At 71.6% G+C, this 111,049-nt stretch carries 108 protein-coding genes, 2 pseudogenes and 1 riboswitch; of the genes and pseudogenes, 38 read left to right on the plus strand and 72 right to left on the minus strand.

Annotation, left to right across the window (positions count from 1 at the left end; all coding sequences use genetic code 11):
- Positions 1 to 517: 517 nt before the first annotated feature.
- The gene (locus Dsi01nite_RS42230) at positions 518 to 3,193 is read right to left on the minus strand and encodes a winged helix-turn-helix domain-containing protein (protein WP_203852052.1); all 2,676 of its coding nucleotides are present in this window, start codon (positions 3,191 to 3,193) and stop codon (positions 518 to 520) included.
- Positions 3,194 to 3,451: 258 nt separating this feature from the next.
- A complete protein-coding gene (locus Dsi01nite_RS42235) occupies positions 3,452 to 3,664 on the minus strand; it encodes an FmdB family zinc ribbon protein (protein WP_203852053.1) in 213 nt (70 codons plus the stop codon).
- Between the two features lie 403 nt (positions 3,665 to 4,067).
- Here Dsi01nite_RS42235 and Dsi01nite_RS42240 point away from each other — a divergent pair, with 403 nt between their 5' ends.
- Both Dsi01nite_RS42240 and Dsi01nite_RS42245 read left to right on the plus strand, forming a co-directional pair.
- Complete coding sequence (locus Dsi01nite_RS42240; RefSeq protein ID WP_203852054.1) at positions 4,068 to 4,928, plus strand: lytic transglycosylase domain-containing protein; 861 nt, start codon at positions 4,068 to 4,070, stop codon at positions 4,926 to 4,928.
- Positions 4,929 to 5,038: 110 nt separating this feature from the next.
- Complete coding sequence (locus tag Dsi01nite_RS42245; protein WP_203852142.1) at positions 5,039 to 6,040, plus strand: GNAT family N-acetyltransferase; 1,002 nt, start codon at positions 5,039 to 5,041, stop codon at positions 6,038 to 6,040.
- A gap of 9 nt (positions 6,041 to 6,049) precedes the next feature.
- On the opposite strand, the gene Dsi01nite_RS42250 is transcribed toward Dsi01nite_RS42245, so the two are convergent.
- Positions 6,050 to 6,673 (minus strand): DUF3152 domain-containing protein, encoded by a 624-nt coding sequence (locus tag Dsi01nite_RS42250; protein ID WP_203852055.1) that lies wholly within the window; start codon positions 6,671 to 6,673, stop codon positions 6,050 to 6,052.
- On the opposite strand from Dsi01nite_RS42250, the gene Dsi01nite_RS42255 reads away from it, so the two are divergent.
- Positions 6,663 to 6,980 carry a hypothetical protein gene (locus tag Dsi01nite_RS42255; protein ID WP_203852056.1) on the plus strand — a complete coding sequence of 106 codons (318 nt, stop codon included), beginning with the start codon at positions 6,663 to 6,665 and terminating at the stop codon, positions 6,978 to 6,980. The two genes, Dsi01nite_RS42250 and Dsi01nite_RS42255, sit on opposite strands and share 11 nt — an antisense overlap.
- A gap of 58 nt (positions 6,981 to 7,038) precedes the next feature.
- Here Dsi01nite_RS42255 and Dsi01nite_RS42260 read toward each other — a convergent pair whose 3' ends face one another.
- From Dsi01nite_RS42260 to galE, 8 genes are all read right to left on the minus strand, one after another.
- Complete coding sequence (locus Dsi01nite_RS42260; RefSeq protein ID WP_203852057.1) at positions 7,039 to 9,138, minus strand: ThuA domain-containing protein; 2,100 nt, start codon at positions 9,136 to 9,138, stop codon at positions 7,039 to 7,041.
- A 60-nt stretch (positions 9,139 to 9,198) separates the two neighbouring features.
- Entirely contained in the window at positions 9,199 to 12,000 is a 2,802-nt protein-coding gene (locus tag Dsi01nite_RS42265; RefSeq protein WP_203852058.1) for a PQQ-dependent sugar dehydrogenase, read from the minus strand.
- A 333-nt stretch (positions 12,001 to 12,333) separates the two neighbouring features.
- Positions 12,334 to 13,257 carry an endo alpha-1,4 polygalactosaminidase gene (locus tag Dsi01nite_RS42270; RefSeq protein WP_239136578.1) on the minus strand — a complete coding sequence of 308 codons (924 nt, stop codon included), beginning with the start codon at positions 13,255 to 13,257 and terminating at the stop codon, positions 12,334 to 12,336.
- Entirely contained in the window at positions 13,254 to 13,901 is a 648-nt protein-coding gene (locus Dsi01nite_RS42275; protein WP_203852059.1) for a spherulation-specific family 4 protein, read from the minus strand. The genes Dsi01nite_RS42270 and Dsi01nite_RS42275 overlap by 4 nt, the downstream gene beginning before the upstream one ends.
- Complete coding sequence (locus tag Dsi01nite_RS42280; protein ID WP_203852060.1) at positions 13,898 to 15,349, minus strand: hypothetical protein; 1,452 nt, start codon at positions 15,347 to 15,349, stop codon at positions 13,898 to 13,900. Before Dsi01nite_RS42280 ends, Dsi01nite_RS42275 begins: the two co-directional genes overlap by 4 nt.
- Before the next feature lie 90 nt (positions 15,350 to 15,439).
- A complete protein-coding gene (gene pelF, locus Dsi01nite_RS42285) occupies positions 15,440 to 16,903 on the minus strand; it encodes a GT4 family glycosyltransferase PelF (RefSeq protein ID WP_203852061.1) in 1,464 nt (487 codons plus the stop codon).
- A 10-nt stretch (positions 16,904 to 16,913) separates the two neighbouring features.
- A complete protein-coding gene (locus tag Dsi01nite_RS42290) occupies positions 16,914 to 18,938 on the minus strand; it encodes a hypothetical protein (protein ID WP_203852062.1) in 2,025 nt (674 codons plus the stop codon).
- A 78-nt stretch (positions 18,939 to 19,016) separates the two neighbouring features.
- Complete coding sequence (galE, locus tag Dsi01nite_RS42295) at positions 19,017 to 19,988, minus strand: UDP-glucose 4-epimerase GalE (RefSeq protein WP_203852063.1); 972 nt, start codon at positions 19,986 to 19,988, stop codon at positions 19,017 to 19,019.
- Positions 19,989 to 20,253: 265 nt separating this feature from the next.
- Between galE and Dsi01nite_RS42300 the strand changes: the two genes are divergently transcribed.
- Positions 20,254 to 21,813 carry a GGDEF domain-containing protein gene (locus Dsi01nite_RS42300; protein WP_203852064.1) on the plus strand — a complete coding sequence of 520 codons (1,560 nt, stop codon included), beginning with the start codon at positions 20,254 to 20,256 and terminating at the stop codon, positions 21,811 to 21,813.
- Between the two features lie 197 nt (positions 21,814 to 22,010).
- Here the strand turns inward: Dsi01nite_RS42300 and hemB are convergent, their stop codons facing one another.
- Genes hemB through Dsi01nite_RS42325 form a run of 5 tightly spaced genes read right to left on the minus strand, consistent with a single transcriptional unit; the run spans position 22,011 to position 27,527 of the window.
- A complete protein-coding gene (gene hemB / locus Dsi01nite_RS42305) occupies positions 22,011 to 22,991 on the minus strand; it encodes a porphobilinogen synthase (protein WP_203852065.1) in 981 nt (326 codons plus the stop codon).
- A 13-nt stretch (positions 22,992 to 23,004) separates the two neighbouring features.
- On the minus strand, positions 23,005 to 24,588 hold the full coding sequence (locus Dsi01nite_RS42310) for a bifunctional uroporphyrinogen-III C-methyltransferase/uroporphyrinogen-III synthase (protein WP_203852066.1): 1,584 nt from the start codon (positions 24,586 to 24,588) through the stop codon (positions 23,005 to 23,007).
- Positions 24,572 to 25,501: a hydroxymethylbilane synthase gene (gene hemC / locus Dsi01nite_RS42315; RefSeq protein WP_203852067.1), complete on the minus strand. Its 930-nt coding sequence runs from the start codon at positions 25,499 to 25,501 to the stop codon at positions 24,572 to 24,574. Before hemC ends, Dsi01nite_RS42310 begins: the two co-directional genes overlap by 17 nt.
- On the minus strand, positions 25,498 to 26,784 hold the full coding sequence (locus tag Dsi01nite_RS42320; RefSeq protein ID WP_203852068.1) for a glutamyl-tRNA reductase: 1,287 nt from the start codon (positions 26,782 to 26,784) through the stop codon (positions 25,498 to 25,500). The genes hemC and Dsi01nite_RS42320 overlap by 4 nt, the downstream gene beginning before the upstream one ends.
- Complete coding sequence (locus Dsi01nite_RS42325; RefSeq protein WP_203852069.1) at positions 26,781 to 27,527, minus strand: redox-sensing transcriptional repressor Rex; 747 nt, start codon at positions 27,525 to 27,527, stop codon at positions 26,781 to 26,783. The genes Dsi01nite_RS42320 and Dsi01nite_RS42325 overlap by 4 nt, the downstream gene beginning before the upstream one ends.
- Before the next feature lie 445 nt (positions 27,528 to 27,972).
- Here Dsi01nite_RS42325 and Dsi01nite_RS42330 point away from each other — a divergent pair, with 445 nt between their 5' ends.
- Entirely contained in the window at positions 27,973 to 29,265 is a 1,293-nt protein-coding gene (locus Dsi01nite_RS42330; protein WP_203852070.1) for a sensor histidine kinase, read from the plus strand.
- A 36-nt stretch (positions 29,266 to 29,301) separates the two neighbouring features.
- On the opposite strand, the gene Dsi01nite_RS42335 is transcribed toward Dsi01nite_RS42330, so the two are convergent.
- From Dsi01nite_RS42335 to Dsi01nite_RS42350, 4 genes are read right to left on the minus strand one after another with little or no spacing between them, the layout of a single operon-like run.
- Entirely contained in the window at positions 29,302 to 29,955 is a 654-nt protein-coding gene (locus Dsi01nite_RS42335) for a response regulator (RefSeq protein ID WP_203852071.1), read from the minus strand.
- Entirely contained in the window at positions 29,952 to 30,587 is a 636-nt protein-coding gene (locus Dsi01nite_RS42340) for an HAD family hydrolase (RefSeq protein WP_239136579.1), read from the minus strand. Before Dsi01nite_RS42340 ends, Dsi01nite_RS42335 begins: the two co-directional genes overlap by 4 nt.
- On the minus strand, positions 30,584 to 30,829 hold the full coding sequence (locus tag Dsi01nite_RS42345) for a glutaredoxin family protein (protein WP_203852072.1): 246 nt from the start codon (positions 30,827 to 30,829) through the stop codon (positions 30,584 to 30,586). Before Dsi01nite_RS42345 ends, Dsi01nite_RS42340 begins: the two co-directional genes overlap by 4 nt.
- Positions 30,826 to 32,310: an AMP-binding protein gene (locus tag Dsi01nite_RS42350; RefSeq protein WP_239136580.1), complete on the minus strand. Its 1,485-nt coding sequence runs from the start codon at positions 32,308 to 32,310 to the stop codon at positions 30,826 to 30,828. Before Dsi01nite_RS42350 ends, Dsi01nite_RS42345 begins: the two co-directional genes overlap by 4 nt.
- Positions 32,311 to 32,740: 430 nt before the next feature.
- On the opposite strand from Dsi01nite_RS42350, the gene Dsi01nite_RS42355 reads away from it, so the two are divergent.
- The 3 genes and pseudogenes from Dsi01nite_RS42355 to Dsi01nite_RS42365 all read left to right on the plus strand — a co-directional run bounded on the left by Dsi01nite_RS42355 (position 32,741) and on the right by Dsi01nite_RS42365 (position 35,998).
- On the plus strand, positions 32,741 to 33,706 hold the full coding sequence (locus Dsi01nite_RS42355; RefSeq protein WP_203852073.1) for a sigma-70 family RNA polymerase sigma factor: 966 nt from the start codon (positions 32,741 to 32,743) through the stop codon (positions 33,704 to 33,706).
- A gap of 220 nt (positions 33,707 to 33,926) precedes the next feature.
- Positions 33,927 to 34,739, plus strand: a pseudogene (locus Dsi01nite_RS42360) (DUF5667 domain-containing protein); the annotation flags it as partial.
- A gap of 344 nt (positions 34,740 to 35,083) precedes the next feature.
- Complete coding sequence (locus Dsi01nite_RS42365; RefSeq protein ID WP_203852074.1) at positions 35,084 to 35,998, plus strand: HAD family hydrolase; 915 nt, start codon at positions 35,084 to 35,086, stop codon at positions 35,996 to 35,998.
- Positions 35,999 to 36,034: 36 nt separating this feature from the next.
- Here Dsi01nite_RS42365 and Dsi01nite_RS42370 read toward each other — a convergent pair whose 3' ends face one another.
- From Dsi01nite_RS42370 to Dsi01nite_RS42410, 9 genes are all read right to left on the minus strand, one after another.
- Positions 36,035 to 36,895 (minus strand): lysophospholipid acyltransferase family protein, encoded by an 861-nt coding sequence (locus Dsi01nite_RS42370; RefSeq protein WP_203852075.1) that lies wholly within the window; start codon positions 36,893 to 36,895, stop codon positions 36,035 to 36,037.
- Positions 36,892 to 37,947: an NAD-dependent epimerase/dehydratase family protein gene (locus Dsi01nite_RS42375; protein ID WP_203852076.1), complete on the minus strand. Its 1,056-nt coding sequence runs from the start codon at positions 37,945 to 37,947 to the stop codon at positions 36,892 to 36,894. The genes Dsi01nite_RS42370 and Dsi01nite_RS42375 overlap by 4 nt, the downstream gene beginning before the upstream one ends.
- Before the next feature lie 55 nt (positions 37,948 to 38,002).
- Positions 38,003 to 38,104: a 30S ribosomal protein bS22 gene (locus tag Dsi01nite_RS42380; protein ID WP_007465623.1), complete on the minus strand. Its 102-nt coding sequence runs from the start codon at positions 38,102 to 38,104 to the stop codon at positions 38,003 to 38,005.
- A 121-nt stretch (positions 38,105 to 38,225) separates the two neighbouring features.
- On the minus strand, positions 38,226 to 38,441 hold the full coding sequence (locus tag Dsi01nite_RS42385; RefSeq protein WP_033363444.1) for a helix-turn-helix domain-containing protein: 216 nt from the start codon (positions 38,439 to 38,441) through the stop codon (positions 38,226 to 38,228).
- 146 nt (positions 38,442 to 38,587) lie between these two features.
- Complete coding sequence (locus Dsi01nite_RS42390) at positions 38,588 to 39,772, minus strand: ABC transporter permease (RefSeq protein WP_203852077.1); 1,185 nt, start codon at positions 39,770 to 39,772, stop codon at positions 38,588 to 38,590.
- Positions 39,769 to 40,449: an ABC transporter ATP-binding protein gene (locus tag Dsi01nite_RS42395; protein ID WP_203852078.1), complete on the minus strand. Its 681-nt coding sequence runs from the start codon at positions 40,447 to 40,449 to the stop codon at positions 39,769 to 39,771. The genes Dsi01nite_RS42390 and Dsi01nite_RS42395 overlap by 4 nt, the downstream gene beginning before the upstream one ends.
- Positions 40,450 to 40,472: 23 nt before the next feature.
- Positions 40,473 to 41,825 carry an efflux RND transporter periplasmic adaptor subunit gene (locus Dsi01nite_RS42400; RefSeq protein WP_239136581.1) on the minus strand — a complete coding sequence of 451 codons (1,353 nt, stop codon included), beginning with the start codon at positions 41,823 to 41,825 and terminating at the stop codon, positions 40,473 to 40,475.
- 35 nt (positions 41,826 to 41,860) lie between these two features.
- Positions 41,861 to 43,954, minus strand: coding sequence for a basic secretory family protein (locus Dsi01nite_RS42405; protein ID WP_239136582.1), 2,094 nt, complete (start codon positions 43,952 to 43,954; stop codon positions 41,861 to 41,863).
- 88 nt (positions 43,955 to 44,042) lie between these two features.
- Positions 44,043 to 44,963 carry a proline dehydrogenase family protein gene (locus Dsi01nite_RS42410; protein WP_203852080.1) on the minus strand — a complete coding sequence of 307 codons (921 nt, stop codon included), beginning with the start codon at positions 44,961 to 44,963 and terminating at the stop codon, positions 44,043 to 44,045.
- A gap of 78 nt (positions 44,964 to 45,041) precedes the next feature.
- Between Dsi01nite_RS42410 and Dsi01nite_RS42415 the strand changes: the two genes are divergently transcribed.
- Together Dsi01nite_RS42415 and Dsi01nite_RS42420 are read left to right on the plus strand one after the other, a co-directional pair.
- Positions 45,042 to 45,629, plus strand: a complete 588-nt coding sequence (locus Dsi01nite_RS42415; protein ID WP_203852081.1) for a CGNR zinc finger domain-containing protein — start codon at positions 45,042 to 45,044, stop codon at positions 45,627 to 45,629.
- Between the two features lie 203 nt (positions 45,630 to 45,832).
- Positions 45,833 to 46,033, plus strand: coding sequence for a cold-shock protein (locus Dsi01nite_RS42420; RefSeq protein WP_203852082.1), 201 nt, complete (start codon positions 45,833 to 45,835; stop codon positions 46,031 to 46,033).
- Between the two features lie 148 nt (positions 46,034 to 46,181).
- On the opposite strand, the gene Dsi01nite_RS42425 is transcribed toward Dsi01nite_RS42420, so the two are convergent.
- Complete coding sequence (locus Dsi01nite_RS42425; RefSeq protein ID WP_203852083.1) at positions 46,182 to 46,982, minus strand: sugar phosphate isomerase/epimerase family protein; 801 nt, start codon at positions 46,980 to 46,982, stop codon at positions 46,182 to 46,184.
- Between the two features lie 40 nt (positions 46,983 to 47,022).
- Positions 47,023 to 47,952: a Ppx/GppA phosphatase family protein gene (locus Dsi01nite_RS42430; RefSeq protein ID WP_203852084.1), complete on the minus strand. Its 930-nt coding sequence runs from the start codon at positions 47,950 to 47,952 to the stop codon at positions 47,023 to 47,025.
- Positions 47,953 to 47,995: 43 nt separating this feature from the next.
- Between Dsi01nite_RS42430 and Dsi01nite_RS42435 the strand changes: the two genes are divergently transcribed.
- On the plus strand, positions 47,996 to 48,829 hold the full coding sequence (locus Dsi01nite_RS42435) for a DUF3109 family protein (RefSeq protein WP_203852085.1): 834 nt from the start codon (positions 47,996 to 47,998) through the stop codon (positions 48,827 to 48,829).
- A 24-nt stretch (positions 48,830 to 48,853) separates the two neighbouring features.
- Here the strand turns inward: Dsi01nite_RS42435 and Dsi01nite_RS42440 are convergent, their stop codons facing one another.
- The gene (locus tag Dsi01nite_RS42440; RefSeq protein ID WP_203852086.1) at positions 48,854 to 49,066 is read right to left on the minus strand and encodes a hypothetical protein; all 213 of its coding nucleotides are present in this window, start codon (positions 49,064 to 49,066) and stop codon (positions 48,854 to 48,856) included.
- Between the two features lie 92 nt (positions 49,067 to 49,158).
- Between Dsi01nite_RS42440 and Dsi01nite_RS42445 the strand changes: the two genes are divergently transcribed.
- Together Dsi01nite_RS42445 and Dsi01nite_RS42450 are read left to right on the plus strand one after the other, a co-directional pair.
- The gene (locus Dsi01nite_RS42445) at positions 49,159 to 49,806 is read left to right on the plus strand and encodes an acyltransferase (protein WP_203852087.1); all 648 of its coding nucleotides are present in this window, start codon (positions 49,159 to 49,161) and stop codon (positions 49,804 to 49,806) included.
- 47 nt (positions 49,807 to 49,853) lie between these two features.
- Entirely contained in the window at positions 49,854 to 50,483 is a 630-nt protein-coding gene (locus Dsi01nite_RS42450; protein WP_203852088.1) for a PilZ domain-containing protein, read from the plus strand.
- A 73-nt stretch (positions 50,484 to 50,556) separates the two neighbouring features.
- On the opposite strand, the gene Dsi01nite_RS42455 is transcribed toward Dsi01nite_RS42450, so the two are convergent.
- Together Dsi01nite_RS42455 and Dsi01nite_RS42460 are read right to left on the minus strand one after the other, a co-directional pair.
- Positions 50,557 to 51,240, minus strand: a complete 684-nt coding sequence (locus Dsi01nite_RS42455; RefSeq protein ID WP_203852089.1) for a response regulator — start codon at positions 51,238 to 51,240, stop codon at positions 50,557 to 50,559.
- Between the two features lie 77 nt (positions 51,241 to 51,317).
- Positions 51,318 to 52,388 carry a sensor histidine kinase gene (locus Dsi01nite_RS42460; RefSeq protein ID WP_203852147.1) on the minus strand — a complete coding sequence of 357 codons (1,071 nt, stop codon included), beginning with the start codon at positions 52,386 to 52,388 and terminating at the stop codon, positions 51,318 to 51,320.
- A gap of 205 nt (positions 52,389 to 52,593) precedes the next feature.
- Between Dsi01nite_RS42460 and phoU the strand changes: the two genes are divergently transcribed.
- The gene (gene phoU, locus Dsi01nite_RS42465; RefSeq protein ID WP_203852090.1) at positions 52,594 to 53,250 is read left to right on the plus strand and encodes a phosphate signaling complex protein PhoU; all 657 of its coding nucleotides are present in this window, start codon (positions 52,594 to 52,596) and stop codon (positions 53,248 to 53,250) included.
- 61 nt (positions 53,251 to 53,311) lie between these two features.
- Here phoU and Dsi01nite_RS42470 read toward each other — a convergent pair whose 3' ends face one another.
- On the minus strand, positions 53,312 to 54,064 hold the full coding sequence (locus tag Dsi01nite_RS42470; RefSeq protein ID WP_203852091.1) for a phosphoglyceromutase: 753 nt from the start codon (positions 54,062 to 54,064) through the stop codon (positions 53,312 to 53,314).
- Between the two features lie 63 nt (positions 54,065 to 54,127).
- On the opposite strand from Dsi01nite_RS42470, the gene Dsi01nite_RS42475 reads away from it, so the two are divergent.
- The 3 genes from Dsi01nite_RS42475 to Dsi01nite_RS42485 are packed head-to-tail and all read left to right on the plus strand — an operon-like array spanning position 54,128 to position 56,966.
- Positions 54,128 to 55,339, plus strand: a complete 1,212-nt coding sequence (locus Dsi01nite_RS42475; protein ID WP_203852092.1) for an MFS transporter — start codon at positions 54,128 to 54,130, stop codon at positions 55,337 to 55,339.
- A 34-nt stretch (positions 55,340 to 55,373) separates the two neighbouring features.
- The gene (locus Dsi01nite_RS42480; RefSeq protein WP_239136583.1) at positions 55,374 to 56,609 is read left to right on the plus strand and encodes an MDR family MFS transporter; all 1,236 of its coding nucleotides are present in this window, start codon (positions 55,374 to 55,376) and stop codon (positions 56,607 to 56,609) included.
- A 30-nt stretch (positions 56,610 to 56,639) separates the two neighbouring features.
- Complete coding sequence (locus Dsi01nite_RS42485) at positions 56,640 to 56,966, plus strand: STAS domain-containing protein (RefSeq protein WP_203852093.1); 327 nt, start codon at positions 56,640 to 56,642, stop codon at positions 56,964 to 56,966.
- Positions 56,967 to 57,035: 69 nt separating this feature from the next.
- Here the strand turns inward: Dsi01nite_RS42485 and Dsi01nite_RS42490 are convergent, their stop codons facing one another.
- The 4 genes from Dsi01nite_RS42490 to mshA form a co-directional block, all read right to left on the minus strand.
- The gene (locus Dsi01nite_RS42490; protein WP_203852094.1) at positions 57,036 to 58,073 is read right to left on the minus strand and encodes an alpha/beta hydrolase family protein; all 1,038 of its coding nucleotides are present in this window, start codon (positions 58,071 to 58,073) and stop codon (positions 57,036 to 57,038) included.
- Positions 58,074 to 58,397: 324 nt separating this feature from the next.
- On the minus strand, positions 58,398 to 59,903 hold the full coding sequence (locus Dsi01nite_RS42495; protein ID WP_239136584.1) for a glycosyltransferase family 39 protein: 1,506 nt from the start codon (positions 59,901 to 59,903) through the stop codon (positions 58,398 to 58,400).
- Positions 59,904 to 59,916: 13 nt separating this feature from the next.
- Positions 59,917 to 60,408, minus strand: coding sequence for a type III secretion system chaperone family protein (locus tag Dsi01nite_RS42500; protein WP_203852096.1), 492 nt, complete (start codon positions 60,406 to 60,408; stop codon positions 59,917 to 59,919).
- Positions 60,405 to 61,721 (minus strand): D-inositol-3-phosphate glycosyltransferase, encoded by a 1,317-nt coding sequence (mshA, locus tag Dsi01nite_RS42505; RefSeq protein ID WP_203852097.1) that lies wholly within the window; start codon positions 61,719 to 61,721, stop codon positions 60,405 to 60,407. The genes Dsi01nite_RS42500 and mshA overlap by 4 nt, the downstream gene beginning before the upstream one ends.
- A 129-nt stretch (positions 61,722 to 61,850) precedes the next feature.
- Between mshA and Dsi01nite_RS42510 the strand changes: the two genes are divergently transcribed.
- Both Dsi01nite_RS42510 and Dsi01nite_RS42515 read left to right on the plus strand, forming a co-directional pair.
- Positions 61,851 to 62,606: an SDR family oxidoreductase gene (locus tag Dsi01nite_RS42510; RefSeq protein ID WP_203852098.1), complete on the plus strand. Its 756-nt coding sequence runs from the start codon at positions 61,851 to 61,853 to the stop codon at positions 62,604 to 62,606.
- Positions 62,606 to 63,370, plus strand: coding sequence for a class I SAM-dependent methyltransferase (locus tag Dsi01nite_RS42515; protein WP_203852149.1), 765 nt, complete (start codon positions 62,606 to 62,608; stop codon positions 63,368 to 63,370). The genes Dsi01nite_RS42510 and Dsi01nite_RS42515 overlap by 1 nt, the downstream gene beginning before the upstream one ends.
- A gap of 64 nt (positions 63,371 to 63,434) precedes the next feature.
- Here Dsi01nite_RS42515 and Dsi01nite_RS42520 read toward each other — a convergent pair whose 3' ends face one another.
- The gene (locus tag Dsi01nite_RS42520) at positions 63,435 to 64,454 is read right to left on the minus strand and encodes a UDP-N-acetylmuramate dehydrogenase (RefSeq protein ID WP_239136585.1); all 1,020 of its coding nucleotides are present in this window, start codon (positions 64,452 to 64,454) and stop codon (positions 63,435 to 63,437) included.
- 86 nt (positions 64,455 to 64,540) lie between these two features.
- Here Dsi01nite_RS42520 and Dsi01nite_RS42525 point away from each other — a divergent pair, with 86 nt between their 5' ends.
- On the plus strand, positions 64,541 to 65,302 hold the full coding sequence (locus Dsi01nite_RS42525; RefSeq protein ID WP_203852100.1) for a maleylpyruvate isomerase family mycothiol-dependent enzyme: 762 nt from the start codon (positions 64,541 to 64,543) through the stop codon (positions 65,300 to 65,302).
- 15 nt (positions 65,303 to 65,317) lie between these two features.
- Here Dsi01nite_RS42525 and Dsi01nite_RS42530 read toward each other — a convergent pair whose 3' ends face one another.
- Positions 65,318 to 66,145, minus strand: a complete 828-nt coding sequence (locus Dsi01nite_RS42530) for an EI24 domain-containing protein (RefSeq protein WP_203852101.1) — start codon at positions 66,143 to 66,145, stop codon at positions 65,318 to 65,320.
- 113 nt (positions 66,146 to 66,258) lie between these two features.
- Between Dsi01nite_RS42530 and Dsi01nite_RS42535 the strand changes: the two genes are divergently transcribed.
- Positions 66,259 to 66,666: a GntR family transcriptional regulator gene (locus tag Dsi01nite_RS42535; protein ID WP_203852102.1), complete on the plus strand. Its 408-nt coding sequence runs from the start codon at positions 66,259 to 66,261 to the stop codon at positions 66,664 to 66,666.
- Positions 66,667 to 66,669: 3 nt separating this feature from the next.
- Here Dsi01nite_RS42535 and Dsi01nite_RS42540 read toward each other — a convergent pair whose 3' ends face one another.
- From Dsi01nite_RS42540 to mtfM, 11 genes and pseudogenes are all read right to left on the minus strand, one after another.
- The gene (locus Dsi01nite_RS42540) at positions 66,670 to 67,407 is read right to left on the minus strand and encodes an alanyl-tRNA editing protein (protein WP_203852103.1); all 738 of its coding nucleotides are present in this window, start codon (positions 67,405 to 67,407) and stop codon (positions 66,670 to 66,672) included.
- A gap of 176 nt (positions 67,408 to 67,583) precedes the next feature.
- Positions 67,584 to 68,471 carry an alpha/beta fold hydrolase gene (locus Dsi01nite_RS42545; protein ID WP_203852104.1) on the minus strand — a complete coding sequence of 296 codons (888 nt, stop codon included), beginning with the start codon at positions 68,469 to 68,471 and terminating at the stop codon, positions 67,584 to 67,586.
- A 10-nt stretch (positions 68,472 to 68,481) separates the two neighbouring features.
- Positions 68,482 to 68,808 (minus strand): DUF2516 family protein, encoded by a 327-nt coding sequence (locus Dsi01nite_RS42550; protein WP_203852105.1) that lies wholly within the window; start codon positions 68,806 to 68,808, stop codon positions 68,482 to 68,484.
- A 70-nt stretch (positions 68,809 to 68,878) separates the two neighbouring features.
- Positions 68,879 to 69,397: a hypothetical protein gene (locus Dsi01nite_RS42555; protein ID WP_203852106.1), complete on the minus strand. Its 519-nt coding sequence runs from the start codon at positions 69,395 to 69,397 to the stop codon at positions 68,879 to 68,881.
- 77 nt (positions 69,398 to 69,474) lie between these two features.
- Positions 69,475 to 69,807, minus strand: a pseudogene (locus tag Dsi01nite_RS42560) (helix-turn-helix domain-containing protein); the annotation flags it as partial.
- Between the two features lie 69 nt (positions 69,808 to 69,876).
- Positions 69,877 to 70,824 (minus strand): asparaginase, encoded by a 948-nt coding sequence (locus tag Dsi01nite_RS42565; protein ID WP_203852108.1) that lies wholly within the window; start codon positions 70,822 to 70,824, stop codon positions 69,877 to 69,879.
- A gap of 168 nt (positions 70,825 to 70,992) precedes the next feature.
- On the minus strand, positions 70,993 to 71,826 hold the full coding sequence (locus Dsi01nite_RS42570; RefSeq protein ID WP_203852109.1) for a beta-keto acid cleavage family enzyme: 834 nt from the start codon (positions 71,824 to 71,826) through the stop codon (positions 70,993 to 70,995).
- A gap of 8 nt (positions 71,827 to 71,834) precedes the next feature.
- Positions 71,835 to 72,902, minus strand: a complete 1,068-nt coding sequence (ygfZ, locus tag Dsi01nite_RS42575; RefSeq protein ID WP_203852110.1) for a CAF17-like 4Fe-4S cluster assembly/insertion protein YgfZ — start codon at positions 72,900 to 72,902, stop codon at positions 71,835 to 71,837.
- Positions 72,903 to 72,908: 6 nt separating this feature from the next.
- Positions 72,909 to 73,334: a Fur family transcriptional regulator gene (locus Dsi01nite_RS42580; RefSeq protein ID WP_239136588.1), complete on the minus strand. Its 426-nt coding sequence runs from the start codon at positions 73,332 to 73,334 to the stop codon at positions 72,909 to 72,911.
- A 10-nt stretch (positions 73,335 to 73,344) separates the two neighbouring features.
- Entirely contained in the window at positions 73,345 to 73,929 is a 585-nt protein-coding gene (locus Dsi01nite_RS42585; protein ID WP_203852111.1) for a heme-binding beta-barrel domain-containing protein, read from the minus strand.
- A complete protein-coding gene (gene mtfM, locus Dsi01nite_RS58535; protein ID WP_275423458.1) occupies positions 73,926 to 74,030 on the minus strand; it encodes a small membrane protein MtfM in 105 nt (34 codons plus the stop codon). Before mtfM ends, Dsi01nite_RS42585 begins: the two co-directional genes overlap by 4 nt.
- A 12-nt stretch (positions 74,031 to 74,042) precedes the next feature.
- Between mtfM and Dsi01nite_RS42590 the strand changes: the two genes are divergently transcribed.
- Complete coding sequence (locus tag Dsi01nite_RS42590) at positions 74,043 to 74,417, plus strand: DsrE family protein (RefSeq protein WP_203852112.1); 375 nt, start codon at positions 74,043 to 74,045, stop codon at positions 74,415 to 74,417.
- Positions 74,418 to 74,487: 70 nt separating this feature from the next.
- Here Dsi01nite_RS42590 and Dsi01nite_RS42595 read toward each other — a convergent pair whose 3' ends face one another.
- From Dsi01nite_RS42595 to Dsi01nite_RS42615, 6 genes are all read right to left on the minus strand, one after another.
- Complete coding sequence (locus Dsi01nite_RS42595; RefSeq protein WP_203852113.1) at positions 74,488 to 75,273, minus strand: hypothetical protein; 786 nt, start codon at positions 75,271 to 75,273, stop codon at positions 74,488 to 74,490.
- A gap of 81 nt (positions 75,274 to 75,354) precedes the next feature.
- Positions 75,355 to 75,666 (minus strand): DUF1416 domain-containing protein, encoded by a 312-nt coding sequence (locus Dsi01nite_RS42600; RefSeq protein ID WP_203852114.1) that lies wholly within the window; start codon positions 75,664 to 75,666, stop codon positions 75,355 to 75,357.
- Positions 75,667 to 75,679: 13 nt separating this feature from the next.
- Positions 75,680 to 76,531 (minus strand): sulfurtransferase, encoded by an 852-nt coding sequence (locus Dsi01nite_RS42605; RefSeq protein ID WP_203852115.1) that lies wholly within the window; start codon positions 76,529 to 76,531, stop codon positions 75,680 to 75,682.
- 210 nt (positions 76,532 to 76,741) lie between these two features.
- Positions 76,742 to 76,816, minus strand: a complete 75-nt coding sequence (locus Dsi01nite_RS59015; RefSeq protein ID WP_345006453.1) for an Ms5788A family Cys-rich leader peptide — start codon at positions 76,814 to 76,816, stop codon at positions 76,742 to 76,744.
- Positions 76,817 to 76,964: 148 nt separating this feature from the next.
- Complete coding sequence (locus tag Dsi01nite_RS42610; protein WP_203852116.1) at positions 76,965 to 77,735, minus strand: LmeA family phospholipid-binding protein; 771 nt, start codon at positions 77,733 to 77,735, stop codon at positions 76,965 to 76,967.
- A gap of 91 nt (positions 77,736 to 77,826) precedes the next feature.
- Positions 77,827 to 78,783 carry a hypothetical protein gene (locus Dsi01nite_RS42615; RefSeq protein ID WP_239136589.1) on the minus strand — a complete coding sequence of 319 codons (957 nt, stop codon included), beginning with the start codon at positions 78,781 to 78,783 and terminating at the stop codon, positions 77,827 to 77,829.
- A gap of 270 nt (positions 78,784 to 79,053) precedes the next feature.
- Here Dsi01nite_RS42615 and Dsi01nite_RS42620 point away from each other — a divergent pair, with 270 nt between their 5' ends.
- The 6 genes from Dsi01nite_RS42620 (at position 79,054) to pstB (ending at position 84,878) form a co-directional block, all read left to right on the plus strand.
- Positions 79,054 to 79,755, plus strand: a complete 702-nt coding sequence (locus tag Dsi01nite_RS42620; RefSeq protein WP_203852117.1) for a winged helix-turn-helix transcriptional regulator — start codon at positions 79,054 to 79,056, stop codon at positions 79,753 to 79,755.
- Positions 79,756 to 79,763: 8 nt separating this feature from the next.
- Positions 79,764 to 80,690 carry a mycothiol synthase gene (gene mshD, locus Dsi01nite_RS42625; protein WP_203852152.1) on the plus strand — a complete coding sequence of 309 codons (927 nt, stop codon included), beginning with the start codon at positions 79,764 to 79,766 and terminating at the stop codon, positions 80,688 to 80,690.
- A 193-nt stretch (positions 80,691 to 80,883) separates the two neighbouring features.
- The gene (gene pstS, locus Dsi01nite_RS42630; RefSeq protein ID WP_203852118.1) at positions 80,884 to 81,999 is read left to right on the plus strand and encodes a phosphate ABC transporter substrate-binding protein PstS; all 1,116 of its coding nucleotides are present in this window, start codon (positions 80,884 to 80,886) and stop codon (positions 81,997 to 81,999) included.
- 97 nt (positions 82,000 to 82,096) lie between these two features.
- Positions 82,097 to 82,999 (plus strand): phosphate ABC transporter permease subunit PstC, encoded by a 903-nt coding sequence (gene pstC / locus Dsi01nite_RS42635; protein WP_203852119.1) that lies wholly within the window; start codon positions 82,097 to 82,099, stop codon positions 82,997 to 82,999.
- Positions 82,999 to 84,081 (plus strand): phosphate ABC transporter permease PstA, encoded by a 1,083-nt coding sequence (gene pstA, locus Dsi01nite_RS42640; protein ID WP_239136590.1) that lies wholly within the window; start codon positions 82,999 to 83,001, stop codon positions 84,079 to 84,081. Before pstC ends, pstA begins: the two co-directional genes overlap by 1 nt.
- A gap of 20 nt (positions 84,082 to 84,101) precedes the next feature.
- Positions 84,102 to 84,878, plus strand: a complete 777-nt coding sequence (gene pstB, locus Dsi01nite_RS42645; RefSeq protein ID WP_203852121.1) for a phosphate ABC transporter ATP-binding protein PstB — start codon at positions 84,102 to 84,104, stop codon at positions 84,876 to 84,878.
- Positions 84,879 to 84,891: 13 nt separating this feature from the next.
- On the opposite strand, the gene Dsi01nite_RS42650 is transcribed toward pstB, so the two are convergent.
- Together Dsi01nite_RS42650 and Dsi01nite_RS42655 are read right to left on the minus strand one after the other, a co-directional pair.
- Complete coding sequence (locus Dsi01nite_RS42650; protein ID WP_203852122.1) at positions 84,892 to 85,653, minus strand: NUDIX hydrolase; 762 nt, start codon at positions 85,651 to 85,653, stop codon at positions 84,892 to 84,894.
- 9 nt (positions 85,654 to 85,662) lie between these two features.
- A complete protein-coding gene (locus Dsi01nite_RS42655; protein ID WP_203852123.1) occupies positions 85,663 to 86,085 on the minus strand; it encodes a hypothetical protein in 423 nt (140 codons plus the stop codon).
- 38 nt (positions 86,086 to 86,123) lie between these two features.
- On the opposite strand from Dsi01nite_RS42655, the gene Dsi01nite_RS42660 reads away from it, so the two are divergent.
- The 3 genes from Dsi01nite_RS42660 to Dsi01nite_RS42670 are packed head-to-tail and all read left to right on the plus strand — an operon-like array spanning position 86,124 to position 89,484.
- On the plus strand, positions 86,124 to 87,101 hold the full coding sequence (locus Dsi01nite_RS42660; protein WP_203852124.1) for a Gfo/Idh/MocA family protein: 978 nt from the start codon (positions 86,124 to 86,126) through the stop codon (positions 87,099 to 87,101).
- Between the two features lie 41 nt (positions 87,102 to 87,142).
- Positions 87,143 to 87,469 (plus strand): hypothetical protein, encoded by a 327-nt coding sequence (locus tag Dsi01nite_RS42665; protein ID WP_203852125.1) that lies wholly within the window; start codon positions 87,143 to 87,145, stop codon positions 87,467 to 87,469.
- Positions 87,466 to 89,484, plus strand: coding sequence for a M91 family zinc metallopeptidase (locus Dsi01nite_RS42670; protein WP_203852126.1), 2,019 nt, complete (start codon positions 87,466 to 87,468; stop codon positions 89,482 to 89,484). The genes Dsi01nite_RS42665 and Dsi01nite_RS42670 overlap by 4 nt, the downstream gene beginning before the upstream one ends.
- Here Dsi01nite_RS42670 and Dsi01nite_RS42675 read toward each other — a convergent pair.
- The 3 genes from Dsi01nite_RS42675 to Dsi01nite_RS42685 all read right to left on the minus strand — a co-directional run bounded on the left by Dsi01nite_RS42675 (position 89,481) and on the right by Dsi01nite_RS42685 (position 92,199).
- Complete coding sequence (locus Dsi01nite_RS42675; protein ID WP_203852153.1) at positions 89,481 to 90,497, minus strand: inorganic phosphate transporter; 1,017 nt, start codon at positions 90,495 to 90,497, stop codon at positions 89,481 to 89,483. The two genes, Dsi01nite_RS42670 and Dsi01nite_RS42675, sit on opposite strands and share 4 nt — an antisense overlap.
- A gap of 1 nt (position 90,498) precedes the next feature.
- Complete coding sequence (locus tag Dsi01nite_RS42680; protein ID WP_203852127.1) at positions 90,499 to 91,125, minus strand: DUF47 domain-containing protein; 627 nt, start codon at positions 91,123 to 91,125, stop codon at positions 90,499 to 90,501.
- 114 nt (positions 91,126 to 91,239) lie between these two features.
- Positions 91,240 to 92,199 (minus strand): PI-PLC domain-containing protein, encoded by a 960-nt coding sequence (locus Dsi01nite_RS42685; protein WP_203852128.1) that lies wholly within the window; start codon positions 92,197 to 92,199, stop codon positions 91,240 to 91,242.
- 72 nt (positions 92,200 to 92,271) lie between these two features.
- Between Dsi01nite_RS42685 and sigJ the strand changes: the two genes are divergently transcribed.
- A complete protein-coding gene (gene sigJ / locus Dsi01nite_RS42690) occupies positions 92,272 to 93,147 on the plus strand; it encodes an RNA polymerase sigma factor SigJ (protein ID WP_239136591.1) in 876 nt (291 codons plus the stop codon).
- Here sigJ and Dsi01nite_RS42695 read toward each other — a convergent pair.
- Positions 93,130 to 93,624: a DUF402 domain-containing protein gene (locus tag Dsi01nite_RS42695; RefSeq protein ID WP_203852130.1), complete on the minus strand. Its 495-nt coding sequence runs from the start codon at positions 93,622 to 93,624 to the stop codon at positions 93,130 to 93,132. The genes sigJ and Dsi01nite_RS42695 overlap by 18 nt on opposite strands.
- A gap of 130 nt (positions 93,625 to 93,754) precedes the next feature.
- Here Dsi01nite_RS42695 and Dsi01nite_RS42700 point away from each other — a divergent pair, with 130 nt between their 5' ends.
- Positions 93,755 to 95,740, plus strand: a complete 1,986-nt coding sequence (locus Dsi01nite_RS42700; RefSeq protein WP_203852154.1) for an ATP-dependent DNA helicase — start codon at positions 93,755 to 93,757, stop codon at positions 95,738 to 95,740.
- Between the two features lie 791 nt (positions 95,741 to 96,531).
- Here Dsi01nite_RS42700 and Dsi01nite_RS42705 read toward each other — a convergent pair.
- On the minus strand, positions 96,532 to 97,779 hold the full coding sequence (locus tag Dsi01nite_RS42705) for an AI-2E family transporter (RefSeq protein WP_203852131.1): 1,248 nt from the start codon (positions 97,777 to 97,779) through the stop codon (positions 96,532 to 96,534).
- A 138-nt stretch (positions 97,780 to 97,917) separates the two neighbouring features.
- Between Dsi01nite_RS42705 and Dsi01nite_RS42710 the strand changes: the two genes are divergently transcribed.
- Positions 97,918 to 98,247 (plus strand): GroES family chaperonin, encoded by a 330-nt coding sequence (locus tag Dsi01nite_RS42710; RefSeq protein WP_203852155.1) that lies wholly within the window; start codon positions 97,918 to 97,920, stop codon positions 98,245 to 98,247.
- On the opposite strand, the gene Dsi01nite_RS42715 is transcribed toward Dsi01nite_RS42710, so the two are convergent.
- The gene (locus tag Dsi01nite_RS42715) at positions 98,238 to 99,851 is read right to left on the minus strand and encodes a PrsW family intramembrane metalloprotease (RefSeq protein ID WP_203852132.1); all 1,614 of its coding nucleotides are present in this window, start codon (positions 99,849 to 99,851) and stop codon (positions 98,238 to 98,240) included. The two genes, Dsi01nite_RS42710 and Dsi01nite_RS42715, sit on opposite strands and share 10 nt — an antisense overlap.
- A gap of 32 nt (positions 99,852 to 99,883) precedes the next feature.
- A riboswitch (SAM riboswitch) is annotated at positions 99,884 to 100,000 on the plus strand.
- 12 nt (positions 100,001 to 100,012) lie between these two features.
- Between Dsi01nite_RS42715 and Dsi01nite_RS42720 the strand changes: the two genes are divergently transcribed.
- Positions 100,013 to 101,209, plus strand: coding sequence for an aminotransferase class V-fold PLP-dependent enzyme (locus Dsi01nite_RS42720; RefSeq protein WP_203852133.1), 1,197 nt, complete (start codon positions 100,013 to 100,015; stop codon positions 101,207 to 101,209).
- Positions 101,210 to 101,318: 109 nt separating this feature from the next.
- On the opposite strand, the gene ligD (Dsi01nite_RS42725) is transcribed toward Dsi01nite_RS42720, so the two are convergent.
- Both ligD (Dsi01nite_RS42725) and ligD (Dsi01nite_RS42730) read right to left on the minus strand, forming a co-directional pair.
- Positions 101,319 to 102,182, minus strand: a complete 864-nt coding sequence (ligD, locus tag Dsi01nite_RS42725; RefSeq protein ID WP_203852134.1) for a non-homologous end-joining DNA ligase — start codon at positions 102,180 to 102,182, stop codon at positions 101,319 to 101,321.
- Positions 102,175 to 103,107, minus strand: coding sequence for a non-homologous end-joining DNA ligase (gene ligD / locus Dsi01nite_RS42730; RefSeq protein ID WP_203852135.1), 933 nt, complete (start codon positions 103,105 to 103,107; stop codon positions 102,175 to 102,177). The genes ligD (Dsi01nite_RS42725) and ligD (Dsi01nite_RS42730) overlap by 8 nt, the downstream gene beginning before the upstream one ends.
- Positions 103,108 to 103,212: 105 nt before the next feature.
- Here ligD (Dsi01nite_RS42730) and ku point away from each other — a divergent pair, with 105 nt between their 5' ends.
- Positions 103,213 to 104,187 carry a non-homologous end joining protein Ku gene (gene ku, locus Dsi01nite_RS42735; protein WP_203852136.1) on the plus strand — a complete coding sequence of 325 codons (975 nt, stop codon included), beginning with the start codon at positions 103,213 to 103,215 and terminating at the stop codon, positions 104,185 to 104,187.
- A 12-nt stretch (positions 104,188 to 104,199) separates the two neighbouring features.
- Here the strand turns inward: ku and Dsi01nite_RS42740 are convergent, their stop codons facing one another.
- Positions 104,200 to 104,667, minus strand: a complete 468-nt coding sequence (locus tag Dsi01nite_RS42740; protein WP_203852137.1) for a hypothetical protein — start codon at positions 104,665 to 104,667, stop codon at positions 104,200 to 104,202.
- A complete protein-coding gene (locus Dsi01nite_RS42745) occupies positions 104,664 to 106,307 on the minus strand; it encodes a fatty acid--CoA ligase (RefSeq protein WP_239136592.1) in 1,644 nt (547 codons plus the stop codon). Before Dsi01nite_RS42745 ends, Dsi01nite_RS42740 begins: the two co-directional genes overlap by 4 nt.
- 459 nt (positions 106,308 to 106,766) lie before the next feature.
- Between Dsi01nite_RS42745 and Dsi01nite_RS42750 the strand changes: the two genes are divergently transcribed.
- The gene (locus Dsi01nite_RS42750; RefSeq protein WP_203852138.1) at positions 106,767 to 108,239 is read left to right on the plus strand and encodes a hypothetical protein; all 1,473 of its coding nucleotides are present in this window, start codon (positions 106,767 to 106,769) and stop codon (positions 108,237 to 108,239) included.
- Positions 108,240 to 108,337: 98 nt separating this feature from the next.
- The gene (locus Dsi01nite_RS42755) at positions 108,338 to 108,610 is read left to right on the plus strand and encodes a hypothetical protein (protein ID WP_203852139.1); all 273 of its coding nucleotides are present in this window, start codon (positions 108,338 to 108,340) and stop codon (positions 108,608 to 108,610) included.
- Between the two features lie 140 nt (positions 108,611 to 108,750).
- Here Dsi01nite_RS42755 and Dsi01nite_RS42760 read toward each other — a convergent pair whose 3' ends face one another.
- On the minus strand, positions 108,751 to 110,313 hold the full coding sequence (locus tag Dsi01nite_RS42760; protein ID WP_203852140.1) for an MDR family MFS transporter: 1,563 nt from the start codon (positions 110,311 to 110,313) through the stop codon (positions 108,751 to 108,753).
- Complete coding sequence (locus tag Dsi01nite_RS42765; protein WP_203852141.1) at positions 110,310 to 110,804, minus strand: MarR family winged helix-turn-helix transcriptional regulator; 495 nt, start codon at positions 110,802 to 110,804, stop codon at positions 110,310 to 110,312. The genes Dsi01nite_RS42760 and Dsi01nite_RS42765 overlap by 4 nt, the downstream gene beginning before the upstream one ends.
- Between the last annotated feature and the right edge of the window lie 245 nt (positions 110,805 to 111,049).

Consider the following 111,049-nt stretch of genomic DNA (forward strand, 5'->3'; position numbering starts at 1 on the left):
GCGGCGAAAGCCAAGGCGAAGGGCACGCCGGAGGAAGAGCTCGGCGCGCTGCTCAACAGCGGCGACACCTGGACGATTCTCTGAACGGTCCGGGCACGCAACCGGCGACGGATCCGATGCGTCAGAAGAGGTAGCACACCGATCACGTCGGTGAGCCCTCCCTGAGGTGGGGTGGCAGCGCGACGGGGTAACCCTCCGAAACCCTGTCACTCCATCTGGGCCACGCACGTTCAGCAGCGAAAACTACTGCAAGTAGTGGCTCCGTATACCGGTTGGAGATCAATTTCTCCGGGCACTGTAGTGTCGATGAAGCGGCGCGGGACACCCCGACAGCACGTAACCGCCGTGTGCTTAGGACTCCAGACCGCCCGTCGAGGCGAGATGCGGTGCAGGGCGCGCGGTGCAGGACGCGCGGTGCGCGGGTGCGGGTGCGGGGCGCGCGGGTGCGGGCGGTGCAGAGCTCGGGCGGTGCGCGGCGCGGGCGGTGCAGGGCGTGCGGAGCAGGGCGGAGCGGCGGCTATTCGACGGCGGAGAAGCGGATCGAGCCGGCGACCAGGTCCGGGTGCTCGATCGTGAGCGCGAGCGCCACCGACTCCTCCAGGCCCAGCGCACCGCCGGCGGCGTAGGCCTCGTCGAAGTCGGCGTCGCCCATCGAGGAGCGCAGCGCGGCCTGGTGGTCGGTCCAGTACGTGCCGAACCCGCCGGGCGAGCACCGCAGCCGCACCCGTGCCGCCTGGGCCGCGCCGAACAGGCGGGCGGCGGTCCCGGTCTCGCCGGCCAGGGAGCAGCGCACCGCGATGGCCATCAGGGTCTCGCAGACCCGCAGGTGGAACCCGAAGCTCATCCGGGACCGCAGCGCCACGATCAGGTGGTCGTGCGCCGCGACCAGGTCGCCGCGGGACAGCGCGACCAGCCCGAGCAGCATGTCGACGTGGCGCCGGCCGCGTTCCATCGGCCGTGAGTTCTCCAGGGTCCGGGCCGAGGCGAGGAGGTCGGCGGCCTCGTCCAGCGCGCCGCGGCGCCACAGCAGCTGCGCGAGGGCGTACACGGCGAAGAGGGTCTCGCCCGCCACGCCCTGCTCCTCGGCGAGGGCGATGACGTCCCGGCAGGTCCGCTCGGCCTCGTCGAAACGGCCCAGGTCCAGCAGCGGCGCGCCGCGGCCGGCGAGGACCCGGGCGATGAGGCCCGGGTCGCCGGCCCGCCTGGCGGCCGCCTCGGCGCGTTGCGAGAAGCGCAGCTCCTCGACCGTCTCCCCGTCGGCACCCGCGTGCAGGGAATGCAGGTGGTACGCGGCGGCGAGCTCCGCGTCGGGGACCGGCTCGCCGGTGGCGCTGATCCGCTCGTACAGGCGGAACAGCCACATGCGCCCCTCGCGGACGAGGCCGCGCTCGCGCCACCACTGGTCCAGCGCGCCCGCGACGGCGAGGCCCTGCCGGGCGCTGCCGCGGGTGACGGTCCAGTGCAGGGCGGCCCGCAGCTCGTCGGCGAGGGGGTCGAGGGTGTAGAGGGACAGCGTGACGGGGCGGCCGTCGGTGTCGAGGTACGCGTCGTGCGCGGCCTGCAGGCACCAGGCGACGTGCCGTTCCCGGGCGGACTCCTCCTCGCCGGCCTCGACGAGCAGCCGGGCGGCGTAGGCGCGGATCGGGTCGAGCATGCGGTAGGTCGCGTTGGCCGTGCCGGCCTCGGCCTGCAGCAGCGACTTGTCCACGAGGGTCGCCAGGGGGTCCAGGGGGTCGCCGTCGTGCAGCCACTCGATGGCGGGCAGGTCGACGGGGCTGGCGAAGACCGACAGCCAGCGCAGCAGCCGGGCGGCGCGTTCGTCGAGCGTCCGGTACGACCAGTCCACCGCCGCCTGCATCGTCCGGTGCCGGTCGGACGCCTCGACCGGGCCGCTGTGCCCGGCGTCGAGGATGCCCAGGACGTCGTCGATGCGGGTCGCGAGCTGCGCCGCGGACAGCAGCCGCAGCCGCGCCGCGGCGAGCTCCAGCGCGAGCGGGAGCCCTTCGAGGGCCTCGGCGACCCGGGTGAGCTGGGCGATGTCGCCGGGTTCGACGGGGCGCCCGCCGCGGGCCGCTGAGGCCCGGTCGACGAGGAGCGCGACGGCGTCGCTGAACCCTCCGCCGCTGGCCCGCTCGACCGACAGCGGCGGGATCCGCCAGACGACCTCGCCGGCCAGGCCGAGGGGCTCGCGGCTGGTCGCCAGGACGGTGATCGCCGGGCCCGCGGACAGCAGCCGGGAGACGAGCCGCCGGGCGGCGGGCAGTTGCGCGTCGGAGGTGTCGAGCAGGATCAGCATCCGCCGGTCGCGGACGTGGTCGGCGAGGGTCTGGATGACGGGCCGGCCCGGTTCTGGTCGCAGCCCGACGGCGGCGGCCACGGCGACGTCGACGAGGTCGCTGGTGGCCACGGCGCTGAGGTCGGCGAACCAGACCCCGTCCCGGAACTGTTCGACCAGTTCGCCGGCGGCCTCGACGGCGAGGCGGGTCTTTCCCGCTCCGCCGGCGCCGACGACGGTGACGATGCGGTGCGTGCCGATGAGGTCACGGACGGCTGCGCGTTCGGTGGCGCGGCCGATGAACCTGGTCGTCTGCACCGGCAGGTTGTGGGCGGGCGCGTCGATGGTGCGCGGCCGGGGGAACTGGCGGTCGAGGCCGGGCGCGACCAGCTGGAAGATCCGCTCGCAGCCGTCGAAGCCGCGCAGCCGGTGCAGGCCGAGGTCGAGCAGGTACGCGTCACCGACGAGCTCGCCGACCCTGGCCGCGGTGGCGGCGGAGCAGAGCACCTGGCCGCCGTGCGCGGCGGCGGCGACGCGGGCCGCGCGGTGCACCTCGGGTGAGGTGTACTCCCCGCCGTACGGCTCGGCGAATCCGGTGTGCAGGCCCATCCGGACCTTCGGCCGGGCGTCGGTGCCGTCGGCGGTGGTCGGCCAGTCGTGTGCGGCGAGTTGCCGCTGCGCCTCGATGCAGGCGGCGAGCGCGGCGGTGGCGTCGGCGAACGCGACGAAGAGAGAATCACCCTCGGTGAAGAGTTCAACACCGTCCGCTTTGGACAGTGCGCGGCGGATCACCTGCCGGTGCTCCTGGAGCACCGGCCGATACCCCGTGCCGAGCATCTGGGCCAGTCGAGTCGAGCCCTCGATGTCGGTGAACAGGAATGTCACCAGCCCGCTGGGCAGATGCGTCCGCGCCGACACGTGAAACCTCCGCCTCCCTTTTCAGGCGTGACCCATGTTTCCCCACCCAAGGGTCACGCGCATCGTAGAAACGGTCCCCACCAGCAACCCTCAAGGTCGATGAGACGCTGGTACATGCAGGTCAGCAAGCATACGGGGATGAAGCTCGAGTGGGTTTCGCGTGACGTAACGACAACGTGACCCAGGGAGTTGTGGCACGCGAGGCCACAACATCAAAGCCGTCCGGCGACTATTACGAAACCGGCGCGTAACAATGCATCAACAACCGCAGGATCCGCCGCAACAGCCGCCACCGGAAGGACGCGGTGCGGCGCCGCCCTGGTTGCCGCCGCCCACGGCGACGGTCGACAGCAGTTTCACCGTGTCGTCGTGGCCCGCGGGACACGCGGCGTTCGCGTTGGCTTCACTCATCGGCCGCTGGACTTCGAACGTGTCGCCGCAGGCCCGGCACCGGTACTCGTAACGAGGCATCCCCACAGGTTAGGCGACGGTGACACCCGCACGGGAATTGCGGAATACTCGACGGGTGGCACAGAAGCGCGGTCCCGATCCCGACGAGCAGCGACCCACCACAGTGGACACACTCTCGGTGACCGCGATCCGTCCCCCAGCGCCCGACGGATCCCTCGCGGCGCCCCCCGCACAGCCCCCAGCAGCGGCGGAGCCGCCGGCGCAGGGCAGGAGAGCGGCGAAGCAGGACACGGCCGATGAGAGCGGCTGGACGGCGCCGTCGGGCATGCCCGCGCAGCGCCACGTGCCGAAGCACGCGGCAAAGGAGCCCGGCGCGCCAGCACAAGGCGGGCCAGGACAAAGCGTGTCAGGACAAAGCGGGCCAGGACAGGGCGCACCAGGACAAAGCGGGACTGTTCCACCGGTGGGCGTCGACATCCTGCAGAGCCGGCCACCGCGGTTCGAGGGCCTGTGGCTGTGGCTGCGCCGCCCCGCGGGTCGCGCCGTCGTCGCCGGCATCGTCATCACGCTGGTGCTCGGCGTGGCGTTCGCGGCCGGCAGGTACCTGGTCCCGGCGGTCTCCAAGCCGCGGGCCGGCACGTCGGCCCCGCCGCCGCCGACGGCGACCCCCGGCGCGGTCGAGACCGGCGAGGCACCCGTGCCGCAGCCACCGACCGCCACGTTCACCCCGCCGGCGGGCACCCGGGAGCGTCCGTCGGACGTCCTGGCCGCGTGGGCCGGCCCGCGCGCGGTGAAGCTGAGCATCCCGGCGGTGGCCATGCAGGCGTATGGCTACGCGGAGCTGATCACCTCCCGCACCACGCCAGGGTGCAAACTGACCTGGACCACCCTCGCCGGCATCGCGAAGGTCGAGTCCGACCACGGCCGGACCAACGGCTCGCTGGTGCAGGAGGACGGCAAGTCGGTGCCGCCGATCGTCGGGCCGCCGCTGGACGGGCAGAGCAACCGCCAGGCGATCAAGGACACCGACGGCGGCGCGATCGACACCGACAAGACGTGGGACCGCGCGGTCGGTCCGATGCAGTTCCTGCCGAGCACCTGGAAGCAGTTCGGCGTCGACGCCGACGCCGACGGGGTGACCGACGTCAACGACATCGACGACGCGTCCCTGACCGCCGCCGCCTACCTGTGCTCAGGGGGCCGCGACCTGTCCACGGTGGAGGGTTGGAACGCCGCGATCCGCGCGTACAACATCCCCGACGAGTACCGCACGGCGGTGTTCAGCGCCACGAACGACTACGGCCGACGGGACCGGATCGGGTAAAGACGGGCCCGGATCGAGGGGAAGACGGGCCCGGACCGGGTAGATGAAGGCCACGCTCTGCGCCGCGGTACTTCCGCTGAGCCACAAAGGTAGGCAAGCTTGACTCCGTGATGGTGCGCGAGTGGGACCCAGGGACCGCGTCCGCGGCCGAGATCGAGGCGGTGCTGCGGGCGCTGAACGAGATCGTGGCGTTCGACGTGCCGGAGGATCCGCCGTGGCGCGACATCAAGTTCCGGGAATACCTCGCGGTGACGATGCCCGGTGAGCGGCGCACGTCGTGGCTGGCCGTCGACGAGTCCGGTGCGGTGCTCGGCCACGCGAGCCTGCTCGCGCTGGAGGAGATCGGCGTGCTGGAGCTGTCGGTGCGCCCGTCCGCGCGCCGCGGTCACGTCGGCACGGCGTTGCTCGCGGCGGTGGCCCGCCGGGCCGCCGAGGAGGGGTTCGAGTCGGTCGGGGTCGAGGTGATCGGCGGCACCCCGAGCGGCAAGTTCTTCGAGTCGTTCGGTTTCGAGTGCGCGTTCATCGAGCAGCGCAACCTGCTCGACCTGGGCGGCGTCGACTGGCTGCGGCTGGGCGAGATGGCCGCCGGCATCGGCGCCGGCTACCGGGTCGAGTATCACCCGGGCGGCCCGCCGGAGCAGCACTACGCGGCGTACGCGGCGGCGAAGGAGGCGGCCAGGGCGTCGGTCGTGGAGGACCTGGCGCTGCGGCCGAGCTCCTACGACGCGGAGCGGCTCCGGGCCAGCCTGGCGACGCTGCACGCGCGTGGCCTGCAGCCGTACATCGTCCTGGCGGTGCACGAGTCGTCCGACACGATCGCGGGGCTCACCGAGGTCGTGGTGCCCGCGCAGCGGCCGACCCGCGCCGACCAGTACGACACGATCGAGGTCCCCGCCCACCGCGGCTACGGGATCAGCCGGGCGATCAAGGCCAGGATGCTGTTCGAGCTGCGCGCGGCGGAGCCGCACCTGCTGGACGTGCAGACGTGGAACGCGACGGAGAACGAGCCGCTGTTGAAGGTCAACGCGGAGCTGGGCTTCAAGCCGGACCGCGAGTGGCGCGAGTACGACGCGGACGTCATCGACCTGCTGAGACGGCTGAGGAACGTCTGAGTAAACGGCTCAGCTAGGTGCCCAGGGACCTTGGACGAAGGTCCCTTCGGTGGTGAACGGGAACGAGTTGTAGGCGCAGCCGTTCAGCGCGATCGTCTGGGTCTGCATGATCGGCGCGGGGCCGGAACCCGGGCACTTCATGTGGTCGAAGCCCAGGAAGTGGCCCATCTCGTGGTTGATCGTGTTGGCGTGGAAGTCCACGCCCGGCGCCCCGTCGATGCCCTTGAGCCAGCGGCGCAGGTTGAGCAGGATGGTCTGGCCGTAACGGCAGGAGTAAATACCCTGGGTGTTGACGCCGACGGCCTTGCACAGCTTGTCGACGGTGCCGGGGGTGGCCAGCCGCAGCCGCACGCTGAAGTCCTCGCCGCTGACCCGCTGGAAGGACCAGCTGGCGTCGGCGAGCTTGTTGGACGGATACGTCACCGGATGCTCGGCCGACATCGTCCAGCCGAGCTGGGCGCCGATGGCGCGCTCGACCTCGGCGGCGGTCTTGTCGGTGGTCCAGACCGGGTTGGCACCCCACTGGATGCCGTTCTCGACCTCGACGCGGTACTTGACCAGGGTCGTGCCCGTGCCGACGATCCCGGTCCCGCCGGCCGCGACGGTGAACGTGCCCGCGGCCGTGGCCGGCACGCCGTCGCTGCCCGGTGCCGCGGGCTTCGCCCCGCCGGTGTCGCCGCCGGCCGTGACCTGCTTCTTCAGCGTCGTCGACGGCTTCGGCGCGGGCTTCTTGCTCGCCTTGGGCGACGCAGAGGCGGAGGCGGAAGGCGGAGGGGGCGCAGCGGCCGACGAAGGCTCGGGCGACACCACCGCGGCGACACTCGGTACCGCTGCCGCCGCATCAGACTTGTCGGACTTTTCGCCACATGCGGTCAATCCGAAGGTGACCACCAGCGCCAACGTCAACCCCACGCGTGTCCCCAGCACCCGGGCAGCCTAGCCAATCCCGGCACGCGGAGGGGCCCCGGGCAATGCCCGGGGCCCCCTTTGTCGCAAACCTACGGAAGGGTCCACTTCTGGTTGGCGGCGTTGGCGACGCAGGTCCAGAGGTGCACGACGGTGCTGTCCGCGGAGTTGTTGCCGGACACGTCGAGGCACTTGCCGGACTGCGGGTTGCGCAGCGTCCCGTCGGCGTTCGGCGCCCAGTTCTGCGCGGCGGAGCCGTTGCAGGTCCACAGCTGGATCTTGGTGCCGTCGGCGGAACCGCCACCGGACACGTCGAGGCACTTGTTCAGTGCCCGCAGCGTCTGGCCGTTGCGGGTCCAGGTCTGCGCACCCGAGCCGTTGCAGGTGTACAGCTGGATCTGGGTGCCGTCGGCGGTGCCGCTGGCGCGCACGTCGAGGCACTTACCGGCGAGACCCTTGATCGGGCCGACCCCGGTCGGCGGCGTCGACGTCTTGACGAAGGTGATGTCGTCGACGTCGAAGAGCCCGGTGCCGGTGCCCGTGAACGTGAGGAAGATGTTCGCGTTGCCCGACGGCACGCCGGTCAGCGTGGTCGTCACGTTGGCGTAGGTGTCCCAGCTGCCGGTGTTCGGCACGTTGACGGTGCCGAGGATCGTGCCGGTCTGCGAGCCGTTGCGGATCTGGATCTGGCCACCGGCGCCGCCGGAGACGACCCGCGCCCGGAAGGACGTGGCACCGCCGACGTTCACGTTGTTGTAGCCGGCCCAGTCGTTCGGGTCGATGTAGCCGAGGGTCTGGCCGTTGTTGGCGCCGGCCTTGGTGAACGCCTGCGCGCCGCTGACGGAGCTGAAGGACTCGGCCTGCACGGTCACGTCGGTGGTGGGCGTGCCGAGCTCCTTGACCCGCACGTTGCGGAACGAGGCGGTGTCGCCGCTGCCGTGGTTCTGGATGCCGATGTAGCCGTCGAGGTTGCGGGCCGGGTCGGTGTTGGTGAAGTCGTTGATCAGCGAGCCGTTGAGGTAGATCCGGATCCGCTGGCCCTCGACCAGCAGCTCGTAGGTGTTCCACTCGCCGGCCGGGTTGAGCGCCGCGTCCCGGGCCGCGATGTCCGCGGACTTGAACGTGTAGACGGCGCCGGTGGTGCGGTCGGCGGCGTCGGTCGCGTCGATCTGGATCTCGTAGCCCTGGTTGACGGCGACCCACGGGTCGGTGCCGGGGTTCGGGAAGCCGACGAAGATGCCGGAGTTGCTGTCGCCGGTGAGCCGCCAGTCAGCCTTCAGCGAGTACGAGGTGTACTGCTTCGCGCTGTACCAGAACAGCCCCATGCCGCCGGTGGAGGTCAGCGTCGCGTCGGTGTTGGTGAAGCTGCCGGGGCCGGCCTGCGACCAGCCGGTCGTCGAGCCGTTGTAGATCGCGGTGTAGCCGCTCTCCGGACGGCAGTCGGCCTTGGCGCGCTTCGACGCGTACCGGATGCCGCCGAGGAGCTCGTTGCGGAAGTTGCCGTCGCTGTACGACTCCTGCGTGTGCCCGAACCCGGTGTAGAACGAGCGACCGCTGTCGATCGTCTTGCACCAGGTGATCGGGTGGTCCGCGCCCATCGAGCCACCGGAGTAGGACGACTCGTCCAGCGTCGCCAGGACGCGGGCGCTGCCGCGCGGGTTGGTCTGGTAGTTGTACAGCTCGTCGGTGCGGGTCCAGGTCTGCGGCAGGTGTGCCGTCGCCGGGTGGGCCCGGTTCTCGGTCTTGGAGTTGACCTGCTGGATCGCCGGGTGCGAGGCGAACCACGCGCCGACGAGGTTGCCGTAGAACGGCCAGCTGTACTCGGTGTCCGCGGCCGCGTGGACACCGACGTAACCGCCGCCGCCGCGCACGTAGGACTCGAACGCGGTCTGCTGGGTGTCGTTGAGCACGTCACCGGTGGTGTTGAGGAAGACGACGGCCTCGTACTGCGCGAGGTTGCCGGTCGTGAACGCGGCGGCGTCCTCGGTGGCGGTCACGGTGAAGTTGTTCGCCGCGCCCAGCTGCTGGATCGCGGTGATGCCGGCCGGGATCGCGTCGTGGCGGAACCCGGCGGTCTTGGAGAACACGAGCACGTCGTAGGGCGCGTCGGCGGCGACGGCCGGGGACGCGGCGGTCAGGGTGCCGGCGGTGAGGGCGATGGCGGCGCCCACTCCGGCGAGAATCTTGCGCACGGAATCTCCTTAGCAGGGAGGGAGGCGCCCGTGTGGCGGCACGGGCGCCCGATCACCTCGTTAGGGCAGGGTCCACTTCTGGTTTGCTCCGGTGCCACAGGTCCAGAGGTGCACGACGGTGCTGTCCGCGGAGTTGTTGCCGGACACGTCGAGGCACTTGCCGGACTGCGGGTTGCGCAGCGTCCCGTCGGCGTTCGGCGCCCAGTTCTGCGCGCCGGAGCCGTTGCAGGTCCACAGCTGGATCTTCGTGCCGTCGGCGGAACCGCCACCGGACACGTCGAGGCACTTGCCGAGGGACTGCAGGGTCTGACCGGATCGCGTCCAGGTCTGCGCGTTGGTGCCATTGCAGGTGTACAGCTGGATCTGCGTGCCGTCGGCGGTGGCGGCGCTGCGCACGTCGAGGCACTTGCCCGCGAGACCCTTGACCGGCCCGATGCCGCTGCTGCTGGTCGTGAACGTGAAGCTGTCCACGTCGAACAGGGCGGCGGTGCCCGTGCCGGCGAACGTCACGTAGAGCGACGTGGTGCCGGCCGGTGCGCCGCTGATCGGCGCGGTCACCGTCGTGAATGTCTCCCACGAGCCCGTCACCGGGATGGTGGCGGAGCCGATGATCGTGCCCGTCGGCGAGCCGGTGCGGAACTGCACGGTGCCACCGGTGCCGCCGGACGACGCCCGCACGGAGACCGAGGTGGCGTTGTTCAGCTTGTACGGGTCGAACTGGATCCAGTCGCCGTTGTTGATGTCGCCGACCGTCTTGCCGCCCTCGGCCGTCGTCTTGGTGAACGTGTTGATGCCCGACGACGTCTTGAAGTGCTCCGCCTGCCGCTTGCGGGGCTGGAGGATGTTCTGCGCGTGGACGGTCAGCCCGCCGTTGTCGGTGTACGAGGCGTCGAAGATCGGGAAGATGTTCGCCGCGTCGTCGTGCTCACCGTCGACCGGGATGTTGATCGTGCCGGTGCACCCGTTCTGCGAGGTGATCTGGTGGGCGTGCTGGTCGTGGCCCAGGACGTAGGTCATGGTGATCCGCGAGCAGGTGATCGCCCCGTCCTCGGGGTCGGTGACCGTGACGCTCCACGGCACGCTGTCGCCGAAGGACACCAGCTGCCCGGACGCCGGCGCGTTGATGACGACCGTCGGCGCGGTGTTGCCGACGCTGATCAGCACGCTGGAGGTGGCCGGGGCGTTCTGGTTGTCCCGCACCGTCAACGTCGCGGTGTAGGTGCCGTTGGTGGTGTACGTGTACGACGGGTTCGCCGCGGTCGAGTCCTGGGTGCCGTTGCCGTCGAAGTCCCACGAGTAGGTCAGCGGCCCGCCCTCCGGGTCACTGGACCCGGCGGAGGAGAACGTCACCGCGAGGGGTGCCGCACCCGAGGTCTTGTTGGCGCCGGCGACCGCGGTCGGCGCGCGGTTGCCGCCACCCACGTAGTCGTAGCGGTACAGGGCCGAGTTGGCGTCGCCGTTGAAGTAGCCGGTGCCGTAGTCCAGGACGTACAGCGCGCCGTCGGGGCCGAACTGCATGTCCATGACCTGCTTGCCGCCCCACGGGAACGTGTCGATCGCGCCGCGGGTGCCGTCGCTGTTGACGACGATCGGCTTGATCCAGCCGCGGCCGAACTCACCGGCGAAGAACATCCCGTTGAACGCCGCCGGGAACTTCGTCGCCGACGGGTTCGCCGCGTCGTAGCGGTACACCGGGCCGCCCATCGGCGACTCGGAGCCGCCGCCGAACTCGGCCGGGGTGCCGGAGTCGCCGCCGTACTTGATCCACGCGGGACGCGCGGCGGGCAGGGTGCCCTGGCCCGTGTTGCGGAACGAGTTGTTCGTCGGCCCGCCGGCGCAGTTGAACTTCGCGCCCGTCGTGCCGTTGGAGAAGTTCCACTCGTTGTAGATCTCGCTGGTGGTGTTGCTGCCGGTGCAGTAAGGCCAGCCGTAGTTGCCCGGCGACGTGATCCGGTTGAACTCGACCTGGCCGGACGGGCCGCGGTTGGCGTCGGTGGTGCCGGCGTCGGGGCCGTAGTCGCCGACGTAGACGATGCCGGTGGCCTTGTCGACGCTCATCCGGAACGGGTTGCGGAAGCCCATCGCGTAGATCTCGGGCCGGGTGTTGGCGGTCCCGGACGCGAAGAGGTTGCCCGACGGGATGCTGTACGTGCCGTTGGCGTTGACCTTGATCCGCAGGATCTTGCCCCGCAGGTCGTTGGTGTTGCCGGCGGAACGCTGCGCGTCGTAGGCCGGGTTCCGGTTCGTCCGCTCGTCCAGCGGCGAGTAGCCCGCCGAGTCGAACGGGTTGGAGTCGTCGCCGGTCGACAGGTACAGGTTGCCGGCCGCGTCGAAGTCGATGTCGCCGCCGACGTGGCAGCAGATGCCGCGGTTCGCGGGCACGTCCAGGATGTTGACCTGGCTGCTCATGTTGACGGTGAAGTTCGCGTTGAGGGTGAACCGGGAGAGGCGGTTGACCCCGGTCCAGGTGGCCCAGTCGGTGTCGGTGCCGGTGGCCGGCGCGTCGCCCGCGGGGGTGCTCAGCGGCGGCGCGTAGTACAGGTAGATGTAGCGGTTGGTGGCGAAGTTCGGGTCGGCCGCGACGCCCTGCAGGCCTTCCTCGTCGTGCTGGTAGACCGGGATGTTGGCGATCACGGACGTGGTGCCGTTGGCGTCGGTGCGCCGCAGCGTGCCGTTGCGGGCGGTGTGCAGCACCGAGCGGTCGGGCAGCACGGAGATGGTCAGCGGCTCGCCGACCTCCGGCTCGCCCTTGGCGAGGGTGACCTGCTGGAAGTCGGCGGCGTTGATCGCCGCCGCCGCGGGGCCGGCCTGGACGACGAGGGCGCTGATGCTCGCCGAGACAAGGAGCAGGGCGGCACCCATCGGCCGCCATCGATGACGTGAGGGTTGTTGGTTCACTGTGTCCCTTCCTGACTGAACGTGCCAGGCAGGGCGCGCGCCGCCGCGCCGGATGCCGTATGCCTCCGCAACACCTTCCATGTCCATCGATGTCACCGCTGCCGGCGGATAACATTGATGAAACACTCCAGTGTCGTGGAGGACACACTAGGAGCTTCGGACGAACCTGTCCACACTTTCCGACGCGTTGGCATGAACTTTTGTTTCGATAACCAAAAGTCACCGCTTGCTAGCTGACTGACCCCCAGCTCCGGCCCTCTGCGGCCCCTCTGCAGCCCTCTGCGACCCCCTCCCGGGTCAGCAGGGCTGGCGCCAGGCGTCGAGGCCTTCCTTCTTCTTCATCGACGAGAAGCGCAGGGCGGTCACCTTCGGGCAGAACTTGGCGGTGTCCACGTCGTACTCGACGTGGAAGACCGGCTTGCCGGCGGCGATGAACACCTTGAGGGTGTCGCACTCGTCGTAGTGGGCGCACTCCTCGTTGACCGCGAAGTCGAACGCCGGCTCGAGCGCCCGCGCCTGCTCGACGTCGTTCTTCAGGCCGACGCCGAGCCCGAGGCGGTGCGCGAGGTCGGCGACGCGCCGGTTGAAGGTCAGCTGGTCGTCGGCGGTCAGCGGGAAGCCGCTGTTGTTGGCGTAGCCGTCGACGTTGTCGGGCTCGACCGCGTCGAAGCCCTTGTCCCGGCAGACCTTGAACCTGGCCTCCAGCAGGGGCGCGAGGGTGTCCCAGCGGCGGATGTCGAGCCACTTCTCCCCCGGCCAGCCCTCCAGGCCCTTGCCGCGCACCGACTCCGGGAAGTTGCCGGCGTCGGCGCGGAAGTCCTCGTGCGCGCCGACGTTGACGTAGCAGATGACCCGGCGGCCGGCGGACCTCAGGCGGGCGACGTCGGCGGCGGAGGTGGTGACCGCGTCGACGTCGTACACGTCGACGGCCACGGACGTGTCGAGGGTGCCGGTCAGCTGCCACTGCCAGGTGGCCCCGACCGCCGGCTTCCACCAGCCGGCGGCAGCGGCGCCGGACGGCGCAACGGACGCGGAGCCCGACGGCGACGCGGAGCCGAGGCCACCGAAGGCGGACGGCGGCACGGCGGCGGTCCGCGGCGTGCCCCGGCCCCCACCCGGCCCGTCGCCGTCGCCGTCGCCGGAGTTCGTGCAGGCGGCCGCGTACAGCACGGTCAGCAGGATCAGGCCGCACAGGGCGAAGCGGAGCCGGCGGTCGGTCACCGGGCCGCGGCCCGTTCGCGCACGACCGTCGGGATCCCCTCGTACGGCAGGGGCGCGGGCAGGTCGGTGACGAGGCCGTGCGGCGCCCTGGACAGCAGCAGCGCGGTCGCGGTGCCGACGCGTTCGGTCGGCACGCCGTAGACGAGGTGCGCCGCGTTCGGCCAGTCACGGCCGTCGGGCAGCCCGTACGCCGGTGGGGCGTCCACGTAGGACTCCCAGGAGCCCTCGAACGTGCACACGACGTCGGCCAGGTCCGCGTAGCCGGGCAGGCACCTGGTCCCCGGGTTGAGCACCACCGATCCGCGCACCGCCCGCACCACCTGCGTCACGTAGGCCAGGCCGGCCGCGTCCGCCGGCACCTGGTCGAAGAAGATACCGCCGACCGGATACTGCGCCCAGCCGACGATGTCGCACCACACCTCGCCGTTGGCGCGGTTGCCGTAGTCGAGGTCGACGTAGCCGAGCATCCGCACGCCGGAGCGGTGCAGGCGGGCGGTCGCGACCGCGTACACCTCGTCGCGGCCGGCACCGCCGGGTCCGTTGTGGACGTTGACGATCGTCGTCGGCCGTTCGGTGCTGCGGCACAGCGACTCCCACGCGTCGGGGTCGACGAGCGGGTGGACGTACAGCGGCAGGAGCATCATCGGTAACTCTCCGGGTCACGCAGGACGAGCGCCGCGACGGCGAGGCCGGGCAGGCCGGCTCCGAGCAGGGTCGCGACGGCGAGGGTTTCGGTGAACGTGGGTGCGACGTGCACCAGGGCGGGGGCCCAGTGTCCGACGCCCGCGACGAGCAGCGTCGGCCACCAGACGACGAGGGCGGCGGTGCCGGCCCGGCCGTGCGCGGCGAGGACCAGGCACAGCGCGTACACGCCGGTGAGCAGGACCGCGGCGGCCAGGGCCTGCCCGCCGGGGCCGCTGAGGCCGACCCAGACGGCGCCGGCGATCGCGGCGCCGAGCGCGACGGGGACGCTCAACACAAGAACGGTGACCTTGCTGATCCGGGCGAGCCGCCGGTCGAAGGCGCCGCGGTCGGCGAGGACGGCCCGCGCGTAGGCGATGCGCCGCTGATGCCACACCAGCGTCAGCTCGATCAACGGCACCCCGACGAGCAGCGGGACCGCCTCGACCGGGACGCGGTGCGGCGCGATCCCGTCGAGGGCGACGGCCCGCAGCAGCGCCGCCTGGCCGGTGCCGACGAGACCGTAGAGCAGGGCGTAGCCGATGTCGCCGCGCCAGGACCGCCACCGCCGCCACGGCATCCGGCCGCTGACGTCGGCGCCGACGACGGGCCGGAACGCGACGGCGACGAGGGCGACGACCCCGCACAGGAGTCCAAACGCCGCCCAGGGGCCGAGCCCGGCGGCGAGCGCGGCGGTGGCCAGCCAGCACGGGACGGCCGCCGCGAGCACGACCCGTTCGCGGCCGGTGACGAGGGCGACGGCGGCGACCGCGAACAGTGCCAGCTGCACGGCGGCGACCGTGTACGCCCGCGCCCCGGTCCCGGTGAGCGCGAGCGCCCACAGGCCGGCGAGGCCGAGGAACCCGGCGCCGAGCAGCCGGGCGGCGGCGGTGACGCCCCGCTCCGACAGGGCCCGGTAGCCGAGGTAGGACAGGGCCTGCCCGCCGCCCCAGCCGAGCAGCAGCGTCCCGGTCGTGGCGAGCGGCGGGACACCGTCCACCTCGGACACGGCGCCGAGGCCGATGGCGAGCGGGGTCAGGTAGATGGTGGCCCGGGTGAGGGTGTCGGTGACGACGGCGCGGGCGGTCGGGCCCCGGTCGATCAGCGCCGTGTGCACTGCCGTCTCGGCGGTGTCGAGGGTACGGGCAACGACCCGCCCGGCCAGCGCGAACACCGATGGCATGCCGTACTCGCGGTCGGCGATGCGGTCGTTGATGCCGTTGGCCTCCAGGATCGCGGCGACCTCGTCGACGTCGACGGCGCCGGCGCAGTCCTCGCGCATCCGGTCGGCGAGCGCGGCGACCGGGTCGGTGGAGGCCCGCCCGACGAACCGCAGCGACTCGCCGCGGTCCAGCGTGGGCAGCCGCGCCCGGCGCTGCATGGGCACCACGACGAGCGAATCAGCACTCATGTCGTCCCCCGTGACGGTTTCGCCATGATCCGGGAGACCCCGTGTACCCAGGGGTGCACAGGGTCTTCCGGATCATGAGCACGGTGTCGGTCACACGGCCACCAGCACCGACGCGGGCACCGGCGCGGGCGGGGTGACGCGGCTGTCCGTCAGGGTTTCGTACCGGCCGCGGTAGGCGGTCAGGCAGCGGTCCAGGGTGTGCTCACGCAACGCCCGCTGCCGGCCGCGGTGACCGGTCCCGGCCCGCAGGTCCGGTGAGGTGAGCAGTGCGATGCACGCCGCACCGAACGCCTGCGGGTCGCGCGGCGGCACGACCAGTCCCGCGTCGCCGACCGCCTCGGCGACGCCGCCGACGTCGGTGCTGACCGTCGGCCGGCCGCACATCATCGCCTCCAGCACCGTGTAGGGCATGCCCTCGGAGATGCTGGACAGTGCCGCGACCTGACCCGCCGCGAACGCGTCCCGGCTGGTGGTACACGGCCCGGCCCAGGTGACGGCGTCGGTGAGGCCGAGTTCGGCGGCGGTGGCGCGGCACTCGGCGGCGTACGCCTCGTTGCCCGCGGGGACGGGACCGGCGAGGTGCAGCCGGGCGCCGGGCACGGCGGCCCGGACGACGGCGAGGGCCCGGATGAGCGTCTCCAGGTCCTTGAGCGGGTCGATCCGCCCGACCCACGAGATGACGGGTTCGGCCGGTTCGGTGCTCAGCGGCGGGAACCGGGCCGGGTCGACGCCGTTGCCGATGACGGCGACCTTCGCCGGGTCGGCGCCGTGCCGCACGGCCCACCGCGAGTTGAACCCGCTGACCGGGGTGATGAGGTCCGACTCCCAGTACGACAGCCGGGCCAAGGCCCGGTGGAACCGCAGCAGCGCCGTCTTCACCCCGGGCGTCTGGTCGCCCGCGGACAGGTACCGTTCGCGCAGGTAGACGCCGTGTTCGGTCATCAGGAACGGCACTCCGGTGCGCCACTTCGCGGCCAGGGCGACCATGGCGGACAGCCCGTTGGCGTTGGCGTGCACGAGGTCCGTGCCGGCGGGGAGCTCGGCGGCCAGGGGACGCAGCGCGTGCTCCAGCAGTACCCCGGCCACATCGGCGTCACGGAGGGTCAGCCGGGGCAGGTGGATGCCGTCGACCCTGGCCCGGGCCCACGCGTCGACCAGGATGTCGGCCAGCCCGACGCCGGCGAGGGGGTGGCGGCCGGTGCGGGCGGGCCGGAACCGGCCGGGGCGGGGCCGCGCGAGCTCGGCGAGCTCACGCAGCCCCTCGGTGAAGACGACCAGGTCGGCCGCGGTGTCGCCGAGCATCCCCCGGCACAGCCTCGCGGCGGCCCGTTCGGGCTTGCCGCGGGCCGGCCGGGCGGTGCCCCAGACCGGGACCGGGGTCAGCGACCGGACGTTGCCGGGCAGCCGCACGGCGGGCCGGTCCGGTTCGGTGCCGACGATGGCCACGAGGTCCCAGTCGACGTCGGGGAGCCCGCGCACCAGCTGGTCGCACCAGGTGCTGACGCCACCGGTGACGTACGGGTAGGTGCCTTCGTTGACGAGCGCGACACGCACGGCGCGGACCTCAGCTGCCCAGGCGGAGCTGCTGCGACGCGTTGCGGGTCAGGCTCCGCCAGGTGGAGCGCTCCCCGCCGTAGGGGTCGCCGAAGTTGCCGCCGGTGACCTCGATGCCGAGCACCGACATGGTGATGAGTTTGGTGCCGTTGGGCATGGTGACCGGCACGTCGAGGGTGCCGCTGCCCCGGTTGACGATGGTGACCTTGCCGTCGAGGGTGTAGGCCTCCACGGACCGGGCCTGCAGCGCCGCCGCCCACGCCGCCTGCCGCTTGTTCTGCAGCGCGGTGTCGGCGAACTTCGGGTTCACGATCGGGGTGGCGGTGGTGTAGGTGGCCGCGTACCGGGCGAGGACCGCGTCGAGCACCGGGTAGAGGATGCGGTCCTCGGCAAGGTTCGACTGGTGCGCGTAGTGCGGTGCCGGGTTGGTGGACACGAGGTGGTCGTAGGCGATGCGGGCCTCGATCGGCACGATGTAGGTGTCGAAGCCGTTGGCGCCGAGCGGGGTGATGCAGGTGGAGGCGGGGTTGTTCGCGCAGATGCCGCTGCCGCCGTCGGCCTGGCTGGTGTAGATCCAGTTGTACTCGTCGACCTCTTCGGCCTTCGTCGCCACGTTGTAGTAGATGTTCATCGGGTAGCGGGGCACGGTGACGGCGTTGCCGACGGGCCGGGCGGTCTGCTCGCGGGACGCGTCGGAGGCGATGTACTTGACGCCGGTGGCGTTCAGCGCGGGCGCCAGGTTCGGGTTGTCGGCCGGCATCTGCGGCAGCGTCCTGAGCCCGGAGTGCTCGCCGGTGACGAGCTCGCCGGCGTCGACCGTGATGCCCTTGCCCTTGGCCCAGTCGGTGTTGGTCTTGATCTGGGCGGTGATGTCGGCCTGCGACGTCCACTTCGTGGCGCCGTAGCCGTCGGTCGCGCACTTCCACGGCGACACCGTGAAGTCCTGGACGCAGCCGAGGTACGGGTGTTCGTAGGTGTGGTTGATCCAGCGGAACTGGGTCTTGTTGTTCACCATCGCGGTGGTCAGCGGGTCACCGGCGCCGGCTTCGACGCTGCCGCCGCCGTTGAAGGCGACGTCGAGCTTGAGGCCGTTGGCCTGCTGCCAGGCGATGAGGGCCTGGACGTCGGCGGGGGTCATCCGGATCGGCGTGTTCGCCGGTGTCCCCGGCCCGCAGTCGTCGCCGACGGTGCAGTTGTGCGTGGTGTCCCACCGGTCGTCGGGGAGGAACACGTCGTCGACGTGGACGCTGAAGAAGTTGCGGGTGACGCCGAGGTGGATGCCCTTGGTGAGCCAGGTGACGAGGCCGTGGCCGAGTTCCATGGCGTGGGTCTGGAACCGGTTCGCGGCGAGCGTGACGACGAGCTCCTCGCGGCCGTCGTGGGTGTAGACGCCCATGAGGGAGCCGCCGGCGCCGGCCATGCTGCCGGTGACCAGCGGGGTGAAGGTCGCACCGGCCGGCAGGGTGGCGGCGGGCACGCCGAAGTATCCGTAGGACTCGATCACGTTCGGGTCGCGGTCGTCGATGCGGACGGTGCCGTCGAGGTAGCCGAACCCGGCGGCCTTGCCTGCGTCGGTGACGTTCATGGTGGCGCCGTCCAGGACGCCGCTCCACGCGAGGTCCTGGCCGACGTTCGGGTTGGCCCAGGTGTACGCGTCGAGCCGGCGGATCTTGAACTCGCGCTCGAAGTCGGCGAGGGCGGTCGCCTCGGTGCCGGTGACCGCGCCCTCGTTCGGCACGATCACGCCCTGGAACTTGGCCCGGCGCACGCCGCTGACGGAGTCGGCGAGGAACGCGGGGGTGATCGCCGGGCGGCCGTTGTCGCCGAGGCCGAGCGCGTCGTAGGGGACGCCCTCACGGTCGAGCTGGGCGCGGAGCATGTCGATGCCGGTGCTGCCGTCGTCGAGCACGAGGACCCGCAGGTCGATGCGTTGCCTGGGTTCGGCGGCGAGGGCGGGGGTGGCGGCGAGGACGCCGGTGGCGGCGACGAGCGCGAAGGCTCCGGCGAGGACTCGCCGGCGGATCCGGAACTTCAACGTGGTGCTCCTTCGGGGGGAAGTTGCAGGTTGCGTTGCGGCTGTGCGGCTTCGGGTCTCCGGGACGGGGCGCGGCGGCTATGCGGCTTGGGTCTCCGGGACGGGGGTCGCGGCGGCGCTGCGGACGATCTCGTCGAGGTCGTGGCGGGCGCGCCAGCCGAGCAGTTCCTGGATGCGGGCCGGTGAGGCGACGACCGCGGCGGGGTCGCCGGCGCGTCGTGGGGCGACGGCGAACGGCAGCGGCCGTTGCAGGGCCCGCGCGACGGCGTCGATCATCTGGCGCACCGAGGCGCCCTCGCCGCGGCCGACGTTGAGCACCTCGTCGTGGATCTGCCGGTGGTGCAGCGCCAGGGCCGCCTTCACGTGCGCGTCGGCGATGTCCTCGACGTGGACGTAGTCGCGCACGGCCGTGCCGTCCGGGGTCGGGTAGTCGTCGCCGTAGACGGTCGCGGGGATTCCGGCCGCGGCGGCGCGCAGCAGGCGCGGCACGAGGTTGGTGCCGCCATGGTCGCGCAGGTTCGGCGCGCCGGCGCCGGCGACGTTGAAGTAGCGCAGCGCGGTCCAGCCGAAGCCGGCGCTGGCGGCCGCGTCGCGCAGCATCCACTCGCCGATCAGCTTGGTGCGGCCGTACGCGTTCTCGGGTGCCGTCCGGTCGAGCTCGGTGACCGGGGTCCCGGCCGGTGTGCCGTAGACGGCGGCGCTGGAGCTGAACAGGACCGACCGGGTGCCGGTGGCGGCGACGGCAGCGAGGACGCAGCGCAGGCCGTCGAGGTTGTCCTGGTAGTAGCGCAGCGGGTGGGCGGTCGACTCGGCGACGTCCTTGCGGGCGGCCAGGTGGATGACCCCGTCCGGCTGGTGGCGGCGGAACAGGTCGCGCATCGTGGTGCTGTCGCGCACGTCGGCGCGCACCAGCGGCACCCCGAGCGGCAGGCGGGCGGCGCGCCCGGTCGACAGGTCGTCGACGACGACCGATTCGACTCCGGACTCGCCGAGGGCGGTGACGACGTGCGCGCCGATGTACCCGGCGCCTCCAGTGACAAGCCATCTCACGTTGGGGGCAACGAGGGTCTATCACTACGAATCGGGCAACTGTCGGGTTCCTGACAGAACGAGCACCCGAAAGTCCGACGGAAGTCCCTCCACGGGTCCCGTAACCCAGTGTGGCCGACGACCCGACCAGCAGGTTTACGAACACGCCCAAAATGCCCGAAATGTACGTCCTGTGGTGAGCGAGCCGGGTCGCAACGCTCATCCCCGCCGAGCCGCTGCCGACAACAGGGGCGGAAGCGACGACCACGAGCGAAGGGGGTGGCACATGCCTGACGCTCGGCTGCCCATCCCGCTGTGGCCGTTCGGCCCGTTCCAGTCACTGACGCTCCAGGTGCACGAGCTGACCGTGCACGGCCGCAACTGCGAGGCCCTGGAGCTGGCCGACCGGCTCGAGCACGTCGTCGGCATCCTCGGCGACGACCGCTCCGTCGGCATGATCCGCCAGGGCCGGCTGTACGCGCTGATCAGCCTCGGCCGGCTGCACGAGGCCCTGGAGGAGGGCGAGCGCCTCCTGCGGATGCACCGGTCCGCGGGCACCCGCACCGGCGAGGCGAAGATCCTCGCCGACACCGCCGAGATCCTGATCAAACTGGGGCTGCTGGACGAGGGCCTGCACCGCCTCGCCAACGCGTTGCGGCTGCTGGAGAGCATCCCGCGCGGCAACATCCGGTACATCTCCGCCATGTCGTCGGTCAGCGAGGCCGCCCGCGCCGCCGAACTGTACGAGCTCGCCGACGAGGTCTCCGCGTTCGCGGTCGAGTCCTTCACCCCGGGCACCGACCAGCGCGCCGCCGCCGAGCTCCAGCGCGCCGAGCTCCTCCTCGAATGGGGGCTGCGGCTCGAGCACGTCGGCCTGGTCGAAGAGGCCAACGTGCGCTTCGCCCGCAGCGTCGGGCTGGTCCGGTACTGGGTGCAGCACCACTACCACGACGCGCCCCTCGCGACCGTCCTCTACGCCCTCGGCCTGGTCAAGATCGGCGCCGTCGAGGAGGCGCTCACCCTGGCCGACTCGCTGGTCGTGCCGCTGCGCGACAACGGCCACGAACACGAGGCCCGCCTCGCCCACCTGGCCTACGGCATCGCCCTGCGCCGCAGCGGTCGCCTCCGCGAGGCCCGGCGCGAGTTCCTCGCCGCCGACGAGCTCGCCCCGCTGAGCCCGCAGCGGCTGATCTTCCAGTACGAGCTGGCCCTGCTCGCCGCCGCCGAGCAGCCCGGCGACTCCACGGGTGCGCTGCTCAACGCGGTCCGCGCGCACGCCCGGCACCTCTGGCGGCTGCGGCTGGAACGCCGCTCGATGCTGCAGCAGGCCCGCCGCCGCGTCGACCTGGAGGCGGCCAGGGCCAGCGCCGACCGCGACGCCGCGCAGGACGCCCTGACCGGGCTCGGCAACCGCCGGCAGTTCGACCGTCAGCTCGACGCGGTCACCGGCACCGGCGGCGCGGCCGTGCTGCTCCTCGTCGACATCGACCGGTTCAAGGGCATCAACGACCACTTCTCCCACATCGTCGGCGACCGGGTCCTGCGCGAGATCGCCGCGATCCTGCGCGCCCACTGCCGCCCCGAGGACGTGGCCGTCCGCCTCGGCGGCGACGAGTTCGCCCTCTTCCTGCGGGCCGACCTGCCCACCGCCGCCCGCATCGGCGAACGCATCCGCGACGTCGTCACCGGCCGCGACTGGAACCAGGTCGCGTTCGGCCTCCGCGTGACGCTGAGCATCGGCGTCGCGGCGCTGCACGACGGCATGGACGGCCGGGAGCTCTACGACCGGGCCGACCGCAACCTGTATGTCGCCAAACGCGGCGGGCGGGACCGCGTCGCCGCCTGAACGCACGCGCCAGCGCGGACCGCGTCGCTGCCTGAGCGGCGGGCAGCGGCGGCAGACCGCGTCGCCGACTGCATGGCGGAGCGGCACGGGCTGCGACGTCGGTGTGCGCTCTGCTTCATCAAACCGTACCCCGGCCGACCTAATCGTCCGACGGGATCGTCACCCGTTGTAACCGCCGCGGTTTGACAAAAGGGCGGTCAGGCGCGCAGGAGCCGGGCGGCGTCCACGGCCCAGTAGGTGAGGATCATGGAAGCGCCGGCGCGGCGGATCGAGGTCAGGGTCTCCAGCACGACCCGGTCCCGGTCGAGCCAGCCGTTGGCCACGGCGGCCTCGACCATCGCGTACTCGCCGGAGACCTGGTAGGCGGCGACCGGCACGTCCACCGCCTCGGCGACCTTGGTGAGCACGTCGAGGTACGGCAGCGCCGGCTTGACCATGACCATGTCGGCGCCCTCCTCGATGTCGAGGGCGACCTCCCGCAGCGACTCGCGGACGTTGCCGGGATCCTGCTGGTAGGTCTTGCGGTCCCCGACGAGCGCGGATTCGACCGCCTCGCGGAACGGGCCGTAGAAGGCGCTGGCGTACTTGACCGCGTAGGCGAGCAGCGCGACGTCGGTGTACCCGGCCGCGTCCAGGGCCTGGCGGGCGACGCCGACCTGGCCGTCCATCATGCCGGAGGGGCCGAGGACGTGCGCGCCGGCGGCGGCCTGCGCCACGGCCAGGTCGGCGTACGCCCGCAGCGTGGCGTCGTTGTCGACGGTGCCGTCCGCGGCGAGGACGCCGCAGTGCCCGTGCGAGGTGAACTCGTCGAGGCACAGGTCACTCATGACGACGGTGGCGTCGCCGACCTCGGCGACCACGTCGCGGATGGCGACGTTGAGGATGCCGTCGGGGTCGACACCGGCCGAGCCGGTCTCGTCCCGGGTCTCGGGGACGCCGAAGAGCATGATCCCGCCGACCCCCGCGTGGACCGCCTCGGCGGCGGCCTTGCGCAGGGACTCCCGGGAGTGCTGGACGACGCCGGGCAGCGACGAGATGGCGCGCGGCTCGGCGAGCCCCTCCTTGACGAACATGGGCAGGATGAGGTTCGACGGCTCGACGTGCGTCTCGGCGACGAGCCGTCGCATCGCTGGGGTACGACGCAGCCGACGGGGGCGGACGGTCGGGAAACCAGCCATGATGCGAACCTCTCTAACGGAACCTGAGTGCGGTCGGGCCCTGGACCTTGGAGCCGCGGCGCTGCTTCGCCGGCATCGCGGCGAGCTTCTCGCGCAGTTCGACGGCGTAGCCGGCGAGCGCCTCGACCAGGTCCGGGACGGACGCGTGCGGCGGTTGGACGTCGACGCGCAGGCCGAACTCGACCGCGGTGTCCGCGGTCTTCGGGCCGATGACGGCGACGACGGTGCGGGCGTGCGGCTTGCCGGCGATGCCGACCAGGTTGCGCACGGTGGAGGACGAGGTGAACAGGACCGCGTCGAACCCGCCGGACTTGATGGCGTCGCGGATGTCGGCCGGCGGCGGGGCCGCGCGGACGGTCCGGTACGCGGTGACGTCGTCGACCTCCCACCCGAGTTCGGTGAGGCCGGCGGCGAGGGTCTCGGTGGCGATGTCGGCGCGGGGCAGGAGCACCCGGCCGACGGGGTCGAGGACCTCGTCGTGCGGGGAGAACTCGGCGAGCAGCCCCTCGGAGGACTGTTCGCCGGCCGGGATGAGCTCGGGGACGATGCCGAAGCCGCGGACGGCCTCCGCGGTCGCCTCACCGATGCAGGCGACCTTGACGCCGCCGAAGTGGCGGGCGTCGAGGCCGTGCTCGGCGAACTTCTCCCAGACGGCGCGCACCGCGTTGACGGAGGTGAAGACGGTCCAGGCGTAGCGGCCGTCGACGAGTCCCTTGATGGCGCGTTCCATCTGCGCGGGCGTGCGGGGCGGCTCGACGGCGATCGTCGGCACCTCGCACGGGATCGCCCCGTAGGCGCGCAGGCGCTCGCTCATCGCGCCGGCCTGCTCCTTGGTGCGGGGGACGAGGACCTTCCACCCGTACAGGGGACGGTTCTCCCACCAGCCGAGCTTCTCCCGCTGGCTGACGCCGGAGCCGAGGCAGAGCACGACCCGCCCGGCGAACCCGAGGGCCGCGGCGACCATGCTGTCGACGGTGGTGGCGGAGCTGTACTGGGTCTCGCCGGTGCCGTCGCCGGTGACGGAGACGGGGGTGGTGGCGTCGACGCCGGCGGCGAGGAGCCCGTCGCGGACGGCGGCGAGGTCACCCGCGTCGACGGCGAGGGCCGAGGAGCCCCGGCTGACGGCGGCGGCGATCGACTCGAAGTCCACCGACTGGACGTCGTCGACGTCGGCGGTGACGCGGACCCCGGGGAGGGGGACACCGGCGTACGTGGCGACGCCGGCGGCCTGCCCGATGCCGGGCACGACCTCGAACGGGACGGCGGTGCGGGCGACGGCCTGCACCTCCTTGAGGACCGTGTCGTGGGCGAGCGGGTCGCCGCCGACGAGGTGGATGGCGCGCAGCCCGGACCGGGCCGCGGACAGCAGCACCTTGGCGACGTCGCCGGGCGCTCCCTCGGCCGGGGAGAACTGCGCCTCGGGGTCGGCGTCGGCGCGGATCACGCTGAGCAGCGACTCGGGGACGTTACGGTCGTAGACGATGTGGTCGGCGGACACCAGCGCCTCATAGGCGCGACGCGTCAGCAGGCCTGGATCGCCGGGGCCGGCCCCGACGAAGGCGATCCGGCCGGTGCTGCCCTTACGGGTGCGGGTCATGCTGCACTCCCAGTGCGTTGTCGGCGCCTTCTTCGCGTAGGTCGCGGGCCAAGGCACGGCCCACCTCCGCGGCATCGGCGAGCGTTCCGGTGCGTGACAGCCGGAGGGCGAACCCGCCGTCCGGGCTGAAGACCGCACCGCGCAGATAGATCTCCGGGCCGTCGTCGCCTTCTGCGACCTCGGCCAGTGCCGCGATCGGGGCGGAACAGCCCGCCTCGAGCTCGGCCAACAGCGCCCGCTCGGCGGTGACCGCCGCGCGGGTGTATTCGTCGTCGAGCGCGGCGAGGAGTTCGCGCAGCTCGGCATCGTCTTCCCGGCACTCGACCGCGAGTGCGCCCTGCGCGGGGGCGGGCAGCATCAGCAGCGGGTCGAGGACCTCGGTGGCTTCGCCGGCGCGGCCGAGGCGGGTCAGGCCGGCGTGGGCGAGCACGATCGCGTCGAACTCGCCCTCGGCGAGCTTGCGCAGGCGGGTGTCGACGTTGCCGCGCAGCGGCAGCGGTTCGAACCGGCGGCCGAGGGCGTTGAGCTGGGCGATGCGGCGCAGCGCGCCGGTGCCGATCCGCGCGCCGGCGGGCAGCTCGTTGAGGGTCAGGCCGCCGCGGGCGACGAGGGCGTCGCGGGGGTCGTGCCGCTGCGGGATCGCGGCGATGACGAGGCCCTTGGCCTGCGCGGTGGGCAGGTCCTTGTAGGAGTGCACCGCGAAGTCGATCTCGTTGGCGACCAGCGCGTCGCGCAGGGCGGACACGAAGACGCCGACGCCGAGGGTCTGGATGGGCGCGCTGGACCGGTCGCCGGTGGTCACGATCTCGACGAGCTCGACGTCGCGGCCGGTCCGGTCCCGGACGGCCTGGGCGACGGTGCCGGACTGCGCCATTGCCAGGGCGCTGCCCCGGGTGCCGAGTCGGAGTGTCATGGGTGCACCTCACCTGCGGCGGCCGGGTCGATGGCGGACGTGGGGATCTGCAGGTCGAACAGCTCCCGAAGCGCCTGAGCATATGTCTCGCCACCGGGTTCGGCGGCGAGTTGCCGGACGCGAACGGTCGGCTGGTGCAGCAGTCGCTGGACGATGCGGTGGATGCTGTGGGCCACTTCGGCGCGGTGCCCGTCGGTGAGTTCGGGGCAGCGCTGGGCCAGGCGGCCGAGCTCGGCCTCGACGACCTCGTCGGCGCGGGCGCGCAGGGCGGCGACGGTGGGCGCGACGTCGGCGCCGCGCAGCCAGGTGAGGAACGCCTCGACCTCGCCGGCGACGATGTCCTCGGCGGCGCGCTGCTCGGCGTCGGCGGTCGTCGACAGCGACTCCGACAGCAGCTCGATGTCGACGAGGGTGACGCCGGGCAGGTCACCGACGCCGGGAGCGACGTCGCGCGGGAGCGCGAGGTCGAGCACCAGCAGCGGGTGGCCGGCCGCGCCGACGAGAGCGGCGTCCAGGACGGGTCCGGGTGACGCGGTGGCGCTGATGACGACGTCGACCTGCTCGAGGGCCGTCGGGAGGGTGGCGTACGGCACCGCGATGGCGCCGTGCAGTTCGGCGAGGCGCTCCGCGCGGCCGGCGCTGCGGTTCGTGACATACAGCGGGTGCGCGCCGGAGCGGCGCAGCGTCGCCAGTGACAGCGCGCCCATCGCGCCGGCGCCGATGACCAGGGCGGGCCGGCCCTCGATGGTGCCGGTGGCGCCCTGCCCGTAGGCGAGGGCGGCGCTGACGACGCTCTGACCGGCCCGGTCGATCTCGGTCTCGGCGTGGACGCGTTTACCGACGCGCAGCGCCTGCTGGAGCAGCTCGTGCAGGACCCGGCCGGCGGTGCCCTGTTCGGCGGCGACGCCGTACGCGTCGCGGAGCTGCCCGAGGATCTGCGCCTCACCGACGACCATGGAGTCGAGGCCGGCGGCGACGCGGAAGGCGTGGCGGACGGCGTCGACCTCGTAGTGGACGTACAGCTGTGGGGCGAGCTCGCCGACGGTCGTGCCGGAGCGGGCGGCGAGGATGCCGCCGATGTCGGCGAGGGCGCCGTGGAACGCGGTGACGGAGGCGTAGATCTCGACCCGGTTGCAGGTGGAGAGCATGACGGCCTCGTCGACGTACGGCTGGGCGACGAGGTCGGCGAGGACGGCCGGCATTTCGTCGCCGGCGACGGCGACGCGCTCGAGCAGGGGCACCCCTGCGGTTCGGTGCGAGATCCCTACAACGAGAAGGTTCACGTGGCCACCGCCTCCCCGCCGAGCCGGTTGGCCATGCCGACCCGCCCGGGTTTCTGCACCGCGGCCGGCAGCGCGGTGAGCGCTGACTTGCGGTGCTCGTGGAAGGACAGGATTTGCAGTTCGATGGCCAGGTCGACCTTACGCACGTCGACACCGTCGGGGACGTTCAAGACACAGGGTGCGAAATTCAGGACACTCGTCACGCCGGCCTCGACAAGACGGTCCGCGACGTGCTGGGCGGCGTGTGCCGGGGTGGCGATCACGGCGATGGAGATGGACTCCTGGTCGACCACTTCGGGCAGGTCGTCGATGTGGCGGACGACGAGGCCGTTGATGTGTTCGCCGACGCGGCTGTGGTCGGCGTCGAAGAGGGCGGCGATGCGGAACCCGCGGGTGCCGAAGCCGGCGTAGCCCGCGAGGGCGTGACCGAGATTACCCACGCCGACGAGGGCGACGGCCCTGCGGTGGGTGAGGCCGAGGACCTGCTCGATCTGGTCGATGAGCAGGGTCACGTCGTAGCCGACGCCGCGGGTGCCGGTGCGGCCGAGGTGCGAGAGGTCTTTGCGGAGCTTGGCGGAGTTGACGCCGGCGGCCGCTGCGAGGCCCTCCGAGGAGACCGTGTCGTGCCCGTCCTCTGCGAGGTGGTGCAGGGCGCGTAGGTACTCCGGAAGCCTGGCGACGGTCGCCTCCGGAAGGTCCGGAAAGTCCGGTCCGTCGGTGGGGCCGGTGCGCTGCTGGCTCATGAGTCTCCGTGACGACGACGGGTTGTGACGGTGCCCCTGCCCGCAGCCCGATCCGATGGCACCGGAAGGAGGCCGCTCGCGATGGCTGTTACCGCCTGTGCTAGCGGGGTTCGTCGTTGCAACAGAGTAGGCGCTTGTGAAGCCGTGCACAAATCGCGATCTTGAAGCGTCCACGCCAACCATGCAGAGGTCAGCGCCCGCCCGTGCGGCCCACGTCCCCGTGGAATGCCCCCGCGGCACCTGTGTGCCCCTTTCCCCGGACCAGGCCGGCAGCGGGCGGGCGCTCGATTGAGTATCACCATAAAATCGGGCATAACGCCGCCGACACGCTGGAGTCGTTTTCCCACCGGTAGTCAGACTACACGTGCCGGTAGGGTTGCCCCTACCAGCGAGTGGCCGGTCCGCGGGATGGGATGAAAGAGGCGTCGTGCATAGCGTCGATGACATGACAACGACCATCACTCCTCGCCACCGCGGCATCTTCCGTCAGCTCGGCGTCGACACGCAGTACGTGCTGCTCGGCTTCCCTCTCGGCCTCGTGACCGTGGTGCTGTTCCTCGTCGGGTTCAGCCTCGGCCTGGGCCTGCTCGTGACCGTGCTCGGCTTCCCGATCCTGGTCGCGACACTCTTCCAGGCCCGCGGTTTCGCCACCGTCGAACGCGCCCGGATCGGACCGGTGCTGCGGACCCGGCTACCACATCCGTACTACAAGAAACCCGACCCCGACGACGGCTTCTGGCGCAAGATGCTGGTGCCCCTCAGCGACGGCCAGTCGTGGCTGGACCTGCTGCACGGCATCCTGCGGTTCATCCCGAGCACGATCGCGTTCGTGTTCGTCGTCACCTGGTGGGCCGGCGCCCTCGGCGGTGTCACCACCATTCTATGGGACTGGTCGATCCCCCGCCCACCGGACAACAAGGACCTCAACGAGCTCATCGGCCTCGGCAGTGGCGACAACGTGCGGATCCTGCTGTACACCGGCATCGGCATCATCTTCGCGCTCACCCTGCTGCCGGTCGTGCGGGGCGCGGCACAGCTGGAGGCGCAGTTCGCCCGGGCGCTGCTCAACGGCGTCAACGAGCTGCGTGAGCAGGTCGCGGCCGCCGAGGCCGGCCGGGACGCGGCCCGGGCGCAGCGGGAGGCCGCCGTGTCCGCCGAGGCGACCGCCCTGCGCCGGCTCGAACGGGACATCCACGACGGCCCGCAGCAGCGCCTGGTGCGCCTCGCGATGGACCTCGGCCGCGCCGACCTGCAGTTCGAGTCGGACCCGCAGGCGGCCCGCGCGACGGTCGCCGAGGCCCTCGCCCAGACCCGGGAGACGCTCGACGAGCTGCGGGCGCTGTCGCGGGGGATCGCGCCGCCGATCCTGGTCGACCGGGGGCTGCGGGCGGCGCTGACCGCGCTCGCCGGCCGGTCGCCGGTGCCCGTGGACCTGGAGCTGCCGGAGCTGGACGAGCGGCTCGCGGAGAGCCTGGAGACCACGACCTACTTCGTCGTCGCCGAGGCGCTGACGAACGTCGCGAAGCACAGCGGCGCCGAGGAGGCCACGGTGCGGCTGCAGCGCTCCGCCTACGGGCTGCTGGTCACGGTCGAGGACGACGGGGCCGGCGGCGCCAGCTTCGCCAAGGGCCACGGCCTGACGGGTCTCGCGGACCGGGTCAAGGCGGCCGGCGGTGAGATGACCGTCACCAGCCCCGCCGGCGGCGGCACCCGCCTCACCGCCATCCTGCCGACGTGAAGGGTCCCGCCGGCCAGTCGCCGGCGGGACGACCGGTCAGCTCTGCAGATACGTCAGCACCGCCAGCACCCGGCGGTGCTGTTCGTCGTCCGGGGGCAGGTCGAGCTTGGTGAAGATGTTCTTGACGTGCTTCTCCACCGCGCCGTCGGTGACCACCAGCTTGCGGGCGATCGCCGTGTTGGACCGGCCCTCGGCCATCAGGCCCAGCACCTCCCGCTCGCGCGGGGTGAGGCTGCGCAGCGGGTCGTCGCGGCGGCGGCGGACCAGCAGCTGCCCGACCACCTCCGGGTCCAGGACGGTGGCGCCGGTCGCGACGCGCTGCATCCCGTCGAGGAAGTCGGCGACCTCCGACACCCGGTCCTTGAGCAGGTAGCCCACGGCACCGGCGCGGTCGGCGAGGAGGTCGTCGGCGTAGGACACCTCGACGTACTGCGACAGGACCAGGATCGGGGTGCCGGGCACCTGCCGGCGGGCCTCGACCGCGGCGCGCAGCCCCTCGTCGGTGTGTGACGGCGGCATCCGCACGTCGACGATCGCGACGTCGGGCCGGTGCTCGACGACCGCCTCGACGAGGCTGGGACCGTCCCCGACGGCGGCGACGACCGTGTGGCCGCTCTCGGTGAGCAGCCGGACCAGGCCCTCCCGCAGCAGCACCGCGTCGTCCGCCACGACCACCCGGAGGCTGGTCATGCGGCCGCCGCCGTCTCGACCGCTTCCAACAGCGTGGCCGCCACGGGCAGGCCGGTCGCCTTGAGCAGGGTCACGTCGGTGAAGCCGCCCGCGTACAGCACGCAGGTCGCACCCAGCGAGGTCGCGGCCTCGCCGTCGTCGACGGAGTCGCCGATCAGGACCACCTCCGCCGGGTCGAGCCGCAGGGCCTGCAGGTGCCGGTCCAGGTAGGCGGCCTTGCGGTGGCCGCCGACGGTGCCGGGCAGGCCGTCGACGCGGACCAGGTGGGCACCGAGGCCGTGCCGCTCGACCTCGATGAGCAGCTCGTCGTGGAAGAACATCGACAGCAGCGACTGGGTGCCGGTCCAGCGGGCCATCGCCTCGAGGGCGTCCGGCGCGAGCTTCACGTCGGCCATGCCCAGCCGGTACGCGTCGTGGAACGCGTCGTCGAGCAGCTGGAACTCGACCTCGTCGACGGGCCGTTCCAGGACGTGGGCGTAGTAGTCGAGGATCGGCCGGCGGAAGTCGCGGCGGTGGTCCTCGGCGGTGATCACCGGCCCGCCGATGGTGGCCAGGCAGACGTTGGTGGCGTCGACGACGAGTTTCAGGTCGTCCAGGAGGGTCCCGTTCCAGTCCCAAACCAGGTGCTTCACCCGGGTGAGGATAGCCGCATGTCGCGCAGGAGCCGGTCCTCCTCGACCCGCCAGTAGCCGTGCTCCTTGCCGTCGAGGAGGACGACGGGGATGCGGAAGCCGTACTCGTCCTCCAGGGCGTCGTCGCCGGTGATGTCGATCTCGGTCCAGTCCTCGCCGGTCGCGGCCGCGACCCGGGCCAGGGCCTCCTTGGCGACGTCGCACAGGTGGCAGCCGGGCCGGGTGTACAGGGTGAGCCTCATCGCAGTGCCGCCTTGCGGATCTTGCCGGTCGCGGAGTGGGGCAACTCGTCGACGAACTCGACCGCGGTCGGGCACTTGAACCGGGCCAGGTTGCGTTCGCAGTGCGCGATCAGCTCCTCCGCGGTGACCTGCGACCCGGGCCGCCGCACGACGACGACCTTGACGGTCTGGCCGGTGTACGGATGGGGTACGCCCAGCGCCGCCGCCTCCACGACCGCCGGGTGCGCGGCGAGGACGAGCTCGACCTCGTGCGGGTACACGTTGAACCCGCTGACCAGGATCAGCTCGCCGAGCCGGTCCACGATGAACAGATCGCCGTCCTCGTCGGCGTAGGCGACGTCACCGGTCGCCCACCAGCCGTCGGCGTCGGGCGCGCCCTCGCCACCGGGCCAGTAGCCGTCGAAGAGGTTCCGGCCGCGCACGACGATCTCGCCGGGGTCGGTGCGGACCTCGTCGTCCTCGTCGAGGAGGACCTCTTCGCCGGCGGCGTCGACGAGCTTCAGTTCGACCCCGGGGATCGCCCGGCCGATGGAGCCGGGCTTCACCGTCGCGCCGGTGAGCGTGCTGGTGACGACGGGTGCGGCCTCCGTCAGCCCGTACCCCTGATGCACCGGCTGACCGGTCGCCTCGACGAACCGGCGCTCGGCCGCGGCGTCGAGCGGGGACGCGCCGCAGACGGCGAGGCGCACCCCGGCCCAGGCGCGGGTGAGCCGCTCCCCCATCAGCGACCAGGCGATGAACATGGGCGGGACGCCGACCACCCCGGTGACGCCGTGCCGCTCGATGACCTCGAGGGAGTCCGCCGGGTCGAACCGCTCGACGAGCACGCCGCAGGCCCCGTGGTAGGCGACGGCGCCGAGGCCGCTGTTGAGCCCGTACGCGTGGAAGAGCGGCACGGCGAGCAGCAGCACGTCGTCGGGACGCACGGGCGGCGGGTCGATGGCGGCGAGCTGCTCGTGGTTGGCGAGCAGGGCGCGGTGCGACAGCATCGCGCCCTTCGGGGCGCCGGCGGTGCCGGACGTGTAGAGCAGGATCGCGAGATCGCTGTGTCCTGGTGGCGTGCTGCCCGCGGTGAAGAGCTCCCGCAGGTTGCCGCCGAGGGTGTACCTGTGTGCCGCCTCGACGGCATCCGTCACCGTCCTCGTGCCGACGACGACGGCGGCGCCGGAGTCGGTGACGATGTGCGTCAGCTCGCGCCCGGTGTAGGCGGGGTTGACGGGGACGGCGACGAGCCCGGCGCGCAGCACGCCGAAGAACACGGCGGCGAACTCGGGCACGTTGGGCAGGGCGACGGCGACCCGGGCGGGGCCGTGCTCGTCGCCGGGCAGGTGGAGGGCGGCCAGGTTGGCGGCGACCGCGTCGACCTGCTGGTCGAGCTCGGACCAGGTGATCAGGGTGGCGTGTGATCGCAGCGCCGGTCGGGCGCCGTGCGAGGCGGCGGCGCGCCGGACCAGATCGGCGAAGTTGGTGACGTCCTGCACGATCGATCAGTCTGCCACGCCGAGGGTGAGAGCTCGACGACCGGGAAATCACCCGTCACCGATCACCCGGTCGTATGCCAGGGTGCTTACGCGTCCGACACGCCGACTGAGTAAAGGTCCACTCGATCGTGTGCGTCCGGCGTGTCGTGCCCAAGTAAGAACGGCGTGCCTACGTCCCGTTTGCCCAAGTTTTCGGCGTGTTGCACGGCGTGTCGCTGCGAAGTGACGGACAGCATGTGCGCCGGGACGTCCCCGTTCTGTGGGAAGAATTGTGCCCTCACGCCAAAGACTGCCCACATGCGGGTGACGCCGGACCTATCATCACCCAAGTCAGCTCACCCCATTTGTTGCGAGTTGACACCCCTCACCCCGAGGAGGCCGAAGTGCCCGTGATCGCGCCGAATAGGCCGTGTGGTCTGGATTGCGACGCATGACCGCGATCCAGCACGTGTTCGACGCCGAGCACGCACTCGCCGATGGGCTGCACATGCTGCGCGACTCCGTCCGCGAGTCGCTGCGCGACATGCTCAGCACCGTGATCCGCGGTGAGGGCGGCAGCGTCCCACGGACGCGGGGACGCCCACACACCAACGAGGCACCCACCCGCCAGGGTTCTGGCGGCGGTGCCGGCACAAACGTCAGACCGAACCCGGGTGCCAAGCCCTCGCCCGGCGCCGGCCTGATCGAGGACGACACCGTCCCGATCTCGAAGACCGTCGTGGCGGGGACCGTGTCGGGCACGCTCGTGGACAGCGGACCACCCGGCTCGCCTTCGCAGGACCCCGGACCCTCGCAGGAGCCCGCCAAGCCGGCCAGGCCGGACCGCGGCGACCCGGCGTCGGAGGTGTGGGCGCTCATCGAACGTGCCCAGGCCGGCGACGGCGCGGCGTTCGGGCTGCTCTACGACCGGTACTTCGACACCGTCTTCCGGTTCGTGTACTTCCGTGTCGGCAACCGGCAGCTCGCCGAGGACCTGACCGCCGACACGTTCCTGCGGGCGTTGAAGCGCATCGGCAGCTTCACCTGGCAGGGCCGCGACCTCGGCGCCTGGCTGGTGACGATCGCCCGGAACCTGGTCGCCGACCACTTCAAGTCCGGCCGGTACCGCCTCGAGGTCACCACCGGTGACGTGCTGGACGCCGACCGGCCGGACCGGGGGCCGGAAGGCAGCCCCGAGGCCGCGGTCATCGACCACATCACGAACGTCGACCTGCTCAAGGCGGTCAAGCAGCTCAACCCGGAACAGCAGGAGTGCATCGTGCTGCGCTTCCTGCACGGCTTCTCCGTCGCCGAGACCGCCCACGCGATGAGCAAGAACGAGGGCGCGATCAAGGCGTTGCAGTACCGCGCGGTCAGGGCCCTCGCGCGGCTGCTCCCCGACGGATTCCAGCCGTGACCGCTGTCACCTTCCGTTACAGTGCCTCCCCCCGCGCCGTAACCAGCCTCCGCTCTGCACCGTTGGTCCGGGTGCGACCGTCGGCTTGGCGCACGGCGGACGCGGTGGCACACCATCCCGCTACCCTGCCGCGCCTGAGTGACGCGATCAGCGAAGGGGGGTGCCTCAGGTGATCGGCTCCGTCTTCCACCGTCGTCGGGCTGAGCGTTTCGCGCAGCTCATGGACGAGGCAGCAGGAGCCCGCAGGCACCGCATGAGGTCCACGCTCGACGACTCCCTGACCGGACTGGTCTCAGTCAGCCAACGGCTGACCGACCTCCCGGTCAAGGTGGAGACGCAGCAGGAGTTCAAGGACGGACTGCGGGCCATGCTCCTGGCCACAGCAGAACGAGAAGGCATCGGCATCACCGCCAGGGATCCCGAGCCGGAGGTGTCCCGCCGAGGGTTGCGCTCGCTGCGCCGCCCGGCGGGCAGCAGGCCCGCGGTCAGCCGCCGGACCCGCACCCGCGGCGCGATCGTCGTCGGCCTCGCCGCCGGCACCCTCGCACTGTCGGGCATGTCCGCGGCGAGCGGCGACGCCATCCCCGGCGACGCTCTCTACTCGGTGAAACGGTCCACGGAGAAGGCCCAGCTGGCACTCGCCGGCTCGGACATCAGCCGGGGCCAGCTGTACCTGGAGTTCGCCCGGACCCGGCTCGACGAGGCCCAGGCGGTGAAGGACCCCGCGGGTCTGACCGCGGTCCTCGACGACATGGACAGCGAGACGCTCGAAGGCGTGCGCCTGCTGACCGCGACCGCCGTCGGCCGCAAGGACGCCGCCGCCCTGGATGCCATCGACGCGTTCACCAGCACCCAGCGTGCCGGCGCCGAGAAGCTCCGCGACGGGACCAACGGCGACGCCCGAGCCCGGTCCGCCAAGTCCGTGACCCTGCTGGACGAGATCGACCGCCGCTCCAAGGCGATCCGCCCGCTGATCAAATGCGGTTCCGCCGCGGTCTCCGCCGCCGACCAGCTCGGACCGGTGCCCAACAGCACCGCGTGCAAGCCGGCCGGTCAGAAGACCTCCGGGTCCAACAACACCCAGCAGCCGGGCAACACCCAGCAGCAGAACAACCCGGGCCAGACCGGCACCCCCGCCGGCCAGCGTGCCGTCCCCAGCGGCTCGGCCGGCACCGGCTCGGCGACCGAGTCCGCACCGGCGGAGCCCACCGAGAACCCGTCGCCTTCCCCCACGAAGGACCAGGGCCTCCTGGGCTGGCTGTTCGACTGAGAGCTTTTCCTACGAAGGGGCTACAGAGGGGCTCGGTGTCTGACACCGGGCCCTTCTCGTTGTTCATGCCGGTACGGTTGGGCGAACACAGAGGGGGTTTTCCGCGCATGCCGATCCGACCTTCGACCGCCGCGCTCGCCTTACGCCGCCGCAGGCAGTCCGGCCGTATCGTGACGTCCCCGGCCGGCTGGGCCGTCGCCGAGGTCGAAGCCGCCCTCGAAGTCCCGGCCGACCCGGCCGCCGCCGCCTTCTTCGACGTCGACAACACGATGATGCAGGGCGCCTCGATCTACTACTTCGCCCGCGGCCTCGCGAAACGCAAGTACTTCACCAGCGGCGACCTGGTCCGCTTCGCCTACCAGCAGGCCCGCTTCCGGCTCCTCGCCTCCGAACACGCCGGCACCGTCACCAACGCCAAGTCCGCGGCCCTCGCGTTCATCGCCGGCTGGCAGGTCGAGGACATGGAACGGCTCTGCGAGGAGATCTTCGACGAGCTGATGGCCGACCGGATCTGGTCCGGCACCCGCGCCCTCGCCCAGCTCCACCTCGACGCCGGCCAGCGGGTCTGGCTGGTCACCGCGGCCCCCGTCGAGCTCGGCCGCATCATCGCCCAGCGGCTCGGGCTGACCGGCGCCATCGGCACCGTCGCCGAGATCCGCGACGGCGTCTACACCGGCCGCCTCGTCGGCGACCTCATGCACGGGCCCGAGAAGGCGGCGGCCATCACCGCCCTCGCCGCCGTCGAAGGCCTGGACCTGCACCGGTGCGCCGCCTACAGCGACTCGGTCAACGACACCCCGATGCTGTCCACCGTCGGCTACGCCGTCGCCGTCAACCCCGACCCGGCCCTGCAGCGCGAGGCGCGCAGGCGGGGCTGGGAGATCCGCGACTTCCGCACCGGCCGCAAGGCGGCGAAGATCGTGGTGCCCGCCGCCCTCGCGACCGGCGTCCTCATGGGCGGCGTCGCCACGGCCGCCGCACTCCGCCGCCGCCGGCGCACCCCGGTCGGGCCGGTCGGGTAGCTCGCGCAACCACGCTCCGTGACAGGCGCCCCGGGGTCAGCTGGAGAAGGCGTCGGGGCGGCGGTCCAGGAGCTTGTACAGGGTCTGCTGGATCGTCTCACGGACCTGGTCGGCGAGGTTGAACACCACCATCGGGTCGTCCGCGGAGTCGACGAAGTCGACCGTCGGGATCGGCTCGCCGAACTCGATGAGCCACTTGCTCGGCAGCGGCACCAGGCCGAGCGGGCCGAGCCACGGGAACGTCGGCGTGACCGGGAAGTACGGGGCGCCCAGCAGGCGGGCGAGCGGCCGCAGGTTGCCGATCAGCGGGTAGATCTCCTCGGCGCCGACGATGGAGACCGGGACGATCGGGGTGCCGGTGCGCACCGCGGCGGAGACGAAGCCGCCACGGCCGAAGCGCTGCAGCTTGTATCGCTCGGCGAACGGCTTGCCGATGCCCTTGAAGCCTTCGGGGAAGACGCCGACGAGCTCGCCCTCGCCGAGGAGGCGTTCGGCGTCGGGGTTGCAGGCGAGGGTGGCGCCGGACTTGCGGGCCATCTCGGACAGGACCGGGAGGCGGAAGACCAGGTCGGCGCCCAGGAGGCGCAGGTGGCGGCGGGCGGAGGTCTCGTCGTGGACGGCGACGGAGAGCATGAGGGCGTCCAGCGCCACGGTGCCGGAGTGGTTGGCGACGACGAGGGCGGGGCCCTCCTTCGGCAGGTGCTCGACGCCGAAGACCTCGGTGCGGAACCACTGGTTGTACAGGGGGCGCAGCAGCGGCAGGAACACGCCGTCGGTGAGGTGGCGGTCGAAGCCGAAGTTGTCCACCTCGTAGTCGCCGGTGAGCCGCTCGCGGAGGAACGCGAGCGCGCCGGCGACCCGGTCGTCCCACTGGTCGGGGAGACCAGGGTCAGTCATGTGCCCGCCTCCAACGCGGCGCGCGCCGCACGGGTCCGTCGGAAGCCTTCGAGCAGGGTCTGTTCGAGGGCGCGGATGCGGTCGGCCGGCAGCGCCTCACCGGACCGGCGGCTGCGGACGAACTCGTCGAAGGCTTCCGCGGTGGTCCGGGGGGTGAAGCCGAACTCCCGGATGAGCTTGGTCGTGTCGACGACCCGGCCGTGCACGAACAGGTCGAGCTGGTCGAGGGACACGGTGCCGCGGCCGAGGCCGGCGACGATGCCCAGGCCGGGCTCGAGGACCGGCATGGTGATCCGGCCGGCCCGCCGGACGGCCTGCGACAGGGTCAGGGTCCCCGCGCCGGCGACGTTGAACGTGCCCGGGTGTGACTCGGCCACGGAGCGGTGCAGGACCTCGAACGCGTCGTCGACGTGCAGGAACTGCAGGCGCGGGTCCCGGCCGAAGACCGTCGGGACGACGGGCGCGGCGAAGTGCCTGGTCAGGCTGGTGTCGACGGTCGAGCCGATGAACGGCGCGAAGCGCAGCACGGTGGCACCGACGTCGGGGCGCCGGCGGCGGAAGCCGCGGACGTAGCCCTCGATGTCCAGGACGTCCTTGGCGAAGCCGCCGCGCGGGATCTCCCGCGGCTCGGTGTCCTCGGTGAAGATCGCCGGGTCGCGGAAGGACGCGCCGTAGGCCGCGGTGGAGGAGCGGACCACCAGTTTGTGCAGCCGGGGCGCCTGTTGGCAGGCGGCGAGCAGCTGCATCGAGCCGATGACGTTGAGCTCCTTCATCGCGGCGCGACCGCCGTGCTGGTCGACGGCGGTGGTCACCGCGAGGTGCGCCACCGCTTCGACCCGGGCGTCGACCAGCACCCGCAACACCCCAGGGGTGCGCAGGTCGATCTGGTGCACGTCGACGTCCTTGAGCACCGCGGCGAGGTCGCTCGACGGTGCCGTGCTGTCGATGCCGACGACCCGCTCGATCCGTGGATCAGCGGCGAGCCGAGCGGCCAGGTGCGCGCCCAGATAGCGGCCCACCCCAGTAACGAGGACAACCCGTGGCGTGCTCACGCGCCTCCCTTAGATGCGAGTGCGAACGAGCCCGGGGCGGACCGCCGGCGCGCTGCTACTTGCCGAGACGACGACGCTGGACGCGGGTCTTGCGCAGCAGCTTGCGGTGCTTCTTCTTGGCCATACGCTTGCGGCGCTTCTTGACCACCGAGCCCATACGGGTATCTCCTCGATACAGCGGAACGCGTGCCATCGCTGGCACGCCGAAGACATGGTTAGCGGCTCCAGCGTAGCCGCACCCCCGCGTGATCGGTAAAGCGGGTGCACCAGTAGGGCGGCTACGCCGTCTCGCGGAACGCTTCGCGCAGGTATGCGTCGACCGCGTGCTCGGGCACCCGGAACGACCGGCCGACCCGCACTGCGGTGAGATCCCCGGCGTGAACCAGGCGGTACACGGTCATCTTGGACACTCGCATCAGGGTTGCCACCTCGGCGACCGTGAGAAACCTGACCTCGCCCAACCGGCCTTCGGTGGTGTGTGGCGTGCTAGACATCGCGACCTCCGACCAGCGTGCTCGCCAAGCTGATGAATCAGCGTGTTATCAGTACGGTAACGGTACTGCTGTGACTTGCGCCTTGGCTTCGTCGGATTCTTTGCAAGCAAGGTCAAGTCAGTGCCTGGCCGGTGCCTACTCGGTGCCTACTCGGTGCGCAGCGCGACCACCGGGTCCAGACGCCCGGCCCGCTGGGCAGGCACGACGCCGAAGATGATGCCGACGGCGGCGGACACCCCGAAGGCGAGCGCGAGGGACCACCAGGTGATCGCGGCCGGCACCGGTGACAGCGCGGCGACGACCAGGGCGGCGCCGATGCCCAGGCCCATGCCGATGAACCCGCCGAGGGTGGTGAGCAGGACCGCCTCGAGGAGGAACTGCACGCCGATGTCGCGGGGTCTGGCGCCGACCGCCTTGCGCAGCCCGATCTCCTTCGTGCGCTCCCGCACGGAGACGAGCATGATGTTGGAGACGCCGACCCCGCCGACGAGCAGGGAGATGCCCGCGATCGCGGCGAGGACGCCGGTGAGCACGCCGAGGATGTCGCCGAGGACGCCGAGGATCTGTTCCTGGGTGACGGCGCTGAACTCGGTGCCGGGGTGGCGGCGGCCGAGCTCGGCGAGGATGCGGGCGCTGAGGTCGTCGATCTCCTCGCGGTTCGGCGCCTTGATCGCGATCCCGTCGACGCGGTTGGTGCCGAGCAGCCGCTGGGCGGTGGTGATGGGGATGTGGACCTCGTTGTCGCGGTCGACGCCGAGGCTCTGGCCGAGCTGCGCGAAGACCCCGATCACCCGGAAGCGCACGCCGGCGATGGTGATCTGCTGGCCGACGGCGTCGCGCTCGCCGAACAGCTCACGGGCGACGCGGTAGCCGAGGACGGCGACGCGGCGCTGGGTGTCGACGTCGCTGCGGCTCAGGTACGTGCCGCGGGTCAGGCTGCGCACGAACACCTGCGGGGTGGTCTCGATGACGCCGTTGATGGTGGCGAACGTGTCGACGTTGCCGGCGGCGACCGTCTCCCCGGACGCCACGGTGACGGCGACCCGGTTGCGGTCCCCCACGATCTTCGACACGGCGTCGACGTCGGAGAGGTCCATCCGCGACACCGACGGCGCCGAGCCGAGGCTGACCTGGCCGGGCAGGACGATGAGCAGGTTCGAGCCGAGACCTTCGACCTGCCGTTCGATCTGCTGTTTCGTGCCCGTGCCGATGGCGACGAGGACGACCACAGCGGCCACGCCGATGATCACGCCCAGCATGGTCAGCGTGGAGCGCAGCCGGTTGGCCCGGAGCGCGTCGATGGCGACCCGCCACGCCTCGGCGAACCTCATGCCGAAGACACAATCACGCCGTCCCGCATGACGATCTTGCGGTGGGCGCGGTCGGCGACCTCGTGGTCGTGGGTGACGACGACGAGGGCCACGCCCTGCTCGCGGTTGAGCGTCTCCAGCAGGCCGAGGACCGCCTGGCCGTTGTGGGTGTCGAGGTTGCCGGTCGGTTCGTCCGCGAGCAGCACCTGCGGGTCGGTGACCAGGGCCCGGGCGATCGCGACCCGCTGCTGCTCGCCGCCGGACAGCTGGTTGGGCCGGTGGTCGAGGCGGTGCCCGAGCCCGACGCGTTCCAGCATCGCGACCGCGCGGCGGCGCCGCTCGCCGGCCCGCATCCCCCGGTACACCAGCGGCAGCGCGACGTTGTCCACGGCGGTGGTGCGGGCGAGGAGGTGGAAGGACTGGAAGACGAACCCGATCGTCTCGTTGCGCAGTTTCGCGAGGGCCTGCGGGTCGAGGCCGGCGACATCCCGGCCGCCGATGCGCAGGCTGCCCGCCGTCGGCCGGTCCAGGCCGCCGAGCAGGTGCATCAGCGTCGACTTGCCCGAGCCGGACGGGCCGATGATCGCCACGTAGTCGCCGGCGTCGACGGTGAAGGTGACCCCGCGCAGCGCCGGGACGGTGACCCCGTCCAGGGCGTACTCCCGGGTCACGTCCTGCGCGACGAGCGCCGCCGTCATCGCGGCCGCTCCACGGTGGTCATTCACCCGGGCAGACCCATACCCTGCTTGACCTTGTCGGTGCCGCGGACCACGACCCGGTCGCCGTCGGCGACGCCGGTGAGGACCTGGACCCGGTCCTGGCCGGAGACGCCGACGGTGACCGGCGCCTGGACGGCCTTGCCGTCGCGGACGAGCCAGACGACGTCCTTGCCGCCGACGTTGAACACCGCCGCCGCCGGCACCGTCACCGCGTCGCGGATCTGGCGGACCTGCAGGTGCGCGACGGCGTTCATGCCGGGGCGGGGCGCCGGGGCGGGCCGGCCGTCGGCGAAGGTGCCCTTGCCCAGGGTGAGCCGGGACCGGTACGACACGCCGCCGCGCGCCGACGTGGTCGGCAGGACGTCCGCGGACGTGACGGTCGCCTCGTAGGTGGCGCCGGGTGCCGCGTCGAGCTCGACCCGCGCGGTGACGTCGGGCTGGACGAGCAGCACGTCGGTCTCGTCGATCTCCGCCATCAGCCCGAGCTGCGACACGTCGACGACGGTGAGGATCGCGGTGCCGGCGGTCACCTGGCCGCCGACGGGGACGGCCGGGTCGACGCCCGGCCCGGCGCCGGTGCCGGTGCCCGCCCCGGCCGCGGCGGGGGCCTGGCCGCCGGTCGCGGCGCCGAGCAGGTCCGTGATCGACGGTGCCGCGGCCGCCGAGGTGCCGCCGAGCTGGACGACGCCGGCGACCGGGGCCCGCAGCGTCAACGCGTCGACGGTCGACCTGGCCAGGTCGTAGGCGGCCTGCGCCTGGCTGCGCTGGGCGGCGGTGAGGGCGGCCATGGCCTTCGTGACGCTGGCCAGGCCGCGCTGGACCGCGGCGATCACCGCACGGGCCGACGCGGCCGCCTCCTGGTAGGACTTCTCCGCGAAGTCGATCTGCGCGAGGAGCCCGGCCCGCACCCCGGTGTCCGCGATGACCTGGGCGGCCTTGCGGGCCTCGCCGAACGCCTTCGCGGCGGCGTCGTCGGTCTTCTTCTGCGTCGCCGACAGGTTCTTGACCCCGCCGCCCCCGCCGCCGGCGCCCTTGAGCGCGTCGAGGGCCTCCTCCGCGGCGCGCAGCCGCTGCTGCGCGGACGGGGAGTCCACGACGGCCAGGACCTGCCCGGCGGCGACCGTGTCGCCGGGGCGCACCGCGAGCGACGCGAGGGTGCCGTCCGCGGCGGCGGTCAGGGTCGCGGCGGCCCGCGCGGTGACGGTGGCCGGGGCATCGACGACCTCGACGACGTCACCGCGACCGGCGGTGCCGAGTCCGATGTCGTCCTGCTCGTCGGTGCAGGACGCGCCGGTGAGCGAGAAGAGGGTGAGGACGGCCACGAGGAGCTGAACACGCGGGGGGACGCGATTCACGCCCGCAAGTCTGCCACGCCGGTCACCGGCGCCGATCAGACGTGGTTGCGCACGTACTTCACGCAGTCGGTGGCGACGTCGTCCCAGGACACGCCGTAGACCTTCGTGGCGGCTTCCTGCAGCGCCTCGCCCTGCCTGGCGGTCAGGTCGAAGAACTCGAGCATCTTCGCCTCGCCGAAGCGTTCCGCCATCCGGTTGACCGCCAGGTACGCCACGCCGTACCGGCCGCTGACGTCGGCGGAGCTGGTGCCCTCCGGCGGGTCGTCCATCGCGATCTCGTTGGCCCAGCGGCCGCTCTGCACGTACTTGCGGACCGAGGTGACGTCGTCGAAGCGGCCGCCGAGGCCCTGGACCCGCACGTATTCGGCGATGCCCTCGACCAGCCACCAGGTCTGGTCGTAGGCGCGGGACACCTTGGCGAGGGTCACCACGTGCGTGAACTCGTGCCGCAGGACGTCCAGGGTCTCCTTGACGTCGACCCGGTTCGCGTTGAGCACGATCTCGGTCGCGTCGGCGGTCAGCGGCAGCGCGAAGCCGGCGACCCAGCTCTCCTGCTTGATGCCGTACCAGGTGGACCACTCCTCGGGTCCGGCCAGGTAGACGACGTACCGCGACGGCGCCGGGCTCCACTTCGAGTAGCGGTCGGCGAGTTCCGCGGCCTTCTCGGCGGCGGTGAGCATCGTGGTCAGGCGGGAGGCGTACTTCGGGGTGGTGGCCATGACGACCCGCTTGCCGACGGCGACCCGCAGTTCGCTGCGTTCCCACGGGCGAGGGCCGAGGTCCTCGGCGACCCCGAACTCCAGCAGTTTCACCGTGCCGCCGGTGACGCTCCACTTCGTCTTCGTCTCGAGGTTCATCGGGTCGCAGGTGGTCACGACGTAGCAGTACTTGACGTAGACGATCACGTCGGCGGTGTTGTCGGTGCCGACCTTGACGGCGTCCAGGACGCTCGGCTCCCACACCTTCACCTGCAGCTGGCGCAGCGAGTTGAACCGTCTGGTGAGGTCCTCGCGCAGCGTGGCCGCGGACGGGTCGACGGCGGCGACGAACCCGTCGGCGTCGCCCTTGAGCAGCGCCGCACCCTGGTCGGCGAGGGCCTGCTTGACCTTGGCGTCGACCGACGGCGGGGTGGATGCCTTCGGGCTGCCGCTCGGGCCGGGTTTGCCGTTGGCCTGGCCGGGGTTGCGGCCGGCCGGGTCGACGCCCTGGGCGGAGCCGCTGGCGGTCCGCTCCCGCCGCACGGCCTCGAACGCGATCGCCGCCGGGGGCGTGACCAGGATCAGGGCGAGCGCGACGAGCAGGGCGGCGCGCAGTCCGGTGATCCTGGAGCGCCGCGGCGGGACGGGCGGCGGGAACTGCGGGTAGCCGAACTGTCCGGGATGGTGCTGCGGCGGATATGGCGGTCCGGGGTACGGCTGCTGCGGCGGCGCGTACATCTGCGGGCCGGACTGGGACGGTACGCCCAGATGCGGGCCGGACGGGAACTGCCCGGTCGGACCGGACCCGGGGAACTGCCCCGTGGGGAACTGGCCGGTCGGACCGGATCCGGGAAACTGGCCGGCGGGGAACTGGCCGGCGGGGAACTGGCCGGTGGGGAACTGGCCGGTCCGCGGCGGCACCGGCGGGAACTGGCCGGTCGGGGTGCGTCCCGGGAACGTTCCGGTCTGGTGCGGCACGACCGGGAACTGGCCCGTCGAGGGCTGCGGTCGCGGCGGCAGCGACGGCGGGCTGTCCGGTGGCACGAACCCCGTCACGGCCGGCTCGCCCGGCATCGGCTGGTTCTCGGCGGACGTCCGGGGCTGGATGACCGGGTGCTGGCCGGTGTTGCCGATCCGCGGCGGGAACGGCCCGACCGGCGGCCACGGCGCCACCGGCTCCGGCGACGTCAACGACCGCGCGGGCAGCGGCGCCGTCGGGATCGGCTCGTGGACGGCGATCGGGTCGGCCACCCGTGGCGGCGCCTGCGGCACCGGCACCGGGATCACCGGCGGTGCGGCGGGCGCCGCGACGGGTTCGGCCTCAGTGGCGGGGCGCTGGCGGGGAAGCGGCGCGCGGGTCGGCGCCACGGGGTCCGGCGCGGCGTCCGGTCCCGTGTGGCGGGTCGCGTCAGACTCATCCCCCTGCATCACTGCCGGAACGTACGCGACGCGGTCAAGGTGGCGCGTCGCCCGTACGGACGAGATGCTGTGTTAGCCCGTAACCTCCCGATGTGTCCGTCTAGCCCCGGGAGGTGACCGCCCGGGCGAGGAAGCCGAGGTTGGCGGGCCGCTCGGCGAGGCGCCGCATCATGTACGCATACCACTGCGTCCCGTACGGCAGGTAGACCCGCACGGTGTACCCGAGCCGGGCGAGCCGGAGCTGTTCGTCGGGGCGCACCCCGTACAACATCTGAAACTCGAACTCGTCGGGGTTGCGGTCGAACCATTTGGCCCGGTCCTCACCGATCGCGACCAGTCGCGGGTCGTGCGTGGCGAGCATCGGGTAGCCGGTGCCGGCCATGAGCACGTTGAGGCAGCGCACGTAGGACTTGTCGACGTCGAGACGGGACTGGTACGCCACCGACTCCGGCTCCTTGTACGCGCCCTTGCACAGGCGGACCCGGGAGCCGCTGACGGCCAGCTCGCGGCAGTCGGCCTCGGTGCGGCGCAGGTAGGACTGCAGCACGGCGCCGGTGGTCGGGAAGTCGGCGCGGAGCCGGGCGAGGACCTCGAGCGTGGAGTCGGTGGTGGTGTGGTCCTCGGCGTCGAGGGTGACGGTGGTGCCGGCCTCGCTCGCCTTGGCACAGATCGCGCGGGCGTGCTCGTAGGCGAGTTTCTCGTCGAAGACCTGGCCGAGTGCGGACAGCTTCAGGCTGACCTCGGCGGCGGGGGTCAGCTCGGCGGCGTGCAGGGCGTCGAGCAGGTGCAGGTATTCGTCTCGGGTCGCCTCGGCCTGCTGGGGGTTGGTGGTGTCCTCCCCCAGGTGGTCGATGGTGACGGCCAGCCCGTCGGCGACGAGTTCGCGGGTGCGTTGTAACGCGTCCTCCGCGTGCTCGCCGGCGATGAACCGGCGCACGATGCTCCGGCTGACCGGGGCGGTTTCAACGATCCGCTCGACCCGATGTGAGCGGGCTGCGGCGAGGATGACCGATCTGAGCATGTGCCGAGCGTAGACAGAACCACTCGCCATCGGTGACGCCTGGTCGCCAGTGTGGCATTTCTTGACTACCTTGGTCGGGTGGACTTCGACGCGTATGCGCGGACCGCTGTCGACATCGTCAACGCGCCGCTCGAAAGCATGCAGGATCTCGCCGCACTGTTCGGCGAGGACAGTTGGCAGACCGCCGAGGCGACGGAGCGCGATCTGATCGCGTTCCGGCGTGCCCGGAAGCGGCTGCGGGAGGTGTTCGAGCACGGTTCCTCCGGCCGGGACATGGCCGCGGTCGCCGAGCTCAACGCGCTGCTGGAGGCCTATCCGATGCAGCCGCGGATCTCCGGTCACGACACCCACGACTGGCACATGCACGTCACCGGTCGCGGGTCCTCGGTCAGCTCGGAGCTCCTGGCGGGCGCGGCGTGGGGCCTGGCGGTGTGGCTGTGCGAGCACGGCAGCTCCAGGTTCGGTGTCTGCGCCGACGAGCGCTGCGGCAACGTCTATCTGGACACGTCGTCCAACTGCTGCCGCCGGTTCTGCTCGGAGCGGTGTGCGACCAGGTCGCACGTCGCGGCGCACCGGGCCCGGAAGCGGGCCGCCGAGACGGGCGCCACCCTCGCACCGGCGCAGGTCGGGGTGGGCGAGGCCGATCGGGCGGTCGTTACCGCGTAAGTGCTGGAAACGGCCACGCACGTGGTCGACTTCGGCATATCTTGCGTGGTGTGGTTCGCTTCGCCGCGCACCCGGCATGCCCGAAATTTCGGACAAGTCGGTTGTGCGGTTCAGGGGCGATGTCGGGTCGTGGCATCTGCGCGCGGCCGTCGGCACCGGGCACCACTCCGGACCGCAACGCCCTACGAAGGAGAAACAGCACCATGGCACAGGGATCCGTGAAGTGGTTCAACGCTGAGAAGGGCTTCGGCTTCATCAGCGTCGACGGCGGCAACGACGTCTTCGTCCACTTCTCCGCCATCGCCGAGGACGGCTACCGCAGCCTCGAGGAGAACCAGCGCGTCGAATTCGAGGTCAAGCAGGGCCCGAAGGGTCCTCAGGCCGAGTCCGTCCGCAAGATCTGACCGTCGACTTCACGGCCCGGCGCGCTCGCGTGCCGGGCTTTCTTCACGTCGCCGGCGCTCGCGGGCCGGCGGGTTTCATCGCTTCACCGGCGCGTTCGCGGGCCGACGGGTTTCGTGTCGTCGCCGGCGCGCTCGCGGGCCGGCGGTCTCAGACCTTCGACGGCGTCGTGAGGTGCTGGCGGGCGAAGCGCAGCGACTCCGCCAGGTCGGCCTCCCGCTCCGCCCTGCTGCTCGCCTTGCGGGTGCCGACCTCCACCGCGACCGACCCGGTGAACCCGCGCCGCCCCAGCGACTCGAGCAGCTCCGCGCACGGCTGGGTGCCCCGGCCGGGGACCAGGTGCTCGTCGCGGCCCTTGCCGGTGCCGTCGCCGAGGTGCACGTGGGCCAGGCCCGAGCCCATCGTGTCGGCTAGGCCGAGCGCGTCGGTCCGCGAGGCCGCGCAGTGGGAGAGGTCGAGGGTGTAGGAGTCGAAGCCGGTGATCGTCGGGTCCCAGCCCGGCGCATACGGCACGAACTCCCGCCCGACCCCGCGCAGCGGGAACATGTTCTCCACCGCGAAGCGGATCCCGGGGAACGCCCTGCCCAGCCGGGCCAGCCCCGTCTCGAACGTCCGCGCGTAGTCCCGCTGCCAGGCGAACGGCGGGTGCACCACGACGACCGGCGCGCCGAGCGTGTCGGCGAGCACCGCGGCCCGGCGCAGCCGCTCCCACGGGTCGGGGCTCCACACCCGCTGGGTCACCATCAGACAGGGTGCGTGCACCGAACGGACCGGCACACCGTAGTGCTTCGACAGCCCGGCGAGCGCGCCCGCGTCCTGGCTCACCGCGTCGGACCAGACCATCACCTCGACGCCGTCGTAGCCGACGGCGGCGGCCATCTCGAACCCGGCCGCGGTCGGCTCGGGGAAGACGGACGAGGTGGACAACAGGACCGGCACTCGAGGACTCACTCCACCAGGCTAGCCCCCGCCGGGTAGCGTCTCCTGTCGATCAACTCGACTCCAACACCTCCAGCCGGCGAAGAATCACCCCTTCGCGCAGCGCCCACGGGCAGATCTCGACCTCGTCGATGCCCAGGCTGCGCATCGTGACCTCGGCCACGACCGCGCCGGCGAGGATCTGATGGGCCCGCCCCGGGCTGACCCCGTCGATCTCCGCGAGGGCCGCCGACGGCATCCGGCGGATGAACGACAGGACCTGGTGCAGCCCCGTCCTCGTCAGCCGCCGCGGCGCGCGTGGTCCCGCGCTCGACGGCGCGGCTCCGGCCAGCCGGGCCAGGGTCCGGAACGTCTTCGAGGTGGCCACCGGCCGGTCCCAGCCGCTGTCCATGAGGCGTTTGGCCGCCTTCGCCACCTCGGCCTCCGCGTATTCGCACAGCGCGTCGACGGACGCCTTGCTCGCCGGGTCGCCGTCGAGCCGCTCCCGGGTCAGCCGCCCCGCGCCGAGCGGCACCGACAGCGCCACGTCGGGCTCCTCGTCGATGCCGGTCGCGAGCTCGAGGGACCCACCGCCGATGTCCATCACCAGCAGCCGCCCGGCCGACCAGCCAAACCAGCGGCGCACCGCCAGGAACGTCATGATCGCCTCGGCCTCGCCGGACAGGACCTGCAGGTCGACGCCGGTCTCGTCGCGGACCCGCCGCAGCACCCGGGCCGAGTTCTTCGCGTCCCGCACCGCCGACGTGGCGAACGCGAGCAGGTCCTCGGTCTCCAGCGCCGCCGCCGCGTCCCGGGCCTCGGCGCACGCGGCGACCAGGCTGTCCGCGCCGGCCCGGCTCAGCTCGCCGTCCTTGCCGATCTTCTCCGCGAGCCGCAGCTCCGCCTTCTGCGAATGCGCCGGCCACGGATGCGCCCCGTGGTGTGCGTCGACCACCAGCAGGTGGACCGTGTTCGAACCCACATCCAGCACACCGAGCCGCATCCCTTCACCGTAATGCCGCGGCCGCACGCGTACCCTTCGTCAGATGGAGATTCACGTCGCGGTCAACAGCATCGGCGACTCCGAGACGCCACGTGACCGCGAGGTCGACCTGGACTTCCCGCGCGAGTTCCTGGAGTTCTCCGACCCCGCCGACGCCGACCACCTCGTCCGCGCCGACCTCACCTGGCTGCTGTCCAACTGGACGTGTGTGTACGGCCAGGGCTGCCACGGCATCATCGAGGGCAAGGCGGAGGAGGGCTGCTGCTCCCACGGCGCGTTCTTCACCGACGACGACGACGAGAAGCGGGTCCGCGCCGCCGCCAAGCGCCTCTCCCCCGAGCACTGGCAGCACTACCGTCGCGGCTTCAAGCAGTACACCGAATGGGACACCATCGACGGGGAGTCCAAGGCCCTGCGCACCGCCACCCGCCCCGGCGCCGGCTGCGTGTTCCAGAACGACACCGACTTCCCCGGCGGCGGCGGCTGCGCCCTGCACGGCCAGGCCCTGCGCGACGGTGTCCACCCTCTCGAGTACAAGCCGGACGTGTGCTGGCAGCTGCCCGTGCGCCGCGACCAGGACTGGCGCAAGCGCCCCGACGGCACCAAGGTCCTCGTGTCCACCCTCGGCGAGTTCGACCGCCGCGGCTGGGGCGAAGGCGGTCACGACCTGCACTGGTGGTGCACGTCCTCCCCCGACGCCCACGTCGGTGCGAAGCGGCTCTACCAGGAGTACGCGCCGGAGCTGATCGCCCTCATCGGCCAGGCCGCCTACACGAAGCTGGCCGAGCTGTGCGCGGAGCGGGCGAAGCAGGGCATGATCGCTCCCCACCCGGCCACGACGGTCGCCCTGACCCTCCTGCCGACCCGCCGCGCCTGACGTCATCCTCATGAGAAGTGGCGGTCAGCTCTCGCCCTCGGGCGGATCGGCCCGGGTCCGGCGCGACCGGGCGAACAGCGAGTAGCCGACCGCCGTCAAGGACAGCCCGATGAGAATGCTGGGCAGCGCTTCGGGCCAGCGGGCGCGGAAGATCGCGGTCCAGGTCGAGCTGGCGGCGAGGAGCACGCCGATCAGCATCATGAGCGTCCCGGCCGGGCCGGAGTTGAAGCTGCGCACCCCCGGAAACGCTACGGGGTCGGTGGTGTCGAGTGTGTGACAACGCGGGAACCCGGCCGTGCAACCGGTCCGCGGTGCAATAGGTTCGTGCGGTGACCGAAGAGATCTTCCCCGGGGTGGAACTGGGTGAGGGCACCGTGGTTGAGCCCGGTGCGCGGATCGGGGTGCCGCCGCGCGGCGCGGCGCCCGGCGAGTTGACGACGATCATCGGGCCTGGCAGCAGGATCCGGTCCGGGACCGTGATCTACGCGGGTGCGCGGATCGGAGCGCGGTTCCAGTCCGGGCACGGGGCGATGATCCGCGAGAACAACGTCATCGGCGACGGGTGTTCGGTGGGCACCAACGCGGTGCTGGAGCCGGGCAACCGGATCGGGGACGGAAGCAGGGTCCACTCGCACTGCTTCCTGGAGAACGTGACGCTGGGGCGCCGGGTGTTCCTCGGGCCCGGGGTGGTCTTCACCGACGACCCGCACCCGCCGTGCCCCCGCTACGACGAGTGCGTCGGCGGCGCCACGGTCGAGGACGACGCCTCGATCGGCGGCAACGCGACGATCCTGCCGGGCGTGCGGATCGGGGCCCGGTCGCTGGTCGGCGCGGGGTCGGTGGTGACCCGGGACGTGGCGCCGGACACCGTCGTCGCGGGCAGCCCGGCGCGGGAGAAGCGCAAGACGTCGGAGCTCGTCTGCGCGCCCGGGCACTTCGCCAAGCCGTACGAGTGGCGCGAAGCACTCGACTCCTGACGGCAGGCGGGCCTCAAGTCGGCGGGCGATCGGCCGAACCTGTAGGCGTGACCCTGCCCGCGATCAACGCTCTGGTCGACGTGGTGCTGATGGACGGCGAGGCCTATCAGTCCCGCGTCGAGGACATGACCGGCAAGCGGCTGACCGTCGCCGCGCCGTTCGGTGTCAACAGCGCCGACATGCCCAAGCTCGGCACGTCCGTCGAGCTTGCCTGGGTCGCGGGCGACCGGCGGCAGGCGGTGGACGTGCGGCTGGTCGAGCTGAGCCGGGAGCAGCCGCCGCGCTGGTCCCTCGAAGCGGTCGGGTCGGTGCGGCTGCAGACCCGCCGCAACTACGTGCGCGGCGGGGGCGGCGAAGGCGTCGAGGTCACCAAGGACGGCACCGCGTTCCGCGGCCGGGTCATCGACCTGTCCGAGGGCGGGGTCCGCTGCCGGATGCACGAGGACCGCTTCGACCGCGACGACCGGGTCGACCTGCGGATCGCGCTCGACGAGGAGACGATCGCGATCCGCGGCACGGTGCTGTTCGTCCGCCGCGACCCGGAGAACGCCTCGTTCGACGTCATCATCACGTACGAGACGACCGAGGGCATGGGCCGCGCCATCCGCGGCTACGTCCTGCGCCGCGAGATGGAAGAGCGCCGCAGAGCCCGGGAGTCCGTGGCCAACGCAGGGTAAAGCCTGAGTGCGGCACACAGGCCCCCGCGCGGGACGCGCCGCCTGCGGTGGGGCGGCTGGTGACAGTGGCGCTCTACGGCTCGAACTTGTAGCCCAGGCCGCGGACGGTGACGATGAAGCGCGGTGCTGACGGCTCCGGCTCGATCTTCGAGCGCAGCCGCTTGACGTGCACGTCGAGGGTCTTGGTGTCCCCGACGTAGTCGGCGCCCCAGACGCGGTCGATCAGCTGGCCGCGGGTGAGGACCCGGCCGGCGTTGCGCAGGAGCAGCTCGAGCAGCTCGAACTCCTTCAGCGGCAGCTGGACGGCGTCGCCGGCGACGGTGACCACGTGCCGGTCGACGTCCATGCGGACCGGGCCGGCGGACAGGGTCGGCGGGGCCAGCTCACCGACCGCGTCGACCTGCCGGCGAAGCACCGCGCGGATGCGGGCGACCAGCTCGCGGGGTGAATACGGCTTGGTGACGTAGTCGTCGGCGCCGATCTCCAGGCCGACGACCTTGTCGATCTCGCTGTCCCGGGCCGTGATCATGATGATCGGCACGTTGGACTTGGTCCGCATCTGGCGGCAGACCTCGGTGCCCGACATCTCCGGCAGCATCAGGTCGAGCAGGACGATGTCCGCTCCGGTCCGGTCGAACTCCGTGAGGGCCTCCGTGCCGGTGGCCGCGATGGAGACTTCGAAGCCCTCCCGGCGGAGCATGTATGACAACGGGTCGGAGATGGACTCTTCGTCCTCGACCACGAGTACGCGCGCCAACGTGCTGTCCTTTCGTAGCTGCCGGGGAGCCGCACTGCGCTGCGAACCGCGGGTCTGATGTTGCGATTGGGTCACAATCATGGGGTGCCTCCGATCTCAACGGACGGCGGTAGCGCCATGGCGGCCTCCGCTGGACGTGCGGGCAGCCGCAAGGTGAACGTCGAGCCAACTCCGACACTGCTGACCACGTCGACCCGGCCGCCGTGATTGGTGGCGATGTGCTTGACGATGGCCAGGCCAAGGCCGGTGCCGCCGGTCGCCCGGGACCGCGCCCGGTCGGCCCGGTAGAACCGTTCGAAGATCCGGTCGATGTCACGGGGCTCGATGCCGATGCCCTGATCGGCGACGGCGATCTCGATGTAGCCGGCCTCGTGGCCGGTCTCGTCCCCGGCCGAGACGCTGGTCGTGATGCTGACCGTGGTCGACTCGGGCGAGTAGGCGATCGCATTCTCCACGAGGTTGACCACGGCCGTGACGAGCTGGTTCTCGTTGCCGTAGACGACCAGCCCGTGCGGGCCGTGCGACACGACGTCGATGTGCTTGGCCGAGCCGGGCGTCTTCGTGCGGTCGAGCACCTCGACGACGATCTTGTCGACGTCGACCGGCTCCGGCTCGGGCAGCGGCTCGGCGCCCTGCAGGCGGGACAGCTCCAGCAGCTCCGAGACGAGCCGGCCGAGGCGGGCGGACTCGTGCTTGATCCGCTCGGCGAAGCGGATCGCCGCGGCGGGGTCCTTGTCGGTCGCGTCCAGCAGCGCCTCGGCGAGCAGCTGCAGCGCGCCGACCGGGGTCTTGAGCTCGTGGCTGACGTTGGCGACGAAGTCGCGGCGGACCCGGGCGACCCGGTGCGCCTCGGTGACGTCGGTGGCCTCGATCGCGACCCGGCCGCCGTCGAGGGAGACGGCCCGCACGTTGACGCCGAGCGGGTCGCCGTGGGTGAGGCGCGGCAGGTCGAGCTCGACCACCCGGGTCACCCCACCGCGCCGGACCTGGCCGGCGAGGGTGCGCACGATGGTGTGCGCCTCCTCCTCGGCGCCCTGGCGCTGCCGGATGAGGCCCATCTCGCGTGCCGCCGCGTTGGCCAGCACGGGCCGGTCGGTGTCGTCGAGGACGACGACCCCGACGAGCAGCGCGTCGAGGATCTCGGTCATCGCCGCCCCCGCTGCCGCGCCGTCGGCCTTCGACTGCCGGAACTTCCAATCCACGGTCTGATCGTAGGAGGTCGCTTACCCGACGGACGGTGGTCCAGGGCACGAAACGGGCTCACATCATCCAGTGTTCACCCTGAGGCGGGATGAAGTTCACCGGGTGCGCCGATGAGGGACCTACCGTGAGGGACACCACGATAGGAGAACTATGCGCGACGAATACCGTGCCGACCTGCTGCAGGTCAACCGTCTGCTGGTATCGATGGCTGACGCTGTGCGCAGTGCGATGATCCGGTCCACCAAGGCCCTGCTCACCGCCGACCAGACCGAGGCCGAGGAGGTCGTGGCCCGCGACGCGGAGGTCAACGCCCTCTACCGGCTCGTCGAGGACAAGGTCTACGACCTGTGCGCGCGCCAGGCGCCGGTGGCCTCCGACCTGCGGGTGGTGCTGACCGCCCTGCACCTCGCGACGGATCTCGAGCGCATGGGCGACCTCGCCGACCACGTCGCGAAGACGGCGCTGCGCCGGCTGCCCGAGGTGGCCGTCCCGGCGCTGCTGACCGAGACGTTCGAGCAGATGGGCCTGGTCGCCGACCGGATCGCGGGCAAGATCTCGCGCGCGATCTCCAACCTCGACGTGGTCGCCGCCGGGCAGCTGGACCGCGACGACGACGAGATGGACCGGCTGCACACCAGCCTGTTCGAGACCATGTTCGGGCCGAAGTGGACCGAGAGCACCCAGGCGGCGGTCGACACGGCGCTGCTCGGCCGCTTCTACGAGCGCTACGCCGACCACGCCGTCAACGCCGGCCGGCACGTGGTGTTCCTCGTCACGGGTGAGGCGTTCGACACCGCCCAGGCGTAAGCAGCGCGACGAAAGAGGGGGCCGCTATCGCGGCCCCCTCTTTCGTCGAACCGAATTGTTGTTACCGGCCCTGGTTGGCGACCGCGGCCGCGGCCTCCTTGGCCGCCTCCGGGTCCAGGTAGGTGCCGCCGGCCGTGACCGGCCGCAGCGCCGCGTCCAGGTCGTAGCGCAGCGGGATGCCGGTGGGGATGTTGAGCTTGGCGATGGCCTCGTCGGAGATGCCGTCGAGGTGCTTCACCAGGGCGCGCAGCGAGTTGCCGTGCGCCGCGACCAGCACCGTCGTGCCGGCCAGCAGCTGGGGCACGATCTGGTCGTACCAGTAGGGCAGCATGCGCTGCACGACGTCCTTCAGGCACTCCGTGCTGGGACGGATGTCCGGCGGCAGGTTCGCGTAGCGCGGGTCTGCGGCCTGCGACCACTCGTCGTCGTCGGCGATCGGCGGCGGCGGCACGTCGTAGGAGCGGCGCCAGAGCATGAACTGCTCCTCGCCGAACTCCTCGAGGGTCTGCTTCTTGTTCTTGCCCTGCAGGGCACCGTAGTGCCGCTCGTTGAGCCGCCAGCTGCGCTGGACCGGGATCCAGTGCCGGTCGGCGGCGTGCAGGGCGATCTCGCTGGTGCGGATGGCACGGCGCAGCACTGACGTGTGCACCACATCCGGCAGCAGACCGGACTCACGGAGCAGCTCGCCGCCCCGACGGGCCTCGGCCTCTCCTTGGGCGCTGAGGTCCACGTCGACCCAGCCGGTGAACAGGTTCTTGGCGTTCCACTCGCTCTCACCGTGCCGCAAGAGCACCAGTGTCCCGACTTCACTCATGCCGCCATCTTCCCGCACCGAATCACTTCGACAGCACCGGACCTCCGATGTAAGGATGCGAGCGTGCGACACCGCTTACCATCCCAGTTCTGGATCGTCTGGACCGCCACGCTGATCAACCGGGCCGGCGGGTTCGTCGGGATCTTCCTGACGATCTACCTGACCACCGAGCGGGGGTTCAGCGAGTCGGCGGCCGGGCTGGTCCTCGGGCTCTACGGGCTCGGCGGCGCGATCGGCGTCATGGCCGCGGGCCACCTGACCGACCGGTGGGGGCGGCGGCCGACGGTGCTGATCGCGATGGGTTCGGCGGCGGTACTGATGGTGGGGCTGGGATTCGCGCACAGCGGCCCGGCGATCATGGCCGGTGCCCTCGCACTGGGGATGGCCGCGGAGGGCGCCCGCCCGCCGCTCGGCGCGATGATCGCCGACCTGGTGCCGGCACAGGACCGCGGCCGGGCCTTCTCCGTGTACTTCTGGGCGATCAACCTCGGTTTCGCCACCGCGGCGATCCTGGCCGGCTTCGCCGCCGGCAGCGGCTACCTGACGCTGTTCCTCGCCGACGCCGCGACGACGGCCGCCGCGGCGATCCTCATCGCGGTGAAGATCCGCGAGACCCGACCGGCGCCGGCGCCGAAGACCCAGGAGCGCTCCGGGCTGGCGGCGCTCGGCCGGGACCGGGTCTTCCTCGGCTTCGTCGCCTGCAACCTGCTGGTCGCGCTGGTCCTGCTGCAGCACATGTCGATGCTGCCCCTCGCCATGATCGACGACGACCTGAGCCCGAAGACGTTCGGCGTCGTGATCGCGCTCAACGGGGTGCTCATCGTGCTCGGCCAGCCCCTCGTCACCCGGCTGCTGGCCACCCGCCGCGAGGCCCTGGTCGCGCCGGTGGCCGCGGTGGTCATCGGCGCCGGCTTCGGGCTGACCGCGCTGGCGCACGTCCCGGTCTGGTACGGCGCCACCGTGCTGATCTGGACCGTCGGCGAGATGCTCAACGCGCCGTCCAACGCGGCGCTGCTGGCCGGGCTGTCCCCGGCCGACATGCGGGGGCGCTACCAGGGCGCGTACGGGCTGTCGTGGCAGGCGGCGTCCTTCCTGGCGCCGACGCTGGGCGGCGCGGTGCGCGACCTCGCCGGCAACACCGCGCTGTGGCTGGGCTGCCTCGGGCTGGCCCTCGCCGCGGCCGCGTGGAGCCTGCTCGCCGCGCCCGCCCGGGAGCGCCGGGTGGCCGCCGTGACCACCGCCGCGCAGGCCCGGGAAGACCTGGTTACGATCTAACTGTTAAGAACATTTACCGATCCTGGAGCAACGCTTGCGCACCTGGTACCGCTCCACGATCGGCGGCCTGCCGAAGATGTACTGGTTCCTCTGGACCGGCATGCTGATCAACCGCGTCGGCGGGTTCGTGGCGCTGGTGCTGTCGCTGTACCTGACCTCCGACCGCGGTCTGAAGCCCAGCGCGGCGGGGCTCGTCGTGGGCCTCTACGGCATCGGCGGCATCGCCGGCGTCCTGCTCGGCGGCGTGCTCGCGGACCGGTGGGGCCGCCGGCCGACCCTGCTGCTCGCGCACTTCGGCGCGGTGGTGTTCCTCGCCGGCCTGGCCATGACCACGCACATCCCCACGATCGCGGCCCTCGCCGCGCTCCTCGGGCTCATGCACGCCATGCCCGGCCCGGCGTTCGTCGCCGCGATCGTCGACGTGGTGCCGGACCGGGACCGCAGCCGGGCGTTCAACCTGCAGTTCTGGGCGTTCAACCTGGGCATGGCCGCGGCGTCGCTCATCGCCGGGCTGCTCGCCGAGGTCAGCTTCGCGCTGCTGTTCGCCGTCGACGCGGCCGGCACCCTGGTCACCGCGGTGCTGCTGCTGTGGAAGGTGCGCGAGACGAAGCCGGTGGCACAGCGGGAGGCGGAGGAGCCGCGGGGCGGGCTGCACACGGCGCTGACCGACCGCGCGTTCCTGTCGTTCGTCGGGCTGAGCCTGCTCCTCGCGGTCGTCACCCTGCAGAGCTCGACGATCCTGCCCCTGGCCATCACCGCCGACGGGCTGCGCCCGACCGTGTACGGCTCGGTCGTCGCGTACGCCGGGCTGCTCATCGTCGCCGGGCAGCTGTTCGTGCCGAAACTCATCGACCGGTGGCGCAAGGGCACCACCCTCGCGGTCGCCAACGTGTTCCTCGGGCTCGGGGTCGCCTGCGTGGCGCTCGCCGCCGACGTGCCGGGCTACCTGCTCGCCGCGACCGTGTGGACGGTCGGTTCGATGCTCGCCGCGCCGCCGAACGCGGCCGTCATCGCGGAACTGTCGCCGGAGGCGTTGCGCGGGCGGTACCAGAGCGTCTTCTACCTGATCTTCCCGGCGGCGAGCTTCATCGCGCCCGCGGCCGGCGGGGCGAGCCTGGAGTTCCTCGGCGACTGGCACTGGGTGATCTGCGGCGGGCTCGGCGCCGTCGCGGCGGTCGGGCACCTGCTGATCCAGCCGGCCCGGGAGCGCCGGGTCCACGCGGCAGCCGCCGCACGACGGGAGAGGTTAGAAGTCCCCGTGGCGGGGTAGACGCCGCCTTTCAACGTGACAGGGGGCGAAGTGGACGGTCTGTCGGCGAGGCTGGAGGCGCCGGAACCCGGCACGGTCGTCATCCGGCTCGACGGGGAGCTCGACCTCGCCACCCGCGACCACCTCTCCGAAGCGGTGTGGGCGGTGCTGCCGATCTTCCGGCCGGAGGTGCTCATCGTGGACCTGGCCGGCGTGTCGGTGCTCGACTCGGCCGGCATCGGCGCGCTGGTCGGCTGCTGGAAGCTGGCCCAGGACCACAGCTGCGCGCTGAGCCTGCGCAACCCGCGCCCCCTGGCCTACGCACAGCTCCGGCTGACCGGCCTGCTGGACGTGTTCGCGCTCGCGGAAACCGCCTAGCTCACGGAAACCCGGCTAGCTCACGGAAACTGCCTCGCTCACGGAAACTGCCTCGCTCGCGGAAACGGCCTACAGCGTGCCGTCGTACTTGGCGGCGCCGCTGACGGTCGCGTCGGCGCGCAGGCGGCCCTTCGCCGCGCCGTCGCTGTAGAGGGCGAACCGCAGGAAGTCCAGCATCGTCCGGGACACCGCCTGGTTCGCGGGCGCGGAGCCGAACAGCCCGCCGCCGTGGTCGCCGCCGAGCAGGGTCAGGAACGCCTTCGGCCAGGTGCAGCCGTCGTACAGGGAGCGCCCGCTGCTGTAGGGCACGGTGCCGTCGGCGTCGCCGTGGATGAACAGCACCGGGGTGGCCGCGCCGCTGAACTTTCCGCCCATGCCACCGCCGGACACGATGATGCCGCCCTTGAGGCGGCTGTCGCGGCCCGAGCCGGACAGCAGGCCCGCGGTCGTGTAGCCGCCCGCCGAGTGGCCGCCGGCGGCGACCCGGCTGGTCTCGATGTGCCCGGCGAGCGGCGCGCCGGCCTTCGTGTCGAGCTTCAGCACCTCGGTGATCACGGCCGAGGCGTCGGCGGGCTGGTTGCCCATGTCGTTCTGGTTGAACGGGTTCGCCTTGTCGTTGGTGTACGGGTACGCCGGCGCCGCCACGACGAACCCGGCCGCCGCGATCTTCGCGCTGACGCCCTGGTATCCCTCCGGCGAGCCGTGCAGCCCGTGGCTCCACAGCACGAGGGGGAACCGGCCGCCGGCGACGGCCGCGCCGCTCTTCGGCGAGCCGCCGGACGAACCCGTCGCCGGGTAGAAGACCAGGGTGCGCAGCGTCCGGCCGGCCCGGGTGAACGTGAACGAGCTGACGCCGACGGCGAACGTCTGCGTGGGCGCCTTGACCGCGGGTGGCGCGGCGCTCCTGGACGCCGACGCCGAGGGTGTCGCTCCGGCGGCGGCGAGCGCGGCCTGCGCCGGGTCGCCGTCGGCGGTGCCGGCCGGGTCGCCGGATGCCTGCTCGGTCGCCGCGACATCGGACCGCTGGTCCGCCTTGTCGGTCTTCGCGCCACAGCCCGTCAACGCGACGACGAGTAGGAGACCGGCGACAGCGCCCCGCATCCGCATGCGAGGAAACTACGGCTTTACGACCTCATGCGTCTTTACGCGCGACTTAAGTTTGGGGCCTCGTGCCGGCGGCAGCGGGTGGCGTGCACCCCCAGTCCACGACCACCCGCTCTGCTGCGGTCTTTCGACCGCGCGGTGCCGCCGGTTGCAGTGGTCGCCCCGCCCGGACAGACCACCGCGAGTGGGCCGCGAACGGCCCAGAAACACCCCCGTCGCTCCCCAACTTCAGGAATCGCCGGATCCGTCATTGACGGTACGCGGCGAGGAAATGCAGCGACAAGTAACGGGACTGTCGGCTCCCTCACACAACTGAAATAATTGAAATCAATCGAAATGTTGAAAGCTCGGCCACAGGTCGGACCACGTGCCGGTCAACCCCCGGCAGACGAAGACGCGAGCTGTTTGCTCTTCGTTCTCGACGCCGTAACCGTTGTCGAGATCGGCTTTGTGCTCGCACGATCCGAACGCCGTGGAACGGGCCGGATCGCCCTGCGTCACGAGCACGACGACGGTCGCGGACCGCGGCGGCGGGCCGAGCCACCACAGCTCGTTCTGTCCACTGTAGACAGGCGGTAGGCCCAGCTTCGGGCCGTACCGGTCCAGGGCGCCGGCCTCGCCGTAGTTGCCGGTGAGCAGGATCGTGTGCGGCTTGTCCGCCGCCGGAAGGGCCTCATAGACGGCGGCGACCTGCTGGACGTATCGCGGCCAACCGATCTGGTCCGAGATGCCCTGGTTGATCGCGGGAATCGGGGTCCTGCCCACGACGTCCACCGGCAGGACGGGCAGCGAGGTCAGGATCGCGAACCCCGCGTTCACGGCCGCGCCGGCGACCAGGATCCAGCGGCGGGTGACGCGCCGCTCGACGGGCACCGCGCCGATCGCGAAGAGCGCGGCCAGCAGGCCCACCGTGTAGTACGGCTGGCCGGCGATGACGAACAACAGGACCAGCATCAGCGGATACGCCAGGCCGAGCGCGCGGACCGGCCGCAGCGCCGGGTTCCGCAACAGGGTGACGATCCCCGCGATCCACACCGGCACAAAGAACGGGCCCAGCCACGCCAGCTGCAGCGGGATCATCGTGATCCGGGCGTCGTCGCCCTTGTTCTCGGCGAGCGCGGCGGCCATGTCGAGCTGCGGGAAGTCGTTGGTGATCTGGTACAGGAGGTTCGGCAGCCCGACGACGACCGCGATGCCGAGCCCGGCCCACAGCCACGGCGACAGCAGGACCTTGCGCGGCCCGAGGATCAGCACCCCGACCGCGAACGTCAGCAGCAACAGGATGACGAGGTGTTTGTTGTACAGCGCGAGCCCGACCACGAGGCCCGCCAGCAGCCAGGACCGTGGCCGCTCCCGCAACAAGGCCCGCATGACGAGCAGGACGACGAGCAGCCAGACCACGAAATCGGGCCCGGTGGTCAGCGCCAGGTGCGTGGAGACCAGGGCGAACGTGGTGATCGCACCGGTGGCGGCGAGGGTCTGGGCGACGGCGCCGCCACCGGCCTCCCGGGCGATGAGGGCGAGCAGGAAGACGGCGGCCACCAGGAACAGCACGCCGGGCACCCGGATCGCCCACATCGAGTCGCCGAACACCTCGACGCACGCGCGGGTCAGCAACGGCGTGAACGGCGGCTGGTCGACGTAGCCCCACTTGGGGTGCGCGCCGATCATCCGGAAGTACAGCTCGTCGCGGTGGTAGTCGTAGCGGTTGATGGTCAGCAGGAGCGCGACGGCGGCCGTGGCCGCCACCGCACCGACAGGCTTCCACGCGAGCTTCTGGACGCCGGGCGCTTCGACGCCGGCCTCTTGGATGCTGGGCGATCCATCGATCACCCGCACAGGGTAGCTAGCTCGTCCGCTCCACGAAGGCCGTGAACGCCTTGAGATTGTCGAGCGGCTCGCCGCGCTTGACCCGCCACGCCCACTCGCGCCGGATCGCGGAGCCGAAGCCGATCTCCAGCATCGGGTCGAAGCTCTCGTCGGCGTAGGTCAGCACCGCGCCGAGGAGCCGGTCGAGCTCCTCCTCGGTCACGGCGTGCAGCGGCAACCGGCCCATCAGGTACACGTCGCCGACGCTGTCGACGCTGAACGCGACCCCGTACATGCGGGCGTTGCGCTGCAGCAGCCACTGCCACAGCTCCTCGCGGTGCTCGTCGGGGTGCCGCATGACGAACGCCTCGACGCGCAGCGTGTGCTCGCCGACGATGAGGTTGCAGTTGGTCTTCTGCTTGTGGGTGCCGGGCAGGACCACCACGTAGCCGTTGTCGCCGGTCTTCTCCCAGACGATCTCGCGCTCGGCGCACACGCGCTCGATCAGCGCCCTGACGTCCTCGCTCATGACATCGCCGCCAGCAGCTCGGTGTCGCGGTGCGTGATCGACGCGTCCCGGTACGCGGCGAGCAGGCCGCTCGCGGTGTGGCTCCAGGAGAACTCGTGGGCGTGCCGCACGGCGCCCTTGGCCAGCTCCTGGCGCCGGGCCGGGTGGGCGAGCAGGTCGCCGAGCACCGCGGCCCAGTCCGCCGGGCGGTGGGTGTCCACCAGTATCCCGGAGACCCCGTCGCGCACGGCGGTCACCAGGCCACCGACGGCGGCCGCCACGACCGGCGTGCCGCACGCCTGCGCTTCGATCGCGACGAGGCCGAACGACTCGTTGTGGCTCGGCACCGCGACCAGGTCGACGGCGCGGAACAGGTCGGCCAGGTCCTCCCGCGGCTGTGGGGGGAGGAACCGCACGCAGTCGGCGATGCCGAGCTCGGCGGCCAGGTCCATGAGCGCGGTCGGCCGGTCCAGCCCGGAGCCGCTGGGCCCGCCGCAGACCGCCACGATCAGCTTGGCACCCAGCTCCGGGTCGCGGGCGCGCAGCTCGGCGGCGGCGCGCAACAGCACGTCGGGGGCCTTCAGCGGCTGGATCCGCCCGACGAACGCGACCACGAGCGCGTCCTCGGGCAGGCCGAACTTCTGCCGGTTCCGCTGTGTCGCGGGCGTGAACGTGTCCAGGTCGACGCCGGGCGGCACCACGCTGACCCGGCGGGGATCGGCGGCGTACAGCTCGATCAGGTCGGCGGCCTCGGCCGGGGTGTTGGCGACCAGGCCGTCGGCCGCGGCGACGACCTGCTCCTCGCCGATGACCCGGGCGAGCGGCTCGGGCTTGTCACCGTCGGCGAGCAGCTGGTTCTTCACCTTGGCCAGGGTGTGCGCGGTGTGCACCAGCGGCACGCCCCAGCGGTCCTTGGCCAGCCAGCCGACCTGTCCGGACAGCCAGTAGTGGGAGTGCACGAGGTCGTACCAACCGGGCGCCCTCGACGCCTCGGCCCGCAGGACGCCGTTGGTGAACGCGCACAGCTGCGCCGGCAGGTCCTCCTTGGCGAGGCCCTCGAACGGGCCGGCGATGACGTGCCGCACGAGCACGCCCGGTGCCATCTCGACGACCGGCGGCAGCTCGCTGCAGGTGGCCCGGGTGAAGATCTCCACCTCGACACCGGCCCTGGCGAGGCGCTCGGCGACCTCGACGATGTACACGTTCATGCCGCCGGCGTCACCGGTGCCCGGTTGATCCAGCGGGGAGGTGTGCACCGACAGCGTCGCGACCCTCCGTGGAAGGGAGCGACGGGACTGCGGGGTGTGCCTGTGCAGCGAGTCGACCCGCGCCACGTCGGTGCTCCTTCATCTGTTGCCGGACGGTTACATCTTCCCAACCGTCCATGTTCCCTCGTCGGCGGCCATCTACCCACCGTTGCGTTGGTCACTGCGCCCGCGGAGGTTTACGGCAGGATTGGTCGCATGTCTTCTCCTATCGCCGTGGTGACCGGCGCCTCCAGCGGCATCGGTGCAGCCACCGCCCGCCGGCTCGGCGTTGAGGGCTTCCACGTGGTGGCCGTCGCGCGGCGCGCCGCACACCTCTCCTCGCTGGTCGCCTCCCTTCCCGCGGCCACCGCCGTTGTGGCCGATATCACTTCGGATGCCGACATTTCACGACTTGTCGCCGAGGTGACCGCGTTGGGCGGGCCGGTGGAGCTGCTCGTCAACAACGCCGGCGGGGCGATCGGCGCGGAGACCGTCGAGGAGGCCGACCTCGCCGACTGGCAGTGGATGTTCGAGGTCAACGTCCTGGGCACCGTCCGGGTCACCAAGGCGCTGCTGCCGCTGCTGTCGGCGTCGGGCCGGGCCACCATCGTCGTGATCAGTTCCACCGCGGGTCTCATCGTGTACGAGGGCGGCGGCGGCTACACGGCTGCCAAGCACGCGCAGACCGCCGTCGCGGAGACCCTGCGCCTGGAGCTCAACGGCCGCCCGATCCGCGTGGTCGAGATCGACCCCGGCATGGTGAAGACCGACGAGTTCGCCCTCAAGCGGTTCGAGGGGGACACCGCCAAGGCCGAGGCCGTCTACAAGGGCGTGGAGTTCCCGCTGGTCGCCGACGACATCGCCGACTGCGTCGCGTGGACCGCCACCAGGCCGCACCACGTCAACATCGACCGGATCGTCGTCCGGCCGCTCGCCCAGGCCGCCCAGCACAAGGTGCACCGGGTGTCGTGATGCGGCCGCTCGGCGCCATCACGCGGGGCACCACCAACCCCAACCGGCTCCGGCGGGTCGACAACTGGATCGCGGTGACCCTCGGCGCGGTGCTCGCCCGTGCCGAGGACCCGCTCGTCGTCGACCTCGGCTACGGCGCCTCGCCGGTCACCACCCTCGAGCTGCGCCGCCGCCTGCTGCGGCTGCCGGGCCCGCGGGTCCGGGTCGTCGGCCTGGAGATCGACCCGGCGCGGGTCGCGGTCGCCCAGCCGTTCGCGGACCCGCCCGGGCTCTCCTTCCAACGGGGCGGCTTCGAGCTGGGCGGGCTCGCCCCGACGGTGGTGCGGGCGTTCAACGTGCTGCGCCAGTACGACCTCGACGCCGTCCCCGACGCGTGGGCCGCGATGACCGCGACCGGCGCGATCCTCGTCGAGGGCACCTGCGACGAGCTGGGCCGCCTGGCGTCGTGGGTGACCGTCTCGGCCGGCGTGCCACGGACGCTGACGCTCGCCAGCCGGCTGTCCACGTTGGACACCCCCGCGACCCTGGCCGAGCGCCTGCCGAAATGCCTCATCCACCACAACGTGCCCGGCCGGCCGATCCACGCCCTGCTGTCCACACTGGACACCGCCTGGCGCGCCGCGGCGCCGCTGTCGACCTTCGGGCCGCGCCAGCGCTGGCGGCACACGGTCGAGGCGACCAGGGCCGCCGGCTGGCCCGTCCTGGACCGCCCGGCCCGCTGGCGCCTCGGCGAGCTGACGGTCCCGTACTCCTGCCTGGTCTAGCTCTCGCCGTATCCCTGGTTCCGGCCTGGTCTGGATCTCGCCGTATCCTGGTTCCGGCCTGGGTCTAGATCTCGCAGTTCACGAGGACCGGCTCCGGGTGGAGCTCGACCCCGAACTTCGCCTGGACCCCGTTCCTGATCTCGCGTGCGAGGTCCAGCAGCGCGGCGGTCGTGCCGGTGCCCCGGTTCGTCAGAGCGAGGGTGTGCTTGCCGGACAGCCCGACGCCGCTGGCCGTGTCGCCGTAGCCCTTGGTGAAGCCGGCCCGCTCGATCAGCCACGCCGCGCTGAGCTTGACCATGCCGTCCGGCGCCGGCCAGGCGGGGGGCTCGCCGGCGGCGGCGCGCACCACGTCGACCGCCTCGGCGGGAACGACCGGGTTCGTGAAGAACGACCCGACCGAGAACGTGTCCCGGTCCGCGGGGTCCAGCACCATGCCCTTGCCGGCCCGCAGCTTCACCACGGCGTCGCGGACCTCCTGCAACGGTGCCGCCTCCCCCTGCTCCACGCCCAGCGCCCTGGCCAGCTCCGCGTAACGGATCGGGGTCGACACCGGCGACTCGGCCAGCTCGAACGTCACCGACAGCACCACGAAACGCTCGTTGTGCTTGAAGACGCTCGTCCGGTACGCGAACCCGCAAGCGTCCCGTGACATGACCAGGATCTCGTCCCGGACCCGGTCGTAGACCCGCACCTCGGCGATGGTCTCGGCGACCTCCTGGCCGTAGGCCCCGACGTTCTGGATCGGGGTGGCGCCCGCCGACCCCGGAATGCCCGACAGCGACTCGATCCCGGACCAGCCGTTGGCGACCGCGGTCGCCACGACGTCGTCCCACGGGTGTCCCGCGGCGACGGTCAGCCGCTTCCCGGTGGGCGTCGCGGTGGCCGTGATGCCGTGCTGCCGCAGCAGCACCACCGTCCCCGGGAACCCTTCGTCGGCGATGACGACGTTGCTGCCACCCGCCAGCACCAGCAGCTTCCCGCTGCTGCGCACCGCGGCCACGGCCTCCTCATCCGAGGTCACCTCGACCAGATGATCGGCTGGGCCGCCGAGGCGCAGGGTGGTGAGCTCGGCAAGGCTGGACACTGGCGTGGCTGCTTCGGGCACCGCACCAGAGTAAGGCGTGGCCTAATGTTGGACGTGCAGCGTCCGGACCGGGAGAGGGATCACCGATGAGCAAGCCTCAGCTCACCAAGGAGTTCTGGCTCACCGCGCTGCGCACCGAGGGCGACGCCCTCCGGGCCGCGCTCGGCGGCGAGACCCCGTTGGACGCCCCCGTGCCCACCTGCCCCGGCTGGCAGCTGCGGGACCTGGCCTGGCACCTCACGCAGGTCTACGTCTGGGTCAACGCCCTGGTCCCCCGCGGCGTCACCGACCGCCCGGACCCGCGCCCCGACGAGCCCCTCCCGGCCGGCGTCGACCCCGTGGTCGCCTGGACCGACGCCTTCACCGAGCTGCTCGCCACCCTCGACGCCGTCGACCCGGACCTGCCCGCGTTCAACTGGGCCCCGCAGGCGAAGAAGGCCTCCTTCTGGCACCGCCGCATGGCCCACGAGACCGCCGTGCACCGCTGGGACGCCCAGATGGCCGGCGGCCTCAGCGAGCCCATCGAGCCGAAACTCGCCAGCGACGGTGTCACCGAGGTCCTCGACAGCTGGCTGCCCGCCGGCCGTCGCGGCGGCCCCGCCAACCGCGCCGGCATGATCGCCCTGCACGCGACTGACGTCGACCAGGTCTGGTATGTCCGCCTCCGCGGCGCCGGGGTCGCCCTCCTGGACACCGACACCCTGCTGGACTCCGACGACCACCACGAACGCGCCACCGCCAGCGGCCCGGCCAGCGACCTGGTGCTGGCGCTGTTCGGGCGGGTCGCCTTCGACACCCTGCTGGTCAGCGGCGACACCGGCCTGCTCGAAGGCCTCCGCATCGGCTGACCCCCGCACCACGCGCTACACGCGCAGGACGACCGGCGGCTTGCCGGCGACGGGGGCCGGCTTGTCCACCGGCAGGCCGAACAGCCTGCGGGTGAGCAGCGTGCTGCCGACGACCGCGGCCGGCACGACCAGGATCGCGGCGAACGGGATCAGCAGGATCACGAACACGGGCATGCCGAAGCCGAGCGCCAACGGCCGGTTCGCGCGCAACATCGCGCGACGGTCCTTCAGCCGCAGGCCGCGACGGTTGAACGGCACGCCGGTCAGCTCGACCGCGAGCAGCCAGCCGCCGACGACCGCGTCGAGGACCGGGACGACCGTCTGGCCGAGCACCGGCACGAAGCCGAGCACGAACAGCGGCACCGCCACCACGATCCCCAGCGCGATCAACCTGATCGAATCGGCGGCGTTCTTCAGGATCGTGCGGTACCACGGCAGGTCACTCATCCCGGGCGTGCCGCCGAGGCGCTCCTCGATCCGCTCGGAGATGACCTCGTAGAACGGGTCCCCGATGAGCAGCGTCAGCGCCGTGTACGTCAACACCGACACCAACGCCGACACGATCACGATCCCGGCGCCGGCACCGAACCTGACGAGCCCCCGCCACGGCGCGCCCCAGTCGTCGGCGAACCAGGTCGCGGCCGCGGACAGGTCCCGGATGAACCACAGCAGGAAGAACCACGCCGTGCCGAGAAGCAGGAAGGAGATCACCGCCGGGATCAGCCCGAGCAGGAGGAGGCGCGGACTCCGGCCGTACATCGCGAGCCCGCGGCCGAGCAGCCGCGCACCCTCGGCGAACTCGTCCCACATCGTCCTCAGCGGCGCCACCCCGCCATTTTTCATGATCCCGGGGGCCGGCGAGCAGCCGACCCCGGAACCGCATGCCCGGCCACATCCAACCATGTGCGCATAGGGCGGCAAGCTGACAAGATCGAGGGCCTATCTACGGTTGTCGCATGATCGACCGGAGTTCGGATCGGCCGCTGTATCAGCAGCTGGCGGACCTGCTGCGTGAGCAGATCAAGGCGGGCGAACTGGCGCCGGGGGCGTTCGTGCCGTCGGAGAGCAGTCTCATGCAGGAGTTCGCCCTGGGGCGCCCCGCCGTCCGCAACGCGGTGTCGGTGCTGCGGCAGGAGGGGCTCGTCGTGTCGGCCCGGGGCGCGCGGACGCAGGTGCGGCCCGCCCTGGAGCGCAGCGTCGTCGAGCTGCGGCCCGGGGACGAGGTCGTCGGGCGGATGCCGACCGATCCGGAGCGGCGGGAGCTCGGGATCGACCCGGGCGAGCCGATCCTGGAGGTGACCCGGGCCGACGGTCAGCAGCAGATCTTCACCGCCGGCGCCCATCAGCTGCGCGTTGTTGGCTGAGCGTCAGTCGCTGAGACGGACCCGCACCCTGCGGTTGGCCTTGCCCTTGCTCTCGACCTTGACGACCTGCATCCGGCCGATCTGCGCGGTCGACGCGACATGCGTGCCGCCGTCGGCCTGGGCGTCCAGGCCGACGATGTCGACGATGCGGATCTCCTGCTCGTCGGCGGGGATCAGGTTGGACTGGGTCCGGATGATGTCGGGCAGGGCGAGCGCCTCGTCGCGGCCGAGGACCTTGGTCACGACCTTGCGGTCGGCGGCGACCTCGGCGTTGATGAGCTCCTCGAGCCTGGCCTTGAAGTCGGCCGGGACCTCGGGCAGGTTGAAGTCCATGCGGGCCTCGGCGGGCTCCATCGAGCCGCCGGTGACGAGGGCGCCGAAGTCGCGGAACACCACCCCGCCCAGGACGTGCAGGCCGGAGTGGGTGCGCATCAGCCTGGTGCGGCGGTCGTCCTCGACGGCGCCGATGACCTCGGTGCCGGCGGGCGGCAGCGGGTCGCCCTCGGCCGGCAGGAGGTAGAGGTCGTCGCCCTTGCGCGTGCCGGTGATCCGGGTCTGCACCCCCTGCCACAGCAGCACGCCGTGGTCCGGTGGCTGACCGCCGCCGCCGGGGTAGAAGGCGGAGCGGTCCAGCACGATGCCGTCCGTGGCATCGGCGTGCAGGACGACGCACGTCCACTCGCGCAGTGTCGGGTCCGCGAGGTCGAGGCGGGCAGTCCTGCCGTGTTGCGTGACACCCATGTCCGGAACTCTATGTCGGTCCGGCCCAGCGGCGCAGCGCGGTCATGGTCCGATCCTCCCCAGCAGCTCGTAGAAAACCCTTTCGTAGGACAGACGCTCCGGCGGCGGCGTTAGATACGCGCCGAGACTCAGCCGTTCGGTCAGAACTGGCGTCGGAAACCGGGCAAACGACTCGTTCAGTTCAGAAACGAGGAGATCCGGGTGCGCAGGTCGGCCCGCTGGGTCCAGACGACGCCGGGGCGGTCGTAGATGTGCAGCTCGGCGTCCGGAAGGGACTCGGCCAGCTGCTCGGCGACGGTGACGGGGTGCAGGTCGTCGCCGCGGGAGCCGATGACGAGGCACTTCGCGGTGACCTTGGCAAGGTCGGCGCGGTCCTCGACGGCGACCTGGGCCGGCAGGCTGCCGAGGCCGGCGGCGAGCCCGTCGCGCATCAGCTGGTCGAGTCGCTGGCGCAGGAAGGCCCAGACCGGCGGCGAGTTGCGGACCTGGGTGGGGACCTCCATGGAGATCACGTCGGCGACGGCGGCGGCGTCTCCGGCCTCGATCGCTTCGAGCAGCGCGGTGAGGCGCTCCTGCGCGGCGGCCGGCCGCGCCGTATCGAGGACGGCGGGCAGGAAGAACACGGCGCGCTCGAAGCGGCCCGGGTTGTCGGCGAGCAGCCGGCACAGGGCGCCGGCGCCGAGGCTGACGCCCAGGGCGCGGGTGGCACCGGAGAGGTCCGCGACGGCGCGCAGGTCGCGGGCGAGGTCGGCATACGTCCAGACGCCACCTGGCGAGGCGGAGTGGCCGTGGCCGCGGAACTGGAAGAAGACCTTGCGGCCGGACACGGCGCTACCGAGCGGGCGGGTCTCGGCGATCCCGCTGCCCAGTCCGTGCGCGAAGACCGTGACGGGGTTGCCATCACCGGTGATGAGCCACTCCAGCTCGACACCGTGCGGGGTGGCGATCTGCTCCGTCGGCGGTGCGGGGAGGGTCGGCCGGCCGGTCTGCGGCCCGCGGGTCACGGGCGGGCGGAACCGGTCGGGCCTGCCGTCGGGCGGCGGCGGCCAGCGGAAGTCCATCAACGACCCGCCATCACCACGAGCCGTGGCCGTCTACCGCGTCGCGCAGCGCGGGTCTGATGTCGAGCAGATACACGGCGAAGATGCCGGCGGCAATGAGCAGGAAGATGCTGAGGTAGCCCATCCGCAGTTGGGGCGCCACGGCGGTGAGCAGCAGACCACCGCCGGTCAGGGCCAGCCAGACCGTTTTCGACATCGTGCCGATGGCGGGAAACGCGTCGGCCCGCTGGACGAGGCAGTGCAGCAACGCCGCGGCGCCGAGCACCAGGCAGAAGACCCACACCGCCACGTCGATGTAGAGCTCGACCGTCGCGTAGAACATTGGCACTGCAGTCACCATCCCACGAGCTTATTCCGAAGCCCCCCGGCCCGTGCGACACGGTGCCGGAGGGCTCCCGACAAACTCCCGGTTACTTCTTCGCGGGCGCGGTCTTCTTCGCCGCGGTGGCCTTCTTCGCGGGCGTCCCAGCGGCGGCCGGCGTGGTGGCTGACGGCTTCGGCGCGACGGCCGGCGCGACGTCGGCCGGGGTCGGGGTGACGGCGACCTCGGTGGTCACGGTCTTCGTGGCCGGCTCGATCTCGATCTTCGCCTCGGCGGTGCGGCCCCCGGCGACGACCTTCTCGCCGCGGTTGACCAGATCGGTGTAGACGGCGACGGCCTTGTCCTGGGCGACCTGGGCGCCCGCGAGCAGCGACACGGTGTTGCGACGGGCCACGTCGCGCAGCCGGTCGGCGGCCACGGTCAGGTCGGCGCGCAGGTTGGTCTCGGTGACCGCGTCGGTCACGGCCGGGCGCAGCTCCTCGACCCGGGCACGCAGCTGGGCGACCTGGGCGGGCAGCTTGCGCAGCTGCTGATAGGCCAGGTCACCGGCGCCGGCCGCGGCGTAGAGCGGCGTGGGAATCTTGCGGGTGGTGGTGCTGGTGGTCATGGTGACTCCTCTGACTTCGTCGTGGCTTCCGGATCGGCGTCGAGCCCCGCCCCCGAGGCGGCGCCGTCCAGGTCGTTGCGCGTGTTCTCGCGCCGGAACGTCTCGTAGATCTGCGTGAGCGACTGCTTCTGGGCCATGGTGAGATCACTGTCCGCAGCGATCGCGGCCAGCACGTCGTGCCCTTCGCGCTCGAGCAGGCCGGCCCGCAGGTACATCATCGGGGTCGACACCCGCAGCGCACCGGCGAGCTGCGCGAGCACCTCGGCACTCGGTTTGCGCAGGCCACGCTCGATCTGACTGAGATATGGGTTGCTGACTCCGGCCTGCTCGGCGAGCTGGCGGAGCGAGATGCGCGCGTTGCGGCGCAGGTCACGAATGAACCCACCCAGGTCGCGCGGCTCTTCAGTCACGCTACCGACGGTAGCTCGCTCTGCTAACTCTTGCAAGCAAAACGCTAGCAAGAGCTAGCGTGAACCGGGTCACCAGACCGCGCGCACCGAACCTACCCGGGAGCCGCCCCCCAAAACCGGCATATCGGCGTACTTCCCCAAGGAGAAGCCCAGCCGGGACAGCCCCGCACCGAGCACCGGCAGTCTGGGGCGCGCCGAACCATCGTCGATCTTCAGCGCCACCGCGCCGACGCCGGGGACCGCGACCGCCATGATCCCCTCGGCCCCGACCTTCGACAGCAGCCCCGGAAACGCCCGCATGAGGTGCGTGTCGTGCCCGTCCGCATCGGTGCCGGAGACCAGGTCGGGGTGCGCCCGCATGGCGTCGGCGACCCGCCGCTCGGCGGCTCCCGGCGCGGCGGACACCAGCCGCAGGAACGCCGCCGCCAGGCCGCGCAGCGACACCGCCAGCAGCGGCGCGCCGCACCCGTCGACCCCGACCGCGGCGGCCGGCTCGCCGGCGAGGGACTCGACCCCGTGCCGGATCGCGACCTGCACCGGGTGCGCGGGGTCGAGATACCCGGCGAGGGGCCAGCCGTTCGCGGCGCAGGTGCGCAGCATCCCGGCGTGCTTGCCGGAGCAGTTCATGAACAGCGGCTGCCGCGACGCACCCGCCCTGACCAGGTCGTCACGCGCGTCCTCGGAGAGCGGGTAGTCCGGCGGGCAGCCGAGCGCGGTGGCCGGCAGCGGGCCGAGGACGCCGCGGACCGCGTCCAGGTGCACCGGCTGACCGCGGTGGCTGGCCGAGATGATCGCCAACTCGGCAGGAGCGGCGACGAGCCCCGCCGCCAGCATCCCGACGGCCTGCATGGGCTTGTTGGACGAGCGCGGGAAGACCGGCCCGAGCACGTCACCGGCCCACGCCGTGACCTCGCCGTCCGCGTCCAGGACCACGATCGACCCGCTGTGCCGGCTCTCGACGAACCCGCTGCGGACCACCTCGGCGAGCGGTTCGCCACCCAGATAACGGTCGCTCATGCCGCCACCTCCGCTGCGCTCCGGCGTCGGCCTGAGCCAGACCTGTCACATGATGAGCGGCCCGAGCCGCTCCGCTGGCCGCTCATGCCGCCACCTCCGCCGCGCTCCAGCGTCGGCCCGAGCCAACCTGCGATGCTGATGAGCGGCCCGAGCCGCTTCGCTGGCCGCTCATGCGGCGATCCCCAGCAGCGTGCGGGCCTCGGCCGGGGTCATCGGCGGGCGCTGGGCGAGCCGGGCGAAGGCGGAGGCCCGCGCGACGAGCTGCGCGTTGCTCTCCACCGGCACGCCCTTGGCGTAGGTGACGGTGTCCTCCATGCCGACCCGCAGGTGCCCGCCGGCGGACAGCGACGCGAGCAGGACCGGCAGCGTGCCACGGCCGATGCCGGTCGCCGAGAAGGTGGTCCCCTCGGGCAGGTCGCGCATCGCCTGGACGCACGCCACGAGCGCCTCGGCGGTGCCGGGCATCCCGCCGGGCACGTTCATGACGAGGTCGAGGTGGACGTGGCCGCCGAAGGGCAGCCCGTGCCGGTCGAGCAGGCGGCGCAGGGTGGTCAGCTGGCCGAGGTCGAAGATCTCGTACTCGGGGACGATCCCGCGGTCGCGCATCCGGGTGTGCAGCTCGACGATGAACGCCCACCGGTTGAGGAACACGTCGTCGCCGAAGTTGACCGTGCCCATCGTGCAGGAGGCCATGTCGGGCCCGGCGTCCAGGACCCGGAGCCGGTCGTCCTCGGGGTCGGTGACCGCGCCGCCGCTGGAGAGCTGGACGATGAGGTCGGTCTCGGCCCGCAGCGCGGCGACGGCCTCCTTCAGCCGCCCCAGGTCCAGGGTCGGCTCGGCGGCGTCGTCGCGCAGGTGCACGTGGATGACGCTCGCACCCACCGCCTGGCATTCCTTGCCGGTCGTGACCAGCTCGGCCAGGGTCACCGGCAGGGCTGGCACGTCGGACTTGCGGGACTCGGCGCCGGTGGGCGCCACCGTGATCAACGTCGGTGTTGTCATGGCTCTTTCTACAGCGGGTCGATCGCGGCGGTGGACGGGCCCACCTGCAATTGACCGCCGTCGTCGGGCTTGACGTTCTGCCTGACCACGGCGAGCGCGATCTGGCCGAGCTCGTAGTGCCGGACGGCGGTGCCGACGAACCCGACCGCCCGGCCGTCCTTGACCACCTCGGTGTGCGGCGCGGGAAGCTCGTCGGTGGCGATGCCGTCCAGGTGCAGCAGGACCAGCTTGCGCGGCGGGCGGCCCAGGTGATGCACCCGGGAGACCGTCTCCTGCCCCCGGTAGCAGCCTTTCTCCAGGTGCACGGCCTGCGCCGTCCAACCCACCTCGGCCGCCAGGGTCTTGTGGTCGGTCTCGAAGCCGAACCTGGGACGCCGCGCCGCCACCCGCACCGCCTCATACGCCCAGATCCCGGCCGGCGGGAGCGCGGCGGCGGCGATGACGTCGGGCACGGCGGCGCGCGGCACCAGCAGGTCCGCGCCGCCCTCGACCCGCCGGACGAGACCGTCGAAGCCGGGCAGCGCCGCGGCGGCATACTTCGCGGTCGGACGGGGCGGCACGATGCCGGTCGCGAATTTCGCCGGCGGCACCGGCACGACGTCAGCGGGCGCGAGCGGTCCGACGCCGAGCGCTCTGAGCGCCTCGTCGGTCCGCGGCCCGACGATCGACAGGACCGCCCGGTCGGCGGTCGCGTCGGCGGGGTCGACCCGCGTCATGAAGATCATCCGCGACAGGAAGGTCAGCAGCCCCGCCCCGGCGCCGGGCTCCAGGTCCAGCCACGTGGCCGTGCCGTCGTCGACGAGCACCGCGTGGTGCTCGACGTGCCCGTGCGGCGACAGGACGAGCAGCTCCGAGCCGGTCATCGGGGGCAGGCCGGTCAGGTGCTGGGTGGTGAGGCTGTGCAGCCAGGTCAGCCGGTCCACGCCCGGCACCGCGAGGACGTCCCGGTGCGAGCGGTCGACCAGGCCGGCCTCGGTGTCGAGGATCTTCTGCTCACGGCTGGGGTCGCCGTAGTGCGCGACCGCGCCGGCGTCGATGGACGAGGGGTCTATGGACGCCACGGAAATGGGACTCACGAGCGGTTACTCCTCTTCGGTGCCGCACTTTCCGCACACACCGAACAGGGCCACGTGGCCGATGTCGAGGCGGAAGCCGCGGGTCGTGCGCAGGTCCTCGGCGAGACCCTCGAGCGTGGGCGACGGCAGCTCCTGCACGTCGCCGCAGCCCCGGCACACCAGGTGGGCGTGCTGGTGCTCGCCGAGCGGGTGGTAGGTGGGCGCGCCGTGCGACAGGTGGGCGTGCGTCACGAGCTGGAGATCCTCGAGGAGCTCCAGCGTGCGGTACACGGTGGTGATGTTGACCCCCGCGGCCCGCTCGCTGACGTCGGCGTGGATCTGGTCCGGTGTCGCGTGCCGCAGCCGGTAGACCGATTCGAGCACGAGCTGCCGGGGCGCGGTCAGCCGCAGGCCCCGTGACCGGAGCACCGCGGCCAGATCATCGAAACCCACAACAGTCAGCCTATCCCCCGACGCGCTCCAGGCGGGCCGACAGATGCGGCTGGAGTTTCTCGCCGACCGCGGCGAGGTCGAACGCGTAGAGCAGCGCACCGTCGACGATGCCGTAGAGCCGCTGGCCGCCGCGGACCTCCTTGGCGGTCGACGTGCGGACCACCGCGTCGGTGGCCATCTGCCACTGCGTGGTGCCCTTGGCCTGGCCGATGTACAGCTCCATGATCCCGGTCGGCTGGTTGAGCAGCACCTCGACCTCGTCGGTCGCCTTGCCGTCCGCGAGCACCGGCCGCCACCAGCCCGTCTCCCGGTTGCTGGGCTTGATCGGGTTGCCGTCGACGTCGATCACCCAGGCGCGCGACTCGTAGAACAGGAAGGGCCGGCCGTCGTGGCTGAACCGGATCTCCTGCGCGTAGTGGAAGCCCTCGATCGTCGGGTAGTCGCCCTGGCCGCGCCCGCGCCACACCCCGACCAGCGGCAGCAGGCCGAGCAGCGCGGGGTGGAGATCCGGGCCGACCCGCAGGTCGTGCGTCTCCTCATACGGATACTCCCCGACCTGGGCCAATCCGGCCCACGGCGGCTGCACCTCTGTCACCAACGCCCCCTCGAAACCCTCACCGCGACATAGATCAGGCCGCCGGCAAGGGCGCCCATACCGGCGACCAGCAAGCTCACGAACCCGATCTCGGTAACCATCCCCTGAATCCTATGCTGCGACGTATGGCACGTTCTCTGGTCGTCAAGACAACCGCCGGTGCGGACGCACCGGAGCGCTGCTCGCAGGCGTTCACCGTGGCCGCAACCGCCCTCGCCGGCGGGGTGGCCACCTCGTTGTGGCTGACCGGGGAGTCGGCGTGGTTCGCGTTGCCGGGCCGGGCCGCGCAGTTCGAGCTTCCGCACGCGGCGCCGCTCGCCGACCTCCTCGAGGCGCTCCTGGCCGGCGGCACGGTGACCCTGTGCACCCAGTGCGCGGCCCGCCGCGACATCGGCCCCGACGACGTCATCCCCGGCATCCGGATCGCCGGCGCCGCCGTCTTCGTCGAGGAGTCCCTCCAGGAGGGCGCCCAGGCGCTGGTCTACTGACCCTTCCATGATCCGGAAGACCCCGTGCACCCCGGAGTGCACGGGGTCTTCCGGATCATGGGCAAGGGGGCTAGCAGCCGGCGGTCGAGGTGATGTGCAGCTCGTCGCCGTCGGCGCGCAGGGCGACGCCGGCCTCGCCGGCCCGGAAGGCGAAGGCCTTCGGCTCGTCGAGGATCACCGCCGGGGCGGGGACCGTGGTGCGGGCCGCCGCGCCGTCGCCGGTGGTGACCGCCTCGACGGTCCACAGGGTGCCGCCGGACGGGCAGGTGAGGCGGTGGGTCCGCCACTGCGACGCGGTCTGCTTCAGGGTGTCCAGGACCGCCTGGACGGGGGCCCGGTTGGCGGTCTGCGACTGCGGGGTCGCCTCCTCGACGGGGGCGTCCTGGACCCGGCAGCCGGTGTCGGCGGTGAAGCGCAGTTGTCCTGGTTGCACGACGGCGCCACGCAGCGTGACGAAGTGCCCGGCGTCGGCCGTCAGCAGGTTGGTCTTCGGTCCGCTCACCAGGTGGGGTTCGTACGCCGGGGGCAGGGCGTCGTGGACCCGCTCGAGAGCGGCTGACTCGGCGTCCTTCTTGACGTACACCAGCAGCACCCGCTCGAAACGGGTGCCCTCGCGTGCGGACGTGACCCGGCAGCTGTTGTCGGTGCGGGTGTAGCCGCCGAGGGCGGTGACGGAGGTCGCCGGGTCCAGCGCGGCGGCGACCCTGGCGAGGGCCTCGTCCACCACGGGCAGGCCGTCGGCGATCGTGGTCTGGTCGCGGGACGTCGGCGGATCGTTGCGCGAGGAGTAGTAGGCGAACCCGCCCACGACGAGCGCCCAGGCGGCCGTTCCGGCGATGATCCAGCGACGTTTCACGGCCGACATCCTCGCAGCCACGGACAACGCCGCCGCCCCCCGGGGTTGGGCCCGGAGGGCGGCGTCACTTGCGTGCGAAGGTCAGGCGACCGCGACGGCGATCTCGTTGATGCCCCGGTCAGCGGCCAGGCTGGCGTCGCCGTTGCCCTGGCGGGACAGTGCGCGCAGGGTCCAGTTGCCGGGCGCGGCGAAGAACCGGAACTGCCCGGCCGGCGAGGTGACGACCTCGGCGGTGAACTCGCCGGTCGAGTCGAGCAGGCGCACGTAGGCGCCGCCGACGGGACCGTCGCCGGAGCTGACCACGCCGGTGATGACGGTTTCCTTCTCCACGTCCACGGAGGCCGGGATCGGTGCGCTCTGCTCGGGCGCGCCGCAGCTGTCAACAGCACTCATGATGGTCTGCCTTTCACGCGTTACCGGGCTCGTCGCCCACGGCGACGGGGACACCGACGAGGGAGCCGTACTCGGTCCAGGAACCGTCGTAGTTGCGCACATCGCTGTGCCCGAGGATCTCCTTCAGCACGAACCAGGTGTGCGAGGAGCGCTCGCCGATGCGGCAGTAGGCGATGGTCGCCTTGCTGTCGTCGAGGCCGGCGGCGGCGTAGAGCTCGCGCAGGTCGTCGTCGGACTTGAAGGTGCCGTCCTCGTTGGCGGCCTTGCTCCACGGCACCGACACGGCGGTCGGGATGTGACCCGGACGCTGCGCCTGCTCCTGCGGGAGGTGGGCCGGGGCGAGGAGGCGGCCGGCGAACTCGTCGGGCGAGCGGACGTCGACGAGGTTGAGCACGCCGATCGCCTTGACGGCGTCGTCGCGGAACGCGCGGATCGACAGGTCCTGGTCGTGCACCGCGACGTAGGTGGTCGCTGAGCGGCTGACCTCTTCCTTGGTCAGCGGGCGCCCGTCGAGCTCCCACTTCTTGCGCCCGCCGTCGAGCAGCTTGACGTCGCCGTGGCCGTACAGCTTGAAGTACCAGTACGCGTAGGCGGCGAACCAGTTGTTGTTACCGCCGTAGAGCACGACCTTGTCGTCGTTGCCGATGCCCTTGCTGGACAGCAGCGCCTCGAACTGCTCCTTGTTGACGAAGTCCCGGCGGACCTGGTCCTGCAGCTCGGTCTTCCAGTTGATTTTGACGGCACCGGCGATGTGGCCGCCGTCGTAGGCGGCGGTGTCCTCGTCGACCTCGACGAAGACGACGTTGTCGGCACCGATGTTCTGCTCGGCCCAGTCGGCCGTGACCAGGGCGCTCTCGCGACTCATGAGTGTTTTCTCTCCCAGGGAACGATTTGGGGCGGGTCGAGTCGACACACGGGTCGGGGTGTGCACCACGCCGCGCGCGACCCGAGGGGACGGATCACGGTTTCGGCGATGGGTCTGGAACTGCCGCGGACTGAAATCGCCCGCCAGACCCATCGGTCTGGGGCGCCGCTGCCTCGAGCCGTTAGAAGAGCACGCTGCAGGGCCGCACCATTAGGGGCGGCAACACAGGCAGGTGGCCACGCGGCACAGGTCGACCGCGCGCCGTCTGGTGAGCAGCATGCTCATGGTCAGGCAGCCTAGCACCGAGGCGAGGACCGGCCCAGGGTCCGCTGAGTCACTGCATCCTTCTGCGGCGGCTTTATGCACCTATGGACGACTCCGCGCGGGACGGCCCAACCACATGCTGGGACGCCGGCAACTCGGCCGCGTGGCGTCACTGGCCCGACAGGGGGACGTCCTTGGCCGAGGCGATCACGCGCAGGCCCGAGTCGGTGGTCTCGGCGGAGTTGATCACCAGGTTGTAGGGCAGGCCGGGCAGCTTCACGGTGACCTGGAGGCGGCTCTTGTTGGCCTGGACCAGATCGTTGACGATCTTCGGCAGGTCACCCTGGTCGGTGGTGACCGACTCCAGCTTGAGCCGGACCTTGCCCGACTCGACGACCATGCTGCCGTTCGCGATGATCAGGACCTTGAAGCCCTGGTACTGGAACGGGATGCGCAGCTCGATCTTGTTGTTGACGACCTTGACGTCCACCGCGGAGGGGTCCACGCCCTGCGGCAGGTTGCTGAACTCCAGCAGCTTGCGGACGTTGTCCCAGGTCATGGTCGCCTGGCCGGTGACCTCGCCGGCGACGACGTCACCCTTGCCGTTGATCAGGTCGCGCGCGTCGGCCTTGACCGCCTTGGCGTCGACGGTGAGCGTCTCGAGGTTCACCTTCTCGATCTGCGGCTTGGTCAGCGCGATCGTGATCTTCTCGTACTCACCCGCGATCACCTGGGTCAGGAACGGGAAGCCGGCGATCTTCACCGACGGGTCGCCCTCGTAGGTGACCGAGTTGGCCGCGAGCTGCTTGCGGGTCTCCTCGGTGATGCGGTCCTGCGCGGTGCTCGCGGCGATACGGTCCGCGACGAAGAGCACACCGACCAGGATCACCGCCAGCACGACCAGGACAATGCCGATCTTGGCCCCTCGACTCGCCGCCACAGCACTCCTTCCGCACCCCGGGTGGGTTGTTACCGAACGTACCCAACCACCAGGATTTCCTACCCTGGCAACCCCCGAAGCCCGGAGGCGGTCACAGCAGCAGCAGGACGCTGGCGACGTAGGCGGCCGGAGCGGCGAAGGCGAAGGCCCCCATCGGGCCCTGGATGTGCCGGGCCAGGTACAGCGCGGGCTCGTCACCGTCGATGCGGCGGCTGGCCTCCGCGTAGCCGACGGACAGGTCGACCATGAGCGCCACGATGGCCGTGGCCAGCCCGGCGAGGGCGCTCCACAGCGGGGTGATGCCGTCGAGCAGGTTGCCGATGGCGCCGGCGGCGGCCGTGCCGACCATCGCGCCGAGCACGACACCGGCGCCCCCGCGTGGGACCTGCGGCGCGATGCGGGGCAGCGCGACCACGGCGTCGGTGATCCGGGCGACGAGGATCGCGATGCCGGCCGCGGCGATGCAGGCGACGATCGCCTGGGTGCCGCGCACCTCCCGGCTGAGGACGACCACGCTGGCGAAGGCGACGACCCCGAGGGTGACGACCAGCGACGAGCCGAGCGACTCGGTCACCCGCTGCCGGCCGGCGGGGCGGGTGAGCTGGCCGACGACGCCGACGATGAACCCGGCGGCGGTGACATACGCCAACGGTGCGAGCGACGCGGGCCGGGTGAGCACGGCGGCGACGTCGGTGCCGATCGCGACGGCGATGCCGACGGCGGCGACGACGCGGGGAGCCGGCGGGCGGCTGGCGACCACCCAGACGGCGACGAACAGCACCTGCACGCCGAAGATCACCACGGCGTAGGACTCGTGCCTGGTCTGCGCGCCGACGACGAGGCCGACGGTCAGCAGCGCGGCGAACCCCGCGATGCCGAGGGAGACCAGCCGCCGGACGGGCGGCCACGACTCGGACCGGCCGGGAACCTCCCACTCGTCCGAGACGTCGACCGGGTCGGCCTCCTCCCGGCGCCGGCGGCGGGCCGCCTGGTCGGCGGCCGGGGGCCGGGCGCCGTGATCCTCGGCGGAGGGTGGGGTAGGAGGCACGCCCCGATGGTGCCAGAACGCCCCCGACCCGGACAGCACCGGGATGAGGAAACCGCATAGCACGCTGCCGGAAACGGTGGGGTGTGGCTCACCCGACTGTCTCGAAATGGATTCCCGCCAGCCGCAAAACGTGAATACTCAGATATTCTTCTGCTTCAGATACACCCACAACCCTCCCGTCAGTGTGGCCGGGACGTAACAGAGCCGCCGCCCTTCCAAGGGGCGCCACAGCGCCCATTGCGAGGTGCGCCGCGGCCACGGAGGTGACTCGTGGAGATTCTGCTGCTGACCGCGGCTCCCGCGGGCCAGGTGGTCCTGCCAGGTCTGGACCTGCTGCCCCACACGGTGCGCACCGCCCCCCGTGACGTCCGCACACTGGTGAGTGGACCGAGCCCCGACGCGGTCATCGTCGATGCCCGCACCGAGCTGGCCGACGCCCGCGCGACCTGCCGCATGCTGCACGCCACCGGGCTGGGGGTCCCCCTGCTGTCCGTCGTGACCGAGGCCGGCCTGGTCGCCCTGCACGCCGACTGGGGCCTTGACGACGTCATCCTGGCCACCGCCGGCCCCGCCGAGATCGAGGCCCGGCTGCGCCTCGCCGTCGGCCGCCTCAACTCCGCCGCCGCCGCGAGCGGCGGCATGATCAAGGCCGGCGAGCTGACGATCGACCCGGACACGTATGCGGCGAAGCTCAAGGGCCGCCCGCTCGACCTCACCTACAAGGAGTTCGAGCTGCTGAAGTTCCTGGCGCAGCACCCCGGCCGGGTCTTCACCCGCGACCAGCTCCTGCGCGAGGTCTGGGGCTACGACTACTTCGGCGGCACCCGCACGGTCGACGTGCACGTCCGGCGGCTGCGCGCGAAGCTCGGCTCGGAGTACGAGTCGATGATCGGCACGGTCCGCCAGGTCGGCTACAAGTTCGTCGTCCCGCCGTCCCGCCCGTTGCACGAGTCCGAGCCGGTAAGGGTCTGATCTAGACTCTGCCCGTGACCGTCGAGCACCTGGACCACCTTTCTGCCGTTCAGGTCGACCAGGTGCTCGCCATCAGCCAGGCGGCCGGCGACACCGACGGTGCGCTGCCGCTGTCCGAGCACGTGGTGCTGCACCTGCGGCACGGGGGCGAGACGCAGGCGGTCCATCTGCTGGCGCGCGACGCCGGCGGCACGGTGGTGGGCTATGCCCACGTGGACACGACCGAGGCGGTCGCGGGCGCCTCCGCCGAGCTGGTGGTGCATCCGTTGCGGAGGCGCCGGGGTGTCGGCCGCGCCCTCGCCGAGGCGGCGATCGCGGTCGCCGACGAGCGCGCCGGCGGCCGGCTGCGGCTGTGGGCGCACGGCGACCACCCCTCGGCCTCGGCGCTCGCCCTCAGCCTCGGCTTCGACCGTGCGCGGGTGCTGCTGCAGCTGCGGCGGTCACTGTTCACACCGCTGGACGAGGTCGCGCTGCCCGACGGGGTGACCCTGCGGGCGTTCCGGCCGGGCGAGGACGACGCCGCCTGGCTGGCGGTCAACGCGGCCGCGTTCGCCGATCATCCCGAGCAGGGCCGGTGGACCCTCGACGACCTGCGCGTCCGGCTGCGGGAGCCGTGGTTCGACGCGGAGGGCTTCCTGTTGGCCCTCCGTGAGGACCGTCTGGTCGGGTTCCACTGGACCAAGATCCACGGCGATCTTGAGGATCACGCGCATGAGCCGATCGGCGAGGTGTACGTCCTGGGCGTGGCCCCCGGCGCGCACGGTGGCGGGCTGGGTCGGGCGCTGACCCTGGCCGGCCTCCGGCACCTCCGCTCGCGCGGGCTTTCGCAGGTCATGCTCTATGTCGACGAGGACAACCCGCGCGCGGTGGCGCTGTATCAGCGGCTCGGTTTCGTGCGCTGGGCGACCGATGTGAACTTCCGCCGCGGCGGCTGACACAAAACGGGCACCAGCTATCTCCAGTGGGCAGTTCACCCATTGGCAAACTGGCCTCCGACCAGGCGTCACCTTTCTCCCGGGACCTGTTCACCCCGCGTTCACCCGTCCCCGGAGGACCGGTTACCTGGCGCTCTTAGCGTCCCTCTCAGTCGACGACCCCCGTCGGCAGCACCCCGACGAAGGGACCGCAGTGAACTTCAAGCGGCACGGCATCATGGCCGGCATCGCGCTCACCGCGACGCTGGCGCTCACCGCGTGCGGCTCGGATAACGAGACCCCCAGCACGACGAGCAGCAACGGCGGCAGCGCCCCGGCCTCCGCCATCAACTGCGCAAAGGGCTCACTGACGGCCCAGGGCTCCTCCGCGCAGAAGAACGCGATGGACGAGTGGATCAAGGCGTACCAGCTGAAGTGCACCGACGCCAAGATTGACTACCAGGGCACCGGTTCCGGTGCGGGTATCACCGCCTTCTCGGGTGGCACGGCCGACTTCGCCGGCTCTGACTCCGCGCTCAAGGACGGCGACGAGACCACGAAGGCCGCCGCCCGCTGTGGCGGCAGCCCGGCGCTCAACCTGCCGATGGTCACGGGCCCGATCGCGATCGCCTACAACCTCGACGGCGTCAAGGACCTCCAGCTCAAGCCGGAGACCCTGGCCAAGATCTTCGCCGGCTCGATCACCAAGTGGGACGACGCCGCGATCAAGGCCGACAACTCGAGCGCGACGCTGCCGTCGACCCCGATCCTCGCCGTGCACCGCTCGGACTCCTCCGGCACCACGGAGAACTTCACGGGCTACCTGGACAAGGCCTCGGCCGGCGCCTGGACGTTCGGCAAGGACAAGGTCTGGAAGGCCACCGGCGGCCAGGCCGAGAAGGGCTCCGACGGCGTCGCGGCCGCGGTCAAGAAGACCGCCGGCTCGATCGGCTACGTCGAGTGGTCGTTCGCCAAGGCCAACTCGCTCGGCACCGCCAAGATCTACAACGGCGCCGGTGAGTTCACCGCGCTGACCGGTGCCGCGGCCGGCAAGACCGTCGCGGGCGCCAAGATCACCGGCACCGGCGACGACCTGAAGCTGTCGATCGACTACGCCACCAAGGAGGCCGGGGCCTACCCGATCGTCCTGGTGACCTACGAGATCGTCTGCAGCAAGGGCATCGCCGCCGACAAGCTCGCGCTGGTCAAGGGCTTCCTCGGCTACACCGCGAGCACCGAGGGCCAGGCCGTCCTCGACAAGCTGGGCTACGCCCCGCTGCCCGAGTCGGTCCAGACCAAGGTCGCTGCCTCCATCAAGAACCTGGCCTGACAGGACTGACTTGAGCCAGCAGACTCTGCCTGCCACCTCCGCCGGTTCGCCCGGCGGAGGTGGCGGTCTTCCGAGGCGCCGCCGACTCGGCGCCGACATGCTGTTCCGCGGCACCGCGACGTTCGCCGGCTCGATGGTGCTCATCATCATCGCCGCCATCGCCGTCTTCCTCGTCGTGAAGGCCATCCCCGCCTTCCAGGACGACACCGAGAACTTCTTCACCTTCAAAGAGTGGTTCACCGACGGCGACACGCCGAGGTTCGGCATCGCGGCGACGGCGTTCGGCACGGTCCTCACGGCAGCGCTGGCACTGCTGATCGCGGTGCCGGTCGCGCTGGGCATCGCGCTGTGCCTCTCGCACTACGCGCACCGCCGGGTCGCGACCACCCTGAGCTTCATCATCGACCTGCTCGCCGCCGTCCCCAGCGTCGTGTTCGGCCTCTGGGGCCGCGACTACTTCTACGAGCCGGTCACCAACCTGTCGAAGTGGCTGCACGACACGGTGGGCTGGCTGCCGATCTTCGGCAGCGAGGGCCCCTACGGCAAGTCGGTCCTGCTCGGCTCGATCGTCCTCGCGATCATGATCCTGCCGATCGTGACGTCGCTGTCCCGCGAGGTCTTCCTGCAGACCCCCCGGGAGAACCAGGAGGCCGCGCTCGCGCTCGGCTCCACCAAGTGGGAGATGATCCGCACCGCCGTGATCCCCTACGGCAAGGCGGGCATCATCGCCTCGGTCATGTTGGGCCTGGGCCGCGCGCTCGGCGAGACGATCGCCCTCGCGCTGACCCTCGGCAGCGTCTTCGCCATCAACTGGGACTTCCTCGGGCCCGGCGGCATCACCATCGCCTCCAACATCGCCAACCGGTTCGGCGAGGCCGACGAGTTCGGCCGCAGCGCCCTCATCGCCTCCGGTCTGGTGCTGTTCGCCATCACCCTGGTCGTCAACATGGCCGCCCGCGCGATCGTGTACCGGCGCCGCGAGTTCGTCGGGAGCGCATGATGAGCGTGCAAACCACCGAGCGGGTGGGCCTGCAGAACGCCCAGCAGCTGCGCACCAAGACCCTGCCGACGTGGTCGCCGTGGGCGGTCGCGGCGGCGGCTCTGGTCGTGTCGTTCGTCCTGGTGTACCTGACGTCCTGGGGCGGCGCGGTGCTCACCGGCGTCGTCGCGGCCGTGCTGTTCGTGCTGTTCCTCGGCATCGCGGCGACGGTCGTCGAGGGCAGCCGGTCGGCCCGCAACCGGATGGCCACCACCCTGATCTACGGCGCGTTCCTGCTCGCCCTGGCGCCGCTGATCTCGGTCGCCTGGACGCTGATCAGCAAGGGCACCACCCGCCTGGACGGCAACTTCTTCGGCACGTCGATGAACAACATCGGCGCGTTCGACGAGAAGGGCGGCGCGTACCACGCGATCATCGGCACGCTGGAGCAGGCCGGGATCGCCACGCTGATCACGGTGCCGCTGGGCATCCTCGGCGCGATCTACATCGTCGAGTACGGCCGCGGCTTCCTGGCCAACGCGATCCGCTTCTTCGTCGACGTCATGACCGGCATCCCCTCGATCGTCTCCGGCCTGTTCATCCTGTCCTTCTGGGTCTTCACGGTCACCCCGCTGTTCAACAACGGTCAGGCCCGCTACTCCGGCTTCGCCGCGGCGCTGTCGCTCAGCGTCCTGATGCTGCCGACCGTGGTGCGCTCGACCGAGGAGATGCTGCGGCTGGTGCCCAGCGCGCTGCGGGAGGGCGCCTACGCGCTCGGTGTGGCGCGGTGGAAGACGATCGTCAGCATCGTGCTGCCGACCGCCGGTCCCGGCATCGTCACCGGCGTCATGCTGGCGGTGGCCCGGGCCGCGGGTGAGACCGCGCCGGTCCTGCTCGTCGCCGGCGGTCTCAGCTCGATCAACTTCAACGTGTTCAGCGGCAACCAGTCGTCCCTGTCGCTGTACGTGTTCGAGCAGGCCGGCGTCGCCTCGGAGTTCGCCCCTGGCCGCGCCTGGACGGCGGCGCTCACGCTGGTCGTCCTCGTCCTGGTCCTGACCGTCGCGGCGAAGCTCCTGGCCCGCCGAAACAAGCTCGCCCGATGACCCTCACTGGAGCGCCTCACATGGCAAAGCGCATCGAAGCCCACGGTGTCACCTCGTACTACGGATCGTTCAAGGCGATCGACAGCGTCTCGATGACGATCGAGCCGAAGTCGGTGACGGCGCTGATCGGGCCGTCCGGCTGTGGCAAGTCGACGTTCCTGCGGTCGATCAACCGGATGCACGAGGTCCTGCCCAACGCCCGGATCGAGGGGCAGCTCCTCATCGACGGGCAGAACATCTACGACCGGGACGTGGACGTCACCGCGGTCCGCCGGATGATCGGCATGGTCTTCCAGCGGCCCAACCCGTTCCCGACCATGTCGATCTTCGACAACGTCGTCGCCGGCCTGCGCCTCAACGGCGTGCGCAAGAAGTCGGTGCTCGAAGAGATCGCCGAGAAGGCGCTGCGCAGCGCCAACCTGTGGAACGAGGTCAAGGACCGGCTCGGCCGTCCCGGCGCCGGCCTGTCCGGCGGTCAGCAGCAGCGCCTGTGCATCGCCCGCGCCATCGCGGTCGAGCCGCAGGTCGTGCTGATGGACGAGCCCTGCTCGGCGCTCGACCCGATCTCCACGCTCGCGATCGAGGACCTGATCACCGAGCTGAAGAACCAGTACACGATCGTGATCGTCACGCACAACATGCAGCAGGCGGCCCGCGTCTCGGACCGCACCGGCTTCTTCTCGATCGAGAAGACGGGCGACCCGGGCCGGCTCATCGAGTACGACGACACCGCGAAGATCTTCACCAACCCGTCGGTGAAGAAGACCGAGGACTACATCACCGGACGGTTCGGTTAGGCCTCAGGTCGGTTCAAACAGGGCGGATGGCGTCGGCCGGATCCCGGCCCGACGCCGCCGCCAGGGCCGCCTCGATGCTGCCCGCCTCGGCCACCTCAGTGAGCGTCCAGGTGGTCGGTGGCAGCATCGTGAAGCGGCCGTCCGCGGCCTCGGCCGGCGCGCACCAGACCGTGTCGTCGGCCTCGCCGCCGACGTCCCTCGTGACCTGCCCCTCGGGCAGCGCGGCGAGGAAGAAGTAGGTGTCGAAGCGCCGCGGCTCGAACTCCGGCGTGATCCAGCGCGACCACGGCACCAGCAGGTCGGAGCGCAGCACCAGGCCGTTGCGGGTCAGGAACTCGGCGAAGCCGAGCTCCCGGGCGATCAGCGCCAGCCTGGCCCGCTCCCAGTCGGGGCCGCTGACGTCACCGACGACGGTGTCCACGTCGGCGCCGGCCAGCAGCACCCCCGACTCCTCGAACACCTCCCGGACCGCCGCGCAGACCACCGACCGCGCCACGGACTCCTCCAGCCGCAGCCGGGCCGCCCACTGCGCCGGCGACGGCCCCGCCCAGTCGGGCTGGACGGCCGCGTCCCGCGGGTCGACGCCCCCGCCGGGGAAGACGTACATCGAGGCGGCGAACGCCATCGTGGGGACCCGGCGCAACAGGTACACCTCGAAGGGCTCCCGCAGCAGCACGACGGTGCTGGCAAGGCGGGGCTCCACCGGTACACCACCTTCCGCGGCGAATCGGCGGGCCTGCTCGGCCAGGGCGGGCGGCAGACGGAACTCGACCATCAGCCCACCTTATGGCGTGGCTTCGTGACCGGAGCGGCCGTGGGTGCGGCGGCGCTCCTTCATCTCGGCCTCGAAGAGGTGCCGGCGGCCCTGGGCCAGGTCGTCCCGGGCGGTCCGGTCGAGCTCCTTGAACAGGGCGTAGTAGCCGTCGTCGAACTCCTCGACGAGCTGAAACGTCCAGCGGCCGGCGATCACGTTGCGGCCCACGAGCTCGGTCTGGATGCGCTCGGCGAGCTTGGCGTGGCCCGCGTCGCGGAAGCGCTGGACCACCTCGTCGAGCATCAGGTCGGCGTGACCGACGAGCTGATGCAGGTCGTAGAGGCGGCCACGGGCCCGTTCCACGGTCTCCAGCGCCTCGCTCAGCTTGCCCAGCGCCTCGACGGTGGCCTCCGAAACCCCGTCCGGCCTGCGGTGTTGCGCGTCAGATCCCACCCGCGTCGGGTACCCCGCGCGGCACTAGATTGAACGTCATGGCCGACCGCATTCGCTGGGGCATCCTGTCCACCGGCAGCATCGCGAGCACGTTCGTCGACGACCTGCGCCTGCTGCCGGACGCCGCGGTCACGGCCGTCGGCTCCCGCACCGCCGCGAGCGCCGAGCGGTTCGCGGCGAAGCACGGCATCCCGCGGGCGCACGGCTCGTGGCAGGCGCTGGTCGAGGACCCGGAGGTCGACGCGATCTACGTGGCGACCCCGCACACGGCGCACTTCGACGCGACGATGCTGTCCCTGGCCGCGGGCAAGGCGACGCTGACGGAGAAGCCGTTCACGCTCGACGTCGCGTCCTCGGAGGTCCTCGTGGACACCGCCCGCGCCGGCGGCGTGTTCCTCATGGAGGCGATGTGGACGCGCTGCATCCCGGCGGTCCGGCGGATGGTCGAGCTCGTCCAGGGCGGCGCGATCGGTGAGCCGACCGCCGTGCACGCGGACTTCGGCATGCAAGTGCCCCGGGACGAGTCGCACCGGCTGTGGTCGCGGACCCTCGGCGGCGGCGCGCTCTATGACGTCGGGATCTACCCGGTGACGTTCGCGCACCTGTTCCTCGGCGTGCCGTCCAGCGTGCACGCGTGGGCGCGGATGACCGACGGCGGCGTCGACCAGAACACCGGCATGCTGTTCGGCTACGACTCGGGCGCGGTCGCGGCGCTGACCTGCGGGCTGGTCGGCGACACCGCGCGCCGGGCGACGATCACCGGCACGACCGGGCGGATCGAGGTCGCCCGCGACTTCTTCCACCCGCAGGGGTTCACCGTGTGGCACGGCGACGAGGCGGAGCGGGTCGACCTGCCGTTCGAGGGTGCCGGCTACCACTTCGAGGCCGCCGAGGTGCACCGCTGCCTGCGTGAGGGGCGCACCGAGAGCCCGCTGGTCCCCCTTGCCGAAACGCTGGAGATTTTGACCGTTCTGGATGTTGTACGGGTAAAGGTCGGTCTTGACTACCTGGGCTGACGGGACCACCTGATCGTTCCCGCTTGGCTACCCTGCGCGATATGGCGAAGGAGATCCGGGCCGATCCCGGCGCGCTGAGCGACCTGGCGGATGCCAACCTGGCCGCGGCCGAGCGCCTCGGCGACCACTTCCGCACCGGCTACCGGCACCTGCCGGTGCCCGTGTCGGTCTTCGGTACCCTCGGCGGCGCCGCCGCGGTCCACGGCACCTGCACGCTGGTGCTGCAGGACGTGCAGGCCGCGGTCACGGAGCTGGTCGCGGTCCTGGAGGGCGACGCCGAGCGGCTGCTGCGCACCGCGTTCGCGTATCGCGAGGCCGACCGGCATGCCGACCTGCGCATGGGCGGCTCCCGGGGAGCGTCGGCATGACCACGGCCGCGACGGTGGAGGCGGTCACGGTCGGCGACCTGTGGCGGCTGGAGGCACGGCCGGACCGGCTCGACGCGGCGGCCGGGGTGTGGCGGGCGACCGGTCAGGACGCCGCCGCGGCCCGCGCGCTGCTGGACACGGCGGCCCGGCCGGTGACCGGCGCGGCGTGGACCGGCGACGCCGCCGAGAGCTACCAGTGGCACCGCGGCCGGCTGGGCCGCGACCTGGACACGGTGGCCCGGCTCGCCCCGGCCACCGCGGCGCGGCTCGAGGCGATGGCCGCGCTGCTGCGCCGGGGCCAGGACCTGCTCGACGACGGCTGGCGGCGGATCGCGGCGCTGGTCGCGCACCGGCGGACCGGCGGCGGCGTCGCGTTCAGCCCGGCGGACCAGGCCCAGGCCGACGCGGTGGCGCACGCCGTCGCCGACGCGACCGCCATCCGGTCGGAGGTCGCGCAGGCCCTGGCCGGGCACGACGCCGCGTTGCGCGCCGCCCGGCCGGAGTGGGCCGCGATCGGGACCGGCTGGAGCGAGATCGCGGCCGGTCGGGTGGAAGGCTGGCAGGCCGCCGCCGAGCCCGGCGCCGGCAGCGGTGCCGACGTGATCGTGGCCGGCAGCGTCGTGGTCAACGCCGGCGGGGCCGACAACGTCGTGACCGTGCGCACCGACCCGGACGGCAGCCGGCTCGTGCTGGTCGACGGCGTGCCCGTCCGGGTGCCCGCGGGTGCCCGGCTGGTGGTCCGGACCGGCGCCGGCAACGACACCGTCCGGGTGGAGGGCGCCGGTGCGGTCACCGTGCTCGGCGGCGCGGGCGACGACACCCTCGACGGCGGTGCCGGCGACGACACGCTGCTGGCCGGCGCGGGTGCCGACACCGTGCGCGGCGGCGCCGGCAACGACCTGGTGAGCCTCGGGCCGTGGCGTGGCAACCAGCCGGGGGCCGAGACCGCGGTGCTCGGCGCCGGCGACGACCGCCTCTGGGGCAGCGCCGGGATGGACCGCACCGACGGCGGTGAGGGCGACGACCTGCTGTTCGGCGGGGACGGCGACGACGTGATCAGCGCCGGCGGCGGCGCGGACACCGTCGACGGCGGCACCGGTGAGGACCGGCTGGCCGGCAACGGCGGCGGCGACACGCTGTTCGGCGGGGACGCGGGCGACCATCTCGACGGCGGCGCGGGCGACGACTACCTGGACGGCGGTGAGGGCGGCGACGTGCTCTACGGCCTGTCCGGCCGGGACACCCTGATCGGCGGCGAGGGCGGGGACTACCTGGAGGGCGGCACCGGCGAGGACACCCTCGACGGCGGCGCCGGCGGGGACGTCCTGTCCGGCGGCCGCGGCGACGACGTGCTGATCGGCGGGGCCGGCGACGACGTCGTCTACTCCGGGGCGGGCGCCGACGCCGTGCTCGGCGGCGAGGGCGACGACACGCTCTACGGCCAGGGCGAGGACACCGCCGCCGGGGTCGAGCGAATGGTCGCGGTCCCGTCCGCGGGCGGGCTGGACGGGTTCGTGCGCATCGAGGGCGACGCTGAGTTCGTCGAACGGGTCCAGGCCGACCTGGACCTGCTCAGCGCCTCACCGGACGGCCGGCAGATGCTCGCCGCCCTGCAGGCGACCGCCGTGCCGATCGTCATCCAGCCGGAGGCCGGCGACAACGGCCACGCCAGGCCGGGTCCGCGGCCCGTGGTGCTCTACAACCCGGCGTGGGGTGGTGTGACCGAGGGCCGCCCACCGGTGGTGACGCTGTTCCATGAGCTGGCGCACGTCTACGACTTCACCCACGGCACGGCCAACGGGCAGGCGTACAACGGCGCCAGCGGCCGCGACGTCGACGGCTACGGCAACCCGGTGGCCAACCTGGAACGGCAGGCGACCGGGCTGCCGATCGACGACGACGGCGACCCCGCGACCGCCAACCGGATCGACCCGCGGCACCCGGTGGAGGTCACCGAGAACGGGTTGCGCGCCGAGATGCGTTTGGCGCACCGGGACACGTACGGCGCCGGCTAGAACAGCGGCCGGGCGATCATGTAGGCGACGACGGCGATGGCGCCGGCGGCCGGGAAGGTCAGGACCCAGGCGATCAGGATGTTGCCGGCCACGTTCCACCGGACCGCGGAGAGCCGCTTGGTCGCGCCGACGCCCATGATCGCCGAGGTGATCGTGTGCGTCGTCGAGATCGGCACGCCGAGCCAGGAGGTGGTGAACAGCACACCCGAGGCGACGGTCTCGGCGGCGAAGCCCTGCGGCGGGTCGAGGTCGATGACCTTGCGGCCGAGGGTGCGGATGATGCGCCAGCCGCCGGAGTACGTGCCGAGCGCCAGCATCGTTGAGGAGGTCCAGAAGACCCACTCGGGGATGTGGGTGGTGTTGTCCTGGTAGCCGCCGGCGTACAGGGCCAGGACCACGATGCCCATGGTCTTCGCGGCGTCCTGCATGCCGTGGCCGACCGACATCGCGGCGGCGGAGACGGTCTGCGCGTAGCGGAAGCCCTTGTTGAGCTTGCGCGGGTTGCCGTTCCGGAAGATCCAGTAGATGGCGATCATGAACAGGCCGCCGAGCGTGAAGCCGACCAGCGGCGAGGCCACCATCGGGATGACGACCTTCTCCACGATGCCCGACCACAGCACGGTGGCACCTTCGACGTCGAAGAGCATCGCGCCGAGGGAGGCGCCCACCAGGCCACCGACCAGGGCGTGGGACGAGGACGACGGGATGCCGAAGTACCAGGTGATGAGGTTCCACGTGATGGCGCCGACGACACCGGCGAACACGATGCCGAGGCCGCTCATGCCGCTCGGCGGGTGGATGATGCCGCTGCCGACGGTCTTGGCGACCGCGCCACCGAGGTGCGCGCCGGCGAAGTTGCCGAGCGCGGCCATGATCAGCCCGGTGCGTGGGCTGAGCGCCCGGGTGGAGACGGAGGTCGCGATCGCGTTGGCCGCGTCGTGGAACCCGTTGGTGTAGTCGAACACCAGCGCCACGAGGATGACCGCCAGCACGGCGACGAGCTGCGCGCTGATGTCACGACTCCTTGACGACGATGGTCTCGACCGTGTTGGCCACGTGTTCGAAGGCGTCGCAGGCGGCCTCGAGCTCGTCGACGACCTCCTTCATCTTGAGCACCGTCAGCGCGTCGTACTCACCGGAGAAGAGCCGCACGAGCAGCATGCGGTAGGCGTTGTCGCCCTCGTTCTCCAGGCGGTTGCACTCGACCCAGTACTCCTCGAGGTTCTTCATGGTCTTCAGCCGCGGCATCGCCTCGGCGGTGACCCGGGCCTGCTGGTCGAGGACCTTGACGATCTCGTGCAGCTCACGGGGCAACGACGGCAGCTTGGTGAGGCCGTACAGGTACAGCAGGCTGCCGACCGCCTCGAGGTGGTCCATCACGTCGTCGAGCAGCGAGCCGAGCCGGTAGATGTCCTCCCGGTCGAACGGCGTGATGAAGCTGGAGTTGATCTTCTTGTACAGCTGGTGCGTGATGGCGTCGCTGTCGTGCTCGACCTCGACCAGGCGCTCGCTGACGGTCTGCACGTCGACGCCCGGAAGCGCCAGCTCGGAGAGCAGCTCCGTGCCGATCACCAGGTTCTTCGCCGCACGGGTGAAGAACTCGTAGAACGAATCGTCGCTGGGACGCAGCCTCAAACGCACAGCCTGACCTCGAGACGTGAACGAAAATCCGCGAGTAACCGGTTGGTCCTCGGCGGGAATGCTAGATCCCGTTGCTGAGCCCGGCAGAACCGCAGTCCACAACCCATGTGTAGTTCATGTGCCGTTCACCTGAAATTCATCAATAACGGCCACGCGGCGTGGTTCCGCCCGGTGCTTCCGCCCCTTGTTCGACGGTCTCCGGAGGAACCGGCCCAACGGGCCGCGGTGCCGGCTCGCGATCAGGTCGACGCCCGCGGCGCGGAGCTCCTGCCAGAACGCCGTGCGCACCGCTCGCGGGTCCTCGGGGACGTCGACGAACCGGACGCGCCGCCCCCCGGCGTGCGCGGCGCCGATCAGGGAGCGCAGGATGTGCCGCGCCTCGGCGGGGAACTCGGGCCACTCCTCCCGCGGGTCCCAGCCGAGCCTGGCCCCGAGCGCCTCGGTGACCAGCGGCGCGACGGTGACCGGCAGGCCGCCCGGCTCCAGGTCGGCGAAGCGGCCCTCCAGGAACGCGAACCGCTCGTAGGCGCCGAGCAGGTCCGCGCGGGACCAGTACGGCCCGGTCAGCACCACCGTGATCGCGCCCGGCACGACCCGGCCGCCGAGGAACGTCGTCAGCAGCTGGGCGCGGGGGCGCAGCAGGAGGTCGAGGGCCTCGTACTCGGGCCTCGGACCCGGCGGCCACCCTCCCGCGGTGCCCGGGTCGGCGTGCACGAGCAGCAGGAACGGCTCGGCGCGGCGTGGGTGGACCCGGCCGAGCGGGCTGGCGTCGACCAGGGCGGCGAGCGGCTCCAGCACCGCATCCTCGAACGTCGGTGCCGGCTCACCGGGCGGCATCAGGCAGTCGAGTCGCAGGACCGGTGGCCGGGTGTCGTGGTCGAGGCGGACGGCGACCTCGACCCCCGCGAAGCCGGGCCGGACCGCCGCCGCGACGGGATCGGCCGGGCCGTCGACCGCGACGAGGAGGCCGTCGGCGAGGTACGGCCGGCCCCGCCGGGCCCGCGCCGCGGCCAGTGCACCCATCGCCGCGAGGCCCACCAGTCCGCTGGCGACCGTGGCCAGACCATTGCTCATCCCCAAATGGTATGTAACGTACATATCGCCCGGGCGGGAAACGCCCTGCCTGGATGGGCTTGAATGGGTGGCGTGGAGGACGGGTTCAGCGCGCACCGCGGGCATCTGTTCGGTGTGGCGTACCGGATGCTCGGCAGCCGCACCGACGCGGAGGACGTGGTGCAGGACACATGGCTGCGCTACGCGGGGGCGGACACCGCCGACGTCGCGGACCTGCGGGCCTGGCTGACCACGGTCACCGGGCGGCTCTGCCTCGACCACCTGCGGGCCGCGAAGGTGCGCCGGGAGGCCTACGTCGGGCCGTGGCTGCCCGCCCCGCTGGTCGAGCGGCTCCCCGACCCGGCGCAGGTCGACCCGGGCGAGCGGGTGTCGTTCCGCGACAGCGTCAGCACCGCGCTGCTGCTCGTCCTGGACGCGCTGACGCCCGAGCAGCGGGTCGCCTTCGTGCTGCACGACGTCTTCGCCGTGCCGTTCGCCGAGGTCGCGGCGACCCTCGGCACCACCGTCGAGAACGCCCGCCAGCTGGCGTCCCGTGGCCGCCGGGCGGTCGCCGACGGGGAGCACCGGCACACCACCGACCGGGCCAGACAGGAGCAGGTCCTCGCCGCCTTCACCGCGGCCGCGGCCGGTGGCGACCTCGACGCGTTGCTCAAGATCCTCGCCCCGGACGTGGTCGCCATCGGCGACGGCGGCGGTGCCGCGTCCGCGGCCAGGCACCCGATCGTCGGGGCCCTCGCGGTGGCGCGTTTCGTGCTCGGCATCTATCGGCGAGCGTCGCGGCAGGGGTACGGCGTGCGGATGGCCCTCGTGAACGGCGATCTCGGCCTAGTGGTGCGGATGGACGACAACTTCGCGGTCGCCGGCTTCGCGATCTCCCCTTCCGGGCTCATCACCGGCGTCTACAACCAACTGAACCCGGCGAAGCTGCCGTTATTGGACCAGCCCTAACCACTCGAGGTACTTCTGGCCGAACGGCTCCGTGCGCTGCGTCACGGCGCCGAAGAGCCAGTCGGCGCTGGCCTGCGCCTCGGCGATGACGTCGGCCGGGTAGGAGTACTTCACCTGATGCGCGGCGAACTCGTCCTCGTCGAGCAGCTCGATCGCACCCGTCCGCCGCCGCCGCACGTCCAGATCGAGGTCGATCATCGTGACCTCGGTCTCGTCGACCCAGTGCGGCACGGTCGTGATGTCGCAGTAGATCTCGGTGCGGTGCGGCGCGGCGTTGAAACACGCCGTCCACCACGCCTGCCGCGGGAAGAGCAGCACGTGCGGCGCCTCGACCGGGCCGGTGCGCTGCGGACCCCGGTGCACGATCGTGCCGCTGTCCGCGCCGACCCAGATGCCGTGGTCGTCCTCGCCGAGCAGCCTGGTCTCGTAGTTCCAGTGCAGCGATCCGTCGAACTTCCGGTAGACCACTTTTGGCATGCGCCCACAGTACTGATCGTGTTCCCGGCGGCGGGATTCTGTCGTACGGAGGCGGTAGCTTCTTGGCGTGACTGCCACACTTCCCACCTCGAAACTGCTGTCCGCCGCCGTCGGTGCGGTGCCCGGCGGCATGGAGCGTCCCGGCCAGCAGCAGATGGCCGACGCGATCGCCGACGCGGCGAGGCGGGAGGAGCACCTGCTCGTGCAGGCCGGCACCGGCACCGGCAAGTCACTGGCCTATCTGGTGCCGTCGCTGCTCGTCGACGGCCCCGTGGTGGTGTCCACGGCCACCCTCGCGCTGCAGTCCCAGCTCGTCGACCACGACCTGCCCAGGCTCGCCGACGCGGTCGAGCCGCTGCTGAAGCGCCGCCCGACCTTCGCCGTGCTCAAGGGCCGGCACCACTATGTCTGCCTGGCCCGCCTCGAAGGCACCTCCGTCGAGGAGCCCGACGACGCCCTCTTCGACGTCGGCGAGGCCAAGCCGACCCGCTGGCTCGGCGAGGCCGGCCGGCTCGGCAAGCACATCGAGCGCCTCCGCGACTGGGCGATGGAGACCGACACCGGCGACCGCGACGAGCTCGACCCCGGCGTCGACGACTCGGCCTGGAAGCTCGTCTCGATGCCCGCCCGCGAGTGCGTCGGCGCGGCCCGCTGCCCATATGGCGCGGAGTGCTTCGCCGAGGCGTCGCGGGCCCGCGCCCGCGAGGCCGACATCGTCGTCACCAACCACAGCCTCCTCGCCGTCGACATGCTCAGCGGCCGCATGATCATCCCGCCGCACAAGCTCCTCGTCGTCGACGAGGCACACGAGCTCGCCGACCGGGTCAGCTCCGCGTCGCAGGCCGAGCTCACGCCCGAGCTGCTGGAGCGGGCCGCCCGCCGCTGCCGCCCCTATGTCGACGATGACGTCGCCGACCGTCTCATGGAGGCCGGCGACACCCTCACCGTCGCGCTCGCCGACGCCCCCGCCGGCCGCGTCACCGACGGCCTGCCCCCGGTCCTCGGCGAGGCCCTCACCCTGCTCGACGGCGGCGGCCGTAAGGCCATCGACGCCATCGGCGAGGTCAAGGCCGACGACGCCGACCCGGTCCGCAAGCAACAGGCCAAGACGATGGTCGGCGACCTCACCAAGATCGCCCAGCGGATCCTCTCCGGCTCCGAGCACGACGTGACCTGGATCGAGCGCGACGACCGCGGCCGCCGCGCGGTGGTCATCGCCCCGCTGTCCGTCGCCGGCACCCTCAACACCCACCTGTTCCACGAGCGCACCGTCGTCGCCACGTCGGCGACCCTGGCCCTCGGCGGCCAGTTCGACACCGTGGCCCGTTCCCTTGGCCTGCCCGTCACCACCCCGTCGCCCGCGCTCGCCACCGGCGCCTCACCGGCCGAGGCCGCCCGCGACGCGGTCCTGCGCGCCTCCGCCGCCCGCGACGACGCCGACCTCGCGTGGAGCTCCCTCGACGTCGGCTCCCCCTTCGACTATGCCAAGCAGGGCATCCTCTACGTCGCCGCGCACCTGCCCCGCCCACAGACCTCGGGCCTGTCCGACCCCGCGGCCACCGAGCTGGTCGAGCTCGTCCAGGCCCTGGGCGGCCGCACCCTCGGCCTCTTCTCCTCCCGCAAGGCCGCCGAACGCGCCGCCGAGGTCCTGCGCGCCCGCGCCCCCGGCATCACGATCCTCCTGCAGGGCGAGGAGTCCCTCCCCATCCTCGTCCGCAAGTTCCGCGAGGACCGCAACAGCTGCCTGCTCGGCGTCATGTCCCTCTGGCAGGGCGTCGACGTCCCCGGCGACGCCTGCCAGCTCGTCGTCATCGACCGCCTCCCCTTCCCCCGCCCCGACGAGCCCCTCGCCGCCGCCCGCTCCGCCGCCGTCGACTCCTCCGGCGGCTCAGGCTTCGCCGCGGTGAGCGTGCCGATCGCGGCGGTCCGCCTGGCCCAGGGCGTGGGCCGCCTGATCCGCGCCCGCACCGACAAGGGCGTCGTGGCCGTCCTGGACTCCCGCCTGGAGACCGCCCGCGGCTACGGCCCCTATCTGCGGGCCTCACTCCCCCCGTTCTGGTACACGACCAAGCCGGACCTGGTCCGCGGCGCGCTCCGCCGCCTGGCCGACTCGTAACCCGACCGGCTTTCGTCGTCGCGATCCGGAAGCCTTGTGGTCGTGCGGGAGCGTTGGTGCGGATCGACATCGTGGGCGGTCGGTGCGCGGTTGGGGGCCGCCCAGTGCTCCCCGCCGTCCGAGCTCGCCTGACCCTGCGCCGTCGAGGGCATCATTCGGTGCTCAAACACCGATCACGTCCACGAGCCCGTCGAGCAGGACCCGCATCGCCTCAGGACGAAGACCATCAATCGGTGGACCGGGGGTGTGCCGGCGCCGAAACAGCGATCTCCCGTCGCCGCTCATGATCGGTCGCCGCTCGAGATCGAAGGAGTGCCGTGGTCGTCCACGCGACCACCCGACGCCTTCGATCAAGCGACCAAGATCGCTAGGCCTCGGTGCGGGGCCGGCCAGCGCCCCGATCCGGGCTATTTGTCGAAGTTCTCGAAGCTGGTGACAACCGAGCGTGCCGGACCAATGCGCAAGCCACCGGCGACGTCAGTCCACGACAGGGTCGCGTCCAGTGGCGTGGTGTACGGCCCTCGACCTGGCCGCGGCTTCGAGCGGACGTGGCCCGCGACAGACTCGCGGACGGCACGAAGTGTTCCGGCTCATGGTGGAAGGCCGGGTCGCGGCGCGCCACAGGCCGGCGCGGCTGCCCGTGGTTCCGCGCGGCCGCGGGACAGGGCGGCGCGGTTGCCGTCCGTGTCGTCCTGCGGTGAGGTCCCCGCGTCCGGACCCGCATGGTCCGGCGGCGTCGTTCGGCTTGTCGCCACCAACCGCTGGGACGCGCGGCGAACCTGCCGAAGGTGTCAGTCGGCGGAGATGATGACGGAGTCGGGTGGGGGTTCGTGACGGTGTTGGACCAGGTGGCGGATGCCGGTGTTCAGGACCGCGACCAGCGGCACGGCCACCAGGGCGCCGATGATGCCGGCCAGGACCACGCCCGTTGAGATCGCCACGATCACGGCGAGCGGGTGCACGGAGACGGCGCGGCCCATGATCAGGGGCTGCAGGACGTGGCCCTCGAGCTGTTGGACGGCGATGACGCCGATGAGGACGACCAGGGCGCTGATCGGGCCCTCGTCGACGAGGGCGACCAGGACGGCGACGGCACCGGAGACGGTGGCGCCGATGATGGGGACGAAGGCGGCCAGGAAGACCATGGTGGCCAGGGGGAACCAGAAGTCGACGTTGATGATGAGCAGCAGCAGGCCGATGCCGAGGGCGTCGATGAAGGCGACGAGCACCGTCGCGCGGACGTAGGCGACCAGGGTGCGCCAGGCGGCCTCGCCGGCGCGGCGGATGGGGTCGCGGGCCGGGGTCGGCAGGACGCCGGTGAGGAAGAGCCAGATGCGGTGGCCGTCGCGCATGAAGAAAAACGTGACGAAGAGCACCAGGAGCAGCAGCGCGAAGAACTCGATGGTGGCGGTGGCGGTGGAGACGGCGCTGTCGGTGAGGCTGCCGCGGTTGTCGTTGAGCCAGTTCGTGGCGGCGTCGAAGGTGGCGTCCAGCTGGCTGCCGTTCAGGTGCAGGGGGCCGGTGGTGAGCCAGTCCTGGATCTGGTTGACGCCGTCGGAGGCCTTGTCGGCGAGGGCCGGAAAGCCGTCGACGAACTCGGTGATGACGAGGGTGAGGACGCCCGCGACGGCGGCGAGGCCGGTGATGAGGACCAGGAACGCGGCCAGGGAAGGTGGCAGTTTCACCCGGCGGCGCAGGAAGCCCATCATGGGCGCGAGCAGGGCGGACAGCAGCAGCGCGATGCTCAGCGGGATGAGGACGGTCCGGAGCCGGCTGACGAGCCACAGCAGGACGGCGAGCGCGGCGACGAGGACCAGCAGGCGCCACGACCAGGCGGCCGTCAGGCGCAGGCCGCGCGGGATCTCGGCGTCGTCGCGGCTCATCGTCGACGGATGACCGGGATCGAGGACCGGCGGTGGCGGCTCCACCACTGGCTCCTCCTCGACCGCGGCGGCGGCCTCGCGTTCCAGACGGGCCTTCTCGAGTCGTTCGTCGTATGCCCGCCGGAGGTTGGCGCGTACCTGATCGAACCGGCCCACGGAACCCCCTTGATGACGCGAGCGGAGACTTCACCGTAGTCCGGGTCCCGCGGCGATCGCACGCACCCAGGCGGTAGCGTCGCAACCGTGACAGCCCAGCCAGCCGCCGGTTACCCGGCGGCCACCACCCCGCCCGTCGTGTCCGACGTGGACGGGGGCCTGCCGATCCGGTTGCTGCACGACCGGGTTCTCGTCCGACTCGAAGGGGCCGAGGGCGAGCGCCGGCACGCGTCCGGCATCGTCATCCCGGCGACGGCGTCGGTGGGGCGGCGCCTGTCGTGGGCCACGGCCGTCGGAGTGGGGCCCAACGTGCGTTCGATCGTGTCCGGTGACCGGGTGCTGTTCGACCCGGAGGACCGCTCCGAGGTGGAGCTGCAGGGCCGCGACTACGTGCTGCTGCGCGAGCGTGACGTGCACGCCGTCGCGGCCCGGCGGGTCGAGCCCGACTCGACCGGTCTCTACCTGTAGGGGTACGGGTAGCCCGCGTACATCGGGACGGGCGGCGGGGGCGGCGGCACGACCACCGGCACCGGCACGACCGGGGTCGGCGGGGCGGCGAGGACGCGGACCATCCCGTCGGGGAACGTGATGTGGTAGCGGCTGCCGTCCCACACCGCGAGCGGTGCCTGCGGATCGCGGCCGATGAAGACCTGGCGATACGCGGCGAGCGCGGTGAGCAGGTGCCGCTCCTCGGCGAGGGCCTCCATCCGGCGGGACGGCGTGTTGTCCAGGCCGCGGTACAGGCCGTCGCGGAGCAGGGCGAGCTTCGTCGCGTCGAACTGGAACGCCCGCATGGCCTTGGCGCCGGGGTCGCCGGCGACCCGCCGGGCCCACCGGCGGGCGGACAGCCGCCGGCCGAGGGTGCCCAGGGCGGCCACCTCCGGCGGGGAGAACCAGCCGGCCCGCGCATACTCGGTGAGCATCCGCTCGGTGAGTTTGCCCTCGTTGGAACGCTGCCACAGGGCGAAGCCGACCATGCACAGGAAGATCGGCATCATGACGGCGAAGTACCCGTACAGCAGCACCCAGGGGGTTGCGGACGCGACGACCGACATGAGGTTCCACGAGCCGTGCAGCAGCATGGCGAGCAGCACGCCGGCGATCGGGGCGAGCCACCGGACCGACTTCGTCGAGCTGCGCGACGCGATGCCGAGCCCGATGCCGGTCATCGAGGTGAACAGCGGGTGTGCGAAGCCGGTCATGAGGATGCGCACGACGAAGATGCCGACGAGGGCGACCGCGCCGCTCACCGGGCCGTCGGACTCGGCGTTGTCGGCGTAGCCCTTGATCCCCAGGTACAGGATGTTCTCGACCATCGCGAAGCCGGTCGCGGACAGTCCGCAGTAGACGATGCCGTCGATCAGGCCGGAGAACGCCCGCGGCCGGCGCCAGAACAGCAGCACCGGCCCGAGCGCCTTCATGCTTTCCTCGATCAGGGGCGCCACCAGTACCGCGACGATCGAGTCGGACAGACCCAGCCGGTCGGCGAGCAGTGCGCCGCCGGTGTTGACCGCCAGCGCGACGGCCGTCGCCACGCAGGCGCCCCAGCCGAAGACGAAGACCAGATATCTGACCGGCTCCGGCTCGTACCGGTCCAGCCAGAGGAAGCACGACACGAGCACCGGCACGGGGATGATCGCGGCGCTGACGCCGATGACGAGGGCGGTCCAGCCGCCGCTGAACCCGAGGAACGCCAGCATCGCCACCCCGCAGGCCGCGATGCAGCTGCTGACCCCGATGAGGGTCCAGAGGCGGCGGCGGTCGGAGCGCTTGGCGGGCGGCGCGGCGGCCAGGGCGAGGGCCGCGGTGGGATAGCGCTGCTCGCCGGTGTCGGGCGCGGCGTCCTCGGTCACGTTGGGCACGACGTCCGGGGCGGCCGCGTTCCAGTCGGGCTCCCCGGACGGGGGCTTGCCGAACGCCACCTGATAACCGGGGGAAACCTCGGGCGATCCCGCCAGCGGCGCCGCCCACGGTGACCGCTGCGGAAACGCCCCGTCACCGGGCGGAGGCGCGGAGCGCTCGTCGTGCCTGTTGGGCTCCGATGGCGTCCCACTCGGCGGGAGTTCGGTCATGGACCAACCTTATCCGCGCTACGGTGAGCGCAGGTCATGAGTGCCAGCGCACAGCCCCGGCTTGCTGGCCGGCAACCCTCGCGTTCGCGGCGGGGTGCCCCGGGTGATGACACGGCTCGGCACGCGGTGTGCCCGGGCAAGCGCGAGCGGAGGACTCTGCCATGTCCACGATCCTGTCCCCCGGTGACGTGAAGCTGCGCGACGGCCGCAGTGTCGACTTCGCCAATCTCGACGTCGCCGCGACCGCCCCGTGCCTGCGGGTCGTCGCCGACGCGGTCGCCGAGCTGCTGCCGTTCTACGGCAGCGTCCACCGTGGCGCCGGCGCGCTGTCGGAGCGGTGCACCCGCGAATACGAGCAGGCCAGGGAGACCGTCGCGGACTTCCTCGGCGCCCGGGACGGCGACACCGTCGTCTTCACCCGCAACACCACCGACGCGCTGAACCTCCTCGCCCGGGCGCTGCCCGAGGACACGACGGTGCTCACGTTCGACGCGGAGCACCACGCCAACCTGCTGCCGTGGCGGCGCACGGTGCACCTCGACGCGCCCCGCTCGCCGCAGGAGGCCGTGGCGGCGCTGGAGCGGGCGCTCAGCCGGCAGCGCTGCGGCCTGGTGAGCGTGACCGCGGCGAGCAACGTGACCGGTGAAGTGTGGCCGGTGGCCGCCCTCGCCGAGGTGGCGCACCGCTTCGGTGCCCGGATCGCGGTCGACGCGGCGCAGCTCGCCCCGCACGCCCCGGTCGACCTGGCGGCGCTGGGCGCGGACTATGTCGCGTTCTCCGGGCACAAGGTGTACGCACCGTTCGGCGCCGGTGTGCTCGCCGGCCGCGCGGACTGGCTGGACGCCGCCGAGCCGTACCTGGCGGGCGGCGGGGCCAGTGCCAGTGTGGGCAGTGACCTGGACGTCAACTGGACGACCGGGCCGGCGAGGCACGAGGCGGGCACGCCCAACCTGCTCGGCGCGGTCGCGATCGCCACCGCCTGCCGGGCGCTCGGCGACGCCGATCACGCCCACGAGCGGGCCCTGGTCACGCGGCTCCGGGACGGTCTGGCCGGCCTGTCGCACGTCGAGGAGCTGCGCCTCTTCGACGCGGACGCGGAGCGGGTCGGGATCGTGTCGTTCGCGGTGCTCGGCGAGGAGCCCGGCGAGCTGGCCACCCGTCTCGGCCGGGACCACGGCATCGGGGTGCGGACCGGGCTGTTCTGCGCGCACCCGCTGACCCGGCGGCTCCTCGCGGAGGCGACCGCCAGGCTCGACCCCGAGGCCCCCGCGCCGGGCCACGCGGTGCGGGCCAGCTTCGGCCTGGGCACCACCGAGGAGCACATCGACCGCCTGCTCACCGCCCTGCGACACGGCTGAGCAGCACATCGACCGCCCGCTCAACACCCTGCGACACGGCCGAGCAGCATGGACAACGCCGCTGCCAGCCCGGAGACCCGCGGCTGAGCAGCACGGGGAACCGGCCGGCTCAACGGCCCGCGATGCGGCCGAGCACCACGGAGGACGTGAGGTCGGCGATGGTCAACGTGCCCTCGTCGACCTCCTCCCAGGTCAACGGCGCCGACACGGTCGGCAGCGCGCCCGCGCGCAGCGAGTAGGGCGCCACCGTGGTCTTGAACGCGTTGTTCTGGCTCCAGTCGATGAAGACCTTGCCGGGCCGCAGCTGCCGGGCCATCCGCGCCACGATCAGGTCGGGCCGGCGGCGGGCGAGCTCGTCGGCGACGTCCTTCACGTACGCGCTGATCTCGTCGGCCGTCTCGTCCCCGGGCAGCTCCGCCACCAGCTGCATGCCCTTGCGCCCCGAGGTCTTCGGTTGGAGGTCCAGCCCGTCGTCGGCGAGCCGGTCCCGGACCAGCAGCGCGACCTCGAAACACGCCGGGAGCCCGGCCGGCGGACCCGGGTCGAGGTCGATGACCAGCAGGTCGGGGTTGAGCACGGCGCCGTCGGCGGAGACCCGCCACTGCGGGGTGTGCAGCTCCAGCGCGGCGAGGTTCGCCAGCCAGACCAGGGTGGCCAGCTCCTCGACCACGATGAAGTCGATGGTCTCGCGGCCGCGGCTGGAGCCTGGCACCGGCAGCCGGACGGTCCGGACCCAGTCGGGGGTGCCGGCCGGCGCGTTCTTCTCGAAGAAGCTGTTGCCGTCGACGCCGTTCGGGTAGCGGATGCGAGTCAGCGGCCGGCCGGCGAGGTGTGGCAGGAGGACCGGCGAGATGCGGGTGTAGTAGTCGATGACCTCGCCCTTGGTGAACCCGGCCTGCGGGTAGAGCACCTTGTCGAGGTTGGTCAGGTCGAGGTGCCGGCCCTCGACGTCGACGCGGATCTTGTCAGGCATCGTGCACGTCCGAGGGCGTCAGGTCCGGCCGGATGCGCAGGAACCGGGGGAAGCGCAGCCGCCCGTCGCGGGTGCGGTGGCTGAACTTCACCTCGACGACCAGCCGCGGCTCGACCCAGACCGCGCCGCGGGCGTCCTCCCGCGGCACGGTGCCGGCGAACGGCGACTGCGAGATCGACAGGTCCCGCAGCGCGTCGAGGAGCGCACGTTCGGCGGCGTTGGAGATCCCGCCGCCGACCCGGCCGCGAAACGTGAGGCCGCCGGCGACGGGGACACCGACCAGCAGGGCGCCGAGGGCGCGCTTGCCGGGCCGCCAGCCGCCGACGACGAACTCGCAGCTCTCCTCCAGTTTGACCTTCACCCAGTCAGGTGAGCGCAGGCCGGCCTGGTAGTGCGAGCCGACCCGCTTGGCGACGACGCCCTCCAGCGCGTTGTCGCGGCTGGCGGTCACGGTCGCCGGACCGTCGTCGAACGACGGCGGGATCACGGCCCGGGGCCCCAGCCGCAGTCCTTCGAGCACTTCGCGGCGGATGGTGTACGTCGAAGCCCGCACATCCCGGCCTGCGGCTCTCAGCACGTCGAACGCGAGATACGACACCGGCAGCGCGACGGCCAGGCGGGCCGCCCTGGCCGGCTCGCGCACGTGCATCCGCTCGGCGAGCAGCTGAAACGAGGGGCGCCCGGCCTCGTCCATGGTCACGACCTCACCGTCGAGGACGGTGTCGTCGAGGCCTTCGCCGATCCTGGCGAGCTCCGGGTAGGCGGCGGTCACCTCGACGCCGCTGCGCGCGTAGAGGCGGGTCGCGCCACCGCTGATGATCGCGATGGCTCGGATACCATCCCATTTGAACTCATACGCCCAGCCCGGCCCGGACGGTAGCGGGCCGGTCGAGGCGAGCATCGGTGCCGGCGGGCCGGTCCCCATCCCCTCACGATAGTTGGCCGCCGACTTCCTCGCGTGCGCCTCGATTCGATGCGATTCTGGTTGTCAGAGGTCAACACAGGTCAACACGGTGGGGAAAGGAACCCAATGCGCGCGATCTGGAAAGGCGCGGTCTCCTTCGGGCTCGTGTCGATCTCCGTCCGCCTGTACTCGGCGACGGAGGAGAAGGACATCCGCTTCCACCAGGTCCACCGCGACGACGGCGGCCGGATCAAGTACAAGCGGGTCTGTTCGATCGACGGCGAGGAGGTCAGCTACGACGACATCGCCAAGGGCTACGACCTGGGCGGCGGCGAGATGGTCATCCTCACCGACGACGACTTCGCGGACCTGCCACTGACCACGAGCCGGGCGATCGAGGTGCTGGAGTTCGTGCCGGCCGAGCAGGTCGACCCGATCCTCTACAACAAGGCGTACTACCTGGAGCCCGACAAGACCGCCGCGAAGCCGTACGCGCTGCTGCGCGACGCGCTCACGAACACGGAGCGGGTCGCGATCGTGAAGGTGGCGCTGCGGCAGCGGGAGCAGCTCGCCACGCTGCGGGTCCGCGAGGACGTGCTGGTCCTCAACACGATGCTCTGGCCGGACGAGATCCGCGCGGCGAAGTTCGACATCCTCGACGAGGACGTGTCGGCGCGCCCGGCGGAGCTGGCGATGGCCGGCTCGCTGATCGAGTCGATGGCCGCCGACTTCGACCCGATGACGTACACGGACAACTACCGCGAGGCGCTGCAGGAGGTCATCGACGCGAAGGTGGCCGGCCGGGAGGTCGTGCAGCCGGAGGAGACCGAGGAGGCGCCGGCCGCGGCGGTCGACCTGATGGCGGCGCTGCGCGCGTCGGTGGAGCGGGCCAAGGCCGCCCGCGGCGAGGCGACACCGGCCAAGAAGGCGACGGCGGCGGCGAAGCAGACCACCGCGGCGGCGGACGACGCCGAGGTGGTCGAGGCGACGCCGATCAAGCGCACCGCCGCCAAGAAGACCACGGCCGCGAAGAAGGCACCCGCCGCGAAGGCGGCGCCCGAGAAGAAGTCCACCCCCACGAAGGCGAGGAAGTCCGCCTGAGGTCTGTGCGCCTCAGTCCGTCGTGTGGGTGAAGTAGACCGTCGAGGACGCCTTGTCCAGCAGCAGCGTGGTCCCGTCGACCTTGAGCCAGTGCGGGTCGGCGGGGGCGAACGGGCGCAGGTCGTCCGGCACCTCCGGGGGCGTGGCCGCGGTGGTCGCCGGCAGCGCCCCGGCCCGCTCCGCGGTGATCACGGCGAAGCCGTCCATGACGTAGTCCATCGGCCCGATCTCCGGGCAGGACCGGGCCCTGGCCTCGTGCTCCTGCCAGTGCACCTGCTGGATCGGGGCGAGCTGCGGCCACATCTGCTCGATGCGGACCTTCTGGGTGACGACGGCGCCCTTCGTCGGCTTGTTCACGTCCTCGCACCCGGTGAGGCCCGGCACCCAGTCACGCAGTGCCAGGCCCACCCCACAGACGGCGAGCACGCAGGCGAGCACCGCGCCCGCGACGAGCAGCGCGATCTTCGCCGACCGGTTCACCCGTTGATCTGTACCACCTCGAGGCCGCCGTCCGCATAGCTGGCCCGGACGCGCTTCTTGTCGAACTTGCCGACGCTGGTCTTCGGCACCGCCTCGATGAACGACCAGCGCTCCGGCAGCTGCCACCTGGCCACCTTGTCGCCGAGGAACTCGCGCAGCGCCTCGGCGTCGGCCTTCGCGCCCTCCTTCAGCACGATCGTGGCGAGGGGACGTTCGCCCCACTTGTCATCCGGGACGCCCACGACACACGCCTCGAGCACGGCCGGATGGGCCATGAGCGCGTTCTCGAGGTCCACGGAACTGATCCACTCGCCGCCGGACTTGATCACGTCCTTGGCCCGGTCGGTGAGGGTGAGGAATCCGTTGGGCGAGAGGGTGCCGACGTCGCCGGTCCTCAGCCAGCCGTCCTCGAACTTCTCGGGGTCCGGGCCGTCCTCGCCGATGTACTGCGCGGTGATCCACGGACCCCGGACCTGCAGCTCCCCCACGGCCTTGCCGTCGTTGGGCATGACCTCGCCGGCGGGTCCGACGATCCGGCCCTCGACGCCGGCCGGGATGCGGCCCTGCGTGTACCGGTACGCCCATGCCTCAGGCCCTTCGACGCCGACCGGCTCGCGGGCGACGGAGCCCAGCGGCGACATCTCCGTCATGCCCCAGGCGTGGATGACCTCGATGCCGTGCCGCTCGGAGAACGCGTGCATCAGCGCCGGCGGGCAGGCGGACCCGCCGATCACGACCTCCTTCAGCGAGGACGTGTCGGTCGGGTTGGCGTCCAGGTACGCCAGGAGGTCCGTGAAGATCGTCGGCACGGCGCCGGCGAACGTCGGCTTCTCCGCCGCGATCATCTGGGCGAGCGGCGCGGCCTGCAGGAACCGGTCCGGCATGATCAGCGAGGCGCCGCTCATCAGCGCCGCGTAGGGCAGGCCCCACGCCATCGCGTGGAACATCGGCACGATGCACAGGTCGCGGACCTTGGGCCCGAGGCCGAAGCTCTCCGCCATGCAGACCTCCATCGAGTGGAGGTAGATGGAGCGGTGGGAGTAGGCGACGCCCTTCGGGTTGCCGGTCGTGCCACTGGTGTAGCAGAGGGCCGCGGCGTCGTTCTCGTCCACGGCGGGCCAGTCGTACCGGTCGGATCTCCCCGCCAGCAGGGCGTCCCAGCGGTGCACGTCGACGCCGTCCTTCTGCAGCTTCGACACGTCGCCGTCGCCGACGACCACGATGTGGCGGATCGTGCTCAGGTGCGGCAGGACGCCGGCGAGCAGCGGGATCAGCGTCGAGTCGACGATGACGACCCGGTCCTCCGCGTGGTTGGCGATGTAGATCAGCTGCTCCGGGAAGAGCCGCAGGTTGAGCGTGTGCAGCACGGCACCCATGCTCGGCACGGCCAGGTACGCGATCAGGTGCTCGGCGTTGTTCCACATCAGCGTGCCGACGCGCTCGTCGCCGGTGACGCCGAGGTCGTCGCGGAGGGCGTGGGCGAGACGGGCGGCCTGGCGGCCCACCTCGGCGTATGACGTATGTCTTGCACCAGCCTCGGCGCCGGTCCAGGTGACGACCTCCGAGTCGCCGTGGACGGTGGCCCCGTGCTGCAGAATCCGGGAGATCAGCAGGGGTGTCTGCATCATCGTGCTGCGCATGCACTGCACGCTAATGTGCTGTGACTCACAAAGGAACCCCGGGGCTACTGGTGAGTAGCTCCGGGGTTCCTGGGTCTACCGTGAGCAGGCAGCACACCGAACCCAGCGCATCGACAAGGCCCACACCAACGGCAGGCTCGGCAACGTCGAGGCCTCCAGGTGAGCCTCGACGCCGACCGGGACAAGATCGTCTCCTCGAGCGGCAGCGCTCCGGGACGACCACCACAGCGCTGCTCGGCATTCCCCGAATCCGCGCCTCGTCCCCGTCAACACGTCCGTGACCAGCTGCCCCGGCCCATCCTCGTTGTTGCGGCAGTCGCTTTTAGACTTGAGCCGACATGACCGTTCTCGCGGAGTCGGCGCCGAAATGCCCCTTCAAATAGTTCCAAGATTTTTTGCCGGTACCCCGCTCTGACGACCTGGAGGAGTAGGAGCACCACTCCAGACACGAGGAGCACCATGGACAACAATGAGGCGGCCGCCGCCGAGAACCCCGACTCACTCACCCCGACTCAGGCGTTCCATCGAGCGCCGGCCGCGAACCCGAACCGGACAGATGTCCCGCTCGCGGCCATGTTCCCCCAGGCCACCGCGGTGACGTCGACCATGCCTCGCGTCGTGGTGTCGCCTCCGAAGGTCGTGGTCGTCCGGCGCCGTCAGCGGGTGCCATCTCGCAGCATTGCCTTCCGGGTGCATCGGCGGCTGATCGATCGCCGGTTCACTCGCAGCGCCCGCGAGGCCGTTGGGCGGGCTCGTCGCTCGCCGAGCCGCGAGTCGCGCCTTCGCGGCGCCTTCCTGGCCGGTTGGGCGGGATCGGCCGGAGGCATCCAGGGCGTCATCGCGAACGTGATGGCCCCCTTCCACAAGGTGTTGAGCCAGATCGCGGACATGGTCCGCCTGCCCCGGCTCGCATTGTTCGAGGAGATGCGGAAGACGCTCCAGAGTCTGGTTCGGGGCCCGATGTTCGAGGCGCTGCGTCGCATCCAGGAGCAGATCGCCGCATCCGCCTGGCCAACGTTCAGCGCCACCCAGCACATCCGGGACGCAGTGGCCGGCAGTTCGAACTGGCTCATGGGCGCATTCCGGCACACGCGCGACTGGGCCTCGGGCTTCATGACCTACCGGGCGAAACTGCGGCAGCAGATCAGCTCGATGGTCGGCTCTTGGAGTTGGAAGCTGCTTGACCTCGCCGAGATCATCCGGCCGATCACGGACAACTTCATGACGATCGTTCGCGACATCGGATGGCCTGGCTGGTCGGCGGCGACCAAGACGATCGTCGAGTTTGCAGTCCGCACGGTCTTCTGGGCGGCCGTCCGGGTCCGCAAGGCGATCATCCACGAGGAAAACAGCGAGGAGATCGTCCGGAAGTTCATGCTCGAGATCCTGGACCTTTTCCCGAAGGGCCAGCCGCACGTCGAGGCCGCAAAGGAGGCACTGCTCGAGGACGCCTGGTTGAAGGCTGAGCCAGAGAACGTGAAGAAGGTGCTGCTCAAGCGGATCAGGGAGCTGCACCGCAACCACCGGCTGATCGGCGACACCGAGCTTGGGCACCGCCGCATCGTGTCCCTGCACACGCCGCTGGGCCAGGCGGCCGGCGACAGCGACGTCGTCCTTACCCTGGCCGAAGCGCTCGCCGACCCGCTTTCCGTCGAGGACCTCGTGCTCAGCTTGCCCGAGTTCCGGGACCATCGCATCGACCGTGTCCTCGACAAACTCAAGCCCGGAGAGCGGGAAGTCGCTGACTTCTATGCAGATCACGACGGCATGACCTGGGATCTGGCCGCCGCAGCCGCCGGACAGCCGCCGGCCTTCGGCGAGCGCGTCCGCAGGAAGTTGGACCGGTTAGGCAAGGACTTCACCAGCCGACAGGTCGGTGAACTCCACGTCCCCACCACAACGGGGCCGAGGACCAGGCCGGCGTTCGGCTGAACTCGTCCCGCCTGCGACGGATGCTGCCGCCCGCGATCGTGAACGGTCGCGAGCGGCGCCCCAGACTCTTTCTCGCTCGTTCTCTCCGGAGGTTCTCCATGCCCGCGAAGGCGGACAGCTCCCGCACGCCCAAAAACCACAACGCGACCCCGAACAACCAGCCCAACCCGAGCATCGACCGCAAGATCAAAACTGCTGCCAGCGGCGGCTTCGGGACGCTGTTGGCCTCGTCGCTCACACAGGCGCTCGGCTTGGTCCCGCCCGGCCTCGAGACCGAGTTCCACGGCGGTATCGCCTTGGTCGCCGTGACCGGCCTGCTCTACTTGGCGCTGCCCCGCAAGGCGAAGATCACCCTGGAATGGGAGCGATGATTACAGAAGGTGGCTGACGCGCACAAGATCGGCCAGGCCGGAAAGCGAAGGCAGCCGCAGCGATTTCCATCTCGGCGGAGAAGGGAGTCGCTGCGGCTGTCTCGGCTTTCCGACTCGGCCGGGCAGGCGTCCGTCGCGGCTTAGAAGGCAGCCGCCTTGGCTTCCATCTCGGCGGCCGCGTCCTCCTCGGTCGCCGCCTCGGCCGGCCCGGTGCCGCCCTGCAGCGGCTTGTCCGGCAGCGCGAGCGTGATCACCGTGCCGACGAGCGCGACGATCCCCGCGGCGAGGAACACCGGGTGCAGCGCGTTGACGAACACGTGCTCGACCGCCTCGAGGACCTGCGGCGGCAGCTTGCGGACCTGCGCCGGCGAGTTGATCGACACGCCGGACATGTTGCCGGTCATCTGCTCGCTCAGCTTGCTGTTCATGAGCGCGCCGAGCGCCGCGACGCCGACCGAGCCACCCAGCGACCGGAAGAACGTGGCCGCGCTGGTGCCCGCGCCCATGTCCCGCAGGTCGAGCGCGTTCTGCACCGCGAGGATGAGCGGCTGCATCGCCATGCCGAGGCCGACACCGATCACGGTCATGTAGATGAACGCCTGCCACAGCGGCGTGTCGACCTGCAGCGTCGTGAACAGCAGCAGCCCGGCGCCCATGATCACGGTGCCCGCCACGGGGAACCACTTGTACCGGCCGATCTTGCTGATCGCCCGGCCGGCGAGGATCGAGGTCACGATGACACCCGCCATCATCGGCAGCATCAGCAGGCCGGAGCGGGTCGGCGAGGCGCCCTTGACGATCTGCAGGTACAGCGGCACGTAGATGATCGAGCCGAACATCGCGAAGCCCAGGATGAACGTCGCGGTGTTCGCCAGGGAGAACGTCGCCCGCTTGAACAGGCGCAGCGGCAGGATCGGCTCCTCGGCGCGCCCCTCGGCGACGATGAACAGCCCGGTCAGCACCGCACCCGCGACCAGCAGGCCGAGGATCTGGACGGAGCCCCAGGCGTACTCGTTGCCGCCCCACGACAGCGCGAGCAGCCAGGAGCTGACCGCCGCGACCATGAGCGTCGCGCCCAGGTAGTCGATCTTGTGGTCCCGGCGGGTGTGCGGGACGAGCCGCAGGACCCGGCTGCACACGTACAGCGCGAAAATGCCGAGCGGGACGTTGATGTAGAAGATCCAGCGCCAGTCCGTCTCGGCGAAGTAGCCACCGACGAGCGGTCCGGCCACCGAGGAGATACCGAACACCGCACCGAAGAGGCCCTGGTAACGGGCCCGCTCCCGCGGCGCCACCACGTCCGACACGATGGTGAACGCGAGCGTCATGAGACCACCGGCACCGATGCCCTGCAGGGCGCGCGTGGCGATGAGCTGGGTCATGTCCTGCGACATACCGGCCAGCAGCGAGCCGACCAGGAACGTCGAGATCGCGAACAACAGGACCGGGCGGCGGCCGTACAGGTCGCTGATCTTGCCGTACAGCGGGGTCGACGCGGTCGAGGCGAGCAGATAGGCCGTGACGACCCACGAGTAGTGGTCGAGTCCACCGAGTTCACCGACGATCGTCGGCAACGCGGTGCCCACGATGGTCTGGTCGAGCGCGGCGAGCAGCATCCCGGTCATGAGGCCACCCATCAACAGCATGATCTGCCGGTGGGCGAGTTGCGGCCGGGCCTGTTCCGGCGGCGCGACGGTGGTCATCGAGCGTCCCTTTCGGAGGTGGTTCCTGGCTGCCGTTCGGCACCTGGCAGCCTTTCGGCAAGCGATTGGTTGAGTTGCGTGAAGAGGGCCGCAAAGATCTGACGTTCCTCGGGGGTCCACCCGGCGAGCAGCTCCTGCCACGTGGCGATCCAGCGGGCCCGGTTCTCCTCGAACACGTCCCGCCCCACGTCGGTGACCTCCACCAGGCTGGCCCGGCGGTCGGTCGGGTCCGTCGCCCGGCGCACCAGCCCCGCTGTCTCCAGCGCGCCCACCTGCCGGCTGACCGTGGAAAGGTCCAGCGCGACGTCGGTGGCGAGGGCCGACAACCGGAACGGGCCGTCAACCGCGATCCGGCTCAGCAGCATGTAGGCGGGGCGCTCCAGGCCACGGCCTGCGTCACTCCATTTGAGCGTGGCGAACAACCGCTCCGAGAGGCGGATGAACCGCCCCACTTGCCGCCCGATGGCGGCGTACTCGGTGTCGTCGTCCACAGCTCCCCGCTCCAGCGTCCCAGATACTTGCTTGCCACAAGCATCGGTTCCCGGGGCAGGGTTCACCAACCGAATTACGGGTGATGAGCATTACTGTCGTTTCGCCTCACACACGGCATACCCACGACCAGCCGTCCATGCGGCCGACCGTTGACTCGGCCGTTCGGCTACTCGCGGCCGTTCGGCTACTCGCGGCCGTTCGGCTACTCGCGGCCGTTCGGCTACTCGCGGCCGTCCGGCTACTC

Source organism: Dactylosporangium siamense, assembly GCF_016862795.1.
GTDB lineage: Bacteria > Actinomycetota > Actinomycetes > Mycobacteriales > Micromonosporaceae > Dactylosporangium > Dactylosporangium siamense.

What these genes read in the sequence shown, in the direction of transcription:
- Dsi01nite_RS42235 (WP_203852053.1), bottom strand. Translation starts at nt 3,664, where the DNA reads ATGCCTCGTTACGAGTACCGGTGCCGGGCCTGCGGCGACACGTTCGAA.
- Dsi01nite_RS42245 (WP_203852142.1), top strand. Translation starts at nt 5,039, where the DNA reads ATGGTGCGCGAGTGGGACCCAGGGACCGCGTCCGCGGCCGAGATCGAG.
- Dsi01nite_RS42265 (WP_203852058.1), bottom strand. Translation starts at nt 12,000, where the DNA reads ATGGGTGCCGCCCTGCTCCTTGTCTCGGCGAGCATCAGCGCCCTCGTC.
- Dsi01nite_RS42275 (WP_203852059.1), bottom strand. Translation starts at nt 13,901, where the DNA reads ATGATGCTCCTGCCGCTGTACGTCCACCCGCTCGTCGACCCCGACGCG.
- Dsi01nite_RS42280 (WP_203852060.1), bottom strand. Translation starts at nt 15,349, where the DNA reads ATGAGTGCTGATTCGCTCGTCGTGGTGCCCATGCAGCGCCGGGCGCGG.
- Dsi01nite_RS42300 (WP_203852064.1), top strand. Translation starts at nt 20,254, where the DNA reads ATGCCTGACGCTCGGCTGCCCATCCCGCTGTGGCCGTTCGGCCCGTTC.
- hemB (WP_203852065.1), bottom strand. Translation starts at nt 22,991, where the DNA reads ATGGCTGGTTTCCCGACCGTCCGCCCCCGTCGGCTGCGTCGTACCCCA.
- Dsi01nite_RS42310 (WP_203852066.1), bottom strand. Translation starts at nt 24,588, where the DNA reads ATGACCCGCACCCGTAAGGGCAGCACCGGCCGGATCGCCTTCGTCGGG.
- hemC (WP_203852067.1), bottom strand. Translation starts at nt 25,501, where the DNA reads ATGACACTCCGACTCGGCACCCGGGGCAGCGCCCTGGCAATGGCGCAG.
- Dsi01nite_RS42325 (WP_203852069.1), bottom strand. Translation starts at nt 27,527, where the DNA reads ATGAGCCAGCAGCGCACCGGCCCCACCGACGGACCGGACTTTCCGGAC.
- Dsi01nite_RS42330 (WP_203852070.1), top strand. Translation starts at nt 27,973, where the DNA reads ATGACAACGACCATCACTCCTCGCCACCGCGGCATCTTCCGTCAGCTC.
- Dsi01nite_RS42335 (WP_203852071.1), bottom strand. Translation starts at nt 29,955, where the DNA reads ATGACCAGCCTCCGGGTGGTCGTGGCGGACGACGCGGTGCTGCTGCGG.
- Dsi01nite_RS42345 (WP_203852072.1), bottom strand. Translation starts at nt 30,829, where the DNA reads ATGAGGCTCACCCTGTACACCCGGCCCGGCTGCCACCTGTGCGACGTC.
- Dsi01nite_RS42355 (WP_203852073.1), top strand. Translation starts at nt 32,741, where the DNA reads ATGACCGCGATCCAGCACGTGTTCGACGCCGAGCACGCACTCGCCGAT.
- Dsi01nite_RS42365 (WP_203852074.1), top strand. Translation starts at nt 35,084, where the DNA reads ATGCCGATCCGACCTTCGACCGCCGCGCTCGCCTTACGCCGCCGCAGG.
- Dsi01nite_RS42370 (WP_203852075.1), bottom strand. Translation starts at nt 36,895, where the DNA reads ATGACTGACCCTGGTCTCCCCGACCAGTGGGACGACCGGGTCGCCGGC.
- Dsi01nite_RS42380 (WP_007465623.1), bottom strand. Translation starts at nt 38,104, where the DNA reads ATGGGCTCGGTGGTCAAGAAGCGCCGCAAGCGTATGGCCAAGAAGAAG.
- Dsi01nite_RS42385 (WP_033363444.1), bottom strand. Translation starts at nt 38,441, where the DNA reads ATGTCTAGCACGCCACACACCACCGAAGGCCGGTTGGGCGAGGTCAGG.
- Dsi01nite_RS42390 (WP_203852077.1), bottom strand. Translation starts at nt 39,772, where the DNA reads ATGAGGTTCGCCGAGGCGTGGCGGGTCGCCATCGACGCGCTCCGGGCC.
- Dsi01nite_RS42395 (WP_203852078.1), bottom strand. Translation starts at nt 40,449, where the DNA reads ATGACGGCGGCGCTCGTCGCGCAGGACGTGACCCGGGAGTACGCCCTG.
- Dsi01nite_RS42410 (WP_203852080.1), bottom strand. Translation starts at nt 44,963, where the DNA reads ATGCTCAGATCGGTCATCCTCGCCGCAGCCCGCTCACATCGGGTCGAG.
- Dsi01nite_RS42420 (WP_203852082.1), top strand. Translation starts at nt 45,833, where the DNA reads ATGGCACAGGGATCCGTGAAGTGGTTCAACGCTGAGAAGGGCTTCGGC.
- Dsi01nite_RS42430 (WP_203852084.1), bottom strand. Translation starts at nt 47,952, where the DNA reads ATGCGGCTCGGTGTGCTGGATGTGGGTTCGAACACGGTCCACCTGCTG.
- Dsi01nite_RS42435 (WP_203852085.1), top strand. Translation starts at nt 47,996, where the DNA reads ATGGAGATTCACGTCGCGGTCAACAGCATCGGCGACTCCGAGACGCCA.
- Dsi01nite_RS42460 (WP_203852147.1), bottom strand. Translation starts at nt 52,388, where the DNA reads ATGACCGAGATCCTCGACGCGCTGCTCGTCGGGGTCGTCGTCCTCGAC.
- phoU (WP_203852090.1), top strand. Translation starts at nt 52,594, where the DNA reads ATGCGCGACGAATACCGTGCCGACCTGCTGCAGGTCAACCGTCTGCTG.
- Dsi01nite_RS42470 (WP_203852091.1), bottom strand. Translation starts at nt 54,064, where the DNA reads ATGAGTGAAGTCGGGACACTGGTGCTCTTGCGGCACGGTGAGAGCGAG.
- Dsi01nite_RS42490 (WP_203852094.1), bottom strand. Translation starts at nt 58,073, where the DNA reads ATGCGGATGCGGGGCGCTGTCGCCGGTCTCCTACTCGTCGTCGCGTTG.
- Dsi01nite_RS42500 (WP_203852096.1), bottom strand. Translation starts at nt 60,408, where the DNA reads ATGAGCGAGGACGTCAGGGCGCTGATCGAGCGCGTGTGCGCCGAGCGC.
- Dsi01nite_RS42510 (WP_203852098.1), top strand. Translation starts at nt 61,851, where the DNA reads ATGTCTTCTCCTATCGCCGTGGTGACCGGCGCCTCCAGCGGCATCGGT.
- Dsi01nite_RS42515 (WP_203852149.1), top strand. Translation starts at nt 62,606, where the DNA reads ATGCGGCCGCTCGGCGCCATCACGCGGGGCACCACCAACCCCAACCGG.
- Dsi01nite_RS42525 (WP_203852100.1), top strand. Translation starts at nt 64,541, where the DNA reads ATGAGCAAGCCTCAGCTCACCAAGGAGTTCTGGCTCACCGCGCTGCGC.
- Dsi01nite_RS42530 (WP_203852101.1), bottom strand. Translation starts at nt 66,145, where the DNA reads ATGAAAAATGGCGGGGTGGCGCCGCTGAGGACGATGTGGGACGAGTTC.
- Dsi01nite_RS42535 (WP_203852102.1), top strand. Translation starts at nt 66,259, where the DNA reads ATGATCGACCGGAGTTCGGATCGGCCGCTGTATCAGCAGCTGGCGGAC.
- Dsi01nite_RS42540 (WP_203852103.1), bottom strand. Translation starts at nt 67,407, where the DNA reads ATGGGTGTCACGCAACACGGCAGGACTGCCCGCCTCGACCTCGCGGAC.
- Dsi01nite_RS42550 (WP_203852105.1), bottom strand. Translation starts at nt 68,808, where the DNA reads ATGGTGACTGCAGTGCCAATGTTCTACGCGACGGTCGAGCTCTACATC.
- Dsi01nite_RS42555 (WP_203852106.1), bottom strand. Translation starts at nt 69,397, where the DNA reads ATGACCACCAGCACCACCACCCGCAAGATTCCCACGCCGCTCTACGCC.
- Dsi01nite_RS42565 (WP_203852108.1), bottom strand. Translation starts at nt 70,824, where the DNA reads ATGAGCGACCGTTATCTGGGTGGCGAACCGCTCGCCGAGGTGGTCCGC.
- Dsi01nite_RS42570 (WP_203852109.1), bottom strand. Translation starts at nt 71,826, where the DNA reads ATGACAACACCGACGTTGATCACGGTGGCGCCCACCGGCGCCGAGTCC.
- mtfM (WP_275423458.1), bottom strand. Translation starts at nt 74,030, where the DNA reads ATGGTTACCGAGATCGGGTTCGTGAGCTTGCTGGTCGCCGGTATGGGC.
- Dsi01nite_RS42590 (WP_203852112.1), top strand. Translation starts at nt 74,043, where the DNA reads ATGCTGCGACGTATGGCACGTTCTCTGGTCGTCAAGACAACCGCCGGT.
- Dsi01nite_RS42600 (WP_203852114.1), bottom strand. Translation starts at nt 75,666, where the DNA reads ATGAGTGCTGTTGACAGCTGCGGCGCGCCCGAGCAGAGCGCACCGATC.
- Dsi01nite_RS42605 (WP_203852115.1), bottom strand. Translation starts at nt 76,531, where the DNA reads ATGAGTCGCGAGAGCGCCCTGGTCACGGCCGACTGGGCCGAGCAGAAC.
- pstC (WP_203852119.1), top strand. Translation starts at nt 82,097, where the DNA reads ATGCTGTTCCGCGGCACCGCGACGTTCGCCGGCTCGATGGTGCTCATC.
- pstA (WP_239136590.1), top strand. Translation starts at nt 82,999, where the DNA reads ATGAGCGTGCAAACCACCGAGCGGGTGGGCCTGCAGAACGCCCAGCAG.
- pstB (WP_203852121.1), top strand. Translation starts at nt 84,102, where the DNA reads ATGGCAAAGCGCATCGAAGCCCACGGTGTCACCTCGTACTACGGATCG.
- Dsi01nite_RS42650 (WP_203852122.1), bottom strand. Translation starts at nt 85,653, where the DNA reads ATGGTCGAGTTCCGTCTGCCGCCCGCCCTGGCCGAGCAGGCCCGCCGA.
- Dsi01nite_RS42660 (WP_203852124.1), top strand. Translation starts at nt 86,124, where the DNA reads ATGGCCGACCGCATTCGCTGGGGCATCCTGTCCACCGGCAGCATCGCG.
- Dsi01nite_RS42665 (WP_203852125.1), top strand. Translation starts at nt 87,143, where the DNA reads ATGGCGAAGGAGATCCGGGCCGATCCCGGCGCGCTGAGCGACCTGGCG.
- Dsi01nite_RS42670 (WP_203852126.1), top strand. Translation starts at nt 87,466, where the DNA reads ATGACCACGGCCGCGACGGTGGAGGCGGTCACGGTCGGCGACCTGTGG.
- Dsi01nite_RS42685 (WP_203852128.1), bottom strand. Translation starts at nt 92,199, where the DNA reads ATGAGCAATGGTCTGGCCACGGTCGCCAGCGGACTGGTGGGCCTCGCG.
- Dsi01nite_RS42695 (WP_203852130.1), bottom strand. Translation starts at nt 93,624, where the DNA reads ATGCCAAAAGTGGTCTACCGGAAGTTCGACGGATCGCTGCACTGGAAC.
- Dsi01nite_RS42700 (WP_203852154.1), top strand. Translation starts at nt 93,755, where the DNA reads ATGGAGCGTCCCGGCCAGCAGCAGATGGCCGACGCGATCGCCGACGCG.
- Dsi01nite_RS42715 (WP_203852132.1), bottom strand. Translation starts at nt 99,851, where the DNA reads ATGACCGAACTCCCGCCGAGTGGGACGCCATCGGAGCCCAACAGGCAC.
- Dsi01nite_RS42720 (WP_203852133.1), top strand. Translation starts at nt 100,013, where the DNA reads ATGTCCACGATCCTGTCCCCCGGTGACGTGAAGCTGCGCGACGGCCGC.
- ligD (WP_203852134.1), bottom strand. Translation starts at nt 102,182, where the DNA reads ATGCCTGACAAGATCCGCGTCGACGTCGAGGGCCGGCACCTCGACCTG.
- ligD (WP_203852135.1), bottom strand. Translation starts at nt 103,107, where the DNA reads ATGGGGACCGGCCCGCCGGCACCGATGCTCGCCTCGACCGGCCCGCTA.
- ku (WP_203852136.1), top strand. Translation starts at nt 103,213, where the DNA reads ATGCGCGCGATCTGGAAAGGCGCGGTCTCCTTCGGGCTCGTGTCGATC.
- Dsi01nite_RS42745 (WP_239136592.1), bottom strand. Translation starts at nt 106,307, where the DNA reads ATGCGCAGCACGATGATGCAGACACCCCTGCTGATCTCCCGGATTCTG.
- Dsi01nite_RS42750 (WP_203852138.1), top strand. Translation starts at nt 106,767, where the DNA reads ATGGACAACAATGAGGCGGCCGCCGCCGAGAACCCCGACTCACTCACC.
- Dsi01nite_RS42755 (WP_203852139.1), top strand. Translation starts at nt 108,338, where the DNA reads ATGCCCGCGAAGGCGGACAGCTCCCGCACGCCCAAAAACCACAACGCG.
- Dsi01nite_RS42760 (WP_203852140.1), bottom strand. Translation starts at nt 110,313, where the DNA reads ATGACCACCGTCGCGCCGCCGGAACAGGCCCGGCCGCAACTCGCCCAC.